This is a genomic window from Micromonospora parva (assembly GCF_040649675.1).
Taxonomy (GTDB): Bacteria; Actinomycetota; Actinomycetes; order Mycobacteriales; family Micromonosporaceae; genus Micromonospora; species Micromonospora parva.
This window is the reverse complement of record NZ_JBEZFX010000001.1, coordinates 172,463-285,336: the sequence shown is the minus strand read 5'-3', so window position 1 is coordinate 285,336 and position 112,874 is coordinate 172,463. Positions and strand designations below refer to the sequence as shown.

Sequence of the window (112,874 nt, the reverse complement as noted above, 5' to 3'; positions counted from 1 at the left end):
CTTCGTCCGTAACATCCGGTCGCTAGCCACGCACCTCAAGAGCTTCCAGCCAGCCATCGTGCACGGCGGAATTCCTACCCGAGACAGCGCGCCGATCGGGACGCTGACCCGCGAGGCCGAGCTGGATCGCTTCCGATACGACCGAGACTGCCATGTCCTCCTTGCCAACCCAGCTGCCTGCGGTGAAGGCATTAGCCTGCACCACTGGTGCCATCACGCCATCTATCTTGATCGGACCTTCAACGCTGGCCACTTTCTGCAGAGCCAAGACCGCATCCACCGGCTTGGACTCAAGGACGACGTGACCACCCGCTTCACACTGCTGCTCAGCGAGGAAAGCATCGACGAGGCCGTTAACCTTCGACTGCGTGACAAGGTTGTTGCACTGTCCGCCTTAATGGACGATCCAGGCCTGGTGCGCGTGGCTCTTCCCGAGCCGGATAATGACAAGCCCGAACAGCCGGCGGCCTCGGACGATTTGGAGGCTATCGTGTCACATATCAGGGCGCGGCTCGATGCTGCCTAGGCGCGGTACAGCCCAAGCAGTTCTGCTCCTCTGCCATGCCGCTCACATCGCACCACGGCGCGACGTCGCGGACTGGGTAGGTGCCGCCAAGGCCCAAGGTGGATTTTTCGCGGCCGCCACAGACTTGACAACGCCTGCGAAACGCCTCCTGGACGTAGGGCTCGCCAAGCAATCCAAAACGATCTCTCTAGCGCCGCCGCTTGCTGGAATCGCGCACATTGCCGACACCCCGACGTTGCGTCATGTTGCCCGGGTGTTGCTGACTTTCGACGCACCCTCCTGGCTGCCGATTGCGGTGTCGCCCCGTGGAGTTTCCCGCCAATACATCCCTACGAACGTTCTACGTGACCTGGAATGGCTTGATCCCGAACTCGACGACATGCTCGTGGACGTGTACCGCTCGGTGAGCCTCTCCCCTGGCACCGAGATCCGTAGGCGGATCGGCGATGCCGCCGAGGCGGTGATCTTGGCGGCGTTGCAAGCCGCCGGTCGGCATGCCACCCACGTGTCTCCAATCTCCGACACATTCGGCTACGACATCGAGTCCGCTGGCCCTCCCATGCTTCGCATGGAGGTCAAGGGATGCAGCCTCAGCACCCGCGGTAGCTTCCACCTCAGCCGCAATGAGTACGACAAGAGCCAAATATTCGGCGAAGAGTGGGTTTTAACCCAGGTCGTCTTCACAAGCGAGGCTTTCGTCTCGGCGGTCTTAAAGCCAGGACATATAGAGGGCATATTCGAGGTCAACGCGCGCGACATCGCATTGGCCGTACCGCCTGATACTACCAATTTCATTTGGACCGACTCCGCGATGATCACCCCACGACCCACGGCATGGAGGCCCACCTCCTATACGATCGCCGACTTCACGCTGCCAGGTCTGGCGCGCTGACTTACATCATTTCCAGGTGAGTGAAACGCTGTTTGTTTCTTACGTGACCCTCCGCCGACGCCTCTTACGATGAACGCCGCAAAGGCACGTCAGAACCGCGGATCTCATGCCATTGGCGATGTGGCTACGTGTCGACGAGGGTCTGCCGTGCCGCGCCCCTTCAGTGTCTGGCCGCTGGAGCCGCGGGGGAGCCTGCTCGGCGACGACCGCTGGACAGGCCCAAGGCGTCCCGATACTGGTAATCGAGCGGGTTGTCGGCCCCGACTTCCTGGTGCAGCGCCGACATAGGTTTGGGACTCCACCAGGGTGTCATCCGCCAGGTTGCCTAGGGTCTGGGACGGCCCGAAGGTTCAAAAGTAGTAGCCGACATCGTAACTGTCACAGCCACTCGGTGCGCCCCTCCTGTTTCTTGAGGAAAGTTCACCAGTGGGGCCTCCCGGCATTCCTGGATCGCAGCGAAGTCGATATGCATCAACGAGGGGTCGACGGATAGCTCGGGAACCGCGTAGTTTGTGCCCGTGAGCGACTCAGTCGGCATCCCTGATCTCGACAACCTAGGACTGCATCAGGCCTTCCGCGCCTGGGTAGGGCCGGACCCAGCGGCCTCCTTCTTAGACGGCTTGGTCGTTTTGGATGCAAATACCCTGCTTCATCTCTACCGAGTAACGCGGGCCGCCAGAGAGCAGGTCCTTTCGACACTGGCGCGGGTGGAGGAGCGCCTCTGGGTTCCGCATCAGGCTGCCGCCGAATTCCACCGGCACCGGCTGGAGGTAGTTAACGGCAAGATGGCTCGGTTTAAGGAAATGCGATCGACGCTTTCGGTGGCGAGCGCCGACGCCGTGTCGAATCTTAGAAAATCAGTTATTCGCCTAGTCGAATTCAGACAGTATAATATGGCGGATAGAGACTGGGACCCACAAGAGCATGGACTGGACGAGAAGTCCATCCAAAAAAGGCTAGACGGCCTTATGGATTCGGCTCTGGCTGAACTGAAAGCCTTGCAAGACGAACACGACATCCGCCCCGGAGACGTTGCGATTGAAGATCCGGTACTTCAAAGGCTCGATGTTATAACGCGAGGGAAGCTGGGTAGGCCATACTCCCAGCGACACCTCATGAAAATCGTAGGCGAAGCCATTGAATTCCGGTTCCCAAACGAGATACCTCCAGGATACAAGGACGCCGAAAAGCAGTCTCCCTATAGGGCTGCAGGCGACTACGTCCTTTGGCGACAGGTCCTGGATCGAGCCTCAGAGGAGCCACGTCACGGCCTAATAGTGCTAGTGACAAATGACGTCAAGAGCGACTGGTGGATCCTCGATAAGAACGGCGAGCCGGTAGAGGCTCGCCCCGAGCTTCGCCAGGAAATGTTTGAATGTACCGGCGCACAACTGCGGCTGTTGACTCTCTCTGGGTTTCTCAAAGCGGCAGCCGATCAGTTCCCAGGGAGCGTCAGTGACGAGACAGTCCGTTCAGTTCGCAGGTCGGAAACGATGACGCGGATTGCGGAGACGGTGAGCGTGCTCCGTGCTACCGACAGGGACCTCTTCGACTCGGACCTGCTATCGCTGCCACCGTTCATGTTTGAACAGCTCGTTCTTGCGCTCCTTATCGCCATGGGGTACCAGGACGTCGACTCCATAGCAGACGGTCTGGCTCCGGGTCCCAGCATCCGCGCGACACATCCCCATTCAACTTCCGGTAATGGAACTATTTTAGTGAAGGTTGAACACTATTCGGAGCCAGTTGGGGGTAAAGCAATTCGTGCCCTCAAGGACGCAATGCTAGAACACGCAGCCGAGTCTGGGATAGTGGTCGCCACAAGCGAGTTTTCGCAGGCGGCTCAGGAAGCTATTATTGACTGCGACATACAACTAATCGACGGTCGCAGGTTGATAAGGATGCTGCACGAATTCCTAGATATAGTGTTCACCATTTCAACACTCGACGACGAGAAATGAGTACTACGGATTGCGATGGGATTCGGAGAGGTTCTAAACGAGAAATTGTCGCGGTGCGTCCGTGGCTGCTGTCTCGGACGTCTCGTAGCCTTGGTGTCCAATCGTGGAAAACGGTCCACACCGTCGATGATGACTACTGCGAACGCCACTTACCCGGCACAGCCATTGGCGGCGAAGCGCCCGTGACCAGGGTGACAGTCGCCCGTTGGCAGAATTCTAGCGACATAAGACAAGATTCTTCACCCGCGCGGCCGCTTCTGAAGCTACCTCATGCTCCCAGATCCTGACCGCGAGCCAGCCCGCCGCCTCCAGCTCTCTCTTGTCGGCGGCGTCCCTGTCCCGGTTCCTCCCGATCTTGGCACGCCAGTAACCTGTCGGATCGGCAGGCATGCGCCCATGCAGCGGACAGCCATGCCAGAAACATCCGTCCAGGAAGACCGCTACCTTGCGTCTTGGAAAGACGACGTCAGGGCGAATCTTCCTACTGTCAAGACGAATCTGCACACCCACTCTGTAGCGGAGGCCTAGCCGGAACAGCTCCCGCCGGAGCGCCAGCTCCGGCTTGGTGCCTGAGCTTCGGTTCGCCTTCATCGACTTCGTCGCCGCGGACGGCGGCGGAGCCGGCGGCAGCTTATCTGTGAACATGCGAGTACCTGTCAAGGTGTCGGAAAGAGGCCTTCGGGCTCGTCCACGACCCCTTCGGCGCCTTCGACTTCGACGACACCGTCGAGGGCCTGATACCGGGCACGGGCGAGGGCATTAAGGCGCTCAGTCTGCGTCAGCAGCGCGCGCCTCAACCCTCGGGAGACCTTCCGCTCGCTGATGTTTTTGGCAAGTAGAGAAATGGTCTGCGCGCGCCTGGCGATGCGGATGTCGGGATGGCTACGGTCAGGAAGGATCCCGTCCGGGATGATAACGCAAGTCAAGGGATCGGGCAGCTCCTGCGCCACAGCCTCGGGAATGTCGCCCTCGTTGAGGATCGCGTTGAAGGCGCTGCCTTCAAGCAGCCTTTGGTAGACGGTGTACTCGTACGGGTCCAGCGCTGCCTTCCGCTCCCTAGGTGGCATATCGCCGATATGAGGCAATGACCACATCGAGACGGTGTGCACCTCGAACGGGTCGAGCACATACTTAGCCACCGCGTCGGACCGCTGGCCGGTCAAGTGCCGCCCAAGCCTGACGCCGAAGCCCTCGGCGGTCTGACCGACATAGATGGGCTCGCCGTCATAGTCGTAGAACGCGTAGATGCCCGCCTTCGCCTTCCCGATTGTCTGGCTAGGCCGCTGCGGATCTGGCTGCCTGAGCGCGGCCGTGATTGCGTCACGGATCGCGTGCACCTCACGAGGCAGAAGCGTCGTAGCAAGGTCGATATGGCGCGTAGACAACGGCAAACCCCCGGGCGGACGAACTGGCTCGCCGGAGAGCCTACTCGTCCTCTGACTCGGTGTCTGGGCGCAGCACCGGCAGCAGGTAGTGCTCACCGATCCATCGCACGACGTCGACAACGACGGCGTCTCCGAAGCCGAACAGCTGCTGGTTGGGCGTCCCGGAAAGCAGCTTGTAGTCCGTGGCCCCCATGAGATTGGCGTACTCACGGGGCGTCATCCATCGGATGCGCGGCTCGCGGTCGTGCCCGAGCTCGACCAGCGCTTGCTTGCTCGACCCACCGCCGGTCGTACGTAGGCAGCCGGCGATGGCATCGCGTCGCAGCTCCCACATCGACACGCCTTGCCGTGTGCGCCGGTAGGCAGTTCGGTAGCAAAGTTGGTCCGCTTTGCGCAGCGCCTCAAACCGAATCCGCTGGCCATCACTAAGAGAGTCCACGAAGGCTTTGACTCGACGGTCATCCCACCAGGCGCTCTCCGGCACTTCCCGATCTATCACCGCGTTCAGGTCCGACGGCCCCTGTGGAAGGGCGGGTAAATCTAGATAGTGCATCTTAAAAGCTTCGTAGTGCTTCTTGTGAATCGCCGTCACCCAGGCAGGTCGGACGTCACTGATCTCGGGAACTCCGACGTGTGCGTTCTTCGGCAAATCGGCAGGCATGATTCCTACGATGAACATACGCGGCCGAGACTGTGGAACGAAGTGCTTCGCGTCGATGGCTAGAACGTCGAGCGAATACCCTAGCTCCGATAGCCGCTCGAGCGCCTCCGTTAAATCTTTTCCACCATGGCTTGTCGCGAAGCCGTGGACATTTTCGAGGAGCACCACCCGAGGCCGCGGCCGACCCTGCATTTGTTCCAGGACCCGTGCGAAGTGCCAAAACATGCCGGACTGATCTCCGACGAGCCCTCGCCTATTCCCTGCAAGAGATAGGTCGATACAGGGAAAGCTGCTGGTCGCCAGCTCTATCTCAGGCAGCCTATCTAGGTCCTCGCCATTGACATCGCGAATGTCACTGCGCGCGAAATGGTCCTTCGCGTCAGGAAAATTGGCTAGGTACGCGTCGCGCTTAGCTTCCTTGATGTCGTTAGCCCAGACGACGTTCACTCCGAGGGGCTCTAGAGCAGTGCGCACGAGTCCAATACCGGCAAAAAACTCTGCAGCATTGATAACCGTGGTCTCCATGCACCCTCCATCGCCGATCATCACTGCACAATATAACCGCAATGGCGAACTGACGAAGAACGACGCCAGCCTGTTACCGATCCAACCATACGATAGGTGCAGCGCCTAGTCTCCGGCAGGAGGAGCCACGCATGGGCCCCGTCACAGCCCGCCACCACCTCGGACATCGCCCGCCGAGCCCACCGACCAGCCTGGCTTCGCCGTCCATCCGCACCGGCGCTGTAGAACGCCACGCTTGCCCGGCCCACTGCCCACCGGCGGGTTGCTCGCGACTACGAAAGCCACCCGACGCCTCCGAAGCCAACATCCACCGGCCGGCCACCGCAGGCACGGCCTACCGCGCGACCCGCGGCCAACCCGACCCTCGGCAAGCCCGCCGCCTCGGGAGTCAACAACCTGTGGACTCTATACCGAATGTAGCGTCAATTATGCGTCCGAAGAAGCCTCGGCTTTCGACTCTCGGAGCACGTTTCCGACGAGCTCGTGCACGTCGATAGCTTTCGGAGATGGCCTCCTTCGGCCCTCCGCGTACGCCAATCTCGCCGCCGCTAAGTCAGCAAGCCGGACCGCTTGGATCACAATGACGCGCCGTAGGCCAGGGGAGACCTCTCCACGCTCGTGCGCAACAGCAGAGACTCTGGCCAGGGTCTCGGCGCGGCGGGCAATCCGAACGTCCGGGTGCTCGCGATCTTCCCGTAAGTCTTCCGGGATCAAGTTGAAGCGATACGCGCGTGGCAGGACTACAGGCTCGGCAACAAGCGGGATCTTCTCGTTCAGGATGGCGCGATACTTCGACTCGCTGATGGCAGATCGATACGCCGAGTATTCGATCGCGTTAAGCTTCTTTTTCTTATCTGGATCGTTGCGTAAGAACTCGGTCGGCCACAGCTCCACCTCCGCGACCTCGAAGGGATCGAGGATGCGATACGCCAACGTGTCGGTACGCTGTCCTGTCAGATGCCTGCCGATACGTTCGCTAAACTTTGCCCACGTCTGTCCCACATAAATCGGCTCACCGTCGTAGTCGTAAAAGCCGTATACGCCGATGCACTTGCCTAAATTCTGTCCGCTGGCACCATCGATGGACGCCATGGCCCCCTTTAGTCGAGATCGGAAGCCCTGGACAAAGGGAGTCGGCATCGTGGCAAGACGCGGCGGTTTGCGTTCGGGCTCGTTGTAAGAGGCGACACCTCGACTGGCCACCCGACACACCTCTCCGCCGTGAGAAAATCACCGTCGGCAGGGGAGTCTACGACTTAGGCGCAAAGCAGGGTGTGACACGGCGGAGCCGTAGCCGGAGCACGGCCCACGCGGGGCCACCGGACGCTCGGCGCCGCACCAGCAGCACCGCCGCCGGGTCGAGCCGGTGGTCGCTCACCTGGTTGGCAACTGCCCGCCAGACCAGCTCGCAGACCTTGGCGTTGTCCAGCACTGCCCGTGCCTCACGCCGTATCTCGGCCGCCGAAGTGATGGCGGCACCTGACCCGGCTGGTCAGAGCGGCTCGACCGCCGCAATGAGCGGCCGACGCTCCTAGAGGTGCTCGAGCAGATGGCGGGTGTCTGTTGCGCGGCCGGGCATCGCCGCGCGTTAGCGGTAGCCGTCTATCTACCGATGCGCATCACGCGCCACATCGGTCCGGACACCGGGAGGAGGCTCGATAGACGAGGCCGGCACCGATGGATGCTCTCGGTGGCGGGGCAGTAGCTCGGCGGCTGCCTCTGCTTTGGCGCGTTCGACGTCGAGTTCGGCGATGACTGAGGTGTAGACGTCGGTCATGGCGGCGGATGAGTGGCCGAGGAGTTCTTGGATGTCTTTGAGGTCGGCACCGGCGGCTTTGAGGTAGGTGGCGGCGCAGTGCCGCAGGTCGTGCAGTCGGATCGGGGGTAGGTCGGCGTCACGGACGAGGACCTCGAAGCGGTCCGCGACGGCGTAGGGGTGCCAGGGCTGCCCGTCGGGTTGGACGAAGAACAGTCCGGTGTCGGGCCAGGTCTGGCCGGCGGCGAGTTTCCACTGAGCGCGGCGGGCGTGGTGGGCGCGCAGGACGACGCGGGTGATGCTGGCCATGGCCATGATCCGGTTGCCGGACTCGGACTTGACCTTCTTGATCACGGGTGTGTAGCCGTGGGTGGCCATCTGTTGGGTGACGCTGATCAGGGAGTTGTCGATGTCGACGGCGGTGTCGGTGAGTCCGACGGCCTCGCCGCGGCGTAGCCCGCGGTGCAGGATGAGCGCGAACAGTGGGTAGAGGGCGATGTCGTGCTCTTCGGCGTGGTCGAGGAACGCGCCGGCCTGTTGCGGGGTCCAGACCATGACCGGGCTGGGCCGTTCGCCGGTGTCGCGCCACCGTTGTACGGCTTTGGCGGTCCATACCCGGGCTTTGGGGCGTACCCCGGAGGGCAGCTCGATGTGGGCGGCGGGGTTGAAGTCGATGAGCCGGTTGTTGCCGCGGCGGATGGCATCGTTGAGCGCCTTGCGCAGGGTGGCGCGGATGCGGTGCATGCTGGCCGGTTTGGTGGTGCGCAGGCCGCGGACGCTGGCGCGGATGGCGGGATCGTCGCTCTGGCGGGCGATCTCGATGGCGGCGCTGCCCTCGGCGATGGCGGCGAACATGGCCTCGACGTGCTCCACCCGTAGTTTCACCAGGGCGATGGCGCCGAGGTGCGGGACCAGGTGAACGCGGATATGCGACTCGTAGGCCAGCAAAGTGTTGGGTTGGACGCTGCTGAGGCTGCGGCGGGACGCCAGCCACGAGTGCAGGTACTCGCCGACGGTGGTCGTGACGGTGGCGGGCAGTCCGGCGCGGACCCGTCGGGCGATGGTGTCGCGGTCCGGCAGTGGCGCGCCGGCGGTGACGGCGAGGAGCATGTCGGCGATCTCGGCGGCGACGGCCGGGTCGTCGCTGGCGAGGGCTAGCAGGGCTTTGGCGTGGTCGCGGTCGCCGGTGGCGGCGTCGCGGGTGTCGAAGGTGCTGCGGCGTAGTTGCCGGCGCGCCTGGCCGGGGTGGGTGGGCAGTTCGAGTTGGTAGGCCCACCGGCCGTGGTTGGGATTCCACGATCCGTTCGCACGCCGAATTTGGGGGCAACGGTTGCCGAGTTTGCGGCCTTCGCCGTCGCGGCAGCAACAGCGTTTGAAGACCGACCCTCTCGTCCTGTTCGGATGTGCCCCTCCGATCGGCCGTGCGGCGATTGCTGGCTGTGGGTCGGGTCGCGGGTGATCCGGGGTCGCTGGGATTGGATCGTGCTCCGGCGGTGGTGCCGGCGGTTCGATGCTGTTGCTGGTCGGTAGGTGCAGGGCGTGGAGGATGGCCGCAACCGGCACGCGGTACCGGCTGCCGAATCGCAGCACCGGAACGGGAAACTGGCGCGATTTGGCCAAGTTGTACGCGACCGAACGAGACAGTCCCATAATCCGCGCAGTGGTCGTCAGATCGGTGACTGCGCCCAAGGCGCTGATTCGCTCACCGGTCCAACGGTTGTCTCGGCCGTCGCCGCCTGGCCAGGCCGGCGAGACCGGACTGGGGACATGTTCCGAGGTCTTCATTGCAGAGTGGCCGCCCAATGACCAGGAAGAAGCGATGCCTGACTGTGAATGGACCTCAACGCCAAGCGACGGATTTCTGCGAGACAGCGCACCCAGACTGCAGCGAGCCCAGCTGCCCCCTTTTGGTAATTTGAACCGATCACTGAACAGTGTGTGATGGAAGTCAGTGTCAGGTGCAGCGCATCCGGTTCGAGTCGGGTATCTGACTTCACTGATCGGTCGGGGCATGGGCGAGTCGTATCGGTGGGAGTGTGTTGCCCGCGTCATCGATGTTAATGCGTAGCGGCCCGGGCGAGCGCCGGCGGTTCAGTTGCTGAGGCGTGGGATGTCTGTGGGATACCGCTTGATGCTCCGCCGGCTTGGCCGAAGACGCCGCAGGGTTGGGTGCAAGCTGGGCAAGACGCTGCACATCCACATCTGGGAGGACTACCAGGGCCGCGGGTCCGAGAGTTCGACCTCACGGCTGACTACCGAGCGGGGCTCGCCAAGGAGAAGGAGCGCGAGCGCGGGGCGGGCTCAGCAGGAGAACGACCGAGAGTACGCCCGTCTCGACAAGGAAGGCCAGCACGCCAACGCCCTCGCTGCACTGCTCCTCGTGGGTCAACGGGTGGCGGCACGATCGACATCAACAACACGAGTGGTCGGAACCATACTGTCGCGCGTCGTCGGTCAGCACCGGTGAAGACGGCCTTCAGGTCTGAGTCAGCGAGGCGTCGTATCTACCAGACAGAGCGTGCCTTCGCCGCCTCACGGCCCGCCGATATCGGTCGGTAGTGGGATTACGCGGCCGGCTCGCGATTGCGACGATGGGCTGCATGTCCGACGAGGTAGAGCTATACGACGTGATCCGGAAGGTCCGCGGCGATCTTGCTCGAGCGATGTGGGAGGGGGAGGGCAAGGATTTACGTTTCCGGCTTGAGTCGGTCGAGCTGCAACTCGAGATTGCCGTGGTGAAGGTCGCCAAGGGCACCGCGAAGGTGAGGCTTGTCGTCGTGGACGCAGATGCCGGCCGGGAGAAGTCGACCACCACCCGCCACCACGTCAAAGTCGTGCTTAGCCCTCGGCTAGAGGGCGAGGGGGACGAGCTGCCCTGGGTATCCGGTCCGGCGTTGGACAGCGAGGAGTAGCGGTAGTGCGCCCGGGTCGTCTCGTAGAAGTCGTGGTAGAGCGCGCTGACGGAATTCACCGAGGCTCGGGGTATCGGGTGACCTCATCCACCGTGCTGACCGCCCGTCATGTGGTCGAGGGGGCGAGTCGGATAGAAGTTCGCTTCGACGCAGGCCTGCCGACCGCAGCCCGGACGACCGTCGAGATCACCAACGTTGACTCCGAGTCGGACCTCGCGCTGCTCAGTTGCCCGAACATGGACCCGGTTGAGCCTGCCCCTCTCGGTCGGGTCAATGCCGCTGCGGCCGTGCTCGATGTGCATGTTGCCGGGTTTCCCCGGTGGAAGGTGCGCGGTGGGCGGTTTCGGGAATCGGCGACGGAACCTGGGACCGCCGCGCTGCTGGCCAATCGACGGGAGGGGACCCTGCAGATCAACGTGGCTCCGCCTGCAGTTGATCCTGAGCAGGGGCGCTCACCCTGGGAAGGAATGTCCGGTGGACCGGTTTTCGTCGGTGACCGGCTGATCGCCGTTGTTACGCAGCACCATTGGCGCGAGGGCCTCAACCGGCTGACCGCGATCCCGCTGGTCACCTGGCTTGACCGAATCATCGGAACTGAGCGGGCGGAAGTCCTCGGCGGAATGGGCCTGAAGCAGGATGAGTCACTCGGCAACGTCGCGGTCACCTCAATTTCCGCCTACCATGCCCAGGTTCGGGACATCGCGCCAGAGAACCTCATCGGCCGAGCGTTCGAGATTGATACGCTAACCGGCTTCTGCGCCAGCGACGAAGCGTACGTGTGGTGGCAGGCGTCTCCTTGGGCGGGCAAGACGGCGTTGATGTCCAGCTTCGTACTGGCACCTCCGGCCGGGGTTCAGGTGGTGTCGTTCTTCGTCACGGGCCGGCTTGCCGGACAGTCCGATAGCACCGCTTTCACCGAAGCGCTTGTGGATCAGTTGGGCAAGCTCCTCAGTCGGGAACTGCCACCGAGCACCGGGCCAGGCGCGCGCGATGCGCTTCGCCGCCAACTCCTGGCCGACGCCGCGAGCAGGGCGGCCGCGTTGGGGCAGCGCGTGGTCCTCGTCGTCGACGGACTCGACGAAGATGCCGGCACCTCACCTGGTTCCGAAGTGCCTAGCATCGCATCGCTGCTGCCGCCGCGCCCCAGTCCAGGTCTTAAGGTGATCGTGTCAGGGCGTCCGCACCCGCCCATCCCGACCGACGTTCCCGCCGATCATCCGCTCCGCCATTGCCAGGTGGTCGAGCTGAAGCCGTCCCCACATGCCAAGGGCATAGCCCGAGACGCGACCCGAGAACTCGGCCGGCATCTCGCCTCCGACGGCGTTCTCCGTGACCTGGTTGGACTGCTCACCGCCTCCGGCGGCGGCCTCGCCCTCGATGACCTGGCTGCGTTGATAAACCTTCCCCGCTACACAATCGACGACTTCCTCAACGGCGTCTTTGGACGCACCGTAGAGCGACGGGAGGACGCCTTCCTTTTCGCCCACGACGCGCTGCGAAGGATGGCGGTTGAGCGGCTCGGGTCAACCGAGCTGGCTCGCTACCGCGATCGCATTCATACGTGGGCCGACAGCTACCGGGCGCGCGGATGGCCTGTAGAAACACCCGACTACCTCCTGCGTGGCTACTTCGGCCTGCTCCGCGAAACACGTGACCTGCCCCGGATGGTGGCCAACGGCACCGACCATGCGCGCCACGACTGCATGTTGTCGCGACTGCACGCAGACACAGCGGCACTCGCCGACATCGAGGTCGCACAGCGGACCCTGCTAACCGAGTCGGAGCCCGACCTAGTCTCGATCGGCCGGCTAGCGGTGCACCGCGACTTTCTGGTGCACCGGAACCTAACCATCAGCCCGGATATCCCGGAACTCTGGGCGCAACTCGGGCTGATGGATCGAGCCGTGACGCTGGCAGAGTCGATCACCGACCCGGGCCGACGTGAGGCTGCGCTCCGAATATTGCTCACCCAGGCAATCTCCAGCCGCGATTGGGAGCGGGTCTTCGGACTGCTCCGCCGGAATCCCGACGGCGCCGAGCGGACCAAGGCGACCATCGCAGCGATTGTCGCGCAGGATGCTCCGGTGCAAGCACTGCTGGACCAGGAACTCGAGCTCCTAGCCGAGTTGCCCGACGCACAGGACCGGACGTCCTCGGCGGTGGGACTGGCCACTGCACTTGTTGTCAACGGCGACCGGATGCACCTTGAGTATCTTTTCCATCGTCTCGACTCCCTCGCGCAACAGATAGAAGTAGTGCTGCGGGTGGCCACAGAGTGCGAAAATCGAGGCATCGACATAACTGCACTAATCGACCTTGCCGATTCTTTGGCGAAGGCGGCACCGACAGACGAAGACAAGAGATCTGCTCTCAACCGGATTTCCAGACTCCAGCGTGCCCGCCTTGAGCAACCGTCCGACTTTGGCTCGTATGTTCAGGCCCTCCCGCGGGGCAGCTGGGAAAGCGGGTCTCGCAAAAGACGAGCAACGAGCGCTTCCCCGTCCCTTGAAGCGCAATTGACGGCTGCGATTAAGGAATCACTTTGGTCAAAGGCTGCCACTGTCATATCCTCTTATCGAGAGGACGAAGAGAAAGGGAAAGCATGGCTGCGCGTAGCTGAGGCGCAGTGGGATTCCGGGTGCCATGATGACTCACGCGGATCGTTGGATCGTGCGGCCGGTGGAGGGAAGCGATACTTCCGAGCGACCGAGCTGCCGCTGAGCAGAATCGCCGCTCTCGCCGAAGTTCAAGGTGGGTTTAGGCGCCTCACCGAGATCTCGCAAAAGTTTGATAAAGAGAACGAGTTTAAACTCCTGTGTGCTGCCATCCGCCACTCGTCGGTCCTTAGTAACGCCGAGGTTTTGCAGTGCGCCATTGAGCTGGTAACAAGTCATCGCTGGCTGCAATTGTCGGAATTTCTTGGGGAGTTGGTCAGCGCCGCATCTGGTGGCGGCAGCGTTGACCTGCTCTTTCGGCTGGTCGAGCAGCAGGCACCGCACTCGATCATCAATCTTTTAGTCGGGGAATTCCTGAAAGTAGGGGCCCCTGATCACGCCAGAGCATTGGCGGACAAAATTCCTCGTCCGGCCGAACGGGCCGCCGCCTTGGTTTCCGTCGCACGGGCGCTGGCAGAGTCTGGCGACAATGCCACCGCTAAGGACGCGGCTGAAGAAGCCGAGTTGGCGGCGCGTTCCATCCCTGACCTGGCTTGGCAGCGAGAGGTCTTGACTGAGTTGGCCGGCCTGGCGTCCGTGGCCGGCGATGCGGCGATCACGGCGGCCCTCATAGAAGCAGTAGAACGGCTTGCAAACCAGGCGAAGCCCTTCGAGCCTATACTCGACTTGATAGTCGAAGCCGTCAGAAATGATCATTCTTTACTCGGGATACTTGGCAACATCGCCCTGGTCGCCGGCCAGGCCTCCGATGATCCTGACACTCATGGTGAGTTGGTGGCCCGTTTGGCCCGTGTCCTCGCGGCCGAGGGCAGGACCGATGACGCCTGTCTACTACTGGTAATCGCCGAGCGTCTGATCGCCGTGATCCCCGTTCCCGCCCGCCGGGATTGGGCGCTCGCGGATCTGGTCTGGGCGGCTTCCGCTGTCCGCGACTTTCTCGTCGCTGAGCGCGCAGTCAGCACGATCGACAGTCCGGACCGTCGCGCAGAGCTGCAGGTCCATGTGGTGAGTGCCATGGCCGCCGCCGGTGATGTACGGCGAGCTGGATCTGCTGCGTCCCGGATTGCTGTGCCGGGGAAAAGGGCGGAGGCGTCCCTTGAGATAGTCAGAGCGCTGACGCGCCGGGGTGAACTTGACCAAGCCGCCGCCGCAGCTAACTCGATCAGTTCTCCTGAGCTCCGATCTGAGGGTTTGCTACTCATCGTGCAAACCGCCGCCCGCTGGGGCGAGCTGCATCGCGCCGCGGACGTCGCAATTCTTATCCCTAACGACATTTACCGTCGATGGGCCTTCGAATGCGTCGACTCGACCACTCGGGCTTCAGTGGAAACAAGAGGATCACACGTCGTCAGCCAGCTACCGCAACACGACCTTGTTCCCGAGGGCACTTGGCGACTGTTCTGCGGACTGAGCTACTCGGCACATGAGGCGGCCCATGTTCGAAGTGCGGCAGCGGAGGCGTTTGTGGCCGGAGACAGTCGAACACCCCTGGCGACGCTCGTTCGTGCCTATCCGGAGGTAATCAGGGCGATTGCCACCGAGACCCTGGCTCTGGCGGCCATTGGCACCCCTTCTGAACGTCATGGCCCATATTGATGCCGTAGATCACGTCCGTGGTAGCTCGACGCGCTGGTCCAGCAGCTTGGTCCCATGCCTCAGAAGCTCGAGCACTTCGCCCAGCGAGACAACGGAACGCAGGCCTCATTGGTTATCCAGCCTAGCCGGAATTACGGCTCCCCATGAAGGCAGGTTCGCCCAGGTGGCAGACAGGGCTAGGCCCAGAGCGCTGCGGGCGTCGGTGAACTCCTGTCTGCTTCGAGCCGTGACATCGGACGGGGTGCCCTTGCCGCCTCGGTCAATACAGCTTCAGCCCCACATGGTCGACGATCAGCCTGCGATATCCGGGGTCGAGCGCGAAGTGGATCCGTCCCACCTGCGACGGCGGAGCGTAATCCCTCACTTTGACGTGGGGAGTTCGGTCGTACGTCGCGCCTTCATAGTCGAAGTATCGAACCTTTGAGCTTTTCTCGATCTTATCGTCCTGCAGGGCAACCTTGAGATCAAACTGGTCCCTCATCCAGGTGTCGAGATGCGGATAGCTCCGATCGCTGCCGTCGTAGAGCGCGACTGCCACGCGAGCAAGTTTGGTCAGGCACTCAGCCATCTCCTCAGGAAAAGGGTACCTGCTCTTTTTCCAGGACGAAGCAGCTCGATCCGTGAAAACGATGCGCCCTGCTGCGGCATCCGCGAGATGAAGGAAGAGGTTGTCCGCACTGGCGGCGTCGCCCGTAACGAGCCTGGGAAGCACAGCCCATGGGTCCTCCTCGGTCGCCTCGGCGTTACCCGGCATGGCAATTGCGCGGAGCGCAATCGTGAGCTGATCGATCTTCGCTTCGAGTGCCGGCACCCTCCCAGCTTCAGACTGGAAGCGATCGGCCCGCTGCTCCTCCTCTCCGGCAAGTTGCCGCCATTCATCGGCGCCCTCGCGGGCGGCGGCTAGTTCGTCTCGTAGCGCTTCGATTTGCGCGCTGGCGTCGCCTTCGGCTAACGCATATTCTGTCCGGGCGCGTGCATCACGATCCTGGTGAGCAATCTCTGCCCGACGGGCCTCGCGATAGGCGCGGTCTAAACCGCGTGCGAGAACCGAAACCGGCGCAAGTAGACGCATCAGCTGAGCCCTGAGCGTATCCGAGTCCTCGGAGTTGACCTGTGACTCATCAAACGGGACTGTGGGTGCGGATGGATCGCTCCAGATCAGACGAGCCCCTGCGAGTGGTGGCGGGTACCCGGGCAGGTCCGCATCCAGAGCACGCGAAGCTCGATAGTCGAGAGTCACGACACGAACAAGTCCGACAAGCTTCGCTGCGGCCGTTCGAGCTGCCGCAAGCGCAGGCAGTGTTCGGGTGTGGACGAGCAAGATCGGCAGCCGCGAGGGTTTGTGAATAGCCTCAACCAGAGTGGCGACCTCGGCGTCTGTGCGGACCTGCAGGTAGCGGCCGTCCTGCAACTGCCCGACGATCGAGAGCACGATCTGGTCGTTATCGAGTAGCGAACGGATGACGCCTGGTTGCCGGAGGTCCGCTGGTGGCGTAGGCGAGAGCCAGGTCGGCGAGCTCTCCCGTGCCATCGATACTCGGACCGATGTTCGTGAGTCCATCTGCCCAAGCGTCAGGCGGGTCACGAAGACAGGGCTCGACTCCCGGCTCTCGTCGCGGACCTCAACTCGGAGTGCTTTCGTGTCCTCGGCACCGGTGACATCCCAGATGGCTGTGCGCGGAGCATTGGACCGATTCGGCCGAAGATCGAGACGACCGCTGGATTCCATCACACTTTGGTCGACGGTCTGGCCTGCTGCGAAGGCGAGCCACGATACGATGCTTGCCAACGTCGTCGCGTACGGATCGGTTGAGGCATCCGGTGGCCGGACCTCGAACTCCACGACATAGAGGACTTGCATCGCCCCTCCTCACGCTACGTCCGACATTGGACACCGTACTGTTCCCGTGCTCGGGCCTCGTCTCGCAGTAGGCGTGGCCGCTGGAAAGTACCGCACGGCCGCTGGCCGTAGTCGCCGACAGCCGGCCGGCGACCCTCCGGCGGCTGCACCTTCCGTACATTGGGGCTGCGGTTCGCCGCTTCGCACCTGCGCTGGAAATCGTCGAGGCGGGCTGAGGATTCGTCGCCAAGCCCGCGGAGGCCTTCATGCGGATGTTGATGGAGTAGAGACGATCCGAAGGTGCTCCGGTGCGGACCCATAACCGGGGCAATTCCCGCAGCTCAGAGTGGGTGGAGCGCACGTGTTTCACCGCGGAATGCTCCGCGGTTCTGCCCAGTAGTCGACAACGCTCGCAGTCCAGCGGTACACCTCCAGCGCCGCGAAACCCCGGTGAATGTCGCCCCGACCGCATCGGCGATCACCACACCGGTGGCCATTCCGACGGTGGTGTACGCCCCACCACCGTATGCCTGCGGCCGGTTGGGGTGTCAGGTAGCGGTCAGGCACCTACTCCCCATCGCGGTTGTTCCCGATCCTGTCCGTATGGATCCGGCCCAAGCGTGCGCAAGCCATGGGTGGAGCATCATCACCTCGGCCTCCACCAACTCCCAGTTCGCTGGCGTCCTCGCCGGTTTCGTGTTCACTGGCATTGTGATGCTGTTCGCCATGCAGGGTGGCCGATACACCCAGGCGCTGGCGGTGCTGAGCCCGACCTTCATCGTGCTCGGCTTCGACAGCTACCTCTTCAGCCATGTCACTGGCAGCGGAAACGACGGCGAATGCGCCCGGGTCTGGACCGACGGAATGTTCGCCAGCGGCATGCTCGGCGTCGGTGCCGCCGGCGTCGTATCCAGCATCTGCTGGCTGCTGGCAGCCCATCTCGACACCCACGCCAAGCAACCGCCGCCGGCAGACGCCAGCACAGGCCAGACGACCACAGACCAGCGGTCCGAACTTGCCCAGCCGGACCCGGCGATCGTCAATCTGCCGCGCATCGCGGCCGGGATGATCTACGGCGTGACAGTCGGGATCTGCCTGCTGCTAGCGATGACGGCAGACCGGTACCTGCGACTTGTCTCGAATGACGCGCCTCGAATGCTCTGGCTGTGGGTCGTATGGGCCGTGCCGGTCGCGGTCCTGTTGGGCCTCGCTGTCCTGGTCCTCGCCCGGTGGCGGCGACGCGCGCGGCGCCAGCACGCGGAAGAGGGCAAGACGCGGACCTCGCGCGTCCGGTCGCTGACGTTCGTGGTGTACGGCATGCTCGCCTACGGCCTGCTGACCCCGGTACTGGCCGGCGTCATCGCGAGCGTAGGCGATCACTGGTGGCAAGAACCCGGGCCCCAGATCGTGGTGCCAGCGGTCCTCGTCGAGCTGGTATTCGCCACGCTGCTGCTCGTCGCGCTCGTCCTCGCCGCACCGCCAATGCCGCCGCCTGCGGCCCGCCGGCACGAACCGAATGGCTTTCACGACGAAACCGGCCTTCCCATACCGACCCAACCGGACCCCGTCGGCGGGGACGTCGGCGGTGCCGTCGACGACCATCCGGGACCACGCGCACAAACCGAAACTGCGTAAGACAGGCACGAGAAGGGCTCGAAGCCGGACAGCCGGGAGCAGGGCATCCGCGCCACGTCTACCGCATGGCGATGGCACCGCTCACCTGCACGTTTGGTTCTTCGCCCGGCCGGAGGGGCCAGGCGCGCAGCTCTACGGATCCTGGCTGTTCGTCTGGGACGACCTCCTGCCGGAGTATCCCGCCGATGCGGACGCGGCGATTGTGGCTGATGCCCCGGTCGCCTCGGGTCGTGTCCCAGCCACGGCGAGTCGCCGGTCAACACCTAGGCCCAGTCGCGCCAGTCCTCCAGCCCGGCACAGCAGCCCGGCGTCACCACCGTCCCGATAGTGCCGCCGCGAACCCGTAGGCCCCCGGCAGCGATGAGGAAGTCCTCAGCCAGCAGCGCGTTCACGACCTCATCGCGCCCGCCAGGAGGCTGAATCTCAAGCCGACCGGCGAGCGCGGCCACGAACAGCCCGACCCGTTCATCGCCGCAGCCGGCGTCGAGCACCAACCACTCACCGCGATGTCATCCAGCGGTCGGTTATGCCGACGAGCTTCGCCCTCGGCAGAGACCCTCACGATCTGGTGAGCGTTGGCCATCAGTCGATGTCAGAGCGCTGCGCGAGCGGGTCACACTGTGAGATGGCAGGGGCAGCATCCGAAGGGCGGTTCAGGTGGCGTTCGATGCATCGCAGTACGTCGTCGGCGACGATTGGGCCTACCGGTCTCGGGACACGGCGCCGTCGGAACGCGTGCGCATCAAGGCTGTCACGCCGAAGAAGGCCAGTGCGAGCATCGAGGTGGAGTTCCTCGATGACGACGGCGCCGGCCACCGTCTGCAAACCGTGTCGTCAGCCCGGCTGAAAGCCCGGTGGGCCGACGTCGAAGCCTACGACGCCCGGCAAGCGGACTGGCAGCGCATCGACGACTTCGAGCTCGACTCCGTCGAGCGGAGCGCGGTTCTCACCGTCTACTCCGCCCTCATCCCTGAGGATGTGGCAGAGCTGGACTGGCGTCCGGTCGAAAACGCAACGATCATCAAGGATCGCGCGAAGCTGACCGACATCCTTCAGGTGCCCGTAGAGGAGATCCTCGCGACGGTTCAGTGGTTCACCACCGATGACGCCACGGTCGTCTCGCCGGCCGGCGCTGTCATCATCGCGGAGGCCGCCTGCCGAGCCCACTCGCACACCATCCTGGAGCACGTGATCGAGGATGAGGCGGCAGCCCGGCACAAGTGCAAACACGGCGGCCCGCATCCCATCCACAAGGGCGAGAAGTCCAGTCCGGAATGGGAGTACCGGTGGTATCGCAGGCATGTTCGGCCCGAGCACGAACTCCTGCGGCAATGGTGCGGCCACCCCGCCGTCGTAGCCCACGAACGCCTCACGGCCGCTGAAGCCGAGAACCACCGCCTCGACCTCCTCGTCGTGCAACTCATCAAAGCTCTCGACGTCGCCGGTGACACCATGCAAGCTGAACGATTCGCCGAAGAACACGAACGCGACCGGATCACCCCTTACCTCGCCCGACCCGTCGTCGACCGGCCGCTGCACTGGTCCGAGATACCGGTGCGTGAAGTCCCGGTCTATCGGCGCCGCCGCTGGGGGTAGGCGACCATCACTGCCACCGTCGCTCGTCCTCGGAGCCTCGGAGTTATGACGCTCACGCCGACCTTCACTTGCCGCTCGCGCTGATTCGGGAAACAACGGCGCCGTGGCGCTGTTGCCCAGTGCCTGGGTCGACGACGTGCAGGGCGATCTAGAAGCGCTGCGGCGGAGTTGGCCGCGGCCCCGTCGTCCTGGCCGCCAGCTCAGGCGTCGCCGTCTGGCTCAATGTAGCCGTGTTTGAGTAGCACGGCCCGGAGCTGGCCTTGCCACGTTTCTTCATCGGCGTCGAGCCATCGGTGTCGGTGTGTGCACTGCCAGTTCGGCGGAGGTTCCTCGGGGACGAGACACCCGCCGAGCGCAAGGTCGCCGTCGGCAGCAGCAATGTGCGCTTCTGGGACCGGGAGGCCGAAGAGTAGTGGGATGCCCGTCGTGTGGCACTCGGGGCAGGCTGGAATCACCTCGCTACGGTACCGGTCCTGCAGCGTTTACGCGGGCGGGTGGACCGCGGACGGGTCGAATCAGAAGGCTGGCTGGAGAGCGGATCGTATGAGGCCGACGTCGTGTGCGGGTAAGGAACTGCTGGTTGGCGCGGCTTGCAACTGGGCACAGATTGGGTGCAGGTTGGCAAAGCGGTTACCGCGCCGAAGTGCTCACCGACCCGGACAGAGACGAAGGCTTTGACCTGCGGTGATGCGGTTGGTTCGGTGCGCGGTGACCTCCCAGGAGTGCCCGAAGATGCCGGCATGGCGCTTTCGGTTATCCAGCCGGATTACCTCGGCTCATGCCGATGAGTAGATGCCGAAACTGTCCGTTCGACCGCGAGCGCACACAACGCGAGCACACACAAGCAGCGAGCAAGACCGGGGGAGCGCAGGCTGGAGGAAGCAGGGTGCACTGAACGTCCTTGAACCGCATCCAAAGGTGTCGAACATCCCTCGAGGGCACCCGCCCCTACCTGCGGCTCCACGGTAACTTAGGTCACGGCGCGGCCGGCCAGGGCATCCTGGACCCGTGGCTGCCGCGGTAGCCCGCCGTCGGCCATTTTTGGCCGCCCGTCCAACTTTTCGGCGGTGCCCGAGGTGCGGTGGACGATGGTGTCGTTGCGGTAGCCGGGCTGCGGGCTGCTGACGGCGATGACCAGGCGGGTGCTGGCGTCGATGGCGACCTGCAGGTGCGTGGAGTAGCGGTAGTTCTTGCTGCGGGTGGCCAGTCGGTGATCGCGGGTCTGGACCAGCGTCCTGTCAACAATCGCGATCTGTGCGACCGCGTTTGCGCACCGGCGCCAGGGCTAGCTGCGGGCCGAGGGTGTCGATGCCTCGATCCGCTGCCGAGTGCGACACCCCGAAAGCGGACCGCCTACGACGCGCCGACGCGGACGGCGTGTATGGCCCACCTCGACGGCGCCAACCCACCCGCGTTCACCCTCACGGCCTTGGCACTGACGGCTCGGTCAGGCAGTGACCCCTTAGCAGGAGCCGGGCGGCGCTGAGGGCAGGGCATCGAGAGTCACGGTCATGGTGCAGGCAGTAGCGGTCGGATCAAGTGAATGACCTGGAATCCGAACCGATCGCCGATTTTAAGATGACTCTGCTGTTCTTCCGGTGAAATGGGTTCCCCTTCACGCAACGTCACAATAACGACAGGGCTTCCAGTGTCATTCGAATGATCCTCAACAGCAGACCAGATTAACTGACGAAAGTTCGCCGGCCATCCCCAGCAGACGTACCTCTGAATGGAGCCGTCAGTGACATGGCAATGTCCTGGCTTGTCGCCTAATGAATTCTCGATAATTCGCCACCCCGGTCCCATGGCCTGCCGCACTAGATCATCAGCCTGCATATGCTGCTTCGGCATATATGCCGCAAAATTTCCAAGACCCTCGCGAGCACGCAAATATTCTTTCATCGGCCCATCTTTGAGCCAAGGCCGTATCTGGCCTGATGGAAGATAGCGACTGAGCGCTCCTCCAATCAGAGGAGATTCAACCCATCTGTCATACTGATCGGATTTCCCGCGGCTGGTCAAGCTTTCCCAGTTGATCTCGTCGGCTTCGCGGAAGAGCTCAGATAGAACCTGCTCCCAGATGCTGCTCGGAATTAGCTCCGACGGCTCGGGGTTCACCCGCATGCTGTCGACGCGAGCGACGTCCTCAAGGGAGCCCGCTTGAACCTGCACGTGCAATGCTTGCACGGCAAGCCGCATTAGGCGCTTAGGTTGCATCATGAACAAGGGGACGCCGGCGGTACGCCACATTTCAGAAACAAGCTCAGGTCGAGGGCCACGGATTTCTCCCCCCACCCGTCGCCACCAATCCTCCTTAACATCGCCTGTGACAAAGAGGACTGGCTTGCCGCGCTTCTTTGCTTCTCTGAGAACCTGCCCCCAGACCAGAAAGTCACCTGCCGCCGCATCACCTTCTTTAGCCTTGTCCCTGTAGCCCGGCGGCGCCCCCATCTCTACCCGACGCAGCCCTTCCTTGACCATCTGTGCGAGATCCTCCACGTTGGGTTGCATGCCCACTCGGCCGCGAAGAAGGGGCTCAAGGCGACGCAGCACCGGATCGCTGTTCGTATTCCGCGCCATCTCAATAGCATCAACATCCTCGAAGTTTCTAATAGATCCTACGAGTTCATTGAATGCTTGGGCGATACTATCCTGCATTGCCGTCAGTCGGTCATCCGGCAATGCAATACGGTTGGCCCACGCTCTCACTAGCTGAAGCGCGCGTTCGCATTGATCTTGTAGATCTACGGACGTCTGCTCGGCCTTGATTTGCGGGTCCCTGATTGCGGCCTCGCGATTCCGCCAGAATTCCGCAAGCACTTGATGCGGAACCCATAGTCGATCACCGACATTGTCGAAGATCGCAAACAGATCATTTTGAGCCTCGGCATTATAGCGATATACGTTCAGTAGGACGTTGGTGTCAGGCACCACAAGGCCGTTCCTAAGTGCGTGGTTGTAATCCTCATCCGAGGGTGTCCGATACCCCTCAAAACCGTCGAATAGCCCTTGGGGCACATTGGCATCCACAGTCTGTTCTCCCCCAACGGAAAGCGAGGAGGGAATTCCCTCAGCAGCTCTTCGGCGTACGCCCGACTCTGGCCTTGGCAGGATTCGGACCTGCGACAGGGTTAGGGTATGGCAGCGTGAGGAGTGCCGCTGCCCCGGTGTGCCGCCGCGCTCGGCAGACTTCTAGTGGCCCCCTAAGGCGCCCGGAGGTCCGGGCCGTGACAGCCGTGGTCGCGCCTTCAGGGCAGCGGGTACGCGGTTAGGTGGTCGGCGAGTTGCTTCGGATGGCTGAGCGCCACCGGGTGGCCGCCGTCCATCTCGTCCGGGCAGCGCCGAGCCGGTCGGCGGCCACCCGACGTTGGAAGTCCGCCGCCTAGCCGGTGTCATAGTTAAGGAACGGGTGACCGGGTGCGCCTGGGTGCCCGAGAAATCTGCGCTTGCCGCGACCACGCCCTCGGGCACCTACCTGTGGTCGTACCATCCCCACGGGAGTGAGCCGGATCCGGTGCCAGTCGGCGGCAATCAGTGCGTGCGCGAGCTCTCGCCGCCCACACAGCCCGGCAGCGCGCGGCCGGCGATGGGCGGAACGTGCCCTCCGCCGGCCGCAAGGCGGTCGCCGACCCGGGTGGCTGGCGGGGCGGCGGACATCCGTTCCGAAACCAGGGCGTCCAGGCGGACCTCGACTGGGTCGGGCAGGGCCAGACAGTGTCGGAGCCAGCAGCTTGACCACGCCCCCGGAGGCTATGACGGGATGGGCACAGCGACAGGTTCATCCTGCCCGTCCCAGTCGAGCAGCATCTCGGCCGGCACAGCTTCGCCGTACGCGCGAATGACGGCGAACTCGACCTCACCTCCCGACAGGACCCGGGGAACCTCCTCCGGGAAGTGAATGAACCCTTCGCCGGGTCCGCCAGTCTTGACCCAGCGAACTCCGGTTGCCGACTTGGTGCCGATGTTCCTCAGCAGACAGCGGCTCTTGCCCGCCCGTTGGGTAACCCAGGCGACGTCCGGCGGTGGCGGTGGCAGTGCTGCCTCGGCGGCCGAGGCCTGACGCTCTGCGGCATCCGCAGACCGCTCCGCGGCAACCGCCGACTTGTCGGCGGAGTGGGCGGATGTTCGGGCGTACCTCACGCTCCAGCCAGAGACGAGCAGAGCAAGAGCAGCGATGACGATCGTGATGATGCCTGCAACATCCATGACGGCGAACGTAGCGGGTCGCTCGCTCTAGCGTCCTGCTCCGAGCAGCACGACCGGACGGGGAAGCGGATGACCGTCCGCTACGGCTTGGTCCCGCGCTGCGAGGCGATATGCAGGCGGCGTTGTAGGACGAGGCGGCGCATCTGCTCCGCCAGCTCGAGCGGCGCATCGGAGGCTGGCGCGGAGGCGGCCGGTGGCGGCCCCGCACCAGGGGCTTGGCCCACGAGTTTCCTGCCGCGCTCCGGCGAGGAGACGCAGGTACGCCACCAGCCCCTTCGCAGAACACGATCGCACGGAGGCCCCACCAGCGCACTGTTCCCGGTTGAGAGAGCACCCAGGACGCCGCGGCCAGCACCGCCAGCTGGACGGGGGCCCCTGCCCACCGCCGCCAGCCGCAGGCCGGATCGCGGACCACCGGGTACCCGCGAAGCCACCACCAGCAGCTCACGAACACTCCGGCGGTGACGACCACCGGCCCCGGCGATCGCCCAGTGAGCTGAGTCGGCGCGAGATTTCGACATCAGCGAATTGTCGCCCGTCGCCGGCTGGCCGGGCGTCCCCCGGACGTGCTGCAAGACGCGGCCCGGCACATCCGCGAGCGGTTCGAGGACCACGACACCAGGTTCCTGGCGTTAATGACGCCGGAGGGCCGCGCCGGGCACCTCCGGGCGCTGCGGATGGTGTACGACCACATCGACCGGATCTGGGAGGCACCCAAACGCGCGGGAGGCCCTCACCCGGCGGAGCTGGGCGGCTACGGGTCGGTCGCCGGGCTGCGGGACCTGGTCGACTTGCTGATCGGGCACGCCGAGCAGGCGCAGGACAGCGCCGGTGACGTGTCAGAGAACTACCGAGCGCGGATGGTCGCCGAGAGGTTGGCGGCCGCCACACGCGAGCCGGGCCGGCAGTTCGTGTTCGTGGCACCGCGGGGCAACCACTGGCGGTACGAGGACTTCTACGAGGGACGGTGAGTGAAGATCTGCGACCTGGCTCGGGAGAAGGGCCTGCTGCGCCGGATGACGATGCACGGGCTGCGGCAATCGCTGCTGACGCTCCTGGCCGCCGAGGGCGTCGACCTGGCGGCGCTGCGGACGATGGCCGGGCACGCGAGCGTGACCACCACGATGAACGTCTACGTGCACGCCCGGCGGCACCACGGACCGGTCCGGCGGATCGTGGGGTACTTCCTCGGCGTTGACGAGCTGACGGCCGTGGAGCGGTAGGGGACCGCCCCTGCAGCAGCGCGGGCGGTGCGAGCTACAGGAGGAACAAGTGGTGCGGGGCTCTCGTGGCCAGGTTGGGAACGACGGACTTGAGTAACTTGGTCGCAAGATCAAGGCATTCTTCCGCCGTCTGCGCACTCGGCTCGACGCCACGGTGAATAAGCCCGTTTCGTTCCTCTCTTACGACATCCAGCCTTCTTTTCAGGTCAGTCGCAAGGAGCTGGTGCCGCTCCAGCAGCTTGCAAAGGTCACTGACCTTGATTCGGGGGTCCACCTTGAGCTGGCCCTGGACCGCCAGCTTGTGGAGTCGAGATTCACAGATCTGCCACAACACACCGAGGGCTGTACTGAAGTCATGCGTTCCGAGCGCGTCCTGCCCCTGGTTCAGGCGGTCGAAGTCCACAAGAGCGTCGTTTGCCACGACCGCGTCAAGCCAGTCGAGCGAAGTCTCTACGGCCGCTAGTCCTAGCGGCGAGTTGTCGCGAATGGCCTCCGCTGGCCCGATGACAGGCCTCTGCGCCTGGCCCCGCCCAAACCACATCCCACCCACACCGTCGTCGCTGCGCTCGTACCGATACAGGTCGCTGGCCCGGACGCGGAGGACCGAGGGCGACTCGTTGTCATGAAACATGGCCGCGCAATGCAGCAACGACATGTGGGTGTTGACCAGTCGCAGACGCTGCACCAGCGCCGGCAGCTCAGCCTCCGCGGCCCGCCCGGCGGTGCGATACCAGCCAGGGGCGTAGCTCGGCATGCCGGCTGGCCAGCCGCGCACGTTGTATACGGTGAACCCGCGTCGCTCCATCGTCACCGTGACGCCACAGCCCAGCTGCCGATCAACGACGATGTGCTGCCACGAGTCCGGCATGGTCGCCCCGATTTGCCTGGCGAGGCGATGATCGTCCGGGCGGTCGCCGAACCATCCCATCGGCAGCATCTGCTCGTAGATCGCAAACTCGTCTGTCACATGCCGATGGTCATGCAGTTCAGCAGAAGACTCAACGGTGTTCATCGGACCTTGCCGACCGATCAACGCGGGGGCGGCCGAGTAACCCCAAGATCAAAGAACCTGACAATCGGCAGAGGGAGACGTAACGCGCTCGGCGAGCTGTCAACACCCGACCGGACCCGAGGCTCGCCACGCTGATCAAGATCGTTACGGCGTCCCGCGCCAGTGGGCGTCCTGGGGCCAGTGGGCGTACGACGGCAAGGGTTTACACCCAGGAATACGGGTTCTCCGCAGCCGCAGCCGCAGCCGCAGCCGCAGCCGCAGCCGCAGCCGCAGCCGCAGCCGCAGGGCTGTTGAGGACGAGGAGGCAAAGTGGACATCTCGTGGAGCGCCTCGTCCCCGACGTCGGGGACGTTCGATTCGACTGAGCGGTCGGGTGTCACTGACCTTGTGGAGCGGCTCGGTCAGTTGCGTGCCCAGGGGCAGGGTTACCTCGAAGTCCGGGGCGATGCCGAGTTCCCCCTGTGCGCCATGGGGTTCAAGGGGTCTCCGGCGGTCGTCCATCTCATGTCGGGTGGGGGTGCCATGTCGCTGCTGGTCGCGGATGGGCCCCGGGACGCGAGCGCGGAAGTGCTGGTGATGGACGACCTGGTTGAATTCAGCGTCGACTTCGTGCTTGATTTCGATCGCGCCTGTCAGGTGGTCCAGGAGTTTGTTCGGACCGGTGATCATGTTCGCGCAAGGGATTCCGAGTTGTAGCGATGCGCGGCGTGGCCTCGCGCTGTGGACTGTCGGGCGGCGGCCGAGCGGCTCGGTTCTGAAGCCAAGGAGGGGGAGCAGGTTGGGAGCAGCAGGGTGCCCTGGACGGCCTTGAACTGCGTCCCACGGCATCGAACGGCGCTCAACTGCACCCACCCCTGCCTGCGGCTCTATGTTCCCGCAGGTCAGAGTCAGTGCGGCGTCCTGTTTCCCGCGGAGTGCTCTGCGGTTTTGGACTGCTATCGGCAAGATTCTATGTGACCTGGTAGGGGAGTGTGTGGAGGTCAAGGAGGTAAGGAGTCGTTGGTTGGCCTGGCCTTGCAAATGGGAGCAGATTGGGTGCAGGTTTGCGAAGTGGTCAGCGCTTCCGAAGTGCTCACCGACGCCGGGCATAGACGAGCGCTTTGACCTGCGGTAATGCGCTGAAGCGGTGCGGTGTGACCTCCCAGTGGATACCGAAGTGGTCGGGGCTCGCTGCTTTCCAGCTTGGCTTCTGTCCCTGGGGTCACGGGTCGTCGGTCACTACGGGGCCAGGTCTGCCCTACATCGATGGTGGTCGTGCAATTCTGCCGTGCCGGACTAGAAGTTGGTCCCGTCAGCTGAGACACCGATCCCACCCGCGACGCGGTGGCCAGCGCATCCTGTGTGGTGACATCTTCGGCGAGCCCGAAGGATCAGGTAACCGGGTTCTCCGGCCGACGCGACGCTGTCCGGCCGGTGGAGGTTAGTTGGACCTCGAATCCCTAGAGTCTCTGGCAGGCGCTGCGGCAGATGGCTAGCCGGTGCTTTGATGGCCCTGACACTTGCCATCACTGGGGCTGCGATTGCAGGGGCTGGGTTGGATCGGCGAGACAGACGCACGCGCGGAGCGGCTCAGGCAGTGGTTGCCGCCGTTGCGACCGCGATGCTCGGGCTGGCCGGCAACCTGGTCACCAACCGCGTCGACGTGCCCGGTGAGCGATGGCTGCTCCTGGTACTGGGCGCCTTCCTGATACTGCTTGTGGTGGTGGCGACGGTGGAGGCGCGTTCTCGCCGCGACGGGTCGGCCCCAGTTCCAATGACGATCGCTGAAGACTTCGCAGGGCGCCGGTCCGATGGTTGTACTTGTGAGATGCCACATCATGAGCTCCATGTGCGTACAGCGCCTCACCAGCCCGGCCCCTGGCCGCTGCGGACGCTGGCCGAGTTGGAAAGCAGGCGGCACTCGATATCAGACAGCCGCGTGAGGAAGGTCTTCCACGCAGCCGGTTGGGAGGGAACACTGCGGAGGCTGTACCCCGAAACCCCGTTGGTGTCGCTGGGCGGCGTCACCTTCCCGATCTTTGCCGAGATCGCGGCACCCGAGCTCAGAGGCGACCTCGACTCGGCGATTGGCGACATCACCGATAACTCCCGGCCTGACAGGCGTCGGTATGACGCGGAAGGTCGTGGTTTCGACCACCGCGGCAGGGCGGAGTTCCGCCGCACCTACTGGCGGCGCGACGAAGTTCGGCGGTTCAACGCGGAGACGTTCGCGCTCGACACGATCGAGCGCCACGGGCCCGGCAGAGTCCGTATTCATGCTCGCTACGGCACCTACTTCCAATCGGTGGCCACCTCGGAAATGCTCGAACGCGAGTTCATCAACGTCGTAAGTCACCGACCGGATGCCGTGTGGTCGTTGAGAGACTTCCCGCGACGTGCCTGGCTGCGAGAACAGGCTGGCGGAAACGAGCTTTTCAACGGTGCCCACCGAGCGGCCGCTTTGTCGGTGGCGGCAGTAGTGATCGTGAAAGAACAGCACGGGTACAGCGCGCTGTTGAGCCGAAGGTCCGGCGATGTCAAGACGCATCCGGGCTTCCAGCATGTCTTTCCCTCCGGAATCCTTGCGCCGACCAGCTCCCGGTACGGCAGTGAGCGCTCGGAGTACTCGGTTAAACGAGCTTTCCTTCGCGAGTTCGCCGAGGAGCTGTTCGGGTACGACGACTTGGCCTTCGACAGCCGGGACCTTCGCGATGCACTCGGCGGCATCTGGCCGATCCAGCACCTGCTCAACGCGACTCAGCCCGGGCCCTTCGGGGAACGACCGGCGGTCGAGATCAGATATACCGGCATCTCGGTGCCGCTGCTGACCCTCCGCCCCGAGGTGTACGTGCTCGTGCTGGTGCGTCAGCCCGGCTGGTTCGATGAGCTGGTGAGCGGAGCGGAGCGCAAGTGCCGCCGGCACGGATTCAACCTGAACTGGGAGTTTGAGGACGCCCGCGGCGATATCCACGGCAAGAGGCTGAACTCGATCCGCGTTGAACTCGACGATCAGTTCGCGCTCACCGGCAGGCAGCGGCTCACTCCGCTCAACACCGTTCCTCATGCCGCCGCGGCGCTGTGGCTCGGCGCGCAGGTCGCTCGCGACCTGGTGTAGCGGGCACTCTCCAGCCGGCAGCCCGCTGGGCCTGTGCCCCTGACCTGTACCTCCGGCGCGATGAGTTCTCGGGGCCCCGAAGAAGCCCCTCCGCGCTCTGCTCGCCATCGGTCAGGGAGCTCTGGAGTTGCTGATTGAGTTGCTCCTGGTGGTCGGCGAGGCCGATCTGCCGGCGCTGATCAGCCACCGTCACCGTTTAAGCAGGTCAAGCGGCCTTGACGCGGGAGAACGATCACGAAGTGTTGTCGCCTACCTGACACGACCCGTGTTCGTGGCGGCGTCGTCGGCGACCATGCGCCCGTGAATAGTGCTCGATACCGCGGGCCGATGCCCAACAGCGTCCTCATCCCCGTCGGCCTGTACTGGATCATCGGCGCGACGATGGTGGTGGGAGCAGCCCTCAACGCCGCCGCCGGCTCGGACCGGTTGGCTGCGGTTGTGTTTCTCGGAACGGTCGGTGCCGCATGTCTGGTGGCCGCCCTCGGTCTGCAACGCCGTTGGGGTCCGGCCGTGCTGCTCGGGTATCTGCTAGCGATTCTGCTGGGCTTGGTGTCGCTGTCTAACCCGCGTGTGGCACTGCTGGTGATACCGCTGGCTGTTGGGATTGGTGTGGCTCTGTCTCGGCCGTCCGCCAAGCAGTGGACGGGCGAAAAGTGAACGCCGCAGACGTTGCCGCCCTGGTGGGGGTGCCGTTCGCTGCAGTGGGGGCGGCGGTCGCCACGTTGGCGTGGCGCACCTCCGCCGGCACTCGAAGGGACCAAGCCGACGCTGAGGCACGGCGTCGGCACCGGGAGATGCGGCCCGTCTTGGACGTGACCTCCGATCTGCGGTTCAGCCCCGACACGGGACTGTTGAGCGTGAAGCTGCTCGGGCCGCGCGAGGTGGAGCGGTACGAGTGGATTCGCGTTGAGGTCCGCAACGATAAAGACCGCGTCTTTCCCGGCACCCACCGCGGCTACTCAGAGGAGGAATGGCAGCGGCAGGTGTGGGGACCGTTCCGGCTGCGTCCCGGAACCGACGGTGCGGACCGGGGAGGGCGGACCGCCACGCAGGAAGGCCGGGCGGTGACGGACTTGTGGCTGTTCACCCTCGAGCGGTCGACAGCACCGAGCTGGTATTCGGGTGGCGAGGCCGCGTGGCGGAAGGACTACCACGACGCCCCCATCCGGCTCCGGATCGAGATCGGGTTGGGTGAGCAGTCTTGGGTTGAGCTGTTGGAGGCTCCGCCTCCCGCGCGCAGCGCGTACGAGGATGGCGGGCTTACGGTCGTTTGAGGCCGCGATGGCGGGAGCCGCCATCTACCCCTGGCCGTGCCCGGGCAACTTGGTGCGGCGACACGCCGTGGCGCCGGACGTGATCGAATCAATCGCCGCCGTCCTGGCCGGCACCGACTCGCCACGGCTGAGCACCACCGAGATCACATGATTGCTGCGGATGCTCCGAGTCGCCCAAGTGGAGGCACTCATCAAGCCCATTCGGGTCGGTAAACGTAATTTGTCACGCCGAGTACCTAGGGTGTGTTGCTAGCCAGATATCCGCCGGCTGTCTCGAGGCGAGAAGGAGTGCCGTGAACGAGGATGCTGTTTACGCCGCTGCCCGCAGGGTGATTGACGCCGGCCTGACCGGCAACGGCTCGGTTTTCACCCCTGGCCGCGCTGTCTGGACAACGGAGGCTGCAGACCAGCTTTATGCCAGGTTTGTCCGGCAACCGGACGCGGGAAGGGGCAGCTTCGTCAAGAAGCTACAGGCGCAGCTCATCGAAGCGCCGCCCACGGCGGTGCAGCTCATGGGCGAGCTGATCTACCTGCACTTCCTGTTGCCACGCGACATCGGCGGCGCCGCGAAACGCGCCGTGATCAACGGGGCGCTGTCCTTGCTGCCCGAGCCGCTCGATATCCCCGCCGACCTCAACGGGGTTCTCGACGCCGGCGTAGTTCGCGCCGGCACCGCCTACATGACGCAGCGGGATCGGCAGATCGCGTGGCTCGTGCGGCTCGTGCAAGCGTGGAAGCCCATGCCAGCCGACCGCCAGCAGGCGGCCCTGCACGACCCCTGGATTTTTAAGGACGTTCTGGACAGCATCCCGATCAACAGCGCCTACAGCCAACGTAACATCCTGCTGAACCTCGCCTTTCCCGATACCTTCCCGCCGATCGCCTCCCGGCGACACAAGAGGCTGATCGTGGACGCGTTCGCTGGCGAACTGCCCCATCAAAGCGGCGACGTCGATCGGAACCTGGCCGAGCTGCGGACAGTGCTTTCAGCCAAGGCCGGCACGCCGGTTCATTTCTATCAACCGCCGTGGGTTGACCGGTGGCGGCAGCAGACCGGGCCGGCCGGCGACGGCAAGGGACCGCGCGGCTGGCTGGTGCGAGGCGCGAAGGTCCACGGACACAACCTGATCGGCCAATGGCTCACCGAAGGATTTTGCTCCATCGCCTACCCCGGGCTGCCCGAACTGAAGCCCGGCCTGTCGAAGGCGGAGCTGGACCAGCAGCTACGGGATTCGCTGCCGGATTTCTCGCCGTCCCAGCGCGGTCTCCACGTGGGGGTGCTCGACCGGTTTTTCAATCGAATCAGCGAGGGTGACATTGTCGTCACCGTCGATGGGTCGAAGGTTTATGTTGGCACCATCGCTGGACCCGTCACGTGGATGGACACGCCTGACGACCTGTCGAACCGTCGGCGGAAGGTTGCCTGGGCAAATCCCGATGCGCCATTTACCCGAAACGAGCTGTCCGCCGAGGCACGGAACAAGCTGGCCGGTCAGCTGACCGTAACGGACCTCGGAACCTACGTCGCCGAGTTCGCAGCCCTCGCCGAACTAGACGACCAGCCCGGAGTGGAGGACGCCGAAGACCAGCTCGAGGTGGCCGAGGTAGAGCTGCCCGAGCCCACCGCCGACCTTGCCGAAGAGCTACTGATTGATCGGGAGTGGCTCAGCGAGACGGTCGACCTGCTGCGGGAAAAGAAGCAGATCGTGCTGTACGGCCCGCCTGGCACCGGCAAGACCTACCTCGCACAGGCGCTGGCCCATTTCCTCACCGGGCAGGCCGACAACGCCTACCGGCTCGTCCAGTTCCACCCGTCGTACTCGTACGAGGACTTCTTCGAAGGCTTCCGCCCTCGGGCCACCGCCGACGGCGGGGTTGGCTTCGCACTCGAGCCCGGGCCCTTCAAACAACTGGTGTCCGACGCGAAGGACGACCCGTCCCAGGCCCACATCCTGATCATCGACGAGATCAACCGAGCCAACCTCGCCAAAGTCTTCGGGGAGCTGTACTTCCTGCTCGAGTATCGCAACCGCAGCATCCAACTGCAGTACTCGCCCACCGAGGACTTCGAACTCCCACCAAACGTCTATCTGATCGGCACCATGAACACCGCCGACCGATCCATCGCACTCGTGGACGCCGCCATGCGCCGACGGTTCTACTTCCAGTCGCTGTTCCCCGGCGAGGCGCCCCTTGACGGATTGCTGCGCGAGTGGCTGAAGAAGCACAACCTCCCCGCTGACCGCGCGGACCTACTCGACGAACTCAACCGCGTCATCGGAGACCGCGACGCCGCCGTCGGCCCGTCCTACCTGATGACAACCCAGGCCGCTACCGAGAAGGGGCTGGTGAGGATCTGGAAGAACGCCGTCATGCCCCTGCTCGAGGAACGCCATCTCGGCGACGGAATTGACATCAACCTTCGCTACGGCCTCGACGCACTCCGCAAACGCCTGAAGCAAACGGTCGCCACCGCGGTTCCGGCGCCCCGCGAACATGCCGGAGACACGGCACAGTGAGGCTGATCAGCCTACGCGAGCACCAGACGTACGAGTGCGAGACGCCGACAGCGGCCGTCGCCCGGGCGATGAAAGCCACCAAGCTCGTCGACACCTCACTCACCCTCGACGGGCGGCTCCTGCTGCGATCCGGCTCCATGGTCGGCGCGGCCCGCATCGTCGCCGGCGATGAACACGTCGAACTGCACGTACGGCCGAAGATCGGAATCGCGCGGCTGCTCTGGCTGCTCGGCTACGCCCGCGACCCCCGCGGCTGGCGTACCGAGCCCGTCGGCCTGACCCCCGACCAGGACCTCGTGCCCGCGATGGCAGTCGCCTTCGCCACTGCTACGTCCCAGGCTCTCGCACCAGGGGTGTTGCAGGGATACCGAACTGTCGAGGAAGCGTTGCCGCTGGTGCGTGGCCGGCTCAGGGAGGCAGACCAGCTGCGGGCGCGGCCGGGACTGGCTCTACCGGTGGAAGTGCGCTACGACGACTACAACCCGGACGTACCAGAAAATCAGATCCTCATGTCGGCCGTACGCCGCCTACGCCGGCTACCCGGCGTTCCACCGGCCACCCGCAACTCCCTGCACCGCATCGCGGCCGCACTCGCCGACGTCACACCCCTCACGGCAGGCGCCCCCATACCCAAGACTGCGCCCAACCGGTTCAACAACCGTTATCAACCGGCACTGCGGCTCGCCCGGCTGATCCTGGCCGGCCAGAGCATCGAACACGTCCACGGCTCAACCCTCGCGGCCGGCTTCGTGTTCGACCTCAACACCGTCTTCGAAGACTGGTTGACCACAGCCCTACGACAGGCGATCGAGACACGCTACGGCGAAACCATCACCGGTCAGCACCAGATGCGCCTCGACCACGACCGCCTGCTACCCCTGGTACGGCCAGACATCACCTGGTGGAACGGGCAACGGTGCCTGGCCGTCGTCGATGCCAAATACAAGACACCCGGCAGCACCCCACCCCGCGATGACATCTACCAAATGCTTGCCTACTGCACCACCCTCAAGCTGACCCGTGGTCACCTCATCTATGCGTCGGCAGGAGCAGAACCAGTTAGCTACCGGCTCAAAGGCAGCGGGGTGCACATCGTCGTGCATCGTCTCGACCTGTCGACCCCTTTCACCGAACTGAACGAGCAGATCAACCAAATAGCCAATGTGATCGCGAGCGTCGAGGTCGCAAGCGGCGTCTCAGCACACACCGCAGGCCCTGATGCGGCAGCCAAGGAAGGCGGTTACGCATCATGATCCAGCTGGTAGCAGACGGAACCTGGCACGGACTCGAGGACTATCTACATGCGGACGTCTGCAAGCGGGCCGCAATCTCGTACATCGGATCAGCTGCCGCAGAGCTACTCAACCTGACGGCCAACGACATGATCATCGTTGACGGGTCCGATGCCGCTCTGCTCGCCGGACAGGTTGACCCAAACACGATCAGCCGATGGCACAGAGTGGGCGTCGACGTCCGCACGTTAGCCAACCTGCACGCGAAGATGATCCACCTCGAGGGCGGCGAGACGTACGCCGTCATTGGCTCAGCCAAGCCTCCGCCCGCTCCCGTGACCTGCTCAGGGAAGCCGCAGTCCTCAGCGACGACGAAGGGCTGTGTGCGCAGGTCGCCGAGCAGTTGGACGTCTGGTGGGTCGAAAGCGATCCAATCGATCAGGCATGGCTAAATCGAGCTCGCGAGATCTACCGTCCCCCGACTCACGTACCTGGCCAACGTCGGTCAGGGCCAAGGCCTCGCCGCTTGTGGGTCGGGATTGCCATCAACGACGCGACCCCGGTCCCACCGAAGGCTGCCGCCGGACGCGAAAACCTCGAACAGCGCTACGGGCGCGGCGTAGTCGACTCATGGCTCATGAATCCCGGAGACGAGCGCACGGTGCGACCAGGAGACGAGGTTGTACTGGTCCAGGCAGGGCCTCTCCGTCAACAACCGCGGAGCGACTCGCCTGCCAGACCGCCAGCAATCGTGGCGCGTGTCGTCGTCGACGGAAGGAGGCCGACCGCCTTGCTGGTCTGGCCCCAGGCCGCGGAGGGCGACCTCGAACTGCGGACCTACGAGCAGGTGCTGGGCGCGGTCGAGCAGGCTGGCGGGGAGATTGACTGGGACAAGCCGTTCCCGGCGCGGTCGACCCATGCGACGGCTATCCGAGCGCTGTGGGGACAGCGGGCGGTGCGATCTGCGCGGCACTGAACCGCTGGGGCGTTGTGTCGCCCGCGCTCAGGCCCACGCAGAGCAGGCGACACGGCCTGGTGCACAACACCATCCGAGTCACGCGGGCCGAGACCATCGCGGCTTCGACCGGCCGGTGCGAATCGTGGATCGGGGAGCAGATTGGGAGCAACAGGGTGCCCTGAACGGCCTTGAACTGCGCCCAACGGCGTCGAACGGCCCTCAACTGCACCCACCGCTACCTGCGGCTCCACGTTTCCGCAGGTCAGAGTGGGTGCGACGTCCTGTTTCCCGCGGAGTGCTCTGCGGTTGTGCGCAGCAGTCGACAGCGCTCTATGTCGCCTGGTAGGGGAGTGTGCGCAGGTCAAGTCGGTAAGGAGTCGCTGGTTGGCTTGGCCTTGCAGCTGGGAGCAGATTGGGTGCAGGTTGGCGAAGTGGTCTCCGCGCCCGAAGTGCTCACCGATGCCGGGCGGAGACGAGGCGCTTTGACCTGGGGTGATGGAGGTCGAGCGGTGCGGCGTGACCTCCCAGTGAAGGCCGAAGTGGTCAGGTGGCGCTGCTCCCAGGGTGGCTGGCGCCGGGCAGCGTCTCGTGTCGTCTAACGCCGCGCTCGCAAGTGTCTGTGAATTTGATGCGGAGCGTTGCGGGTGAGCGCGCTGGAGTCCGCAGCCGTTTCGTCGGCTGGAGACCTCTTCGGTGCGCTCGGAGGCGTCAGCGACGGCGTCCCCGCGTGGAGTGCAAGCCGTCGCTGTCGCCTCCGTGGCTACCGGTTCCACGGTGAGTACTGGGCGTGCAGCGCGGTGTCGGTTCGGCGTTGGTCGAGGAGGCTCCGAGATTCGGGCTTGTCAGGCCGTCAGGCAGTTGCCGAGGCGTGCCAGAGGCGAAGTGCTCGGTCGCGAAGCGGCTGGGAAAGTTCGCGTGAGTCCTTCATGTCGGCCAGTACGTCGCGCAGATCCCGGGTAGGCCAGCCGGCGTCCAACCAATCGAGTGCCAGTGTCGGCCAGTAGCTTCCCCATGCGGTGAGCGCGAACCGCACCAGGGCGGGAAGCGGTGTGTTGGCGATAGGCACGGCAGACAGCTCTGCACTGACGTCGCTCGGGGTGCGCTCCAGCAGTGGCAACAGCCACACGAGCCGAGCCCTGGCCGGGTAGACCAACCCGTCGGCGGCGCCATGGATTAGCCAAGTGCCGACACCATCCCGGACGAGGAGCAGGCCGTTGTTGATCCTTACCCTCAGCTGGAGACGATCGTCGGCAGGGCCCATGCCGAACAGCCTGTCATGCACTGATAATGCGCGGCATCCGAGAAGGCGATGGTAATGGTCGGGGCCGTGGGGAGCAGGTTGGAAGGGCTCCGATCCCACCTGCAATCAGTGTGTCCTCTGTGTTGGCACCTTCGAGACGGACTCGAAGGTGCCAGCCTTGGCGCACGCCGCGGAAGCGGTAGGCGGGCGGCGTCCGCACATGCCGATGAGGCGCGCGCCGTATCGTGCTGGCCATGATCGAGACCGCTGCGCCGAGGACGCGCAACCGGAGTGGCACGGCCGCACTCGTGCTGGGGTGCATCAGCCTGCTTCTGTCGCTGATCGCGTGCGGTGTGGCGGGGCTGTCTGTCGACAGCAATGACATAGACCTGCTCCCGGTACAGTCCAAGCCAGAGATCGCCAGCGCGGCCCAGGTGGAAGCCGTCGCTCACGTGACCCTGCCGCCCGGCAGCGTGCTGCTCACCGCCGCGTACAGCAACGGCTTGGAAACCCAGCTCTCGGCGAAGGTCCGCATGCCGCGCACCGAACTCGACGCCTTCGTCGCCGCGGCGAATTTCACAACGGCTCTCGCGCCGGGGTTTCGGGCAGTCGACGCCAAGCACAACGTCGGTGGCGGCAACCTGTGGGACCCCGAAACCGCCAAGACCATCTCCGGCCTCGACGAGGAGCAACCCACGGCAGAGGGCACACGTCGAGCGCTCCTGGTCAACCTGGACGCACCCGATGCAGTCACCGTGTATCTGTACGCCAGCCGCGGCTGAACCCCGCAGGCATCCGCTTCTGCCGCTGACAAGGCGCGGTGACCGTGGGCGTGGCTCCGCGGTCGACCGATGCGACTACGGGAGTCAGCGCTGGTGCCAACCAAGGCACCGGGCTGGCAGCTCACGATCGGTGGGCGGCCCGGTGCCAGCCCGGTTGGGGAAGCAGGTTGGGAGCAGCGGGTGTCGGCGCCGCCTGAAAACTGACCACGTGGTTCCGGCTGAATCGGGATCACCTCCTGAAGCATCGGGAGGTGCTGAGCGTGGAGGACTGGGCGGAGCGAAATGAGCAGCAAGGCTGCTCAGGGGCGGCACCTCTCGTCGGATACCGCCCGGACGTCTCCTTGTCTCTCCTGGCCGGTATCGAAGTACGCCGTCAGGTATGCCTGCGGGTTCAGCTCGCTATCCCTGATCAGTGAGAAGATCTCCGCTCCATGTCTCGGGGCGTCGAACATTCGGTACGCCTGAGCGAGTCCCGCGAAAATCGTGTCTGTCCGGTCAGCCGCGTACCCGAGCGCCTCGGCCTCTGCAAGCGTGATCGCTTGGTCGAAACTCTCCGCACGCCACAGCGTCAGCCTTTCCTCGTACGCCTGACCCTTCGGATCGGACCCGACGCGGAAGACACACCGCACGGAGAACCAACCCACCTCACTCAACTGCGCCACACTGCTCGGCCTGTCCACCCGCACATCATCCAGCAGGAGTCGTCCATCAGCGAGCCTGATATGCCTGCACAGTCGCGCTTCTACCGCCGCCCAGGCCCACTGAGAGGCAGCCAGCGCGGGGCCGCCGAAGCCCAGTGAACAGATAGATCCACTCCGGACGCGATGCTGCGATCACCTACACGCGATCATCGTTGATGACGACTGCGTGCGACATCGCGTCGGGGCGCGTCGGCTAACGTGCATCACCGTCCGAGACGTCGTGCCGCTTTGCCGCCGCCCGCAGCGCTGCCATCACGGCATGCCCGGGGTAGTCGATCAGCGCGGGGTAGCGCTGACGGTGGTAACAGTCCCAGTAGCTGGCAACCCGCTCGCCGGTGAGCGCCACGAACGCCGGGTTCTCGGCGGCAAATCGCCCGTAGACGGAGTCCGTCGGACTGTTTGGAACAACCATCTCCGGCGTGAGTACTCGCCGAATGACCAGCAGAATCTCGTCCACGTATTCGCCCACCAACTGCACCAGGAACGGCGCCACCCACGGTTGGATCAAGCCGACCACCCTCTCTAGCCGCCGCTGCCGTACCCGGCCATCGTGGTGTCGGGTGTACAGGCAATCCAGCACCGCCCGCTGGGTGGCAGACAGCGCCGCCTCTGCGGCAACAGACGGCTCGTCGGAGTAGATCCGGTATGGAATCAGGACCGGCTCACCATCGACCAGCACACGGAACCGCGACGTCGGCGCGTGCGGCGCCGACGGTAGGACTGCCAATGCCTTCTGCACGTCATCAGCGAGACGACCTGGGAAGGCAGCCCCCAAGGCTGCGGACTCACCCAACTCCGAGCTCACTAACTGCACGGTGGATCGTAGCCCCGGCGGCGCCGCAGCTAGAACGAGACATCGCTTAGAGTGCGATTCTCGCTTGCGGTGGAGAGCGGCCTGAGGAGTGGCATCATTCCCTGATGATCAATTTGCCGCAGCTGGTTGCGGACTTCGCAACTGCCCTACGAGAGACCGACGCCCGACGCCCCCAGGCCGTCAGCTCCACAGGGCGGGCATACCAGCCGGGCATTGGCCCCCACACCGAGCAGCACACGTTGCGGCTCGTCGCCGAGGAACTCGTCGCCCTGGACCCCGCCTACCAGGAATACAGCCTTGATGTTCCTTACCCTGGACCCGGCCGGCAACGCTGTGACTGGTGCTTGGGATCGCCTTCGGCGTGGGATTGGGCGATCGAAGCCAAGATGCTGCGGCTGTTTGGCGACAACGGAAAGCCGAACGACAACATGCTCACCCGTGTGTTGTCGCCTTACCCCGCGCACCGGAGCGCACTCACCGATTGCGACAAACTGGCGAGTTCGGCACTTCCAGGGCGGAAAGCTGTGTTGATCTTTGGGTACGACTACGACGGGTGGGAAATGGACCTAGCCATCGTGGCATTCGAAGCGCTGGCCCGTCGAAGGGTCGACCTAGGCGATCGCCACATGGCTACCTACGACCGCCTGGTTCACCCTGTCCACCAGCGTGGGCGTGTTTTCGCCTGGGAGATCGCTGATCGTCCTATCGGCTGACATCCCAGGTACTGCCCTGAAAAGTTGGTCATACCCTGACCAGGCGCGGCGATCGTGGGCGTGTCTCCAGATGGACCGCTTCGGTTGCGGGAGCCAGCGCTGGCGCCAATCAAGGTACCGGGCCGGCAACTCACGATCGGTCGGCGGCCCGGTGCGAGCCCGGTTTGGGGGGAGCAGGTTGGGAGCAGCGGGGTGCCTTGAACGGCCTTGAACTGCGTCCAACGGCGTCGAACGGCGGTCAATGGCACTCACCCCTGCCTGCGGCTCCACGTTTCCGCAGGTCAGAGTCGGTGCGGCGTCCTGTTTCACACCGAAGAGGTCGCTGGTTCGATACCAGCATCGCCCACTCTCAGTTCTGGCAGTTCAGAGGCCGCTTCCCGGGTTCGGGAGGTGGCCTTTTTGCTGCCTGTACAGCAGCCGGGGTGTGTGGCGCTGCCGGGAGGGCGGTGAACGTGACTGAAGTGTTGAGGGTCCAGGACCTCCGCCGGGTGTGCGGCGTGCTGCTGGACATGGTGGAGGAGCGGTTCGGCGCGGAGATCGATCTGTCCCGTGTCGATGTCGACCTCTACTGGAACGTCGACCTGGGGACCGCGTTCGACCTGAAAGACGTTCCGGAGTCAGGGCTCGACGTCGGGCAGATCAGTGACGACGTGGCAGAGCTACATGCACTGCTGCGCCGTCCGGCAGGCGACGTGCCGGTGCTCTGGCACGACCTGCAACACCTCGCCGGTGTTTTGAGGCTGCTGGCCTACCTTGACCTGCCAGCCGTCAACGCTGGCGAGAGCTGAAGGAGCACCAGCGTCACCGCTGCCCGGCCTGACCGACTGGTGTGTCAGACGCCGCGAGAATCGCCGAGTCGCTTGAGTGTCGCGGGTCGCGGCGAGGTGACGTTCGCTGGCTTGTCTGGTGCGTCGCCACAGCTTCGCCGGAGAAGTAGTTTCAGATGGCCTGGTGCTCGTGGTCGCAGCAGTCCAGACACAACGGCTGCCCGAGCCGCGGATCGTCGTCATTGTGGCTCCACATGTCCGCCAGGTGATGTGCGACATACGGTCTAAGGCCTAGCGGCAGGTCGGCAGAGCGTGAGCGCCGGATCTACCGATTTGAGTGTGTGTCACTGTCGGTCGCTCTCGGCCGGCCTCATGGCGGAGGGATGACCAGACGCGCTGGCGCCCAGGCCCGTGCCATTCAATCCAGGCAGCGGACGTGGACGGCGATGTGCTGTGGCTGAGCGCCGGTGTCTCGGTGTAGGACTTCAAGCTCGACACGGTGCCGGTCCATTGAGTCAGGCTCGTTCGCTTCGCCGGCCAGGCAGGTTGGATACGTGCCGTCGTGGTGCAGTGTCCCGCGCACGTCCTGCCAGCTTTCGGCGATAACCGAGTAGATCGTGTCGCCATCGAGAGGACTCTGCAGCGCTCCGTCTTCCTCAAACGCGATGGACCTTGTCTCGTCGTTCGACCAGGTGACCGTCCCAACGAGCAGCTCCGGCTTGGCAGTGTGCGGATCGTCGGCAAGCCTGGCCGTCCCGAAGCCGCCGATCAGCCCTACGGCGACCAGCGCTAAAGAGAACGCAACCATGGTGAGGCGGCGCTCTGGTGGGGTGTGGACCGCACCTTGCATCGTGTCAGGGGATGGCACTGGCATGGGCGCAAGGTACGCGATCGGCGCTTTCAGGGCTGGCCCAGAAATCCTCCTGCCGCCATCCGCGCTGACGTCGCCGATCAGTTGGCGGACGACTGTCGCACGTCAGCCGACGGAGGACACTGCCGGCTGTCGGCGGTGTGGGAGGACTTTCTGTACGTCTATCAAGGCGGCCCTGAACGGGCCGCACGCGCCGCCGCCTGGGCGCGCGTCCGTCGCTCCGCTGGCGCTCCGACTCCGGCTACGCAACACGCCCGGCGGCTGGCGCGGAAGCGGGAAGCCCAGGGGCCGCCGCAGAACGACAGGCCGTTGATCGGTGTAGTGGTGGGCCGGCAGCCGGCCGGGCCGCGCGGCCACGAGTCCGCGCGGCGTAGGGGAGCGCACGCCGGCCGCGTCGGCGAGCTGGCGGCGGTCGCGGGGTAGCGGTTACTGGGCCTCCGGCGGGGGCGCTCGGGCTCCGAGATGGTTGCAACCCGTCGGCGCGTTGCGGTCCGCGGGCGGTTGCGCAGGCCATCCCGTCTGCCATCGACCCGGGCAAGCCGAGCAGACCACTCATCCTCATTACGGCCTGGTGGACTCGCTCTGTGGGGCCGGTGGCGCTGCTCGTGCTGTCCATACTGGTGACAGGCTTCTTCCTGTTCCAAGCGCCTGTTTGGTGCTGCGCCGTCAACCGGGACGGGACCCTCTGCCGGAACAACTCGGCTGGCCTCCTGCTCGGATGCAGCAAGCGGCAGCACAAGTGGCAGAAGCTCAGGATGACCATCGTCCCGAACGCCTGGCGTCAAATGAACCGCGGGCTTTGGGCGTCACCCAGGGAAGGACTGACAACCCTGGGCGCGATCGTGGGGATGCTTTCGGCGGTCGCGGCCACAGCGATCAGCGTTGCTGGACAGTTTGCTGGCAAGGCGTGACCAGCTACCTCGCGAAAGGGTGCAGGACAGGGCATCGCTCGACACGATGCGTCGGCGGCGTACGGCTCTTTGCCTAACCGGGCATGCGGTGCGTGGTGAGGTTCGGCGCGGATACTGGCGGGGTGAAGGAGCAGGAGCAGACGACGGAGTTGACCCGGTGGACCATCCACGGCGAGCGGGTCGTGGACGACACCCGGCGGGCGCAATTGAGCATCGCCGAGGTGGAGTTGCCCGACGGGGTGCGCTTTGAGCAGTACGTGATCCGGGCTCCCCGGTCGGCCGTGGTCGCCGTGCTCGACGATCAGCAGCGCCTGCTGTTGATGCGGCGGCACCGGTTCGTGTTCGACCGGTGGGTGTGGGAGTTGCCCGGCGGCTACGTCGACGACGAGGAGCAGCCGGCGCGGTGCGCGGTGCGGGAGGTTGAGGAGGAGACCGGCTGGCGGCCTCAAGGGGTGGAGCCGTTGCTGGCCTTCCAACCGTGGGTCGGCACTGCTGACGCCGAGAACCTCCTGTTCCTGGCTCGTAAGGCTGAGCACATCGGCGCACCTGTGGACGTAAACGAGGCGGAGCAGGTCGCGTGGATTCCGCTGGACGAGGCGTACGGGTTGGTGTCTCGGGGTGAGATCGTTGGTGCCGGCACGGTGATCGCGGTGCTGGAGCTGGTCGCGCGTAAGGCCCGGGGAGAGCTGTGACGGTCAGCGCCGCCGACCGAGCGTGGCGTCGATACGGCCGGTGAAGTGCCGGACGGCGGGTAGCCGCCGGTGCGGAGCGAGTTGAGTTTGCAGGTCCCGGAGGTAGCGGACGGCTCTGGCGGACCGTAGCTGGGTGGTCAGGGTCAGGGCTTCCGCGCCGACGGCGCAGGCCCGGTCAGGTTCGCCCTGTTGGGCGTGCACGCTGGCGAGCAGGGCGAGGTTGAAGGCTCGGCCGCGTACATATCGGTTGTCCATTCGCAGGGACCGAACAGCGAAGCGTTCGGCGTGGGTGTTGCATCCGAGGGCGTGGAAGCAGTGGCCGAACTTGGCCGACAGGTACGCCTCGTCGAAGTAGCTGAGCCACTGCGGTTCGGTGCTGCGGTCGGCTCGGTCGAGGGCTTGTTCTGCCTGGTGCAGGGCGGCGGCGCAGGCCCGTTCGTCGTTGGCTCTGGCCAGGGCGTGGGCTTCCATGACGTGGGCTTCGGCGGTCAGGACTGGAACCCCGGCGCGGCGGGCGGTCTGGCCGGCGGCGCGGGCGAGGTCAAGACCGGTGGTGGTGTGGCCGAGGTAGGTGGCCTGGTGGCTCATCGCGGCGAGGATTTCCGCGCCGAGGCCGTCGTCTCCGGCGGCGTGGGCGAAGTCCAGGGCGAGGGTGAGGTACCGCTGGGCGATGCCGTGCTCGGCGGTGTCGTACGCCTGCCAGCCCGCGAGTTGCGCCAGTTCGGCGGCGGCGCTGAGCAGCCGCTGACCGGTGCCATTGTCGTAGCGCCCGTCGGTGAGCAGCGGGGTCACCTCCTGGTGGAGGCAACGGATGACGGTGTCGCGGGCATGGCCGCCGCCGTACTGGTTGTCCAACTGACGGTAGGTCGCGGTCATCGCGCGGATGGTGTCAATCTCGGGTTGACCGACGGTGTTGCGGCCCGATTGGGTGACCGGGGCCGGGTCGGGGGCGGTGAACCAGCGCAGCGCCGGCAGGGTGTAGCCGGCGGAACTGAAGGCCACCTGCCGGAGTACTTCTCGACGGTTCACGTCACCTCGCCAAAGCTCTGCGGCACTTCGTACGTCCTCCTGCCAGGTCCGGTGAACCGGCTCGCTGGGGGTGCGCCGGTCGGGTCCGGTGGGTGGTGTGGTCTGTCGGGGTGCCAGGCCCATCGCGGTGCGCGCCTGGTCGGGCATCCGGCAGCCGTCGGCGATCCGCTCCAGGACGTCTATCGAGGTGACCTTGCGTCCGGCCATGATCCGGCTGACGTAGCCCTGTTCCAGCCCGACGGCGGCCCCGATCCGGCCTTGACTCGCCCCGGTGAGACTGGTGATCCAGCGGAACAGTCCGCCGATGTCGCGGGCGGCCAGGGCGGTCAGTACCTCGCCGTGCGACCACGCATCCTCCGGTATTCGCAGCGGATCGAGCCTCACGGCAGCTCCCAGCGTCGCGTTCCGACTACTCAAGGTGTTCAGATCGACAGCCTAGGGCGACCATTCGCACTGGTCGAGCCGTCCCATGTCACCGTGACATGACCGCTGGCCATGGAACGGCCTACCGCTGGCCGGGATGGTCGGCGCATGTCCTTCAATGTCGACAGCCCGCCCGAAGAGCCGCCTGCAGAATGCCAGCACCGTCTGCTGTGGCGGTTGGCCCGCGCTCTCTGGGAGGCTCACCGGCCCGACAGCGCCGGCTTCTGCGTTGCCACCGGCTGTTGGCACACGAACCAACGCGACCCCTGCCGGCTGGCCCAACTCGCCCAGGAAGGGATGCGCACTGCGTGCGGCGAAGCCACCCCCGCGTCGCCACCCTGGATCGCCGTCACCCGCGAGCGCCTGGCGGCCGGGGACATCGACCCCGTCGACGCCGTCGCCGAAGCCCTCTGGCACCACCGCCACGCCCGCAGGGCAGGGCGGTGACCGATGGGAACCATCTACACCTCGACAGCCTTTCGGGAGTACGCGAAGGCGCAGGTGACCCATGCGGACATCCTGCTGACCAAGCACGCCGAGTCGGCCCTGAGTTTGTGCCGCTGCGGCCGACTCCACCCCTGCGACGAACACCGCCACTGGCTGGAGATACGCACTCACTTCAGACAGTTCCTCGTCGACGAGCAGTACAGCAGCGAAGTACAGCAACCCTGCCCACCGAACCCGACCCGAAGCGACCCCAGCACGCCGTACGACCTCGGATGACACCGATCGGACCGGCTCGCCGAGAGTTCACACCGAAGAGGTCGCTGGTTCGATACCAGCATCGCCCACTCTCAGTTTGTGTAGGTCAGAAGCGGTATGTGTGGCTTACATTGGGAGCGGATTGGGAGCAGCGCGGCTGGTTCTCGGTTCGGGCCGCCGCGGACCTGCCCGGCTGAGTGACCTGATATGCGGTCCTGAGCGGGGCTGCTGGCTGGCGCCCATATCACGAGAGGGTGCCCCCGCGCTGTGGCTCACGGGCTGACTGATGGCCATCGGTCTGGTGATCCGCCCACTCGCCGCTCCACATTGCGAGGTCGCGTACCCAACGCTCGGTGTTCTGCCGGGACTTGCCCGCCCACTTCGTTGCGTTCTTTGACGCGAAGTCGCCCAGGACCTGGCGTTCAGTCGCGGACCAGGCGGGAAGCTGCGCTATCCACTCTTCTGCCTGCTCGGCGCTGTGGTCGCTACCGATCAGCCATGGGCGGGCTGTCCGTTGTCCTGCCGGCGGCGGGACTGCCGTGCGTGCCTTGACAGGAAGGCGGAGCAGCAGGACAGTCGACATAGTCATAGATGTTCAGCTATCTACGGCGAGGTGTGCCATGCGGAAGTCGCTGACTGCTGTGGCCGCCATCGCTGTTGCCATGGTCGCGATGATGGCCGCGATCTCACACGCCAGTGCGGCGAACGCGGCGGCCGGGTGTCGGGTGAACTACGTCGTCACCAGCCAGTGGACCGGTGGCTTCCACGCCGACATCGCGGTCACCAACTTGGGTGACCTAGTTAACGGGTGGACGCTGCGGTTCGCGTTCCCTGCAGTCGACCAGCGGCTCACGCAAACCTGGAGCGCTACCTGGGCCCAGGCGGGCCAGCAGGTCAGCGCGACCAATCTGGGCTGGAACGCGACCCTGGGCACCAATGGCTCCGCGAACATCGGTTTCGTTGGCGCCTGGTCGGGCAGCAACCCCATACCGGCGTCGTTCACGCTTAACGGCGTCACGTGCACCGGCAGCGTCCTGCCCAGCGTGACGCCGACCCGGACGACCACACCGCCGGTCGCTGACTACCCGGCGATCGTCACCTGGCTCAGCCCGACCGCCGGCGCGGTGTACACCACGCCGGGAACCGTCCCGCTGGCGGCGACCGCGACCGTGGGAGGCGGACACAGCATCACCTCGGTGTCGTTCCGGGTGGACGGCGTCACGGTGGCCCGGGGAGTGAGGACGACCGGCGACCGGTACGAGGCGCTGTGGACACCACCGATCGGGGAGCCCGGCACCAGCACCACCTTCGTGCTGTACGTCTCGGCCGGCACCGACCAGTCGCTGTCGGGCGCTGCGCCGCCGTTGCTGGTCACGGTGGTGACGCCGCCGTCCACCGGCACCAACCACCCGCCGGCGGTGGCGTTGAGCACCCCCGGCGGGCAGACCTACTTCCTCGAGCCGACGACCGTCACGCTGGCCGCCGACGTCGCCGACACCGATCCTGGGGACCTCGTCAGCCGGGTGGAGCTTTACCTCGGCGAAACCCGGCTGGCCGTGACGCCGACCAACAGCGGACAGCGCTACCAGTTCCAGACGGCCCTGTCGGCCGGCACGTCGTCCACCTTCACCGTGCGGGTCCACGATTCCCACGGCGGCCTCGGCATCTCGAACCCGCTGACCTTCACCATCCGTTAGCGCCTCGGCCCTCTGTTAAGGGCTGACCAAGGTCCTTCCACTGGCCGTCGATACGTTTGCGAGTCGGCGTGCGTGGCGAGCAAGTCGAGGGCTTCTCGGACGTACCGCCAGACCGTGGTGACGCTGACCGCGAAGCCGCAGGCCAGACGAGCGATGGTGTCACCGTTACCCAGATGGGCCAGGGTGAGCAGGGCCTGCCGGCATCAAGACGTCGCCACAGGCCACGGCGGCGGGTGCGTTCGGCGCGGATGGGGTCGGCCATGTGGTTCAGAGTGCGGCTGGACAGCGCGACCGCAGACGGGTGAGACAGCACAGCGAGGCTCCCGGTTGGGGCAGCGGATCTTGGCCGACTGTTGTCTTACCGGGAGCCTCGTCCTATGTCGACACACACTGCCTGCCACCCATCGCGACCAGGCCCATCACGATGAAAAGCCCTAATGCCTGACCCGCACCACAACATCGCAACACCGCTACATCGACGCCAAGCTATCGTTATCTGACCCCTGCAGCGACAGCGCGAAGGTGAGTCATGGACGTAGTCAGCACCACCGAGGTCCCGGTTGAAGACGGGTTCGCCTTCTGGCGCGAGGTAAACTCGAAGCTCTGGGTGCCCTACGATTTACGCTGTGAATCGCAGTGGGAGCCCGGATTTCGGGCTCAGGTCGGAATCAGCGAGTTCGGTCCCGTGCAGGCGACATTAATGACCACGATGCCGCACTCGGTCCACCGCACTCCCAAGCTCATTCGGCAGGCCGATCCCGAGGTGTTCAAGCTGGGTTGCCTTGTGCGCGGTGGCGGCATGATCACGCAAGATGGCCAGCGCACAGATTTCGGCGTGGGGGACCTGATACTGTATGACACCTCCCGGCCCTACCTGGCCGAATTCACCCCTGACGTGCCAGTTAGTCAGCTGCTGCTCCTGCGCTTCCCGCGCTCGTTACTGCCGTTGCCCCCTCGGGAGTTGCGGCGCCTGAGCGCAGTTCGCATTCCTGGCGCCCAGGGCATCGGCGCGTTGTCTTCACAATTCCTGCTGCAGCTTGCCCGGCACATGGACGAACTCAGTCCGTTGGACGCCGCCCGGCTGTCCACCCTCACCATTGACGTGTTGACAGCGGCACTGGCCAACGCGCTGGACGTCCAAAGCGCGGTGCCCTCCCACACCCGACGGCGAGCGTTGATCGCTCAGATCCACGCCTTCGTCCGAGAGAATCTGGGCGATCCGCGCCTGACACCGGCCGCCATCGCCGCAGCGCATCACATCTCGTTGCGATACCTGCACAAGCTGTTCCACGAGGAAGAGCACACGGTTGCCGGCTGGGTCCGCGAGCGTCGCCTGGAGCAGTGCCGACGCGACCTTGCCAACCCCCAACTAGGCGCGCGCCCGATCCACGCGATCGCCGCCCAGTGGGGGTTCACCAGCCCGGCGCACTTCAGCCAGGCGTTCCGCAGCGCCTACGGTCTTTCGCCACGCCAGTTCCGCGAGCAGTGCGCGAGAGTACGCGCAGACTAAAGACTTGTGCGCTTACCAGTAACGACAGACCCGGCTGTGGCCTGCACTCTTATCTGAGGAAGTCCGCTCAGTCAGGGTTGAATCTGATTCCGGCTTACGGAAGAAGGTTCACTTGAGCGTGTTACACCGATCCGTGTTTTCGCGATGGAAGGAGCGCGAGGAAGTACATCGATCACTTCGTGCACCCAGCAGCATCATCTAGGCCGCAGCGGCGGCTTTCAGGAGACCATTGTGAAAATGTGGTACAGAACGGCGTTTCGGATCTCGGCAGTGACCGCGATCCTCGGCGCACTCACCCTGTCCGGGACCGTGGCACAGGCAAGTCCGGGCGCCAACTCCCGCCTGTCCCAACCCGAAACCAGCGCGGTTTCGGAGCAGGCCAAGCCCGGCAGCGAGGACGTCGCCGCGCAGGTTTGCGGCTACTACGAAGACGCGGTGACGGCCTGGTACAACCACTGCGGGAACACCCACGTGATCATCTATGTCGACGCGACGTGGCCCCGCAACGACTGGAGCTGGTGCATCGGCCCGGGAACGTGGGACATCGGCGGCGCCAACGCCGTATCCAACGCCTGGTACTCGGGTCAAACTTGTTGAACCGCCAGCCAAGCGCTGCGCGATTCTCCACCTGCACTCGGTGGTTGCGGATCAGGTCAGCGAGGCAAATGAGGGTGCGGTCGGACAGGGGAATCGCGGCAGGGTAGGACAACAGCGAGGCTTCCGGTTGGGGCATCGGATCTTGGTCGACTGCTGTCTTACCGGGAGCCTCGCCCTACGTCGATCCCTGCCCCACCCCTGGGAGGGGTACTTCGAGAGCTGCAGCAGCTGAGCGACGCACAGAAACAGCATGAGTTTGCAATGACCGCCGCCAGAAACCACGGTGAAAGACCCAACGAGGCGGCCGCTCTCAACGGCCGACCACAGACAGCCACCCGAGGTCGCGGACGTGGACGGACCCCGCCGGACGGAGCGCAGAGAACTTGCAAGATGAGGAGTACAGCAGTGAAGTATCCGCGTCGAGGTGCTCGGGCCCACAGGCCGCCTACCGACTTGCTCGACGGGCACCGCCCACCCGCGCCACCACGATCGCCGGCAGCCCTACCTGGTGTCCCACGGGCAACAGGTAGAGCAGCAGCGCCCCACTCATCGCGAGACCGAAGGTGACCAGCTCCAGGACGACCGCGATACCGACGTGGAACACCAGCCCGGCGACCAGGAGCAGGCGGCGCAGCTCGGCGGGCATCAGCCGGGCGAGGGCCAGGGCGAACTCCAGCACGAGCACCGACCAGGTGAACAGCGTCACCCCCACTGCGGAACCGGTGACCGCCTCGATGAGCGGACGCAGGAAGTCGGGTGGCTCGTACCCGGGTGTGCGTAGCCAGTAGAACATCGCCGTACCGTCGGCCCACTCGGTGACGCCGAGCTTCGCGATGCAGGCATGCAGATACACGACGGCGACCTGGAGCCAGACGAGGACCAGAGCGGCGTACGCGACCACCCGGCCGGCGCCGATCGCGGTGCCCGCCGGGGGCGGTTGCCAGTGCCACCGCCGGGGGTCGGTGAGGGCAATCGGAAGCAGCAACAGGCTGAGGGTCGCGGTGATGTGGTCACCGCCGTCCAACGCGGACAGGTTCGCGATCACGCTCCACGAGATGTACCAGTGCGGCAGCGCCGTCCAGCGGGGCCGCCAGCCGCTGGCCACCACTACCAGCACGGCGATCGCCGCCCACGCGGCGTGCTGCCCCTGCTGGGCGGGCAGCACGCACCAGATGCCGGCGGCGGCCGGCCCGGTGCAGTCCTCGGCGCTGTCCATCGACAGCAGGACCGCCGGCGGGTTGACCAGTAGGGTGGCGCAGGTGCCGGTGGCCAGCAGCGTACGGGCCAGCCCGAATCCGCTCGACCAGGGCGCGACGGCCAGGGCGGGTCGGCAGCGCCGGCCGAGCCGGGCCGGCCACCGGTCTAGCAGGTCACCGTGAGCCGGGCCAGCCGGGACGGGAGCACGGTCGGCAGGTCGTTCCAGGCCCATGGCAGTACCTCCTGAAGGACGATCCCGATGTCGCCGCAGAGCGTGCGTACGGTGGCGGTGTTGGTCACCGCGGTGGCCGGGGCGGCGGCCAGGCAGGTGGAGGGTGCCCCGTCACACCGGGTCCACGAGGTTCCGTCGAGTCGGCGGGTCAGCAGCGAGATCTCGGCGCTGCGGGCACGGTCCCGCTTGTCCAGGCCGGCCGGGCCGCGGCTGCTGCTCGATGCGGGCCGCCACCGGCCGTCCCGGTCCGTCGTGTAGGCCACCGGGCTGGGCCGGCGGGGGTCGCGGGTGAAGAACGCCCAGCCTTCCGGTACGAGTGCGCGGGCCACCGTCCGGCCGGGCGGGGCCGGCATCGCAGCCACCGGCAGCACCGCCCTGGTGAGGTAGCCCACGAGGAGCATGGCGACCACCGCGATCCCGGCGATCCACCGGCCCAACCGGGTGTCGTCCACGGTCGACTACCCGGCTCGCAGGTCGCGGGCGATGGTCGCGATGAACTGGTCCTGCACCAGTTTGGCCCGTGGCGCTGGGTTGCCGGCCATGTCCCAGGACCAGTCGGCGAAGCCACCGGCGAAGACGGCCCGGATGGTGCCGACCTCCAGCGGGGTGCGGTTGTTGTTGTCCATGTCGATGTAGGAGTCTGCCCGGACGACCTCGTACGCGTTCTCCAACAGGGCGTCGTTGACCAGGAGCACGGCGGAGTCCACGGTCTCCTTGCCGAATGTCCGGTTGAACACCTCGCGGGCCAGTGCGACGAGGGTGACGAGCCCGTCGCGCACCACGACCGGGTTGCCGCTCTGTACCCGTTGCCCGATCATCACGTCGGACCAGGTGCCCCGGCGGGTCAGCTCGGCGTTGAGCGCGCTCTGGGCGTACCGCAGCGCTGATGTCCACCGGGTCGGCGGGCGCTGCAGGTACACCAGGCGGAAGGCAGCCGGCCCGTCGTTGAACAGGATCGCGTCGGAGAGTTCCGTGGCCCGGTGTCGTGGTGGTGGGCCCGGCCAACCGGGGTCGGCCTGGCCGCGCGCCCCGAAGCCGAGGGAGACCGTTGCCAGGGCCAGCACGAGCAGGCCGAACCAGATCTTGCGATGCATCATGACTTCCTCCCGCACAGCAGTGACTCTTCCGGAGCACCCTGCGCCCGGCCGTCCCCGATCGATCCCCGGCTCGTCCCCGGCGGCGCCGAGACACCACGGAACAGAGCCATCGACAGTTGGCTGTGCAATAGCTCGTAGCGGTGGGAAAATCCGCGGTGGCAGGGCTCATTCGGCGGTCCCACGCGGTTCACGGAGAACAGCTCGTGCGGCGCGGACGAGGGCGGGAGGTACGTGAGGTTCGAGGCGCTGGGCCCGCTCCGAGTACGACTCGACGCTGGCCAGATCTCCCTGGGCGCAGCACGGGAGCAACGGATCCTGGCCGCCCTGTTGCTCGACGCGAACCACGTGGTGCCGCTGTCGCGGCTGGTCGACGTGATCTGGGACGAGCATCCGCCCACCAGCTCGGTCAAGGTGGTCCGCAACTGCGTGTCGACCTTGCGGAGGCAGTTGGCGCGGGCTGGCGAGATCGTCACCGACTCCGGCGGTTACCTGCTTCGCGTCCCGGACGACGAGATCGACCTGCGGGTCTTCGTCGAGCGCGCACGGCAGGGCCGCCGGCTCGCTGCGGCCGGTGACCTGACCGGCGCGATCGTCCACCTGCGGGAGGCGCTGGCGCTGTGGCGCGGATCCGCCTTCACCGGAGTGACCGGCCGGCTGGTCGAGGCGGCGGCGGCCCAGCTCAACGACCAACGCCGCAGCCTCCAGGAAGAACGCCTGTCGCTTGAACTCACGCTGGGCGGCGGAGCCGAACTCGTGGACGAGATCGCCGACCTGGTCGCCGCGGAACCACTGCGCGAACGGGCCCACGGGCAGCTCATGCTCGCCCTGTACCGGGCAGGCCGCCGGACCGAGGCGCTCCGGACGTATCACCAGGTACGCCGACTGCTGGTGGGTGAACTAGGGATCGAGCCGGGACCGGAACTGACCGAGCTGCACCGGGCAATCCTCAACGCCGACCCGCGACTGGCACCGGTCACGGCGCCCGCGGCAATCTCCCGGCCGGAGCCCAGCCAGCCGGAGGCATCGACCACGACCAAGCCGGTTCCGGCGCAGCTACCCGCGTCGCCGTACGCCTTCACCGGACGCACCGCCGAGCTTGACGAGTTGTCCGGGCTGCTGGACGCGGGGGCTCGGACCCGCACGGCCGTGGTGGCAGTCCTCTCCGGCATCGCGGGGGTGGGGAAGACGGCCCTGGCGGTCCACTTCGCCCGCCTCGTGGCCGACCGGTTTCCGGACGGCCACCTTCACGTCGATCTGCGCGGCTTCCATCCGACCGGTCCGCCGCTTGACCCCGGTGAGGCGGTTCGTGGCTTCCTGGACGCGTTCGAGGTGCCGGCACAGCACCTGCCCGAGGGGCTCGCCGCCCAGTCGGCGTTGCTGCGCACGCTGCTGGCCGGTCGTCGGGTCCTGTTGGTGCTGGACAACGCCCGCGACAGCGAGCACGTCCGCCCGCTGCTGCCGGGTGGACCCGGCTGCCTCACCCTGGTCACCAGCCGCAGCAGGCTGACCGGCCTGGTGATGACCGAGGGGGCACATCCGATCACCGTCGACCCGCTGCCGCTCGGCGACGCGCACAGTATGTTGATCCGCCGCCTCGGAGCGACCCGGCTCACCGCCGAGCCGGCAGCCGTCGCGACGATCGCGGCCCGGTCGGCGGGGCTACCCCTGGCGCTGGCCATCGTTGCGTCCCGGCTGGTCGACCACCCCCGCTTCTCGCTGCGGGCCATCGCCGAGGAACTGGACCTGGCCCACGGAGGTCTGGAGGGGTTCACCGACGCCGAAACCGACGTCCGCTCGGTCTTCTCCTGGTCGTACCGCGCCCTGAGCGGTCCGGCCGCGCGCCTGTTCCGACTGCTCGGCATCCATCCCGGCCCGGATCTGGGTGTGGTCGCCGCGGCCAGCCTCGCCGGTGTTCCACCCGCGCGGGTACGCCCGCTGTTGGCTGAGCTCGCGCACGCGCACATGGTCACCGAGCACACGCCCGGCAGGTACACGATGCACGATCTGCTCCGCGCGTACGCCATGGAGCGGACGGACATCGAGGAGGACGGCGCCGAGCGGCTCGCGGTGACCAACCGGATGTTCGACCACTACCTGGCCAGCGCCCACCTCGCCGACCTGCGACTGCATCCGCATCGGGATCCGATCCGGCTACCACCGGCGGTGGCGGGCGTGACCGTGGCGGCCATCGGCGACCGCGAGGTCGCCCGGACCTGGTTCAGCCAGGAGTACCCGGTGCTGCTCGATCTTCTGCGACGGGCCGGCGGCGACGGGTACGACGTCCACGCGTGGCAGCTCGGCTGGGCCCTGACCACGTTCCTGGACCGGTGTGGCCGCTGGCATGACCAGGCATTCGTTCAACAGCTCGCGCTGGAGGCGGCCCGCCGGGTCGGGGACCGGGACGGGCAGGCCCGCGCACACCGCAACATCTCCATCGCGCATCTGCGTCGGGGTCTGCACGGCGAGGCCCGCGACCACCTGTGGCACGCGGTGCGGCTCTACCGCGGGCTCGGCGACCAGGTCGGGCAGGCCCGCACCCTGCTCAACCTGGGTACGGTCGCCGAGCATCGCGGTCAGCCCCGGCTCGCCCTGCGCTACGCCGAACTGGCGCAGCGGCTGTTCCGGGCGGTTGGGCACCGAGCCGGGCAGGCGAACGCCCTGAACAACGCGGGTTGGTACCACAGTCAGCTCGGTGACCACGAGCTTGCGCTACACCACTGCCAGCGGGCGCTGTTGCTGCAACAGGAGGCCGGTGACCGCTACTGGCAGGCTCACACCTGGGACAGCCTCGGGTGCGTGCACCACCATCTGGGCCAGTATTCCGAGGCCACCGAGTGCTACCGACAGGCCCTGTCGCTCTGGCGCGAGGCGGGCGAACGCTACTACGAGTCAACCACGCTTACGCACCTCGGCGACACCCATCTCGCTGTGGGCGAACGGTCGGCGGCGCGTGGGGTGTGGCGGGAAGCGCTGAACATCGTCGTGGAGTTGGGCCAGGACGCCGACCGCATTCTGGAGAAGATCCGTACGGTGACGACTGGGTGAGGCTGGCCAGGACGCGTCGTCTGTGGCGGTCGTCTGGCCGCTGGCTCCCGTTCCCACCCGCGTCCTGACCTTGGAGATGCCGAAGCCGAGCAGGACGGCGGCCTCGGCGGGGGAGTGCCAGCGGGGGCGGAGGTCGACACGGTGCAGGGTTCGAGGGGCCCGATCTACGCTTCGGCCGTCAGTCCGAGGTCCGGATCTGCTCCAGGCGCGTCAGAGGCTCCTGGAGGTACTCCATGAGCTCCCGCAGCGCGTCCTTCTCCGCCATGGTGATCACAACGCCCTCCTCCCACACGGCGCCGACGAGCGTCGTGATCGCCAGGTCCCAGGCCCCGGCGCCGGCGGCGTCCCGGACGATCGGCAGGTACTTCGGGCTGATCTTGGGTGCGAGCTGGTCGATGATCCGGAGGGTGCGCCGGATGTAATCGTTGACTTCCATGGGTCTCCCGTGGGTGCGGTGGTTAGGGCAGCGGGTTGGTGGTGACGCCCTCGCCGCTGACGGGGTGGCCGCCGGAGATGCTGCCGTCCTTGTCCAGGGTAACTTTGCAGGTGATGCCGTCGCGAGTGCCGATGACGACCCAGCCGTCGCCGCCGGGACGCGCCTGAGGGCGGCTGTCGGGGTTGGCGGCGATGCTCTTGAACCAGCCCTCGACCTGCTCCCTGGTGGTGCCGGGCGGGAAGCGCGTCTTGCCGGGCTCGGTGGAGGAGGGCTTGTGGTCGCCATTGCCCTTGCCGTCGCCGTCCCAGATCTTGTCCATCGCCCCGTCGCCCATCTGACCGAAGCGGTCCATGTCGTACAGGGCGTCGGCGAACTCGGGGTCGTCCCAGGGGTTGGTCCTCTTGGGTACCTCGGGCTCGGATGTGTCGGCGTCCTTCGGGCGGCCCTCCCCGGCGCGCTTGAGGCCGTGCTGCTGGGCCGCTCCCACGCGCTTGGGCATCATTGCCGGGTTGAACTTTTTAGGCTTGGCGCCATCGTCGCCACCGCCGTGCGGTGGGGTGGGGCCCGGGGGCCGCTTGTGGATACCCGCCACAGCGAACAGGACCACCACGACGGCGGTGGTCCGCAGAGCCGCCATGAGTTGTCGCATCGAGGGCCGCCTAGACGTCGAGGAGTGCGCGAAGGGCGGAGAGGCTGCTGATCAGGCCCATCAGCCAGCCGAAGATGCGGCCGGTCCAGCGGACGACGGCGACCGCGAGCTGGGAGGCGACCAGCGGTGTGGCGAAGCCGACAGAGAAGACCACCTCGGCCAGCCACACCACGACCTTGGCGATGCAGTCGGCGATGAAGGCGCGCACCACCTCCCGCACCGTCTGCACCAGGACCCCCGCGCCACGGGTCGCGGCACCCATGCCGGCGGCCGTGCCCGCGAAGATCCCGGCGACGTCGATGTTGATGGTCAGGATGTCGCGGTAGGCGTCGGCGGCCGTGCCCTGCCATCCGTCGAGGTCGCCGACCAGCCGCGCCTTGAGGTCCTCGGCGATGGAGAACAACTCACTGGCCATGTTGTCCCAGGTCAAGGCGTGCGTCTCGATGGTCTCGGGGTCGCCGGCCAGCCAGTCGAGTGCCTGCTTCAGTGGCTCGACCTGCTCGATGGCCCACTCGATGCCCATCGACAGGAGCGTGCTGAACGGGTCGATGACGATGGACGCCCCGTCGAGAGCGGCGCCCAAGCCCGCCACTGAGCCGTCGATCCAGCTGCCGGAGTCGATGGCGGCCTTGATGCCCATGTAGTCGTCGGCGAGCGGCAGGCCGGTCCAGCCGTCGCGGTGCGCGGCGCTTGTCGAAGCGATGTCGGAGGTCGTGGCGACCAGTGGGTTGCTCATGAGAGGGCGCCGGGCCGGCTCAGGTCGCGGAGTGGAAGGAGTTGAAGCCGTCGGTGTTCGACTCCTCGGCCCGCTCGTAGGCGTCGGCGTTTCTCTTGATTCCCGCGGCGAGCAGCGCGATGTTCTCGGCGAGCATCCCCACGCCCTTGTCCTGGTCCCGGTGGCGTCCCTCCAGGATGGGCGGTAAGAACTGGCAGAGCTGCCCGTACGCCTCGTCGGCCTGGAAGATGGTGGCGCTCGCTGACTTGACGGCGGCGAAGCGGTCGTGAATGGCCAACATGGCCGTGGCGTGCGCACGCAGGGCCTCGACGTCGACCTCGAACCCCCCGTGCATCAGTAACGCCCCTCCTCGTCCTCGGTGTCGGCGGTCCGGAATCCGGCCAGCAGGGCCCGGCCGGTCGCCGAGTCGGCGCCGACCGTCTCCCGCACGACTTCGGCGGCCGCCTCGGCGAGCTTGACCCGCGCGTTGCGATAGGCGCCCATGATCGCCTGCTGCGTCTGCTCCAGGCTCACGCGCTGCACCCGCGCGGAGAGCCGGACGTCGGCCATCGCCCCCGTGGAGTCGACGGTGACCTCGACGATCCCGTGGGCGTCGCTGGCCGTGACCCGCAGCGCGCGCAAGCCGGCACTGGCGGCCTGCGTGTCGGCGGCCCGGCGCACGGCATTGGCCTGCCATGCCTCCAGGCGTTCCCTCGCATCCTCGGCGTCCAACAGCGGATTAGCCATCGCGCCTCCGTTTCCGTTGCCGAGCAGGGGCATTCGAGGCGTCAGTGTAACCGCGGCCCGCCACACCAGGTTGCCCAGCGAATGCGGCATGATCTGGTTCGGCGTTGTGCGGGATTGATTGATTGGCGCCACCATCAGCGGCGATCAACTTTTCTGTTCCGTAGAAGTGGACGGCGGGACGGCTCTCAACCAACCTCGTCCCGGAGGAGTGGAAGTCATGATGCTGCGCAAGGTGTTCGGAGCGCTGGTGGCGTTGCTGACCTTCGGCACGGTGCTGGTCGTCACGGCGGCCCCGTCGCAGGCGGCGGTGGCCTGCTCGGGCACTGTCACCTACAGCTACGCGTACCCGCCGAGCAAGCCCGTTGCCGAGCTGGTCATCTACTACAACAGCACCAACGGCGGCACGAACAGCGCCTGCATGTACCACCGCGGCGCGGCGTACGGCTCCTCGGCGCGGACCTCCGTGCAGATCGCCCGGTGCGCGGAGACCTCCGGCAGCGGCTCGTGCACCGCCACCGCGGTCTCCACCAAGGACAACGCCGACTACCTGTACTACGCCGGGCCGCGCGGAGTGACCGGCACGGCGAACAACTGCGTCGACGCGTACGGCGAGATGGACTGGGCCGGCACCACCTACTGGATCCACTCCGGTCGCCAGGGCTGTTGAGTTCGGTGACGCCTGACCGGTGGTCCGGTGGGATCCGTCCCGCCGGGCCACCGGTGGTGGCCGTCGGCGTACGCCCCCATCAGGGGTAGAGGCAGGCGGTACGGCGGGCCGCGAGCCGCTGGTCGGCGGCGAGGGGCAGGGCCTCGGCGGTGCTGGAGCCGTCGGGACGGGCCGCCCGCACGTCGAGTACGTCGGTCGGCGCGCCGCCGCCGAGACAGGCGACAGCGGCCACCGGGATCTCGGCAGTGGGTCCGGGTTGCACGGACAGGCGGTCGAGCTTCCAGACGAGGTCGAACGGCGGGGCGGCCGTCCCGGTCATTCCGATCTGGTGCCAGCGGCGCTCGGCCGGCAGCGCGGGGTCGTCCGCGTAGTAGGCGGCAAAGCCGACGATCTCCACGTGCGTGCCGGTCGCGCTCAGCCGCCACCCACCCGGGCCGGTCAGATCGGGGGCGATCGCGAGGGCGATCGCGGTCGGCCCGGGTCGGTCGCCCTTGCAGCGGGACGGTTCCAGGCCCGTGGGCGGGTTGCCGTGCACCACCCCGGAGGCGATCAGCCCACCGTCGGCGAGGCTGAACCAGCGGATGTCGGGGGTTTGGGAGGTGGAGTCGGTGATCCGCTCGCCCAGGCAGTAGCCGGTGAGCCCGACCACGCAGCCGGGCGGAATGGTGTAGAGGATGCCCTGGTCGCGGCGGGGCTCGCTCCGGACGTGCACACCACCGCCGTACGTGACGGCGGTGAAGGCGGCGTCCGTGGTGGTCGCCGGGCAGGCTGTGGTGGTCGTCGTGCCGGCGGCCGCCGTCGCCCCGCTGGCCGGCCACCTCAGCTGGGTCATCGGCACCACGGCGGCGGTACCGGCGAGGCCGGCGACCGCCACCGCCGCCAGCGCCAGTCGCCGTCGGAGCTTCCGGTGCCGCGGGGGGCTCGCGGGCCGATCATGGGCCGGTCCGCCGGTTGGCTCATCCGTGGCCGGGACGAGTGGCTCTCCGGCAGTCACAGCGGATGGTGACTCTGCGAGGGGTGTGGCGAGCGGTTCGGCCGGCGTCGGGTCGGGTGTTTCTGCCCTTGCCGGGTCGGCTGGTGCGCTGGCCAAACTGGCGGGCCGCAGTTCCTCGTCCAGTTCGAGCCAACGCTGCCTCCACTGGGCGGTGTCCCCGCCGCAGGCCCCGACGTACGCGAGCAGCACGTCGAGGCTGGGTTGCCGGATTCCGCTGGCAGCGGCGGAGAGGGTCGAGGCGCTGTAGCCGGCGACCTCGGCCAATCGCCGGTAGGTGGGGTTGCCGGCTTCGACACGTAACTTCCGTAGCTCATGGGCGAAGGACGACAACGGTCCAGCCGTCGGATCTACGGGCCGCTCGTGCCGAGCCATGCCGCTCCCTTGTCCCGGTAGCGCCCTGGAGCGGGGGGTGCCGCAGCACAGAGCTCATGTTTCCTGGTAAGTCATCCAAAGTAGAGAAATTATATTGATCTCCTGGGACGGCAGACGACGGCTACCAGTGTGCGGGGGCGGCGGGGGACCGGCGGTGCGCGCTCCACCGTTGAACGTCGCCGGGTGCGGCCCGACAGGCAGGTCCCGCTCCCGGCGAGCTGCAACATCCTCCATCGCGGATGCGTCTTTTGTCCGTGATCGCTCCGGCAACGTGGTACGACTGCTTCAGCGACTATCCGACGAAGCGAGCGGGCCGGGTGACGAGTAACAGAGTGGCCAATCTGCTGCGCAGGCGGGAGAGTCCGCAGCGGCCGACCTTCCTCGAACTGTTCTTCGATCTCGTTTACGTCTTCGCGCTCACCCGGATTGTGCACGAGCTGGTGTTGGACTACACCAGAGGTCACGTCGCAGAGCGGTTGACCACCTCCCTCTCGGAGAACGGCGAGACTCTGCTGCTGCTGTTGGCCCTCTGGTGGATCTGGACCCAGACGGCATGGGTGACCAGCAGATTCGATCCGTTCCAGCCGCCGATCCAGTTCGTTGTCGTCGCGACGATGTACGGCAGCCTGCTCATGGCGGTCGCGATTGCCGGGGCGCTCTCCGACACCGGCATGCTGTTCGCGAGCACCTACGTCGCGATTCAGGTGGGCCGCACCCTCTTCTTCGTGGGCATCGTGCGCGGTCACAATCTGCGCCGCGTCAATATGTTGGCGCTCATCTGGTTCAGTGTGTCGGCCGTACCGTGGCTCGCCGGAGCCTTCGCCCCCGAGGTGACGCGCAATTCGCTGTGGACGGTGGCCCTGGCAATCGACTACCTGGGGGCCAGGCTCGGCTGGCCGATACCGGGGCTGGGCCGCTCGCGGGTGTCCCCGTGGGCCGTCGCGGGCGAGCACCTGGCCGAGCGCTACTGGCAGCTTGTCATTGTCGCGCTTGGCGAGACGATCCTGACCTCCGGGTCGAGTCTTCTCCGCGGTCCGATCGTGGCTGAACGAATGATGGCCCTTACCTTGTCGTTCCTCACCACGGTGTTGCTGTGGCGGATCTACTTCTACCGAGCCGGCCAGATCCTGGGCGAGGCCATCGCGGCATCCGCCGACCCGGGCCGGCTCGGTCGGTTGGCCGAGTTCGCGCACCTGCTCATGGTGTCCGGCATCCTCGCCACCTCAGCCGGCTCCGAACTCGTCCTCATCGACCCATCCGGAGACGCCAAACCCGCCTGGGTCGGAGCCATCCTCGGAGGGCCCGCGCTCTACCTCGCCGGACGCTCAGTATTCGAGTACGTGGCCTTCGCCCGAGTGTCCTGGCCACGGCCGATCGGGATCCTCGTCCTCGCGGCCATGGCACCGATCATGGTCGGCCTACCGCCCCTCGGGGTCGCCGCGGCAGCGGCCGCCGCCCTGCTCGGCATTGCCGTCTCCGACACGACCCGAGCCCACGGACGTCCACTGGAGGAGGCCTCGCCGCCACGCTGACGCGTATCCGTCACCCATTGAACGAGGTCGACTCGCCGGGCAACCTGCGAGACGGCGATCACGGGCTTACACGCCCAGGCCTCCCACCACTGTTACCTCTTGGCTGGTGAACTCGCCCGTGAGCATCGGCATGGCCTTGCCGATCGCCGCCCTGGTCTCGGGAAGCTGCAACGAGGCGTCGTGCTTCTCCTTGCTCTGCCACACCTCACTCACCCAGATCGTGTCGTCGTCGGTGTCCGAGACGCTCACGACGTACAGGTCGCATCCGACCGTGCGCAGGCCATCAGCGCCGCTCAGCAGGATGTCCACGACGTCATCCCGGTGGCCCGGCTTGGCCTTCATCGATCCGATGTAGCCGTACGACACAGCAACTCCTTAAGCGGCGGCGAGCTGATCGGGTTCATGCGACGAGCGCAGAAAGCGCCTCGCAACGGAAGCGATTTCTGCGGCCTCGAGCATACTGATCTATCGCTGACAAGGCGCGGCGATCGTGAGCGTGCCCCGATCGACTGCCGAGAGATGATGGAGGCGTTCGCGTGGTGAGTCAGCGCAGTGCTGTTGCGAGTTCGGTGGCGTTGTCGAACGCGGCTGCCGCCCTCTCTGACTCGTCGTCGGTGAGCGTGACGGACTGGGCGCGGGCCAGCAGTTCGGCCGCGGTGTCCGGGTCGTGCAGCACCATCGCGAGTTCGGCGCGGTAGACCAGGACCTCTACCTGCTCGACCGGGTCGTCGTCGGCCTGCGGGCGGGCCAACGCGCTGTCGAGGATCCGAACGGCCTGGCTGATGCTTCCCCTGGAGTCGGCCTGTACGACGGCATTCGCCAGGGCTTTGGCCAGCCGCCCGGCAGACGTGGCGTCCGGCATGGGGGCGGCGGTGGGGTCCCGGAACACGCGGATCCAGTTGCCGCCCGGGTCGATGACGCTGAATCCGCCCAACCCGTCGGCATTCTTTCGCGCCCTGGGCCGGGTCATCCGCGGTGTCCCGGACACCAGTACCCTGCCGTACGCGGCGCGCATGCCGGCTGCGAATGCTCGGTGCAGTCCCTCGATGTCCGGGGTGATTACGAGACAGGAGCCGTAGGACTGCTCCGGGTCGAATCCGGCGATCTCGAAGAACTGCAGGTCGATGTCCTCGCGCTGCACCCCCACGCACGGGTTGGGCTTGCGTTGTTTGTACGTGGTGTGGAAACCGAGAACTCCGTAGAAGGTTTCGATGTCGTCGATGGATGCGCACGGCAGCAGGGGAACGGTCCGCTCGTTGGCCATGCCTCCTTCCTAGGCGTCGCGGGGTGTCCGTCGCACATGGAAATAGCTGACCATCGCCTCCGGCCATCCGTTCGGCTGATGACCCCGAACGCAACGACGGTGGCGAGCTGGACACGCCGTCAGACCGGGTCGGCGGCGCGGAGCTGTGGCCACCGCTGCTCGGTCCAGGCCCGCAACAGCCACTCCATCGGTCCGTACCGGAACCGTGCCATCCACGCCGCGCTGGCGGCGAGCTGCGCACCATAGATGGCGACCGCGATGACGAGGACGACCGCGGGTGCGACGGTGCCGGCGAGGCCCAGTCCGACGCCGGTGAAGACCAGCACACAGAGCAGCGATTGACCCAGGTAGTTCGACAGGGACATCCGTCCGGCCGGTGCGAGTACGGCGACCACCCGCCGGCCCCGGTTGGTCTGGAAGAAGCGGAGAAGGGTGGCGGCGTACGCGGCGGCGAGCAGCGGCGCGGTGAGTACGCCCGCCGTCAGTCCGGTCAGGTTGGCGGTGCCGCCGCCGGAGGCGAAGATCACCGCACCCGCCAGGCCGATCGGATAGCCCACTTGCTGCACCCGGCGCAGGAACTGCCGGTTTCCGACGACGTCGGTGAGCAGCCGGCGCCGCCCGGCCGCGTAACCGAAGAGGAAGGCCGAGAGCGCGAGCGGCCCCTGCACGAGGAGGGTGCCGAACATCGCCGGCAGTTGCCGTACGTGCTCGGTGATCACCGACCCGATTCCGCCCTGTAGTGCCTCGGTGGATCGCTGCCCCGCCGCCAGTGCCGTCGCCGGATCGGTGACCAGCTGGGTTCCGCCGACGGCGGCGAGCGCGAGGACGAAACCGATCCCGCCGGTCAGCAGTACGGCGGCGCGCAGCGCGGTCCCGACGCGGACTCCCCGCATGGCGAGCAGGATCAGGCCGAGCAATGCGTACGTGGTCAGGATGTCGCCCTGGAACAGCAGCACCGCGTGCAGGATGCCGAGCACGAAGAGCCCGGCCAGCCGTCGCCGGAACCGGGGGGCGAAGTCGACGCCGCGCCGCGCGGCGGAGTCGAGTTGGAGCGTGAAGCTGTAGCCGAACAGGAAGGAGAAGAGCAGGTACGCCTTCATCGTGAAGAGCAGCTCGACCAACCACAGGACCGCCTGGTCGCCCCACGAGTCGTGCGCGGGATCCGGCACCAGATGGAAGGGATAGCCGGAGGCGAAGAAGGCGATGTTGACAATCAGGATGAGGAGCAACGCCACGGCGCGCAACGCGTCGACGGCAGCGATCCGGGAGAACGGCCCGGGCGGCCCTTCATTAACGACTGACGGGTCTTTGACGGAGAACTTCACGCGGCTACCCCCGTATCGAACAGTAAATCGAATTCGATGGCTCCCTCCGACCCTACGAAGCGGCAAATCCAGGTGACAGCCGGTGAGCGGGAACGTCGCCGGTGGGGTAGGCCCTACCCCCGCCCCATCAGTGCCGGATGCTACGAAGGGACGTGCCTGACATGACCAGATCCCTTGATGCCACGTCCCTGGAAACTCCACGGTTGCTGTTGCGCCGCTGGCGAAGCAACGATCTGGACGGCTTCGCCGCGGTAAACGCAGAGCCCGAGGTAATGCGCTACATCCATGACGGCCGCACCCTGGACCGGGCCGCGACCGCAGAGCGCCTGGCCATCTATCAGCGGCACTGGGATGAGCACGGCTTTGGCCTGTACGCGGTGGAGATCAAGGAAACCGGAGAACTGGCCGGCTTCACCGGGCTGGCGGTGCCGACCTTCCTGCCCGAGATCTTGCCGGCCGTGGAGATCGGCTGGCGGCTCGGCCGCGCGCACTGGGGCCGGGGTCTGGCCACCGAGGCGGCCCAGTCCGTGGTCGCCCACGCTCGTGCCGAGCTCGGACTGCGGCGGCTGGTCAGCATCCACGTTGTCGGCAACGAGGCGTCGGCGCGGGTGATGGTCAAGCTGGGCATGACGCTGGAACGCGAGGCCGTACAGCCGGACACCGGCCGCCAGGTCCGGGTCTACGCGATGGATCTTTAGGCGGTACACACAGCGACCGTCCAACAGCTCGTTGACGAGCGGAGACGGTCACACCCCGCACGAGTCACCAGCTCGCCAGATTCGACGATGGCTTGTCGGGCCGCTAGGCCGTTGGCTCTTCTGCTGTTCAGCGGTGGCTGACGACGTCACCAGCGGCTTTTCACACCTAAGGTGGTCCGATGCCCCAACGCTCGGTACCCGCTGAAAAGGTTGACTGGTCGTCGGTGAGCCATGCCTACGGCCCTGCCGTCGAGATCCCGGCCCTCCTCCGTGCTGTCAGGTCAGACATCCAGGAGGTCCGCCAAGGTGCATACGGCGATCTCGTCGACCTGCTCGTGCATCAGGGCTCCCGGTTCGAGGCCAGTGCTGCGGTGGCTCCTTACCTGATCGATATTGTCGCTGATCCGGCGGCCCCGGACCGCTTTGCTGCCTGCCAGGTGTTGGCGGCGATCGCGGTGGGCGATGAGAGTTCATGGCTCAGCGATCGTCCTGATCCATCAGACATGAGGGCTGAGGCCCAACGCCGCGCGTCATTGAGCCGAGAGGAGTTGGAGGCGGAGCATCGAGATTGGATGGCAGCGGCACCGAATGAAGAGGAGCGCAGCGCACGGGAACGGCGAGCCGAATGGGGCGACGTCGAGGCAGACCGTGACGAGCAGCGGTGGACGATAGAGGCGTACGACGCGGTGCGGGTCGGGGTGCCTGTCTACGTGGCAGCGCTGGAAGCCTCGGAAGCTGCGGTCCGGCTGTACGCCGCTCACCTGCTCGCCTGGTTTCCTGAGGAAGAGGGCTTGGTCGGCCCAGTGTTGGCCGGTCTCATCCGGCGGGAGCCGGATCCGGTCGTCGCGGCAGCTGCCTGTGTCGCGGCGAGCCTCGGGTGTCCTCACGGCGGCGAAGCATTAATCGACGCGCTGTCTAATCGGCGAGGCAGCGTAAACCGTGCCGAGCGCTGGTCGGCGGTGTTGGGCCTGTCGAGAATCTTGAGTCATCCGGATCGATCCTTGGTCAGAGAACTCTATGAATGCCTCTTCGGGGCCACTGAACCCGTACCCTATTGGCCGTTCCTCGAAGGTGACATGGCCGGCATGGCGGCCCTCACGATCGCAGAATTAACTCCCGGAGTCGCCGGGGATCGGATCGACGTGCTGGCCGAAACGGCCGCCTCCGCTGATCACACCGCAGATGCCTTCACCCTGCTCACCGCTCTGTTGGACGCAGCCTTCCCCGACGGGCCGATACCCGACGGTGTGGGATTCACGGACCTCACCCCAACCCGGCAGAGAGCCCTCTGGACGGTGTTGAGCAGCGGCGTCATGTCAGCCGCGCCCAGGCTGCTCAGCCGCTACAACCTGCCTGACAGCGAGCAACAACTTCGGACCTGGTGCCGAGCGTGAGGTCCATGGGTAACCGTTCCACCAACGGCTGAGTGACCAACTGGGTGACCGTCGGGCGCGCAACCAGGTCGCCGCAGGTCATGCGGAGAGGCGGTGTACGTTCCGCTTGAACGGCCGGTGCCAGTAGGTCAATTCCGAGCCCGACGCCGACTTCTCGACCGCCGGCAGCCTCGTCGTCGACCAGCCGCTTGTCCCGCCGTGCTAACCCAGGAGGCGTAGGCTGCTTGCCCGGAACGCTTCGGGTACCGCGGCTGGCCTACCGTCCCCAAGGGTTGCGGACCCTCGGCTCGGACATCGCCGGATGGGTCGAGGCGGTGGGTTCCGCCGTCACTCGGTTCCGACCTGGTGACGAGGTGTACGGCGACAATCTCATGCTTCGGTGGCCGATCTCTGCGTCGCGGGTGACCTCCGCATCCACATCGACCGGGCCTTCACCCTCGACGAGACCCCTGAGGCGTTGGCCTACGTGGGCGAGGGACGCGCCCTCGGAAAGGTCGTCGTGAGCGTCACCTGACAGGAGTCCCGCCTCAGCAAGAGACACGACACGCCTCCCACATCGCGCGGGTCATCTCGTACTCGACCTCCGCTCCCGACAGCGGGTCATCACCGAACGGTCGGTAGGTGCGCACGTACCTCATGCCGATGGCTTCCATCACGCCGCGAGAGCCGGTGTTCACGGCCATGGTCTGCGCGATCACCCGGCTCTGCCCGACGGTGTCGAAGGCGTGCCGCAGCAGGGCGCGGGATGCCTCACTGGCCAAGCCTTTCCGCCAGTACCGACGCACAAGGCGGTAACCCAGGTCTGTGACTGTCGGGTCGTCAGGTTGGTCGGGGCCGTGCGCCGGCGGAAGCATCATGAGCCCGATGAACTCGCCCTCGTCCTCGCGTGCCGGCGGCGTCGAGCCGCGCGCGCCGCCATCGGAGCCGAACGCCATCCAGAAGCCCAAGCCGTCCACCGTGCCTGCCAAGGCCATCCTCTGCCCGTGGGCTGCGACCACCTCGTCCCTGGATCGCGCCCGGCCGCCGTTGATGTAGCGGAGGACCTCCGGATCGGAGTCAAGCTGGAGTTCCAGATCGAGGTGCCGGTCGGCAAGCGGGACCAGCAGCAGACGGGCGGTGTTTAAGGTCGGTTGGGGCATGAGGCAGAGGATCACACGATCGTGCCAGTTGCGGGATCCGATTTTCGGAGGTCACAGCGCTCATCTGCCGCGTCTCGAATCCACTGACAAACTCTGCGACACCAGGGTGACAGTGCCGCCTCAGCGATGTCTGCGGAGGCGGCACTGTCACCGACATTTGAGCCGCGAGGCCTACTCCTTCACACCGATGTTGTCGATCGGAGGGGCGCTGAGCAGCCGTCGGACGGGCCACACAGTGGTTGCCAACGCCAGCAGCGTCGTGCCGCCGAGCACCGCCACCCCACCGAGCGGCGGGACGTACGGGATCGGGCTGCCGGTCAGTCCGTTGACGATCGCGCTCAGGGTCAGCGCCGCTATCGTCGCGCCGATCAGCACCGCGGTGCCGAGCAACCCGGCCTGTTCGGCCTGGACCATCGCGCGAATCTGCCGGCGGGTGACCCCGACCAGTTGCAGCAACGCCAACTCGCGGCGGCGGGCCAGCGCGGCCATCACCATCGTGGTGGCCGCCGCCAGCGCCGCGTACCCCACCATCACGCCGATCAGCAGCCGGTTCAGCCAGGCACCCAGAGCCAGATCGGTGCTGATCAGGCGGGTACGGGTGGCGGCGTCGAGAACCTCGGTGCCCGGTCTCCCAGCCGACCACGTGGCCAACGCGGTGTCGGCCTCCGGGCCGGCGCTGACCAGGACCTCGTCGGTGGTGTTCGCGGCCGTGTGCCCGGCGACCGTCTCGGCAGCCAGTGTGACGTCGCCGAAGCCGAGGCCACGGCCGTAGATCGCGATGACGTCCAACGTGACCGGGGTGCCGTCGCCCAGCCAGAGTTCCGCCCTGTCGCCGACGTCCCAGCCGGACGAGGACGCCTGCGTCGCGGACACGGCGACGGTGCCCGCGCGCAGGTCGGTCAGATTGCCCGCGCGCACAGCGAGGTCCATTGTCGACGTGACGCCCGCCGGGTCGACCGACTGCGCGCCGACCGGCTCGATGCCGCCCAACGCCCGCACCACCACCTGGGTACGACGCACACCGGTGGCCGCCCGTACCCCGGTCAACTCGCGGATCTCCCGCGCCGCGTCCGCCGGCAGCCCACCCGGGGCGACAACGACCCGCTCGGCGAGGGTTCCCGCGCTGCTCTGCGTGGTGGTCTGCCGTTCCAGGTTGGTCTGCAGGAACCAGACCGAGCCGCCGAACCCCACCGACAGCACGAGGGCGGTCAGGACCGTCGCCATGCCCTGCGCGTTGGCCCGCAGGTTGGCCGCGGCCAGGTAGCCGCTGACCCGCCACACCCGCGGCAACAACGGTGTGAGCAGCCGTGCCGCGTACGCGTTGATCCTCGGTGCGAGCAGCGCCACGGCGATGACGAACAGGTACAACATGCCGGCCGCGCCGGCCAGTGCCCCGGTCGACCCGCCCGCACCGAGGGTGAACGCCCCGGAGGTGCCGGCCGCCGCCAGCGTCAGCACGCCGGCGATCAGCCGCACCCGGCCGCTCCGCCGGGGCTCGACGGCGATTTCGCCGAGCGCCTCGATCGGCTTGATCCCGGTGACCCGGCGGGCGGCGACCAACGCGGCCAGCACCGCCACGAGGACCGCCGTACCGACAGCGGCCGGCACCGCGAACAGACCGCCGGCCATCGGGAAGCTGGCCGGCACGAACCCCCGCTCGACCAGCTCGCCGTGCACCCAGCGGGCCGCCAGCAGGCCCGCCGGGCCGCCGACCGCAGAGCCGACCAGGGCGAGCAGCGCCGCCTCGGCGATCAGCATGCGGCGCACCTGCCCCGGCGTGGCCGCGACCGCGCGCAGCAACGCCAGGTCACGTCGACGGTGCCGGACGGACAGCCCGATGGTGCCGGCCACCACGAAGACGATCAGCAGGACGACGTACCCCCCGAAAGCCGATCCGGCCGTGACCAGCAACGTCTGAGCGGCCTGGTTCTCCGACTGCTCGACGTTGCCGCGGTCGTTCCCGGCGTACGTCGTGGCGCCGGCCGCCGACGCGACCTCGCGCACCGCGCCGACGTCGGCACCGGGCACCATCCGCACGCTGATCGCATCCACCCGGCCGGGGTGGGCGGACAACCGGGCGGCCTGCGCGTCGGTGAAGAACACCGCCGCCGTACCGGTCTCGGTGGTTCCGCTCACCAGGTACGACCGCCCGACCCCGCCGACGACCAGGTCGATGCGGTCGCCGGGTGCCACGCCGAACCGGGTGTCGACCAGCACCTCGTCGTCGGCCCGTGGCGCGGCACCCGCGGCGATCCGACGACCGGTGAAGGCGTACGTGTCCCAGCCGTGGCCCAGGGCGGCGGGGGAGCCGATCACCACCGCGTCGTCGCCAGCGACGGCCGCAACACCCGGCACCTGGCGGATCCGGTCCACCACCGCCGCGTCCACAGTGCCGCCCTCGGGCAGCGCGACGGTGCTCGTGGTGGTGTCGCCGAACTCCTTGAACGTGTGGCTGACGGTGCGGTTGGCGACGACCACGTCGGCCGTCGCCCAGAGCCGTGGCTCCGCGCGGAAACGCAGCCCGGACTCGACGAGGGTGCCCATCGCCACCAGGATCAGCACACCGGCGACCAGGGCCAGCAGGGTGGCGGCGGCGGGGCCGGCGCGGTGCCGCAGCAGGCGGGCGGCGAGCCCGGTCATCGGAGGACCCGCCGATCCAGCGACGCCAGGTGCTCGGCGATACCGGCGGCGCCGAGCTGCGGAAGGTCGGCGACGATCGCACCGTCGGCCAACACGAGCACGCGGTCCGCGTACGACGCGGCGATCGGGTCGTGGGTCACCATCACCACTGTCAGCCCGTGCTCGTCCACGACCGCGCGCAGCAGCGTCAGCACCTCCGCCGCGCTGCGGGAGTCGAGAGCGCCGGTCGGCTCATCGCAGAAGATGACCTCGGGGCGGGTGGCCAGCGCGCGGGCGATCGCCACCCGCTGCTGCTGGCCGCCGGAGAGCGCGGCCGGCCGGTGGTGCAGTCGGTCGGTGAGGCCGACCCGCTCGACCACCTGGGTCAGCCAGGCCCGGTCCGGACGGACGCCGGCCAGGCGCAGAGGCAGCACGATGTTCTCCTCGACGGTGAGCGCGCCGATCAGGTTGAACGCCTGGAAGACGAACCCGATCCGGGTACGACGCAGCTCGGTCAGGCGGGTCTCGGACAGCCCGGACAGGTCGGTGCCTCCGATCACCACCCGGCCGGAGGTGGGCCGGTCGAGCCCGGCCGCGGTCTGCAGCAGCGTGCTCTTCCCGGAGCCCGAGGGCCCCATCACCGCCGTGAAGGTGCCCCTGTCGAAACGGACGTCGAGGCCCGCGAGCGCAGTCACCTGGTTACGGCCGGCGTCGTACACGCGGGTGAGGTGTTCGACGCGTACCGCCGCTTCGGTTGTCTGTCCCGGATAGTCCGGCATTCTGGTGGCCTCTCTCCGTGTCATCGGCAAGAACTGCGCGCACCAGAAACGCTATTGACGTGGGAGAACGGCAACCATCCCGTGAGCTGCCAGGTCCGGGTACAGCAGGCGCTACCGCCGATCGCCGTCCAGGTAGCGCAGCACGGCGGTCACCCGGCGGTCGGCACTGTCGTCCGGTGGCAGCTGAAGCTTCGAGAAGATGCTGCGGATGTGCTTGTGCACCGCGCCGTCGGTGACGAACAGCCGCTCGGCGATCGCGCTGTTGCCAAGCCCTTCGGCCATCAGCCCCAGCACCTCACGCTCACGTGGCGACAGCTCGCTCAGCGCCGTGTCCGTCCGGCGGTTGCGGGCGAGCAACTGCGCCACCACCTCCGGGTCGATCACGCTGCCGCCGCCCGCGACCCTGTGCAGCGCGGCGAGGAACTCCTCGACCCGACCCACCCGCTCCTTCAACAGGTAACCGAGCCCGACGGCGCCGACCGAGAACAGGTCGGTGGCGAACGCCTGCTCCACGTACGCCGACAGGACCAGCACCGCGAGGCCGGGGCGCCGCCGCCGGGCCTCCACCGCCGCCACGATGCCCTCGTCGGTGTGGGTCGGGGGCATCCGTACGTCGACGATCGCGACGTCCGGCGCATGTTCGTCCACGGCGACCAGGAATTCGCCCGGAGTGCCGGCCGTGGCGACCACGTCCAGGTCCTCCGCCCGCAGCAGCAGCGCCAAACCCTCACGCAGCAGCGGGTCGTCCTCGGCGATCACGATCCGCATGGCAGCTCCACGTCCATTCTCGTCGGCCCTCCCGGTGGGCTCGTCAGCGTCATCCGGCCGTCGTACGCCTCGACCCGCCGCCGGATACCGGTGAGCCCTGAGCCACGTGTCTCGTCCGCGTCGCCGTGCCCGTCGTCCTCGATGCTCACCAGCAGCCGGCCGTGCTCGCGGCGCACGGCCACGTCCACCCGGCTCGCACCGCTGTGCCGGACGACGTTGGTCAGCGCCTCGGCCACCACGAAGTAGGCGGTGGCCTCGACCGAGGCCGCGCACCGCACGGCCACGTCCACCTCCAGTCGACAGGGCACCGCGCAGCTGCCGGCCAGGCCCGCCAGCGCGCCGGCGAGACCCCGGTCGTCCAGCACCGGCGGCAGGATCCCGCGCACCACCGTACGCAGCTCGCCGAGTGCCTGTTCGGCGGCGTCCTGCGCCTGCCCGAGGATCTCGTCGGCGCGGTCCGGATTGCGGCGCACGGCCCGCCGCGCGGCACCCAGCAACACGTTGACCGCCACCAACCGGTTCTGCGTGCCGTCGTGCAGCGACCGCTCGATCCGGCGCAGTTCGACAGCGTGGGCGTCCAGCGCCGCAGCGCGGGTGGCGGTCAGCTCGGCCACCCGCAACGACAGGTCGACACCTGGCGGTGGAGGCAGCAGCCACCGGCCCGGCCACGCCTGGAGACGGGCCAGGGCCGGGCTGAACCAGATCGCGGCGGCCAGCCAACCCACCCCGAGCACCCCGACCCAGAGCGCGTCGGCCAGGCCGTCGACGCGCCACCAGACGATCCCCGGCGCGGCGTCGGGGGGAACCAGCCGGTACCACAGCGGGAAGGTGGCGTCCTGCACCGCATAGAGCGGCAGCGCGACGCCGACCAGCCCGGCCACCACGCCGATGAGTGAGTACAGCCCGACCCAGCCGAGCTCCCGGCGCACGAACGGATCGTGCACCGCCGTCCGCAACCCGTCCGGCACCGGACCGGGGGTGGGGATCCGGTCGCCCCAGCGGGACAACCGGGCGCGCTCACGGTCGGCCACCGACCGCACCACCCGCAACGCACCGGGTACCGCCAGCAGCCCCACCCCGCCCACGCAGGCCACCGCCACGATCACCGACCAGAGCAGCGCGCCCAGCGCCAGCGTGGCGGTGCCCAGCCCTCCGACGAGGTGTTCCACGGCGTTGACCGAGGCGCGAACCCGCCCCCGCACGTACGCCATCGACCCACCTCCCCCGCCAACATAGGCCACCGCAGGCCTCGCCCAGCAACGTCCGGCGCGGAAGGTACAGCCTGCTGTACCACTGTCGTCGAGCTGGCGGGATCGTCTCCGCCGCGCCGCCTACCTAGCGTTGACGGCGTCGAGGAACATTCGCCGAAGGAGGCAGTCATGACCGATCCGTACCGCATCACCGAGGCCCCGGTCGCCGCGACGAAGAAGCCCGGCGGCCTGCTACGCCCGCTGCTGTGGCTGGTGCTCTTCGTCAGCGCGGCGGCCAACGTGGTGCTGTCAACCGCGGCGGACAACCAGTGGATCAGCTCCGGGTTCGGGCTGGTGGCGCTGCTCTGCGCGGTCGCGCTGATCGTCCACCACCGCCGTAACCGGGTGCGCGAGTCTTAGGGGCCCGACCGTCACGCCCGATCACCCTTGCCGGTCGGCGTTCCACCACTCACGGGCCAGTGCCGACCAGTGCTTCCCCCATGCGGTGGGCGCGAACCGTACGAGCTCGCGGAGGAGGAGTGAACGGCGGTCAGGAGCAGGCGATCCTCGCGGTGTACGTCCGAGGGCTGGACGGCATGTGTGTTGGTTGCCGGGCACAGCGGCTCGCAACGCGAACGAATTCTGCGGCCTCGAGATACTGATCTGCCGGTGACCAGGCGCGGCGATGGTGAGCGTAAATGGAGCGGTCGGCGGTCGGCGGTCGTCGGCGTCCGCACACGATGAGCGTTCACTCGATCATCAAGCTAACCGTGATCGGACACCGTCCGGTCACGCTCTCAGTCTTGGGACGGCGGAGTGACTCGTCCAGCCACTAGCATCGCGCTGATTCCCGCCCCCCATTACGGAGACCTCCATGCGCAAACTTGCCGCCGCCCTCGTGGGCGTGCTCGTGGCCGCACTTCCGGCAACGGCCGCCCTGGCCGCCGCCCCCAAGCCGGATATCGCGGTGACCTCCGCCGCCGACAAGGCCAGCTACGCCGAGGGTGAGACCTTCACCATCACGGTCACGGTGAAGAACAAGAGCTCCGTCGACGCCAAGCACGTGCACTACACCGGCGGCGACAGCGAGGGCGTCGACGATGTCGCCTACGGTGAGCTGTCGAGCGGCTTCGACCTCGCCGCCGGTGCCACCAAGACCGTAAAGCTCACCGGCAAGACCAACCGCGTGGCGTGGCAGGTCGGCCGGGGATACGTCGCCTTCGAGCTTCGCGCCGACAATGGCGAGGCCAACGCCGCCGACAACATCACCAGCGTGCGGCTGCTGGTGCCGGGCGCCTTTGACGATCTCGGCGGATACGTCTTCCAGGGTGAGTCCTATGACGCCGAGTGGACGCCCCAGACCGCCGGCGTGCCGGGTGTGAAGGTCGTCGCCACCACTGCCGACGGCAAGACGAGGTACGCCGAGGCCATCACGGACGCCAAGGGCCTGTTCCGTCTCGCCCACCTCCCAGCCGGCGACGTCCTGCTGACCTTCACCGCTCCGGCGGGCTGGAAGGTCATGGCCGGCGAGAACGGCGAGTACGACCACACCCTGGCGCAGGTCAGCGCCGACGACAGCGACGAGCCGCGCATCTTCGTGCCGGCGAAGAAGGTTCCCGTGAGCTCTCCGAGCGCCTCGCCGTCGCCGTCCTCGCCGTCGCCGTCTTCCTCGCCGTCTTCGTCTTCGCCGCCGTTGTCGCCGTCGTCGTCGCCGACGAGCGCCGGTCCGGGCCTGCCGGTCACCGGCGACAAGACCATGCTGCTCGTCGGCGCGGCTGCGGTCGCCCTCGCGGTCGGCATCGCGCTGGTGCTCGTCGCACGACGCCGTCGCGTACGCCTGCAGGCCTGATCGACCGACGTCGTTTCGGCGGCCGGACACCGCGGGCGGTAGCTGCCGCCGCTGTGTCGAGCAGAGCGAAGGGTGCCGAGGCTCCAGTACCCGCTGGAGCCTCGGCGCCGCCGCTCCGACCGCGACGACGCCCTCAACGCGCGCTCCGTCGGGTGTTCACGCGGTTGGGACATGAGAAGACCGATGTGAATCCTCTGTGAAATGCCGGTGATCGGTCGGCGGCATGTGTCGACGGCCCGACGACGTCTATACAATGCACCTCATCTATATCGAGCTGTAACCATGGCTGAGGTGAATCTGCTGCGTATTCAGGTAGCGCTCATCGGCATTTCCCGGTTGGCGGGCGGGCCAGCCACAGGTGCGACGGCCCCGACCGTAACTGCTCTCGGTGACCTGGGCGCGTGCCGTTGAGCGGCCATGTGGCTGGTGGTCGGTTGGACGTCTCCATACTGGGTCCCATTCAGCTGTGCCGGGACGGCGTCCCGGTCCCGCTGGGTCCACAGCTCACCACGCTGTTCGCCATCCTGCTGTTGGAGCTCGGTAAGCCGGTGCCGAGCCGGCGACTGGCGACACTGCTCACCGGCGACGACGCGTCGGACGCCGCGCGGGCCACTCTCCGCAGCCATGTCGCCCACCTGCGGCGGGCCCTCGAACCCGGTGAGCGCGGGCGGCGTGGCAACTGGCTCATCGCCACGGTCGGCCGCGGAGCCGCAGCGGGATACCGGCTGGACCTGGACCCGGCGTGCGTCGACGCTGTCCGGTTCGAGGAGGCGCTCCGGGAAAGCCGTCGACTGTTCGCGTTCGGCGATGCCGAGCACGCCGACCGGGCCGCCGCGATGCTGCGTTCCGCGCTCGATCAGTGGCACGGCGAGCCCTACGCTGACCTCGCGGACAAACCCTTTGCCCTGGCCGAAGTCGCACGACTTCGAGCAGTTCACCGTGCGGCACTGCTCCTCTACGCGGAGGCGGTCAACGGGTTGGGGCGGCACGCCGAGGCGATGGGCGACCTGACCGGCGCGGTGGCCGCTGACCCGTACGACGAGGGCCTGCGCTGCATGCTCGCTCTCACCCTCTACCGGGACGGCCGCATTGACGAGGCGGCGGAGGTGTGCCGGGACGGCTTGGCGTTGCTGGGCCGCCGGGGCATCGACGCACCGGAGCTGCATGACTTGCAGCGCGACATCCTGCGGCGGGAGGTGCGACAACCGGCCGGCGGTTCGGCCGGTCGGCCCACGGTGCCCCGGATGCTGCCTCCGGACCTGCCGTTCTTCGTCGGCCGTGCGCAGGAGCTGTCCACGGCGGAGGCCCGGCTGATCGAGCGTGACGAGCAGCGGCCGGCGATTCTGCTTGTCCTGGGTCCGGCCGGGGTCGGCAAGACCAGTTCGAGTGTGCATCTGGCCCACCGGCTGGCCCCTCGGTTCTCCGACGGGCAGCTCTACGCCAACCTCCGGGGCTTCGACGCCACCGCTGCGGCGCTGGCGCCGACCGAGGTGCTGCGCGCCTTCCTCGAAGCGCTCGGTGTGGCACCGGAGCAGATTCCGACCAACCTCAACGCACAGGTCGCCAGATACCAGGCCCAGTTGCGGGACCGACGGATCCTGATCATGCTCGACAACGCGCACAGCGCCGACCAGGTCCGGCCGCTACTTCCCGGCTCGGCCACGTGCGTGACGGTGGTGACCAGCCGGAATCGGATGTCATCACTGATCGCCGTCGACGGTGCCCACCCGGTCACCCTCGGCCTGCTCGATGAGGGGGAAGCGGCCCAACTTGTCAGGGACCGAATCGGCATCGACCGCGCCGGGCAGGAACCCGAGGCCGTCTTCGAGATTGCCCGGCTCTGTGCGGGCCTCCCGCTGGCGTTGTCCATCGCCGCCGCCCGGGCCGCTGCCAACCCCCAGTTCGACCTCCGGTCCCTCGCCGGTGATCTGGCCAGCGCCGGGGTGCTGGACAGGCTCACCGACAGCGACTCTTCGGTGGACGTACGCGCGGTGTTCTCCTGGTCCTATCGCGCCTTGACCCCGGCGGCCGCTCGGCTGTTCCGGCTGCTCGGCCTGCATCCCGGCCCGGATTTCACCGCTGCGGCGGCGGCCAGCCTGGCCGGCCTGAGCCGGCGCGCGGCCAACGCCCTGCTCGTCGAACTGACCGGTGCCCACCTGACGGGGGAGCGGGTCCCGGGCCGGTACGTCCTGCATGATCTGCTCCGCGCCTACGCGGGTGAACTGTGCGAGGACGAACCCGAACGGCAGGCCGCGCGACGCCGGTTGCTGGACCACTACCTGCATTCGGCCGTCGCGGCGGACAAGGTGCTGATGCCGTACCGGCAACCGGTCGCGGTGGTCGCACCGGAGGAGGGCGTGACGCCCGAAGACCCGGCGGAGGTCGACCCCCTCGCCTGGTTCACCGTGGAACACCAGACGCTCATCGCCGTGGTCGGTTGCGCCGCCCACGCCGGTCTCGACCGGCACGCCGCGCAGCTGGCCTGGGCGATGGCGACCTATCTCGGCCGGGGCAGCTACTGGCACGACGTTCTGGCCACCCAGTCCCTGGCCCTGTCGGCGGCGGTCCGCCTCGACGACCGGTCGGCGCAGGCCCAGTGCCGCAGGGAACTTTCCCACGCGCTCGCCGGGCTCGGGCGACTGGAGCAGGCGCGGGACCAGCTGCACCGGGCGCTGATCGACCTCTCCGACGTCGCGGATCCCATCGGTCAGGCGTACAACCACCTGAGCCTGGGTTGGCTGTACGAGTTGCAGGGTGATCAACGATCGGCGACTCACCACGATCAGGTCGCGCTCGACCTGTTCAGACGAGGTGGCGACCGCAGCGGGCAGGCCCGGGCACTGAACGCGGTGGGCTGGGACTACGCGCAGGTCGGCAACTATCGGCAGGCCATCGGTTACTGCCGGCAGGCGCTGTCGCTGCACGCCGAACTGGGCGACGACGCCGGGGCCGTGAACACCTGGGACACCCTCGGCTACGCCTATCACCACCTGGGTGAGTACAGCATCGCCATCGAGTGCTACGAGCAGGCACTGTGCCTGAACGTCGGGCATCGCTTCAAGGAAGCCGAGGCCCTGGCCCACCTGGGCGACTGCCACCACGCCCTGGGTGACATGGCGGCCGCCGCGAACAGTTGGGGCCGGGCGTACGCGATCATGACCGAGCTGCGCACCGGCGACGCCGACGCGGTACGGGCCAAGCTGGAACTCACCCGGGCGAGGGTGCCGGCCGTGGGTCATGGTGAGGGCGAGCGAGGGGCGTTGAGAACCGCGCCCAGTATCCGCTCCCCGGAGAAGTAGCCGATTCGCCGTGAGTCGAAGCTTGATCCCGGATTGTCGCCCAGGAGTACGACCATGCCTGGTGGGACTCGCTCCTCAGCCAACGCCGGCACCCGGTCACGGGGTACCGGATCACCCGGCGCCGCCGCCACCCTCTTGATCAACCATCGGCGTCGGCCCACCTCGGCTGCCGAGGCGCCGTCGCGCAGTGGCGGCAGTGGCCACTTGCCGTCGACTGACGGATACTCCACGACCACCACATGCCCGGTGGCCGGCAGGCGGCCCCGCCGCACCAGCACCCGGTCGCCGTCCCGGTAGGTCGGCTCCATGCTGGCGCCGTCCACTGTCACCGCGACGAGACGACGTGTCAGAAGGCGCCATCCGAGCAGGGCCGCGCCGGCCAGGGCAGCCAACGACCCGACGATCAGCAACAGCTCGTACGCCCTCGACGCCTCAGCGAGCGGGGTCCCGAACGTGGCAGCCTGGATCATCGTGCCTCCGTCGTCAGCGCGCTCCCGGCGGTTCCGCCGTAGCCGGACGCTTGAAGATCGAACAACCGGCGGTAGGTGCCGTCGGCCGCGATCAGGGAATCGTGCGTGCCGCGTTCCGTCACCCGACCGTCGGCGATGACGACAATCAGGTCGGCGTCGCGGAGGGTGCCCAGACGGTGGGAGATCAGCACACTGGTCCGGCCCGTGCGGTACCGCAGCAGGCGGTGGTGGATCTCGTCCTCGGCTGCGGCGTCGAGCCCGGCCGAGGGCTCGTCGAGGATCAGCAGGTCCGGCCGGTCACGCAGGAAGGCGCGGGCAAGCGCCAGCCGTTGCCACTGGCCACCCGAGAGAACCACACCGGTGCTCGGGTCCTGCTTGTCGGACTCCTGGTAGAAGATCCGGGACAACAGGGTGTCGTAACCGTGCGGCAGGGCGGTCAGCACGTCATGGATGCCGGCGGTACGCGCGGCGGCGGTGATCCGTCCTCGCTCCGACAGGGCGGTGAGATCACCCAGAGCGATGTTCTCGGCGGCGGTCAGGTCGTAGTGCATGTAGTCCTGAAAGACAGCGCCGATACGGCGCCGCAACTGGGCGGGGTCGACCTCGCGGATGTCCACCCCGTCCCAGAGAACCTGCCCACGGGTGGGGTCGTGGAACCTGCACAACAACTTCACCAGCGTCGACTTGCCGGCACCGTTGAGCCCGACGACCGCGAGGGTGGCACCGGCCGGGATCCGAAGGTTCACCCCACGCAGGACCCACGGCGACCCGGGGGAGTACCGGAACCACACGTCCCGCAGCTCGACGCCCCGCCTGAGCTGATCGACCGGCCGCGCGACCGGGGCGATGGGCAGATCCGGGGGACTGGTCGTCACCGCCACGTAGTGGTCGAACATCAGCAACGCGTGGTGCGCGCGGGCGATCTCCGCCGCCAGCGTGGCCAACGCGCTCTGTACGCCGGCGACCGCCGCGACGAAGACGGTGACCTCACCTACCGTGATCCGACCGGCCGCAGCGGACCGGACCGCCCAGAGCAGACCGATGCCGGCGACGACCGCGGACACGAGCGCCAGGCCGACCTGTGCCAACAGCTCGCGGCGGTCGTTGAGGTGCTTGGCCCGGTTGACCGTCCGGCGGTCGGCCAACATCCGGCCCCGCAGATGGCCGCCTGTGCCGAACAGTCGCACCTCCTTCGCCGCCGCGGAGGTGGAGAGCAACTGGCTGTAGAAGAACTCGCGGCGCTCCGCCGGCCCGATCCGCCACTGCATCCCGGCCCGATAGCGGGCCAACAGCATCTCGGTCGCGAGCATCGGCACCGCCGACGCCAGCACCAGGACGGCCAGCATCGGACTGAACAGGTAGAGCGACCCGAGGAAGCCGGTGACGGTGATCGCCGTACGGGCGGTGCCGAGGACCCCGTCCATGACCTGGCTCGGGGTGCTGCCACCGGTCTGCTGGGCGAGCCGGAGTCGGTCCAGGAACTGAGGGTCCTCGAACCGGTCGAGACCGACGAAGCGGTCCACTGCCGTGAACAACCGATCCTGTGCGAGCAGGCCGACCGACCTGTCCAACTCCGCCCGCAGGTACCGGGTGAGCTGCGGCGCCGACCCCGCCACCATGCCGGCGACGGCGAGCGCCACACCGATCTGGGTCAGCGTCTTCGGCGCCGCGTCGCCGGCGATCCCGTCCAGAATCCCCTTGGTCAACCATGCGATCAGTACCGGCAGCGCACCGGCGCCGAGCATGAGCACCACGTACCCGAGCAGGGTCACCGGGGCGGCCCGGCCGACGAGCAGGCACGCCGTACGGATGCGGCGTGCCGACCGCGCCGGTGGTGCCGACGCCCGCAACCCGCGGGCGTCATCCGCCGCGATGTCGCCGCGCCGCGTCCGCCACCCGATCATGCCGGGGCCGGCGCCGTTTGCTTGATCCGAACCAGCCGGCCGGCGTCATCCGGACCGACCCACATCATCGTGGGATAGGTGAAGGCGCGGAAGGCGTTGCTGAGCGGCCCGCCCTTCGGCTCGACGACCACCCGCGCCACCGGGGCGAGCCGCTCGGTGAACGCATCGGCGTCGTCGGCACCGGCGGCGACGACAGCGAGCACCTGCTCCCGGCCGCCGGGCACCCGCCGGGCGTGCTCGATGAGTTCGGGCAGTTTCTCCCGGCACGAGTCGCAGGAGGTGGAGACGAAGGCCACGAAGGTCTCCGCCCGCAGCAGCTCGCGGCGCACCGGGACGCCATCGACGTCGACGGCGGCGAAGTCGCCCACCGGGTCGGCGATGCCCAGTTCGGCGGAGACCCCGGCCTCGTTCGAGAGCAGCGCCGTGTGCTCACGCAGACGCTTCAGGACGCCGAAGGTGAGGAGGAAGTTCACCGTACCGAGCAGGCCCACGACCAGAACGGCCGAAGCAAGGAGGGTCATCTGTTGCTCCCGAAAGTAGTCAATGACTGTGGGTGGTAAGTCGCGGATCGTGGTCGACCCCGCGGAACAGGGCCACCAGGTCGTCGGATCTGATGGCCAGGAAGCCCAGCAGCAGGCCGACGAAGCCGGCGAGCACCAGCCCCGCCGGCCGGAGCGAGCTGGGTGGTGACGCGGCCGAAGCGACAGCCACGACGGCGCCGCCCGCCGCCAGGCCGGTCAGCAGTACGTTGCGGACGACGTGCCGGCGGCCGAGTCTCTGGGTGTTGGCACCAAAGCAGCGGCAGGTGCTCGCGGTCCCCCGTCGCACCGCGATTCCCACGCCCACCGTGAAGATGCCCAGCAGCACCGCCGCACCGACCAGCGCAGTGCGGGGGACGACACCCGTGGGCACCGCCAACGCCGCACACAGCGCGCCCTCCACCACCACCAGGACGATCGCGGCCGGACGGACCAGGCGCCTCGGCAGCAGTCCGACTCCGCGCAGGGAGGCGACGAACGCGGGGAACGCATCCCGTCCCCACACCTTGCTCACCGAGGACGCCAGGAATACCAGGCCGATCGCGCACCGCACGGTGATGGTCAGATAGTGCATCGGTGTTCCCCTCGCTTCGACTCGTTGACGCCCGGCCACCCCGGCCGAGGATCGACCACCCGATCCCGACGGGTTCCCCATCGGAGAATCGGCTTCGCGACCTCGGCCGGAGGCGGAAAGCCGCATGGTGACAGCGGTCAGTCGCCCTGCGGCCTCAGTTGTCAGCAGCCCTTGCAGTAGATCCACTCACCGGGCTGATCGATTTCCCCGACGGTGCAGGCGTCGCAGGGCAGCGCCCGTCCGCACCGGCTGATGCACTGCCAGCACGAAGGCCAGCTGCCACAGCCCGCCGACGCACTGATCTTGGGTACGAACATGGCCAGCAACCGGCCGCCCATGCCCTCGATGATTCCCCTCATCCGAGCCTCCCGAGATACCCGAGGAGCACCGTGCTTCCTCTGTGGAACACCCTGCCGACGCCTGGTGCAAGGCTGGTGCAAGCACCGTGGAAGAGGTGTGGAAGCACGGCCGGCGTGCGCTCGGCCTCGCTTGACACGACACGGGGCCAAGCGTTGACTCGCGGATATGGGACGGGCCTGCCGCAGCAGGTCGCAGGCATCTTTCTCGTCGCCGCAGCCCTCGTTGTGGGGGTGACCAGTCGTGTCGCGGCGAAGTCCTCAGGAACTCGTCTGCCTGTTCCGGCAGGCGCCGCAGGCATCGGTTATCTGGTGGCCCTGGCGGTAGTGGTGATCGGGTCCCTGATCGTTGCCCGGACCGTCATTCGTCCTGACGGACCGGATTGGCTCGCGTGGGTGCTCGCCGCTGTCGCTCTTGTGGTCACGCTCGGCGGGGCGTGGGTGACGAAGGCGAAGCGAGCGGCATAAGTTCGGGGTCCTACCTGAGCGACATCCGGGCGCGCTTCGCCGGGCAGGCGGACTGACCCGGAGCGATCATCGGAACGACACCGAGACCGGCCAGGCACTGATGGTCCCCGCCAGGGTGGTTCGCCGAAGGTCGGCAGATGCCCTCCCGGCCCGGGTCACGGGAGCGCCGAAGGATCGGCCATTGCCGACTCCGACGCCTCCGTGGCACCATTTATCGATGCGCGTCGAACTCTTGCGTCGCAGCAGGTCTCGTCTACTGCTGGCGATGGCAGCGGCTGCCGTGTCCACCGCATCCCTGGGCTTCGCCACGCCGGCATCCGCCGCGGCCTCTGACGGTCACTACTGCGGGTGGATCTCGCCGGACAGCCCACCAGGCAAGACGGACGCCAAGACCGTCAACTTCACCGGAACTGTCCAGTGCGACGGTCCGGTGCGTCGCGTCGACCTCACCGTGGAGTTGCTCTACCACGGGCTGGTCGGTGGCCCCGGCCAGACGGTGAACGGCCGTACCGAGGTGTGGCAGGACACCAACGTGACCCTGTTCGGTCTTGGCGTCACCAACCCGGGCACGCTCTGCGAGTCGGGCTACTACTCGGGTCGAGCGACCGCCACCGTCCAATTCCTTTCGGGAAGTCCGGAATACATCACCAGATCGGCAAACTCTCTGACGACATACCTGACGTGCCCGCCCCCGGATATTCCGATACCCCCGCCGAGCGGGGCGGTGACGGTCACCAACCCGGGCACCCAGAGCATGCTCAAGCTGGACTCCGTGGCGCTGCAGATGCAGGCCACCGGCGGGAGTGGGTCGTACGCCTGGTCGGCGACCGGCCTGCCTCCCGGGCTGGCCATCAATCCCTCGACCGGCCTGATCAGCGGCACGCTCAGCACCATCGGCACCTACAACGTCACGGTCACGGCCGACGGGGGCGGACAGGGCAGCACCACCTTCACCTGGAGTGTCCGAAAAGACTCCCCCTGCACGCGCTGCTGACCAGGACCTGCAAAACCCCCTCGGTGTCGGAATGACGACGGACGGCCGCACCACGCGCGACCGTCCGCAGCTGCCGCGGGTCAGTGCTCGGCACCGACAAGGCTGGGTGAGTCGTCCTCTCCCGACACCTTCGCACTCACCAGTGAGGTGAGCACCGACAGCACCGCCGCGCCGGACGCGATGCCACCGGCCGCCGCCCAATCCGCCTGCCATGCGTTGAACACGACGTCAGCGCCCCAGTAGAGCAGCAGACCCTGCGCGGCGCTCTTCACCGCCCGCTCGGCGGTGGCCTTCCAGAACTTCGTGGTGAACATCGTGGTACCTCCAGGGGTAGGTTCATCGGACGGTCCATATCCCAAGAATGCCTGGTCAGAGGCTGTTACTGCTTGCCGCGCCGCCCGGGGATGCCGGTTGTCCCGCCGTGCTAGCCAGGAGAGGTAGGCTGCTTGCCCGGAACGCTTCGGGTACCACGGCTGGCCTACTGTCCCGAAGGCTGGTGGTGCCAGGTGAAAGCAGTCGTGTACGACCGGTACGGATCCCCGGATGGGTTGCGGATCGAGGACCTCCCCAAGCCTTCCCCGGCTGCCCGACAGGTGCTCGTCAAGATTGCGGCGACCTCGGTGAACCTGAGCGATTGGGAGGCGCTGCGGGGTTCGCCGCTGTATGCGCGCATCGGTGGGCTGCGCTCCCCGGCACGCCGGACCCTCGGCTCGGACATCGCCGGACGGGTCGAGGCGGTGGGTTCCGCCGTCACTCGGTTCCGACCTGGTGACGAGGTGTACGGCGACAACCTCATGCTCAAGGGCGGGTTCGCCGAGTACGCGATCGCCCCCGAGTCGGTCCTGGCCCGTAAGCCCGCCGCCCTGACGTTCGCCGAGGCGTCGGCGATCCCGCAGGCGGGCGCGATCGCACACCAGGGCACTGCGGGCGCAGGAGCCGGCAGCCGAGTTCTGATCAACGGCGCCGGCGGGGGATCCGGCGCGTTCGCGATCCAGTTGGCCAAACGACTCGGCGCCCAGGTGAGCGGGGTCGACAACGGGGGCAAGCTCGACTTCATGCGGTCCGTCGGCGCGGACGAGGTGATCGACTACCGCAGCCGGGACTTCACCCGCGGCGGCCCGTACGATCTCATCCTCGATCTGGTCGCGTACCGGTCGGTGTTCGCCTACCGCCGGGCGCTGGCCCCCGGTGGCCGCTACCGGTGCGTCGGCGGATCGGTCCCGGCGGTGCTGCGCGTGCTGACGGTCGGCGCGCTGGCCGGCCGGCTCACCAACCGCCGGCTGGGCGTGCTCGCCGTCCGGGAAGGGCCGGCCCACTTCGAACCGGTTGCCGATCTCTGCGTCGCGGGTGACCTCCGCATCCACATCGACCGGGCCTTCACCCTCGACGAGACGCCCGAGGCGTTGGCCTACGTGGGCGAGGGACGCGCCCTCGGAAAGGTCGTCGTGAGCGTCACCTGACAGGCGTCAGGACAGCGACGGCGGCCAGCGGTGTTCGCGCCACTCGTCCCATGTCGAGAATCCAGCCGGCGGATCGTCAAGAGGTTCACTGCCGTCGAGTTCTGCTCGCGTTGGGATCTCGATGGTGGAGGCCCACTCGGCGAGTTCGTCGTCGGACATCGGCCACGTCGTGTGTGGCGCTTCGGCTTGACGCCGATCACGTCGTCTCCGCTGCTCGGCCGGGGTGAGTTCGAAGTAGCGCATCTCCACCAGCGCGCATCGGTCTGCTGCGGCCTGGCGGAGCGCGGTGCGCTCGTTCCGACTCCAGAGGCCGTAGTCGATCACGACGTTGTTGCCCAGTTCAAGCGCGCGCAGCCCGATCTGGATGAGCCGACCTTCGATCACGTCGCCCGCTGATGCCGGATTCTCGTGGCCGTAGAGAGCCTTCACCCATTCGTCCTTCGTGAGACGGAGCGCTGCCCGCTCGGTCTCGATGCGCCGAGCGGCAGTGGTCTTCCCGGTGCAGGGGAGTCCCACAGTCAGGAACAGTGTTGGTCGCCTCATCATCACCCGCGTCCCGCCGTCAGCGGCGAATGACCAGGTTGGCCATGTCGACGACCGGTCGGTAGCCGAGCGCGGCGTAGATCTTGTTCGAGGTCGGGTTGGCCTGGTCGGTGAACAGGCAGACCCGCGTACCCTCGGCCTGGATTCGTCGGGAAACCTCGGCGACCGCGTTGCTGGCCCACCCCCGTCCGCGTTGGGTGGGCGGGGTGTACACCGGGCCCACCCGGGCCACTCCGAACGACGGCGGGTTGGCACCCGTCAGGTGCACCGGCTCTCCTGCGTCGTCGACCCAGAACCACAGCCGTCCGGCGTGGAGGCGGCGCACCATGTCCGCCCGGTCGGGCATCTCGTGGGCTCTGGTGCCGCGTGGTCGGCCAGCCTGTTCGTCGGCGTCGTCCATGAACGCGGCGAACCAGTCCGTGACCAGCTCCACATCGTCCTCGGTGGCGACCGTCAAGCCGCCCGGCACCGGTGGCGGCATCGTCAGCTCGCCGAGCTCGTGCAGTCGGGTGTGCTGGGTGATGTCGACTCGACCCCCGCCGAGCCGGGTCAGCTCGGCGGCGCACAGTTCCACGGCAGGCAGGGCCCCGTTGACAGCGAGTACCTCCTCCTCGCGCTCGTGCAACGCGTGGGCCAGCGCAACGGACGCCTCGTCGGGCATGGGCAGCAGAAACGGGGGGTGGGGGGCATACGGTGCCGTACGCATCCCGGCGCCGACCACGACGCCGGAGCTGTCGCTGACCACCAGCCACCAATTGCGGTCGGGCTGTGAGATGCCCTCGGCCCGCTGCGACAGCAGCCGGTGCGCGACGGTCGTCACGACCGTGCTGACGACCGGATCGGCGCTCAGGTAGTCATCGGCCACAGCCAGGAACTCGCCCGGATCGGTGCAGAACCGCAGGCGCAGCCCGGCTGTCGAGACAGCGCTCATCCGCCTACGCTAGCCACCGCCCCATTCTCCGCGCCTCCGAATTACCGGCTGCGGCCGGGACTGAGGAGGGCGACTCAGCTGCCGTCAACCGTGCCGTCGCTGAGCTGCGGAGGCTTGGGTAGCAGGATCGGGACCGTTGACAGGCCTTGGATCGCCATGGAGTAGTACGAGTCGAAGAGGTCGAACACCTCGTTGGCCTGGTCGAGGGTGAGGTCGTCGGCGCCGGTGCCGGCCGGCCAGTCGTGCGATGAGACGTGGTACTCGGAGTCCATGGACATCACCTGAACCGATCCGATCTGCCGGGGCGTACGAGGCTCACCTCAGTGAAAACGTACGCGGTGCCGTTCTGGTTCACAGACGGGTGCGTCGATGTATCGTGATCGCTCGATGTGGTGGGCCGAGTGTAACAGGGCTCCACCCTAGTGAAGGTGCTCTTTGGGGCCACCGAATCCGTCGGTTCTGCCCGATAGATGGATGAATTCCCACGTCCTCGCGAGGTACGCGTAACCGGTGGTGCTCGCGTTCAACAGGGCCAGCAACATCAGCGCGCTCCATGCCATCGACGTGATGCCCAGGATCTGCATATCGGCCGGGACTTTCCATTGCAGGAGGGGGAGTTCTGCCTTGTAAACCATGAACAGGCCGCTGGCGGCGATCGAACACAGCACAGTGGCCAGCAGGGAGATCCGCGCCGCGAGTGTTCCCTCAAGTAGACGTCGCGGTTGGCTGTCAAAGCCGAGCCAGGCTGCGGCGACGGCGGGAAAAACCAGAAGGAACGCCGGCACGTCGGTTCCCGGGTCGTGGTCGCGCGAGGTGACGAAGCCGATCAGCCAGATGAGGAGTGCCGCCGCTGTGGAAGCGATGAGCGCGCGGAAGACCGAACCCGGTGGCACCTCGTAGAAGCGGAACCGCACATCCGGGATGCGATCACCGTTGGGCAGTTTTTCCCTGGGCTCGGGAAAGAAGCGTGTGTAGAAGTGGGCGTAGCGTTGGCCGGCGCGTCGGCGGAAACGGTAGTAGGGCGGGGGCGTGGTCAGTTCCAGCAGCGGCCCCGACTTCTCCTGCGCGAAGCTCTGCTCAAGTCGTGACTGGCGATCGTTCCAGTGGGCGTTCAGGTATCCCACCAGTTCCTGCGCCTCCTGTACGCCGACGAACACCCCGTCCTGGCAGTCGATGATGAGGTGATAGCTCTGCGTGGTCCACGCGTTGTCCAACGATATGGAGAAGTCGACAGGTCGGGAGCCGAGCAGCAGACGTGCGCGCGCCTTCAACCAGCTCAGGATGCCCTCGGACAAGGGCGCAAGGGCGAGGGTGGGCGTCATCATCCGCTCGTACGAGACGACGAATCGACCATCCACGGGACAGGGCACAGCCGCCACGACCGCGTAGTGGGATGACAGCTTCTTGATCAGTTGCGCCGCCAGCTTCAGCGCTGCGGGGTTCGCGAGCTTCGTCCGGCCGTTCGCGTGTCCTGCCCGGTACAGCGCGTTGCTGCCCTCGCTGTCATCAGGCTCGTCGCTCGTGGTCGTGGCCCGGCGCATCACCGCCTGGAGAGCGGTCCGTTCCGCGTCGAGAGCGTCCGGGTGTCTGCCGTTGGAGATGTCCTCGCCGTAGGCGATGTCGAGGAGGGTCCGGAGCACTTTGGCGACGAGTTGCAGGTACTGCCGGTAGGAGAGCACCGGTACCGCGCTGCCGTCGGCGGCCAGGACCCGCAGGTTGTCCACCATTTCGCCCTTGCGGGGCACGAGTACGGGGAAGAGGATGACGGCCGGATGCTGGGTGGCGTCGGTGGCGTCGCTCCGCCCACCTTCGAAGCCCTCGTTGCCTGTTGTCGTGCGCTGGGCCGGAATTCCTGGCCTCGGAAGTGTCGCGGTATCAGCGGTGTTCAGCAGCCGTTGGACGTCCCGTGACGGCAACTGCGCATCGATGGTGACCAACTGGGTCAGCGTCCGCTGGCCCGGATCGTATCGCTCGGTGAGCCGCTGACGAACGTGTGCGGGGTAGATGACGGCAGAGGCGAAAATGCGCGCCTGTGCGGGCCCGGCGTTGTCCGAGGTGTTGCTGATCTGCGCTTGGCCAGCGGTTCGCTGCAGGACGTTGACCTGGTATTCGGGTAGCCCCCATACCTTCGTGGATCGATGTGATGTCCGTTGCGGAAGAACGTAACGGCGTCGGGTGTGTATGACGAGGAGCAGACCGAGCGTCAGCGCCGCCAGTGCCCGTAGCGCCCATCTCAGGTCGGCGCCCCATCTGTCCGGCGTGCCGACGATCACGAAGACAAACAACAGCGCCATGAGGATGCAGGTGACGAAAACGGAGAGGGCCGATGGCGGCGATACCACTTTTCGCTCTGCGGTGACACGGGCCGACGACGATTTACCCGCCGGCTCTGCTTCCTGCGCGGCCGGTGCGTGTTTGAGCGAGGAGACCACATCCACCTCCGGGATCGCCGCTAGGACTCAATGAAATTCACGTTGGGCTCTACACCCTTACGGCCGGCCATAGAGGGAAGAAGATTGGTGTCAGCGATGCGACAGCAGGACCGGGCGGGCGGTTACAGTTGCCCACAGCAACGGTTCGATTACGGTGGACGGCCGGGCCGGCTGCTGCTCCTCCGAACCGGTTGATTGGGCCCGGCGGCTCAGCCCGCTGGGGGAGCGGGCGGCCAGCGGTACGCCGACAATGGGGGGATGAAGCGAGAGGTGAGCCTGATGCGGTTGACCGGGGCGCGGGCGAACGGCGCGGTGGCGACGGGTGCGGCGGCCACCGGTGCGCGGGCTGCGGGGGCTGTGTCGCTCGGTGCGCTGGCCGTGGGGGCGCTGGCCGTCGGGGCCGTGGCCGTCGGGGCGCTGGCCATCGGGCGGCTGGCTATCCGCAGGGCAGTGGTGCGGGAGCTGCGCGTCGGCCGGTTGGAGATCGACGAACTGGTGGTGCGCAGTCGACCCACCGCCGAGGAGTAGGGCGTAGCCGCAGCGGGCGGCAGCCGCTGGGCGGGGTCTGGCGGCACCGCGTACGGGAGTCTTGCGGGCACTTGCCGCTCCGGTCGGAGCTGACGCGTGTCCGTCGGCGGGGCATGCTCCCGCCGACGGACCTCAGGCAGGGCGGGCCTACGGTTTGCGGGCGAGCATCCCGACGAACGTGTGATAGGTGTCGGTCTGCACCGTGACGGGTGCGTCCGGCTCCGGGCGCCACTCGGCCAGCGGCACCAGCCCCGGTTCCAGCACCGTCAGCCCTTCGGCGAACGAGAGGATCTCCTCGTCGGTACGCCAGCGGCCGGTGCCCAGCGACTCGTTGAAGACCCGTTCGACCTCGCGGGCCTTGCGGGAGCCCTCTGGGTCCCGGTCGCCCGGGTCGCGGAAGTGTGAGATCGCCACGTAGCTGCCGGAGGGCAGCGCGTCGATCAGCGCCGCTGCCACCGCCTTCGGGTCCTCGTCGTCACCGAGGTGGTGCAGGATCGCGAAGAGCAGCAACCCGATCGGCCGGTCGAAGTCGAGGAACCGGCGTGCGTCGGGGTGGTTGAGGATCGCCTGCGGTTCGCGGATGTCCGCCTGGATCACCGTCGCGGTGCCCTCCGCGGCGAGCAGGGCGCGTCCGTGCGTCAGGACGATGGGGTCGTTGTCCACATAGACCACCTGAGCCTTCGGGTTCTGCTCGGTGGCGACCTCGTGCACGTTGCCCTGAGTGGGCAGCCCGGAACCGATGTCGAGGAACTGGTCGATGCCCGCCTCGGTGACGAGGTAGCGGATCACTCGACGCAGGAAGGCCCTGTTCGCCTGGCCGGCGGCCGGCCCGTCCGGGGTGATCCGCAGGGCGTGCTCGGCGACCTTCCGGTCGGCCTCGAAGTTGTCCTTGCCGCCCAGGAAGAAGTCGTAGACCCGGGCCACGCTGGGAATGGTGGGGTCGATGCCGGCGGGTGCCGCCTTGTCGCGGGTCATAGGCGTCTCCATTCGATCGGGGTTGGCGCAGGCAGGGGTCTACGGATGGTGCCGGCGTTGCGGCGAGTGTAACGATCGGAACTGTTGAATTTTGCCCCACTGGTATCGCTCCCAGCCCAGCGAGGGGCGTGAATGGTGCCGACTCGGGAGGAAGGGTGCGGCGACCCTCCGGTGTGGACCGGGCCGCCGCCGACCGAGGCGTGAGATACGTTGGCGATCATCGATGTGTCACTGCATGGTCGGTGTATGACAGGCGTCTCCTGGTCCTCGCTGTTCTGCCGTCCCCGGCCGGCCCTGCTGGCCGCCGTCCTGCTGTCGACGGCGGTCCTCGGCACCGCCCTGAGCGCCGCGCCGGCGGCCGATGCCGCCACCGTCGCGCCCGCCGCCCATCCGGGAGTCGCCCCGGCAGCCGCTGCGGGCGCGGTGTCCGCCGCGACGCCGGCCGGAACCGCGCCGCCGGCGCCGGTCAGCACGCCGAGCACCACGCCCGTCCCGCCGAGCCCGCCCACGAACGTGACCGCCAGCGAGGTCCGGACCGGGGCGATCACCCTCACCTGGACGGCCGCCACGTCCGGCTGCTGCGGCATCGCCGGCTACGACATCGCGTATTCCCAGGAGTTTGGCGATATCGGCCTCAGCGCCACCGCCGGCGCGGTCACCACCACCACGATCACCGCCCACGTTGGGCCGGGCATGCAGTTCTCGATCCGCATGATGGCCCGGGACAGTCTCGGGCAACGCTCGAACTGGTCGGACGTGCTGACGGTGGTCACCCCGGTGACGGACACCGGCCCGGACACCACCCCGCCGAGCGCGCCGCAGAGCCTCACCGTCGGCGAGGTGACCGCCTCGACCGCCACGTTGTCCTGGTCACCGTCGACGGACAACGTCGGCGTGCTCGGATACAGCGTCTACCAATTCGACGGCTGGTTCACCTCCAGGCTGATCGCCACCGTGCCGGGTACGACGTACACGGCGTCGCTACCCACGTCGACGCCGACGCCGCTGCGCAACCTGTACTACGTGCGGGCCCGGGACGCGGTGGGCAACGTCTCGATCGCGTCCAACACGGTCGAGCTGCCCACGACGCCGCCACCCGCCACCTGCCGGGTGACCTACCGCAACCAGTCCGAGTGGCCGGGCGGTTTCGTGGCCACCGCGACGGTCCACAACCTTGGCGCAGCACCGGTCGACGGCTGGACCGTGACCTTCAGCTACCCGGGGGACCAGCAGGTCACCTCGGGGTGGAACGCCACGATCGGCCAGACCGGCACCACCGTGACCGCCCGTAACGTCGACTGGAACCGGGTCCTCGCGCCGGACGGCTCGGCGACCTTCGGCATCCAGGGCCGGTGGGGGGTCAGCGACGCGCCGCCGACCGGTTTCTCGCTGAACGGCGCTCCCTGCACCGTGGGCTGAAGGAGTCTCGTGAACACCCGTCCGGTCACTCCCCACCGTCGCACCAGGGCCCTGGCCGCCGCTGTCACCGCCGGCGTCCTCGTCGCCGCCACGCTCGTCGGCGCGCCCGCACCCGCCTGGGCCGCGAACACGCTCACCATGAGGGGCGCCGACGTCTCCTCGCTTCAGCGCAGCCTGGATCTGGGGGCCACGTACTACGACGCCGGCGGGGTCGCCCGCGACCCGCTGGACATTCTGAGGTCCGTCGGCGTCAACTACGTCCGGCTGCGCGTCTGGAACAACCCGATCAGCGGCTACAACAACAAGAGCAGGGTGTTGACCCAGGCGAGAGCGGCCAGGGCGAAGGGCCTCAAGGTGCTCATCGACTTTCACTACTCGGACACCTGGGCCGACCCTGGTAAGCAGCACAAACCCGCCGCCTGGGCCACCCACAACCTGAGCCAGCTGCGTAGCGACGTGTACGCGTTCACCTACGACGTCTGCGCCAGCCTCAGCGGGCAGGGCACCCCACCGGACAGCGTCCAGATCGGCAACGAGATCAACGTCGGGATGCTGTGGAACGAGGGCAAGGTCGTCAACAACGACTTCGCGCCGCTGGCCAGCCTGCTGAAGCAGGGCTACTACGCCACGAAGGCGTGCGGCGGCGGCATCCCGGTGATGATCCATACCGCCAACGCCGACAGCAACGCCAACGCCAGATGGTTCTACGACGGCATCCGCGCCCAGGGTGTGCAGTGGGACATCACCGCCCAGTCGTACTACTGCATGTGGCACGGCAGCCTGGCGAACCTCTACAACAACATCGTCGACCTGCGTGGTCGCTACGGCAAGCCGGTGGTGATCGTGGAGACCGCGTACCCCTTCACCCGCAACAACGCGGACAGCGAGCCGAACGCCATCGGCGACGCGACCTGCGACGGCATCAGCGCGACCTGGTCCGGGCAGGCCCAGGAGTTCGACTGGGTGCAGAACACGGCGCGCAACGCGGGGGCCATCGGTGTCTTCTACTGGGAGCCGACCTGGTACGCCGTCCGCGGCAACGGCTGGGACCCGGCCAACATCAACGGCACCGGAAACCAGTGGGACAACATGGCCATCTTCAACTGGTCCGGCCAGGTGAACCCGGGCGTGCGCTGGACACCGTGACCCGGCCGGGTCGGACGTCCGGCGGCGGCTCCCGGCGTGTGCCACTGCCCCTCGGAGCGGCGGCCACGATCCGTCGCCGAACGTCCGCGATCAGGCGTCGGGGGAGGGTCAGCAGGTGCGCGTCTGCCAACTCACCTTCGTCGCGACCAGCGGCACGTAGAAGTTTCCCCCGCCGGGGCGAACGCACTCGACGCCGGTGTGCTCCGTCCCGAGATAGTTGTAGGACCAGCTGATCTCGGCGTTGCGTGAGGTGCGGTTGTAGAAGTTGAAGGCCGGGACGCTGCCGGACCACTCGCTGCTGGTCACCAGGGACGGAGTCGCGGTAGGACCCTCCGCTGGGTGATCCCAGTTGGCCCAGATGCAGAACGTGCCCTGCGGGCAGTTTCCGGGCGGCCAGACGTCGTTGGATGCTGCGGAGGGTGCCGCCGAGGCGGCGGGGGCGGTGGCCAGCACCCCGACGACAGACGCGACGAGGGCGAGGGATTTCACCAGCACGGTTCACCTACCCAAATCGATAACCTTCGATGAACATCGATAGGCTACCGGTGGAAATTTGAAGGGTCAAGCACTTGACGTCGCCCCGGAGTGGAGCGCGGCCTACGCTGCGCAACAGGTGCCCAGGAGGCTTCCGTGAACCGTCAGCGGTTGAGGTAGGCGGCCAGGCCGCCGAGTTCCTCACTGGCGATGAAGACCGACCGCACGTTGAGGATGGCCTCCTCGACGTGGGTGGGGCAGCCCCACGCCGCGTCGCCCCACGAATCGGCAATCTTGATCTCGGCCGGCGCGGTGCACCCGGCGGCGCCGCCGAGTTGGCAGTGCTCAGGGTGCGGCGCGGCGGCCTGCGCCGCCGCGGCGGCTCGCATCTGGGTGGCGAGTTCCGCGGCGGCGGCGGCACGCTGCTCAGCCTCGGCGCGGAGCTCCCGCTCCACGAGCACCACCCTGGCCAGCTCGTCATTGGCCGACCTGGCGTGTGCCTCGGCGGCGAGCTTCGCCTGCTCGATGTGGTGGCGTTCGATGGCCAGGGCTGCGGTGCCGGCGAAGAGCCGGGCAAGGGCGAGGTCGGTGTCCTGCGGGACGCGCGGGGTGCGGTGGTACATCGCGAAGGTGCCCAGCAGGCCGCCGTCGCGGGCCAGGATCGGCGTCGACCAGCAGGCCGCCAGTCCGGCCTGGTCGGCCAGGTCCCGGAAGTCGTCCCAGAACGGGTCGGTGGCGATGTCGGTGACGATGACCGGCGCCCGCCGGTGGGCGGCGGTGCCGCAGGAGCCGACACCTTCGCCGGTCGCGATGCCGTCGATGGCCTTGTTGTAGAAGTCGGGCAGGCTCGGCGCGGCACCGTGGCGCAGGTGTCGGGCGTCGGCGTCGGCGAGCAGGACGGAGACGAGCACCCCCGGTGCGAGGTTCTCGATGCAGCGGGCCATCCCGTCGAGCACCTCGGTCAGCGGTGCCTGGCGGGCGATCTGCTCCAGCAGGGCCCGGTGTTCGGCCATCAGCCGTTGGGCATGTCTGACCTGTGTGGTCTCCACACCGAGCACCCGAATCCCGGTGACGTTGCCGTCGGCGTCCCGGCGCGGCTCGTAGGTGAAGTCGAAGAACGCCTCCCGCACCTGCGGGCCGCTGCCCAGCATCACCTGGATGTCCCGACCGGTGTAGGGCTCACCCGAACGGAAGACCTGGTCCAGTAGCGCGATGAAGCCCTGATCGGCCAACTCGGGCATCAGTTCGGCGAGCGGGAGCCCGACGCGGGCGCGTTCTTCACCGATGGTGGCGAAGAACGCCGGGTTGGCCGTCTCCAGCAGGTGCCCGGGCCCCGTGAGCGACGCGAAGACGGCGATGGACTCCCCGAACAAACCCCGCAGGTCCTCCTCCGCTGCCTGCTCGGCAGCAGCCGGAGCCGCAGCGGCAGGAGACCGTTGGCCTGGCACTGCGGTCATCGTGTGGTCTCGCCTCTCGTCTGCGGCTGTCGCCGGTCCAGCGTACTCACGCGCCCGGCACTGAGGTCCTACCCACCAACCAGGCGTCGCAACCCGCCGCCCGAGCAGCCACGACACCCGGCACGCGGGGTTCGTCAGCCCGTCTGGTGCGAGGGCTCCGCCGTGGTGGGCCGGGGTTGCTGTTGCCACGGATCACCGCGGGCGCCGGCGGCGAGGTGTCGCTCGTAGCTGTCCACCTTGCCGTCGACGAGGTCGAGGCAGTCGCGCAGCCGCGTGAGCTGCTCGGTGATGTGGCGCCGGTGTTCACGGAGCAGTTCGAGCCGTTCGGCCTCGTTGCCGCTGCCCTCGCGAACGAGCTGGGCCAGGCGGCCGATGGTCGTGAGCGGCATCCCGGAGGCCCGGAACTTGACGCAGTTCGCCAGCCACTCGACGTCCCAGGCGCTGTAGACGCGCCTGCCGGACCTGTCACGCTGCACCTCGCTGGCCAACAGACCCGCACGCTCGTAGAGGCGCAGGGTGTGCACACTCAACCCGGTGCGCTGTGCCACCTGCCCGATGCGCAGCCCGCCGTCCGCCATGGCACCGACCGTAGCCCGTTGACCTAGACCCCGGTCTAGCACCTAGCGTCCGCCTCATGACCCACACCACATTCGGCCCGCACAGTACGACCGACGACGTCCTCGCCGGAATCGACCTCACCGGCACTACCGCAGTCGTCACGGGCGGCTACTCCGGCCTCGGTCTCGCCACCACCCGCGCCCTCACCCGGGCCGGAGCCCGGGTCATCGTCCCCGCTCTTCGGCCGGACGCGGCGCGCCAGGCACTCGCCGACACCGCCGGGGTCGAGGTCGACCGCCTCGATCTGGCCGATCTCACCTCCGTCCGCGCGTTCGCCGAACGGTTCCTCCGCAACCATCCCGCCCTCGACATCCTGGTCGCGAGCGCCGGCATCATGGCCTGTCCGGAGACACGCGTCGGCCCCGGCTGGGAAGCGCACTTCGCGGTCAACCACCTCGGCCACTATGCGCTGACGAACCTGCTGTGGCCCGCCCTCACCGCCGCCGACACGGCTCGGGTCGTCTCGGTCGCCTCCGGGCGGGACCCGGCGTGGCGTATCCGGTGGGACGACGTGCAGTTCGAGCGCCGCTACGACAAGTGGGAGGCGTACACCCAGTCGAAGCTCGCGAACATCCTGTTCGCCCGCCACCTCGACCTGCTCGGCAGGGAACACGGCGTCCGCGCCTTCTCCGTCAACCCTGGCTGGATCCGCACGCCCCTGCAACGGCACCTCGCGGCCGAGGAGATGGTCGCAGCCGGCTGGATCGACGCGGACGGGAACTCCGCGCCGGGCCTGTTCAAGACCGTCGAGCAGGGCGCTGCCACCCAGGTCTGGGCCGCCACGTCACCCCAGCTCGACGGGAACGGCGGCGACTACTGCGTGGACTGCCACCGCACCGACAGCGACCCGACGGACAGTGGCGAGGCAGCTCGACTCTGGGCGTTGTCAGCCGAGCTGACCGGCCTCGATCTCATCGCCTGAGCCGGAGTCGTGCGGCGAGGGCGGGCTCCTTCCCGGAAGGCTTGTCGAATCAGGCTTGTCCTGCAATTCAGTTCATGGAAATCCGCGTCTTGATCTATGTCTGCACCATCCACAATTGAGCGAAGTTGCTGGACATGGGACCGAATTGCGTCTCAAGGCCGATGCCGGGCGCCACATGAATTCACTTCAATTGCTGGATGTCTCAACGTCGGAGAGCCTCATGAACAAACAAGGTGCTTTCTTCAGCTAATCGGTTGGTGCGACGAGACAGCAGGGGGACGCCATCGGCAGTATCGCCATGGCACCTTGAACGCGCTGCTCCCATCCGGGCGCATCACCAGCACATCGGGGAGACCTAAACACCAATGACCAACCCCTACGAGCCTGCCCAAAACCAGCCATCCTCGGGCGCTCAGCAGCCGGCACCGCCAACCGCTCAATTTGCTCAGGTACCCGCCGGCCAGTATCCGCCGCCGCCCGGGCAGAGTCCGGCGCCCGTGGCGCCGCCGTCCACGCGCAAGCGGTCGTGGCTGATCCCCACCCTCATCGGTGCGGCTGTCGTCGTGGTGCTCTGCTGCGGTGGTGGGCTCGTGATCGGCCTGACCGGCGATGACAAGAAGCCCGACGCGTCGGCCAGCACCGACATCCCCGCAGCTGGCAGCAGTGCCTCCGCACCGGCTGCGGCAGCGCCGAGCACGGTGCGGTCGGCACCCGCGTCGGCGAAGCCCGACCCGGTGACGACAACCGCCGCTCCCGACAAGCCCAAGACCTTCGGCACCGGTGACAAAGTGCGTGGCGGTGACTTCGAGTTCACCGTCAACAGCGTGAAGTGCGGGATTTCCCAGGTTGGCAGCGAGTTCCTGAACAAAAAGGCGCAGGGCACCTTCTGCCGGGCCAGCGTGACCGTCAAAAACGTCACCAAGAGCGCGCACACCTTCCACGCTGATGGCACCATCACCGCCCAGGACGGCTCTGGTCGGAAGTACGAGGTCGACGGCGAGGCAGCCATCTACGGCAACACCGACGGGCAGGGCTTCCTCGACAAAATCAACCCGGGCAACTCGGTGAAGGCAAACGTCTACTTCGACGTACCGAAGGGCACGAAGCTGAAGAGCATCACGTTCGATGCCGGCTTGTTCACTCTCGCCGAGGACGCTGTCGTCACTCTGTGACGGAGACGAACCAGCAAGGCGCCGGGCTCACGGATGTGGGCGTGCCTCGTCGTCATTAGACCAATCGATGGCGGCGAGGACGCTGATGCTCTCCAAGGCTGCGGATCGCCCGTCGTGCCGCCAATGGCGGCACGACGGGCGATCGCTGTCGCGCACCAGGCATCGCCGTACCAGACGGCGGTTCTCCGGTCGCCCTGGTCTCGCGAGGGTCAGATCAGGGCCGCGGCCAGGGTGCGGAACGCGTCGGCGGGGAACGTCGTGTCGTCGCCGCCGTTGAGCACCTGGATCGCCACCTCGTCGGCGCCGGCCTGGTAGTGCTGCTCCAGGCCGGCCGCAACCTTCTCGACCGTCCCCCAGGGGATCAGGGCGTCGACGAGCCGGTCGCTGCCGCCGTCGGCGAAGTCCTCATCGGTCCAGCCGAAGCGCCGCAGGTTGTTGGTGTAGTTCGGTAGCGCGAGGTACCCGCTCGTGTACAGCCGGGCGGTGGCGCGCGCGGTGGTGGCGTCCGCGTCGAGGACCACCGCGACCTCGGGGGCGAGCAGCCGGTCTGGCCCGATCGCCGCCCGGGCCTCGGCGGTGTGCTCGGCCGGGACGAAGTACGGGTGGGCCCCGGCGGAACGGTCGCGGGAGAGTTTCAGCATCCGCGGGCCCAGGGCGGCCAGGATGCGTCGCTCGGGCGAGAGCCCGGCCGCGTCGAGGCCGTCCAGGTAGTCCACCATCCTTGAGTACGGCTTGCGGTAGTCGGTGCCGCCGCTCTCCACCACCACTGCGTGGCTGGCGCCGAGACCGAGCAGGAACCGGCCCGGATGCGCCCGCTCGGCGTCCTGGGCGAACGCCGCCACCTCGGGGGGCGACGAGTGCCAGATGCTCACGATTCCCGACGCGACCCCGATGCGCGTGGTCCCGTCCAGGATCTCCCGGAAGCGCGGGGCGACGTTCTCGCCGAAACCACCGGAGAACCAGATTCGTGAGTAGCCGAGATCCTCCAGCTCGGTCGCGGCGTCGATCACCGCGCCCCGACTCTCGCTGGCGAGGAAGAACGGTTGCCATACGCTGACGAGTCGTTGTGCCATACCTGAACCCTACGGCCTGCGGCAGCGTCGCGGCGTGGGTTCAACCCGGCCGATGACCATCCGCCCCGGTCCGCTGTGGACAGTCATGGCGTCGGCCCGCTTCATCGCTCTCGTGGCCGGGGTGCCTGTCCGGCCTGGATCACTCACGGTGCCAGGCCGGCCTGGATCGCCAGGATGGCCGCTCGTACCCGGTCGCGGCTGCCGGTCTTGGCCAGCACGTTCGTCACGTGGGACTTGACGGTGCTCATCGACAGGTAGAGGCGTTCGGCGATCTCGTTGTTGTTGAGCCCGGCGCCGATCAGGGCCAGCACGTCGACCTCCCGGGCGGTCAACTGGTAGGCCGACAGGTCCACCCGGGTGGCCGGGCCGGTCGCCCGGACCCGGTCGAGGACGGCACCGGTGACCTCGGCGGAGAGGACCGCCTCGCCGGCCGCGACGGTGCGTACCGCGGCGATCAGGTCGCGGGCGCTGGACCGTTTCAGCAGGAACCCGCGCGCCCCGGAGGCGATGGCGTCCAGCACGTAGGCGTCGTCGTCGAAGGTGGTGACGACGATGACGGCCGGTGCGTGCGGGATCGTGGCCAGCTCACGGGTGGCCTGCAGACCGTCGAGCACCGGCATGCGGATGTCGACGAGGGCGACGTCGATGCGGGAGTCGCGGCGTACCGCGTCGAGGAACTGCCGGCCGTCGGCCGCCTCGGCCGCGACCTGGATGTCGGGTTGGGATCGCAGGATCAGGCTGAAGCCGTCCCGGACCAACTCCTGGTCGTCGGCGATCGCGACGCGGATCATCGGTTCGCCACCGGCAGGTTGGCCTGCACGACGGTGCCGCCGCCGGGGCGTTGGCCCAGCTCCCAGCTGCCACCGTACGCGGAGACGCGTTCCCCGATGCCGAGCAGACCCGACCCGCTCGTGGGCGTGCGGGGCGGCCCGACGCCGTCGTCGCTGACCCGCAGGCGGGCATGGTCGCCGACCCGGACCAGTTCGACCCAGGCCGCCGTGGCTTTCGCGTGCCGGGCGATGTTGGTGAGGGCCTCCTGGGCGATGCGGTAGACGGTCAACACTCCGATCTCGTCCAGACCCGGATCGGGGTCCAGTTGGACCCGCACCGTCACCCCCTGCTGGCGCAACGGCTGCGCGAGCAGTTCGTCGATGTCGGACAGGCGCGGCGGCGCGCTCACCGCGATCGACGCGTTCGGGTCGCGCAGGTGCACGACGAGAGTGTCGAGTTCGCTCAGCGCGGTACGGCCGCTGCCCGCTATCGCCCGCAACGCCGCCCCCGGGTCGTCGCTGAGTTGGCCCGCCTCGGCCTGCACCACCATCGCGGTGACGTGGTGGCCGACCACGTCATGCAGCTCGCGGGCCAGGTTGGTGCGCTGTTCGAGCCAGGCGGCCTGGCCGCGCAGGTCGGCTGTCTCCCGGGTGAGGGCGTAGCCGCGTGACCACGAGCGCAACAGGACCGCCAGGAGATAGCCGGCCGTCACGAAGAACAACGGCTGCTCGTACAGCCCCCGCTCGTTGAGCAGTGCGATGCCGAGTGCGCCGGCCGCACCGGTCAGACCACCCACCCAGCCCAGCCACGGGTGTCGGGCCGGGTCCTCGCAGGTGGAGACGAACACCAGGCCGGCGGCCGCGAGGCCCAGCTGCACCGATTCCCCGGTGCTCACGATCGCCACGAACCCCGCGCAGACCGCGAAGATCAGGGCTCGGTGGCGCGGGTGCAGCGCGGTGGCCCCGAGGCCGACCGGCAGCACCAGCCACGCCCAGCCGGCCGGAACGGACACGCCCCCCTCGACGGTGGTGACGACGGCGACGATGATCACGCCAACCACGCCGTACGCGAGTCGGCGCGCCCGCGCGGGGTCACGCAACAGTTCGCGGATTCCAGTGCTCACCCGCACAGTCTCCGCGACCAGCCGGAACGCCGACCAGTACCCAGGTACCGGATCGGCCGGCACCCCGGTACCGCCCGCGCGCCCAGATCGGCACCGCGGCACGTTCCGCGCGAACGCTCGCGGGACGAACCTGCGGGGGTGACTCTCGTTGACTCCCGTGTCGCCCTCACCGTCGGCCCTTTCCGTACGGTTCCCAACTACATCACCGCCGTTCGTACGGTCGCCGCTGTCGCCGTCGGTGTCGTCGCCCTCGTCTCCGGTTCGATGGCATTGATGGCGGTATCGTATGGTATCTACTGGGTCGGCGACGTGCTCGACGGCTGGGCCGCCCGCCGACTCGGCCAGGAAACGCGAGCCGGGGCCGTCTTCGACATCGTGAGCGACCGCGCCTGCACCGCCGTGCTCTGCGGGGGCCTGGTCGCCCTCGTGCCTGAGGTCGCGGTCGTCGCGGTGGTCTTTCTGCTCTCGTTCCTGGTGCTGGACACCATGCTGTCGCTGGCGTTCCTGTGCTGGCCGGTGCTCAGCCCCAACTACTTCCACCTCGTCGACCGGCGGGTGTGGGCGTGGAACTGGTCGCCGCTGGCCAAGGTCGCCAACACCGCCGGGGTGATCGGCGCCATCGCGTTCGGGCAGTACCGGCTCGCGCTGGCCGTCGCCGTCGCCGTCGTCGCGGTGAAGCTGTGGTCGGTCGCAGCGGTGCTCCGGCTGCTCCACCGGGACGGCCGGGCGTGAACAGCCTCGCCGAGGCCGTGGTGGCGCTCGGCTACGGTCTCGCCTCGGCGCTCGTCCCGGTCGTCAACGCCGAGGCGTACGCGGTGGTCGCCGGGCACCGTGGCGGGCACGCTCTCCTCGCCGTGCTCGCTCTGGCGCTCGGGCAGACCGTCGGCAAGCTGCTGCTGTTCGAATCGGCGCGACGCGGATCGGGGCGGCTGGCCCGGACGCTCGCGCGGCGCGACGAGTCAGGTCGCGCGGCGGCCCGGACGGCACGGTGGACCGCGCCGATTCGGCGCTGGCTCTCCCGCCGCCGCACCGCCCTGCCGACCGTGCTCGTCTCCGCCACGGTGGGGGTTCCACCGCTGGCAGTCGTCAGCCTCGCCGCCGGCACCGCGGGCCTTCGACGCTGGGAGTTCGCCGTCGTGTGCCTGTCCGGTCGGATGCTCCGGTTCGCGGTCCTCGTCCTGCCGGCGGCGCTGGCCTGACCGCCGGTTTACCTCAGAGGAGCCGGCCGTCGTGGGCGAGCAGGGCGATCTGGGTACGGTTGTCGAGATCCAGCTTGGTCAGGATGTGCGAGACGTGGGCCTTCACCGTCGTCACGCTCATCAGCAGCTCGCCGGCGATCTCGGCGTTGGAACGCCCGTGGGCGATGGCCAGCACGACGTCGCGTTCCCGGGGCGTGAGCACCGCCAACCGCCCTCGCGCCTGCTCGTAGGTCTCGGCTCCCGACGCGACCCGCTGCATGAGCCGGCGCGTCACCCCCGGCGACAGCATCGGGTTGCCGGCCGCCACCGCGCGGACCGCCTGGCTGATCTGCTCGGGTGGAGTGTCCTTGAGCAGGAAGCCGCTCGCGCCCGCTTGCAGGGCCCGCACCACGTGCTCGTCGGTGTCGAAGGTGGTGAGCACGATGATCTCGGGCGGCCGGTGGCGGCGGCGCAGGCGCTCGGTGGCGGTGATGCCGTTGACGCCGGGCATCCTGATGTCCATCAGCACCACGTCGGGCAGGTGCCGGTCCACAGCGGTGATCGCCGTGGCACCGTCGGCGGCCTCGCCCACGACGACGATCCCGTCTGCCCCGTCGAGCATCAGCGTGAGCATCCCCCGCACGAGGGGGTCGTCGTCGACGATCACGACCCGGATCGGTCCCGTCACGTCGGCCACGGCAGCCACGCGGTGAGGTGGAACCGGCCCGTGGCGTCGACGTGGTGGGTGACCCGACCACCGGTGAGCGCGGCCCGCTCGGCGAGGCCGATCAGACCCGTGCCGGCGCTGCCGGTGGCGCCGCCGTGAGGCGTGGTCGGGTTGCTCACCGCGATGCGCAGGCCCGTGCCGGGCGCGCCGCCGAGCACCAGCCGGACCGGCTGCCCGGCGGCGTGCTTGCGGGCGTTGGTCAGCGCCTCCTGCGCGATCCGGTACGCGGTGCGGCCCACCGCGGCGGGAATCTCGACCGGCGGACCGAGCGGGTCGTCGACCTCGATCCGTTGCCCGGCGGCCCGCGCCTCGTGGAGCAGGCTCGGCAGGTCGGCGAGGGTCTGCCCGGGTGGCGCGTCAGTCGGCGACTCGGCGTCGTCGCTGCGCAGCAGGGTGATGACCTCGCGCAGCTCGTCGAGGGCGTGATGGGCGCTGGCCCGGATCACCCCGGCGGCGGCGCTGAGCCGCTCGGGCGGCGCGTCCGGCCGGTACTCCATCGCGCCGGCCGCCGCCGCCAGCAGTGACAGCCGGTGGGCCAGCACGTCGTGCATCTCCCGTGCGATCCGGCCGCGTTCCGCCGCCCGCGCCTCGTCGACCCGCCGTTCCTGCTCCCGCTCGGCCCGCCGGGCCCGGTCCCGCAGCTCCGCCAACAGGGCGTTGCGGGCCTGCGCCCAGGTGCCCCAGCCGAACAGGGCCGCGTACGCGATCGTCATCAGCACCAGCCGCCACCCGTACGGCAGGCTCGGCACCGGCCGCCAGAACGCCTGCACCGCCTCACCCGCCACGCTGACCGCCGCCACCGCCGCCGCCTGGCGAAACGGCCGGTTGCGGGCGAGGAACAGCACCGCGAAGCTGGCCACCGGCGTGGCCACCGGGGACAGCGCGACGAGCACACCGGCCAGCACACCACCGGTGCGCGGGCGGCGGATGACCACCGGAACGAGGATCAGGGCGGTCACCGCCAGCGCGACGTCGACGCCGATCATTCCGGCGGAGCTGGACCGGGTGGCGGACCACAGCATGGTCGCGACGAGGACGCCGACCGCCGCTGTCGTCACGCCCACCCGAGCGAATCGCCACGCCCCGGGCGGTTCGACCTCGCACGCCGCCGCATCCACATCGCGCACGCTACTGCGCTGGTGGCGGGCCGGACCACCTCCTTTGGTAGTACGCCGAGCCGCCGGCGGACGTACCCGTCGCGGCGTCCGGACCGACGCGTCCCGCCCGGCCCGGTCCGCAGACTCAGGCCATGACGAAGAACCTTCCCCTGGTACGGGCCATCGTGGCGGCCGGCGCGATCGTGGTGGCGGTGGCCGAGTTCGCGTTGCTGCACTCGGCTGCCGGCGTCGACCTGTCGGTCAGGTCCGGCAGCTCGACCCGACAGGTCACTGTGGGCGCTGTCATCGTCGCCGCGGCGGTCGCGGCGCTGGCGGGCTGGGCGCTGCTCGCGGTGTTGGAACGTCGTACCGACCGCTCCCGTGTCTGGTGGACCTCGACAGCGGTGACGGTCCTGCTGCTGTCGCTCGTGGTCGGGCCACCCAGCGGCGTCGGCGGGGCAGCGAAGGCGACCCTCGCGCTGCTGCACCTGAGCGTCGGCCTCGTCCTCATCCTCGGCCTGCCCCGGCCCCGACCGGCAGGGGCGGACCGGTGACCGCCCTGACCGTCCGCAAGCAGGACGGGGCGTTCGTCCTCGACTCCGGGTCGCGCGCCTCGCTGCGTACCGGCTGGACCTGGCGGTGCGGTGAGATCCGCACCGGCACCGGCCGCTGGACGGTCGAACCGACCGGCCGCCGACGGACCGGATTCACCGCCCGGGGCGAGTACGGCGTGCCGGTGCGGCTCGACCCGGGCCGGTCGCACGTGCCGGGGCCGGGCGGGGTGGCGCGCTGGCTGCCCGGTCACTGCGGTGGTGAGCTGGTCCGCGACGGGCACCGCCTGGCGGTGCGGCTTCCCGGCCGACGGGGTGGGCCGATTCGCGTCGACGTCACCGGCGAGTGGGCCGAGCTGGAGTTGGTGGTGCTCACCGCCTGTTTCGCGCTGATGAGCCAGCGGCGGCGGCGCACCCTGATCATGATGGCGGTGGTCAGCGGGGCCGGTGGCTGACCGTTCGACGGCGGAGCGTGCGACGCGACGCGGTGGGGTCGGTCGGCCCTGGTCCGACGGCGCGACCGCGACGCGTGTCCACGGCGAGCAGGGTGAGCGCGGCCAGCGCCAGCAGCCCACCGACGAGCGCCAGCGGGCGGGCCCCCGAGGTGGGCAGCAGGGCACCGCCGAGCAGTGACCCGCCGGCGATGCCGGTGTTGAAGGCGATGCTGACCCCGGCCGACGCGATGTCGGTGCTGCCCGGGGCCAGGTGCAACATCCGGTTCTGCACGGCGGAGCCGAACGCCGCGTACGCGAGGCCGATCCCGGCGAGGAACGCGACCACACCCGGCTTGAGCGCGCCGAGCGCGTACAGCCCCAGCAGCGACACCATGCCGATGCTCAGCGGCGTCAGCAGCGAGGCGATCGGTCGGCTGTCCAGAGTCCGCGCCGCGACCAGGGTGCCGACGACCCCGGCCGCGCCGGAGACGAACAGCAGCGGTGCCAGCACCGCGTCGGCGAAGCCGCTGACGTCGAGCAGGAACGGTGTCACGTAGGTCTGCAGGGTCATGAAGCCGCCGATGCCGAGGGCAGTGGCGATCAACAACACCACGAAGCGACGCCCGTCCGGCGCGGAGCCCCGGGCGGCGCCACCAGCGGCCGGGGGATAGGACGGAAGGAGGACCACCACCGCGGCGGCGATCGCCAGACCGACCCCGGCCAGCACCGCGAACGCGGCGCGCCAGCCGGCCTGCTGCCCGAGCCAGGTGCCGAGGGGTACGCCGAGCACCGGGGCGAGCGTCGCCCCGGTCGCGAACAGGGCCACCGCCCGGCCGCGTACCGCGACCGGAAACGGTCCGATCACCGTCGCCGTGGCGACGGACCAGAACAGCGCCTGGGCGAGGGCGGTGACCAGACGGGCACCCGCCAGCACGGTGTACGTCGAGGCGAGCGCGGCGGCGGCGTTGGCGGCGGCGAACAGCAGCATCGTGACGCCGAGCAGCTGCCGCCGGGGGATCCGCTGGGTCAGCCGGGTCAGCGGCACGGACGCCAGCACCACCACCACGGCGTACCCGCTGACCAGCAGTCCCACCTGTGAGCGGGACCGGCCGAGATCGGGTGCGATGTGGGTGAGCAGACCGACCGGCAGCAGTTCGGTCGTGATGAACGCGAACGCGGCGAGGGAGAGCGTGACGAGCACCGCCCTGGCCCTTCGCGGCGACACCTCCGGTGCCATGGTCCACCCCCGTTCCAGGGGTCACCGTAGTGGAGTCCCCGACCTCAGCTCCGCTCGCGGGTCTCTCGACGGACGTCGATCCCGTCACGGGCGGGCCGGTTGCCGTTGTCGACGGCCGGGCCTGCGCTCACTGTCGGGTCCGGAACGGGGCGAGGACGGCGCGGATCTGCTCAGCCGCACCCCAGTCGTCGTCGAACTGGGCCAGCACGGCGAGGTGCTGCCGCAGTTGGATGAGCGGCATACGGGCCTCCCAGTCGCCGTCGAGCGAGGTCAGCTCCGCGTAGAGCGCGAACATCCGTCGTGCCTCGGGTGGGGGAGAGGTGGACCACACGTGCGCGAGGTCCACCTCGGCCCACATGTACGACACGGCCGGGTCGATCAGCGCTGGCTCTCCGTCCACGGTCGCCATGATGTTCTGTGCCCACAGGTCGCCGTGCGTCAGACACGCCGGCCGGTCCGGCAGCAGGTCCGGCAGCCGGTCGCAGAGCCGTTCCAGCGCGGCTCGGTCCGCCGCGTCCAGCGCCGCCTCGACGCGGGGCTGATCGAGCCAGCGAAGCAGCCGGTGCTCGGCGAAGAAGGCGAAGCCGTCGTCGTTCCAGGTGTTGATCTGGCGGCGGCGGCCCAGCCAGTTGTCGTGGTGCCAGCCGAAGCGAGGATGGGTGGTGCTCAGGTGCAGGCGGGCGAGCAGGTGCGCGAACCGCTCCCAGAAGACCTCGCTCTGCGGCCTGGCCCGCAGCACCGACAACACCAGCAGGTCCCGATCCGCCAGGATCACCTCGGGGGTCGCCACCCCGCCGAGCTCGCGCAGCGCGGCCAGCCCGTCGGCCTCGGCGGCGAAGACGTCGTCGGCCGGCGGATCGGCGAAACCCTTGACGAACACCGGCGGAGCGTTCCGGCGGGTGGCGATGCCGGCCAGCGCCGCGAGCCCGCCCGTCACCGGCCGCACCGTCACCACCTCACGCATGCCGGCCCGGTGCAGCCGCTCCAGCAGGGTCATCCGGGATGCTCCTCGTGTCCGGCGACGGTCAGCCGATCCTAGGTGGCCGGTCGCGGCTCGTCCTGCCGGTGTTGGACACTGCTGGGCATGCGTCACCTGTCGGTGGACCAGCAGCGGCTGGAGCGGGTCGTCCGGGAGTTCGGCGCGCGGTGGACGAGAGACGCCGCCGACATCGAGACCTACCTGGCGGCGCAGGTCGCGGACACCAGCCACCGCGAGGTCGTCGGTCCGCTGCTCGCCGCCAGTGGGGCCAGCGGCGTCGTCCTGGTCGGCGGTCGCGAGGTCGCGGCCTGGGGCGACCCGGACGTCCCGGAGATGGCTTTCAGCGTCACCAAGTCCGTGGTGTCCGTGGTGGCCGGCCTGGCCTTCGACGACGGGCTGTTGGTGCCGGACCAACCGGTGCACCAGGTCGTCGACGTCGCTGAGTTCCGCGGGCCGCACAACGAGCAGATCACCTGGCGTCATCTGCTGCAGCAGTCGAGCCAGTGGGAGGGCGAGCTGTGGGGCAAGCCGACGAGCGTCGACGCGCAGAGCTTCCGCGAGCGGACGGAGGTGCACGGCACGCCTCCGGGGCAGGGGTGGGCGTACAACGACGTGCGGATGAACCTGCTGGCGTACGCGTTGACGCTGCTGCTCCGCCGGTCGCTGCCGGAGGTGCTGCGGCAGCGGGTCATGGACCCGCTGGGCGCCTCCGACCGGTGGTCGTGGCACGGGTACCGGACGAGCGTCGTCGACATCGACGGTCGCCCGACCGCTGTGGTCTCCGGCGGCGCACACTGGGGCGGAGGGCTGATCGTCCCCGCCCGGGACCTGGCCCTGATCGGTCAGCTCTTCCTGGACCGGGGGACCCATGCCGGGACCAGGCTGCTCAGCGCCGAGTGGGTTGATCAGTCGTGGTCTCCGTGCCCGGTGAAGCGGGAGTACGGCTATCTGTGGTGGCTCAACGACGATCAGGTGCCGTGGCCGGGAGCCCCGGCCACCGGCCGCAGCGCCCGGGGCAACGGCGGACGACACCTGCTGTGGGTGGATCCGGCCCGGGAGCTGGTCCTCGTCTCCCACTGGACCGAGGAACCGCTCGAACTGATCCGTGCGGTATCCCGCGCCGTCGGCCGGTCAGGGCCGGTTGTGGACGAACCACACGTCACCGGCCGATAGGGCGACGGCGACCTCCCACCGGCGCAGGTCGAGGCTCGGGGCTAGCGCCTTGAGCTGACCGGCGGCGACCCACGCCTCGTCACCCGGCGTCGGGCGACGGCCCACCTGGAACTGCAACATGGTGCCCCAGGACGCGACCAGTCGGGCGTCCCACCGGTGCCGCCACTGCGCCAGCACCTCGGCGAGCTTCCGCTGATGTTCGCAGGTCAGCGCACCGTAGAAGTCCACCCAGTACGCCGAGCTGCGGACGTCGCTGGTGGGCACCAGCATGAGCAGGACGCTGTCGGGCGTGAACCAGTAGTCGGTCTGCGTCACGAGCCGCACCTTGCCGAGCACCTGGGCGTGCAGGTCGGCGTCGGTGAGCAGCCGGTCGTACATCGCCCGCTCCAGCACCGGGACGGGCGTCGGCAGCGCCACGTCCGACACCAGGGCGCTCAGGTCGACGCGGGTCGTGCCCCGCGCATGGTAGTCGATCTCGCTCTGCTCGACCTGCTGGTCCTCGCTGTAGTGGCGGTAGCTCAGCCAGGGTGCGGAGGACGCGGCGGCCTCGGCGAACGCGCGCAGCTCGGATTCCGACGGACCCTGCTCGGGCTCCGGCCGGATCGTGAGCCCGTCGTCGAAGTCGTCGGTGACCAGGACGGGCCGACGTCCGGTGACCGGCACCAGCGCGTCTGCGGCCCGCCAGGCCTCGTACAGACGATCGGGGTCGACGTCGGCGACGAGGATGGTGCCCGCCGGGCCGTGCCCGATCGGCAGGCCGGCCAGTGGGGTGCCCACGAACGCCGCTTCGATCCGGGCGAGGTCGTCTCGCCGGTCGACGGGTATCCCGCTCATGCGAAGCGGTCGGCCAGCTTCGTCAGCTTGCTGACGTAGGCCGGCCAGTCGAAGTCGTCGGGGAGGATGGTGCTGTCCCGCCGAAGGCCGATCGCCGCGTCGTGCTGTTCGCGGATGATGTCGGCGTGCCCGGCGTGACGGGCGAGATCGCAGGTCACGTGGATGATGATCCGGTGCAGCGTCACGTCCTGCGAACCGGGCCGCCACCACGACACGTGCCCCGGCGCGTCGAGCGGTAGCTGGTCGATCGTCTGGTCGGCGAACGCGGCGACCCGGCGATACAGGTCGATCAGCCCGTCCTTCGTCTCGTCCTCCCGGGCGTACCAGTCGGCCTGCGGGTCCTCGTCGAACGCCGCCATCGGGACCAGCTCGTCAGGGGTCGGGAACTCGCGGCCGAAGGTGGGCCCGAAGTAGCCGGCTTCGACATTGAGGCAATGCTTGAGAATGCCCAGCAGGTTGTTTCCGGTCGCCGTGCGGGGCAGCCTGACCTCGCGTTCGCTGAGCCCGTCGAGCTTCCAGATGAGGTCTTCGCGGGTCCCTTGAAGGTAGAGCTGCAGCGCAGCCTTCATGTCGCTCAGATCAGCCATGCCGGCCAGTCTTCCCTACCCGTCTGACCTTCGGGCACCCTCGGCGGGCCGGTGCCGGGGCACCGGCCCGCCGAGCGACGTGGTCAGCTTCCGGTGCAACTCGCGGTGGCTCCGCTGCCGGTGCCGGTGCCCTGGAATCCGAAACTGGTGGCCTGTCCCGCGGCCAGTCGCCCGTTGTAGCTCTGGTTCGCGACGGTGATGGTGCCGCTGGTGCCGCTGCTGACCCCGTTCCACAGCGAGCTGACCGACGCGCCGCCGGGCAGGGTGAGGGTGACCCGCCAGCCGGTCAGCGCGGTGGTTCCCGCGGTGACGCTGACGTTGGCGACGAATCCGCCGTTCCACTGGTCCTGCACGGAGTAGACAGCGGTGCAGCCGGGGGTGCCGGTGGGCGGCGGCGTGGTGGGCGGCGGCGTGGTGGGAGGTGGGGTGGTCGGCGGCGGCGTGGTGGGCGGTGTGCCGTCGTCGAGCGTCAGGTTCTTCTGCTGGACGCTCCACTGGCTGCGGCACAGACCGCAGTCGGCGCCGACGAAGTTGCGACCGGCGGTGGTGTCACCCTTCAGGCGCCACTTGAAGTAGAGGGTCGCGACCCGACCGAACTCGCCGCCGTTGGTCTGGTCGTAGGTGCCGCCGTGCCCGACGTTCAGGTTGCCCATGAAGGCGGGCAGGCCGGCGGGGAGTTTGCCCCAGTCATCCATGGCGTTCGGGTACGCGATGTCGCTGGGCCCGCCGACGAAGTAGGCGATCGGCTTGGTCAGCCTCCGGAGCTGGTAGTCGTCGGCGTCGTTCAGCAGTCCGCTGCTGAAGATGCCGGTCGTGGTGACGCGCGGGTCGTTCGAGACGGCGTACGCCTCCAAGCCTCCGCAGGAGAAGCCGGCGACGGCGACCTTGCTCGTGTCGATCTTGTTGTAGTACTTGCTGCCCTGCCGGGAGTTCTCCGCGACGGCCCAGTCGATGGACTGGGTGAGCATCTGGGAGGTGGTGGAGCCGGACCCGTTCGGAGCACCGTTGGCGATGGCCAGGAAGCCGTGGGAGGCGATCTCGCGGAGGAAGTTGCCCTGGGAGAGGCCGTTGGCCGAGCAGCCGCCGTTGCCCCACACGACGATGGGCAGGCGTTCGGACGGGAGTGTCTGGGGTCGGAAGATGGTGTGATTGGCAAGGGTGGTCGAGGTTTCGTAGTCGGCCGGGTAGGGGCCGGAGCCGCCGACGGCGGCGGACGCCGGTGTCCCGCTCAGCGCCATGATCACGGAGGTGACCGGGACGATGGCGGCCGCCAGGCCCGCGTAGATCTTCGATCGCCTTCTCATTGAACCCTCCAGGAACAGTCACGGTGGCGCTCCCTGGGGTGGTGGTGTCATCCGCACCCCGACGAAGGTGGTCGGCGCTGGCCACGGGTCTGGTCGACAGGGGCGCGTCGCGGCCTGGGCGGTGGCCGTGCCCTCGGCCACCACTGCCCGCTCGTCCGGCGCCGGCGACCGCCCGGCCGCGGTCCCCACAGGCGATCCGATGGGAGCTGTGTGCAGTTACTATCACTCTCGTAACGAAAAGTGTCAATGTCTCGGCTATTCTGACCGGCCGCGACCGGTCAGCCAACAGGTGGTCTGCCGCCGATCGGCGCCGGGCGGGAGGGGTTCCTCGACGCCCGGAAATGGGTGATCCACGACGAGGCCTGCGGCCAGTGCGGCGTCATCACCTCGACCAGACGCGCCTGGGCGAGCGAGCCGAGCATGGTGTGGATGTCCAGGAAGGTCTCCCGGGCCTCGGCACGGGGCCAGGGCTGCGGTAGCAGATGCGCGGGCAGGTCCGGGTCGACGTCGGCGAACTTCCGCCAGGAGTCCATGGCCGAGGTGCGCGCCACCAGCGCCCGGGCCCCGTCCACCTCCCCGTTGCGCGCGGCCGCCCGTAGCTGCGCGTACCGCGCGACGAAGCTCGCGTACGCCGAGGCGAGAGCGGTCAGGTCGTACGCGGCGGCCGGACCGTGTGGCCCGGTCTCCTCGTCGAACCGGGCGTGCAGGACCGACCACCGGGCGCCCTCCACGTGCCGCAGCAACGCACGCAGCGCCTCCCGCACCGGCGCGGCGTCGGACCCCGGCCGGATCCACACGCTGTCGTACAGGCCCACGAAGCCCAGTGCGCTCAACGACCTGCGCAGCGCGTGACGGGACGCCTGGCCGGAACTCGGAAGGGAGAAGGACGCCAACAGCCACTCGCCGGTCCAGGACGCCGGGTGGGAGCCGAAGTTCAGGAAGTGCTGCATCCGGGAGCGGTGCTTGGCGATCGCCTGCGGCGTGAGGTGGTAGACCGGCGGCCGGCGGTTCCCCCGCACGGCGATGAGACCACGCTTGACCAGCCGGGACAGCGCGGCACGGGCACTGGACTCGCTGACCCCGAACTCGCCCAGCATCGCGATGACCGCCGTCGAGGGCAGGTCGGCCTCCGCGGAGTCGAGGTACTCGCCGAGCAGGGTCGTCAGAAGGTGCTGCGGGCTGGACCCGGCCTGGGCCCGGGGGGTTCGGACGTCGTCGGCGGGCTCGTGGAGGTTCACCTCACCAGACTGCCGCACCACGACGCGCACGGGCCTCGTCACGAGCAGGGCGGGGTAAGGCGCTGCCCGGGGCGGACGAGGGCACTATCGTTCTGGCGTGCACATCCGCTTCGACGTCCCCGCCGATCCCGCCTACCCCGGCCGGGTGGCCGCCGCGCTCGGCGCCGTCCGGCTCCGCAGATTCGGCTATATCGGAGCGGTCCTGACGGCGGTCGGGGTCATCGGCCTCGTCATCTCGCGGGGGTTCGGGTGGGGCGAGCGGAGTGCACCGCTGTGGACCGCGCTGGTCGTTGCCGGTGTGCTGTCGATGCTGTACCGGCCGTGGGTGCTGGCCCGCGCCCGACGTCGCTCCGGCCGCTACGCCGTCGCGGGCGCGTACGACATCACCGATGACAACATCATGATGCGCAGCGGCTCCGAGTCCGGTGGCATCGCCTGGGACGGGGTCGACCAGGTACGTGACGTCGGAGATTTCTGGGTCGTGTACGTCGGCCGGATGCCGGCGACCGTGATTCCGCGCTGGCTGATGTCCGCCGAGGACGCCGAGACGTTGCGCGCCCACCTGACCGAACGAGGGCTGCTGGGACGTCGGTGAGCCCGGCGGCGTGCCGGAAAGCGGCACGCCAGCGTCGCGGAATCGGGCCGCCGTGTCGGCATCCGCGCCCCTGATCGGCGACGGCTACCTATCCTCGACGGAGATGCACCACATCTGAGTGGTGGCCGTCGGCCCGACGGCTGACAGGAGGCCGTCATGAGCAGCAAGGATCGACCTGCGGGGATCAGCCCCACGGCGGTGGAGTCAGCGCCGGGGCTGTGGCGGATCGACCTGCAACGGCACGACCTCAGCATCCCCGGGCGGGAGGTCATTCAGACCCGGGTGGAGTTCACGCCGGATTCGCCACCGTTCAAGCACTTCCACCCCGGCGAGGAAATCATCTGCGTTCTGCAGGGAACGCTGGAATACCGGCTCGAGGGGCAGCCGCCCGTGGTGTGCAATCCCGGCGACGCGCTGACCGTTCCGTACGGTGTGCATCACCAGGCCCGCAATGTCGGTGACGGTATCGCTGTCGAGCTGGCCACGTACGTCGTCGAGAAGGGGAAACCACTTCTCACCAAGGTGGAGTGAGTCGGGGGGCCAGGCGAGTCGCCTGGCCCCTCCGTGCGGGCTCGGTCAGCCCAGGTACTTCTCCCACGGACCGGTGATGGCCAGGGTGAGGCCCGGGTCCTGCATGTTGACGAAGAGCACCTTGCCGTCGGCGCTGAAGGTCGGCCCGCAGAACTCCGAGTCGTTGAGCTGGTTGCGGGCGATCGGGTACGTCGGGCCGCCCGGGATGGTGCTGAGCACGTGCGAGGCGCCGGAGCCGTCCTCGGCGAGCACGAGGCTGCCCCACGGGGTGACCGTCACGTTGTCCGGGCCGTCGAAGGTGAGGTCGGTGTACCTGACCGCCGTGCCCTCCTCGGACTGGGTCTGGTGCGGGAAGTACGTCACCAACTGGATGGTCTGGTCCTTGAAGTTGTAGAACCACACCATGCCGTCGTGCGGCGCCGCGTCCGCCGGCAGGTCACCCTCGTCCCAGGCGTACGAGTTGACCACGTACACGCCCTCGTCGGTGGCCCACACGCCCTCGAACTTGCGTCCCCGGGTGACCTGGCCGTCGGCGAACTGCTCGCGTACCGACGTGGTGCGTGCGTCGCGGTCCGGCACCTCGATCCAGCGGACCGGGAAGGGGCGGCCCAACTGGGCGGAGGTCAGGTACGCGACGTCCGGCAGCACCGAACCGTCGTCCATGATGATCTGCATGGCGGCGAGGACACCGGCGTTCGGTGCGAGGCGGGTGAGCACGCCCGGGCCCAGCTTGACGCCGTGCGGCGCCGTCCAGCGGTAGAAGAGGCCGTTGGGCCCGTCGGCGTCCTCGGAGAGGTAGATCCGGGTGCGGTCCCTGTCGACGGCCAGAGCCTCGTGGGAGTAGCGGCCCAGGCACTTGATCGGCTTCGGGTCGGCGCTGCCGTCGGCCCACACCTCGAAGACGTAGCCGTGGTCCTTCTGGTAGACGCCGGAGCGGTTGCCCTCTTCCCACTTGTCGCCGGCCCGGTCCTCGGTCTCCTCGCAGGTGAGCCAGGTGCCCCAGGGGGTCGGCCCGCCGGCGCAGTTGGAGATGGTGCCGGAGAGCGCCACGAACTCACCCAGGTTGCGGCCCGCGAGGTCGGTCTTGATCACTGTGCAACCGCCGGCGTCGACAGCGCCCGCGTCG

At 67.8% G+C, this 112,874-nt stretch carries 107 protein-coding genes and 5 pseudogenes (2 of these 112 running past the window's edge); 50 read left to right on the top strand and 62 right to left on the bottom strand.

The window, feature by feature from the left end; genetic code table 11:
- From AB0C03_RS01275 to AB0C03_RS01265, 3 genes are all read left to right on the top strand, one after another.
- Positions 1-526 carry the 3' portion of a DEAD/DEAH box helicase gene (locus AB0C03_RS01275; protein ID WP_357633313.1) on the top strand. 1,364 nt of this gene lie to the left of the window's left edge, so 526 of the gene's 1,890 nt are visible here — the last part of the coding sequence; its start codon lies off the left edge, out of view; it ends in the stop codon at positions 524-526.
- Positions 516-1,418, top strand: coding sequence for a protein NO VEIN domain-containing protein (locus AB0C03_RS01270; protein ID WP_357633310.1), 903 nt, complete (start codon positions 516-518; stop codon positions 1,416-1,418). Before AB0C03_RS01275 ends, AB0C03_RS01270 begins: the two co-directional genes overlap by 11 nt.
- A 518-nt stretch (positions 1,419-1,936) precedes the next feature.
- Positions 1,937-3,379 (top strand): PIN-like domain-containing protein, encoded by a 1,443-nt coding sequence (locus tag AB0C03_RS01265; protein ID WP_357633307.1) that lies wholly within the window; start codon positions 1,937-1,939, stop codon positions 3,377-3,379.
- Between the two features lie 216 nt (positions 3,380-3,595).
- Here AB0C03_RS01265 and AB0C03_RS01260 read toward each other — a convergent pair whose 3' ends face one another.
- The 5 genes from AB0C03_RS01260 to AB0C03_RS01240 form a co-directional block, all read right to left on the bottom strand.
- Entirely contained in the window at positions 3,596-4,024 is a 429-nt protein-coding gene (locus AB0C03_RS01260) for a very short patch repair endonuclease (protein WP_357633304.1), read from the bottom strand.
- A gap of 11 nt (positions 4,025-4,035) precedes the next feature.
- The gene (locus AB0C03_RS01255) at positions 4,036-4,716 is read right to left on the bottom strand and encodes a GIY-YIG nuclease family protein (protein ID WP_357633301.1); all 681 of its coding nucleotides are present in this window, start codon (positions 4,714-4,716) and stop codon (positions 4,036-4,038) included.
- A gap of 88 nt (positions 4,717-4,804) precedes the next feature.
- The gene (locus AB0C03_RS01250) at positions 4,805-5,950 is read right to left on the bottom strand and encodes a DNA cytosine methyltransferase (protein WP_357633299.1); all 1,146 of its coding nucleotides are present in this window, start codon (positions 5,948-5,950) and stop codon (positions 4,805-4,807) included.
- Between the two features lie 426 nt (positions 5,951-6,376).
- On the bottom strand, positions 6,377-7,153 hold the full coding sequence (locus AB0C03_RS01245; protein ID WP_357633296.1) for a GIY-YIG nuclease family protein: 777 nt from the start codon (positions 7,151-7,153) through the stop codon (positions 6,377-6,379).
- A 403-nt stretch (positions 7,154-7,556) separates the two neighbouring features.
- Positions 7,557-9,122, bottom strand: coding sequence for a tyrosine-type recombinase/integrase (locus tag AB0C03_RS01240; protein ID WP_494409865.1), 1,566 nt, complete (start codon positions 9,120-9,122; stop codon positions 7,557-7,559).
- Between the two features lie 1,184 nt (positions 9,123-10,306).
- Between AB0C03_RS01240 and AB0C03_RS01235 the strand changes: the two genes are divergently transcribed.
- On the top strand, positions 10,307-10,618 hold the full coding sequence (locus AB0C03_RS01235; protein WP_357633291.1) for a trypco2 family protein: 312 nt from the start codon (positions 10,307-10,309) through the stop codon (positions 10,616-10,618).
- 5 nt (positions 10,619-10,623) lie between these two features.
- Entirely contained in the window at positions 10,624-14,889 is a 4,266-nt protein-coding gene (locus AB0C03_RS01230) for a trypsin-like peptidase domain-containing protein (RefSeq protein WP_357633288.1), read from the top strand.
- 259 nt (positions 14,890-15,148) lie between these two features.
- Here the strand turns inward: AB0C03_RS01230 and AB0C03_RS01225 are convergent, their stop codons facing one another.
- On the bottom strand, positions 15,149-16,750 hold the full coding sequence (locus AB0C03_RS01225) for a hypothetical protein (RefSeq protein ID WP_357633285.1): 1,602 nt from the start codon (positions 16,748-16,750) through the stop codon (positions 15,149-15,151).
- 582 nt (positions 16,751-17,332) lie between these two features.
- Between AB0C03_RS01225 and AB0C03_RS01220 the strand changes: the two genes are divergently transcribed.
- The gene (locus AB0C03_RS01220) at positions 17,333-18,364 is read left to right on the top strand and encodes a hypothetical protein (protein ID WP_357633282.1); all 1,032 of its coding nucleotides are present in this window, start codon (positions 17,333-17,335) and stop codon (positions 18,362-18,364) included.
- Positions 18,365-18,627: 263 nt separating this feature from the next.
- Here the strand turns inward: AB0C03_RS01220 and AB0C03_RS01215 are convergent, their stop codons facing one another.
- Positions 18,628-18,858, bottom strand: coding sequence for a hypothetical protein (locus AB0C03_RS01215; RefSeq protein ID WP_357634526.1), 231 nt, complete (start codon positions 18,856-18,858; stop codon positions 18,628-18,630).
- A gap of 163 nt (positions 18,859-19,021) precedes the next feature.
- Between AB0C03_RS01215 and AB0C03_RS01210 the strand changes: the two genes are divergently transcribed.
- The gene (locus AB0C03_RS01210) at positions 19,022-19,960 is read left to right on the top strand and encodes a hypothetical protein (protein ID WP_357633279.1); all 939 of its coding nucleotides are present in this window, start codon (positions 19,022-19,024) and stop codon (positions 19,958-19,960) included.
- A gap of 990 nt (positions 19,961-20,950) precedes the next feature.
- On the opposite strand, the pseudogene AB0C03_RS01205 reads toward AB0C03_RS01210, so the two are convergent.
- The 3 genes and pseudogenes from AB0C03_RS01205 to AB0C03_RS01195 form a co-directional block, all read right to left on the bottom strand.
- A pseudogene (locus AB0C03_RS01205) lies at positions 20,951-21,303 on the bottom strand (transposase); the annotation flags it as partial.
- Positions 21,304-21,469: 166 nt separating this feature from the next.
- A complete protein-coding gene (locus tag AB0C03_RS01200) occupies positions 21,470-22,990 on the bottom strand; it encodes a PIN-like domain-containing protein (RefSeq protein ID WP_357633276.1) in 1,521 nt (506 codons plus the stop codon).
- A gap of 720 nt (positions 22,991-23,710) precedes the next feature.
- Positions 23,711-24,166 carry a hypothetical protein gene (locus AB0C03_RS01195; protein WP_357633273.1) on the bottom strand — a complete coding sequence of 152 codons (456 nt, stop codon included), beginning with the start codon at positions 24,164-24,166 and terminating at the stop codon, positions 23,711-23,713.
- Positions 24,167-24,732: 566 nt separating this feature from the next.
- On the opposite strand from AB0C03_RS01195, the gene AB0C03_RS01190 reads away from it, so the two are divergent.
- Entirely contained in the window at positions 24,733-25,137 is a 405-nt protein-coding gene (locus tag AB0C03_RS01190) for a hypothetical protein (RefSeq protein WP_357633270.1), read from the top strand.
- Positions 25,138-25,389 (top strand): tyrosine-type recombinase/integrase, encoded by a 252-nt coding sequence (locus AB0C03_RS01185; protein ID WP_357633267.1) that lies wholly within the window; start codon positions 25,138-25,140, stop codon positions 25,387-25,389.
- A gap of 34 nt (positions 25,390-25,423) precedes the next feature.
- Here the strand turns inward: AB0C03_RS01185 and AB0C03_RS01180 are convergent, their stop codons facing one another.
- Entirely contained in the window at positions 25,424-26,401 is a 978-nt protein-coding gene (locus AB0C03_RS01180; protein ID WP_357633264.1) for a hypothetical protein, read from the bottom strand.
- A 309-nt stretch (positions 26,402-26,710) separates the two neighbouring features.
- On the opposite strand from AB0C03_RS01180, the gene AB0C03_RS01175 reads away from it, so the two are divergent.
- The 7 genes from AB0C03_RS01175 (at position 26,711) to AB0C03_RS01145 (ending at position 35,496) form a co-directional block, all read left to right on the top strand.
- Positions 26,711-27,097, top strand: a complete 387-nt coding sequence (locus AB0C03_RS01175; RefSeq protein ID WP_357633261.1) for a hypothetical protein — start codon at positions 26,711-26,713, stop codon at positions 27,095-27,097.
- Positions 27,098-27,977: 880 nt separating this feature from the next.
- Positions 27,978-29,495 carry a hypothetical protein gene (locus AB0C03_RS01170; RefSeq protein ID WP_357633258.1) on the top strand — a complete coding sequence of 506 codons (1,518 nt, stop codon included), beginning with the start codon at positions 27,978-27,980 and terminating at the stop codon, positions 29,493-29,495.
- A gap of 327 nt (positions 29,496-29,822) precedes the next feature.
- Positions 29,823-30,152 carry a hypothetical protein gene (locus AB0C03_RS01165; protein WP_357633255.1) on the top strand — a complete coding sequence of 110 codons (330 nt, stop codon included), beginning with the start codon at positions 29,823-29,825 and terminating at the stop codon, positions 30,150-30,152.
- A gap of 155 nt (positions 30,153-30,307) precedes the next feature.
- Entirely contained in the window at positions 30,308-30,769 is a 462-nt protein-coding gene (locus AB0C03_RS01160) for a hypothetical protein (protein ID WP_357633252.1), read from the top strand.
- Positions 30,770-31,062: 293 nt separating this feature from the next.
- Positions 31,063-33,288 carry an McrB family protein gene (locus AB0C03_RS01155; RefSeq protein ID WP_357633249.1) on the top strand — a complete coding sequence of 742 codons (2,226 nt, stop codon included), beginning with the start codon at positions 31,063-31,065 and terminating at the stop codon, positions 33,286-33,288.
- Positions 33,285-34,541: an McrC family protein gene (locus tag AB0C03_RS01150; protein ID WP_357633246.1), complete on the top strand. Its 1,257-nt coding sequence runs from the start codon at positions 33,285-33,287 to the stop codon at positions 34,539-34,541. The genes AB0C03_RS01155 and AB0C03_RS01150 overlap by 4 nt, the downstream gene beginning before the upstream one ends.
- A 769-nt stretch (positions 34,542-35,310) precedes the next feature.
- On the top strand, positions 35,311-35,496 hold the full coding sequence (locus tag AB0C03_RS01145; protein WP_357633243.1) for a hypothetical protein: 186 nt from the start codon (positions 35,311-35,313) through the stop codon (positions 35,494-35,496).
- 832 nt (positions 35,497-36,328) lie between these two features.
- On the opposite strand, the gene AB0C03_RS01140 is transcribed toward AB0C03_RS01145, so the two are convergent.
- A complete protein-coding gene (locus AB0C03_RS01140) occupies positions 36,329-36,739 on the bottom strand; it encodes a hypothetical protein (RefSeq protein WP_357633240.1) in 411 nt (136 codons plus the stop codon).
- A 233-nt stretch (positions 36,740-36,972) separates the two neighbouring features.
- Here AB0C03_RS01140 and AB0C03_RS01135 point away from each other — a divergent pair, with 233 nt between their 5' ends.
- Entirely contained in the window at positions 36,973-37,500 is a 528-nt protein-coding gene (locus AB0C03_RS01135; protein WP_357633237.1) for a hypothetical protein, read from the top strand.
- Between the two features lie 299 nt (positions 37,501-37,799).
- On the opposite strand, the gene AB0C03_RS01130 is transcribed toward AB0C03_RS01135, so the two are convergent.
- Complete coding sequence (locus tag AB0C03_RS01130; RefSeq protein WP_357633234.1) at positions 37,800-38,180, bottom strand: hypothetical protein; 381 nt, start codon at positions 38,178-38,180, stop codon at positions 37,800-37,802.
- 214 nt (positions 38,181-38,394) lie between these two features.
- Positions 38,395-39,006: a hypothetical protein gene (locus tag AB0C03_RS01125; protein ID WP_357633231.1), complete on the bottom strand. Its 612-nt coding sequence runs from the start codon at positions 39,004-39,006 to the stop codon at positions 38,395-38,397.
- Positions 39,007-39,119: 113 nt separating this feature from the next.
- Here AB0C03_RS01125 and AB0C03_RS01120 point away from each other — a divergent pair, with 113 nt between their 5' ends.
- On the top strand, positions 39,120-39,728 hold the full coding sequence (locus tag AB0C03_RS01120) for a hypothetical protein (RefSeq protein WP_145795726.1): 609 nt from the start codon (positions 39,120-39,122) through the stop codon (positions 39,726-39,728).
- A gap of 452 nt (positions 39,729-40,180) precedes the next feature.
- A complete protein-coding gene (locus AB0C03_RS01115; protein WP_030333683.1) occupies positions 40,181-40,516 on the top strand; it encodes a hypothetical protein in 336 nt (111 codons plus the stop codon).
- A 397-nt stretch (positions 40,517-40,913) separates the two neighbouring features.
- Here the strand turns inward: AB0C03_RS01115 and AB0C03_RS01105 are convergent, their stop codons facing one another.
- Positions 40,914-41,369, bottom strand: a complete 456-nt coding sequence (locus tag AB0C03_RS01105) for a hypothetical protein (RefSeq protein ID WP_156057638.1) — start codon at positions 41,367-41,369, stop codon at positions 40,914-40,916.
- A gap of 590 nt (positions 41,370-41,959) precedes the next feature.
- Here AB0C03_RS01105 and AB0C03_RS01100 point away from each other — a divergent pair.
- Positions 41,960-42,277 (top strand): hypothetical protein, encoded by a 318-nt coding sequence (locus AB0C03_RS01100; RefSeq protein WP_051708610.1) that lies wholly within the window; start codon positions 41,960-41,962, stop codon positions 42,275-42,277.
- An 83-nt stretch (positions 42,278-42,360) separates the two neighbouring features.
- Positions 42,361-42,969 (top strand): NUDIX hydrolase, encoded by a 609-nt coding sequence (locus AB0C03_RS01095; RefSeq protein WP_357633225.1) that lies wholly within the window; start codon positions 42,361-42,363, stop codon positions 42,967-42,969.
- Between the two features lie 3 nt (positions 42,970-42,972).
- On the opposite strand, the gene AB0C03_RS01090 is transcribed toward AB0C03_RS01095, so the two are convergent.
- Entirely contained in the window at positions 42,973-44,382 is a 1,410-nt protein-coding gene (locus tag AB0C03_RS01090) for an NsdA family TPR-like regulatory protein (protein WP_357633222.1), read from the bottom strand.
- Between the two features lie 147 nt (positions 44,383-44,529).
- On the opposite strand from AB0C03_RS01090, the gene AB0C03_RS01085 reads away from it, so the two are divergent.
- The 3 genes from AB0C03_RS01085 (at position 44,530) to AB0C03_RS01075 (ending at position 46,820) form a co-directional block, all read left to right on the top strand.
- Positions 44,530-44,868 carry a hypothetical protein gene (locus AB0C03_RS01085; protein ID WP_357633219.1) on the top strand — a complete coding sequence of 113 codons (339 nt, stop codon included), beginning with the start codon at positions 44,530-44,532 and terminating at the stop codon, positions 44,866-44,868.
- Positions 44,869-44,871: 3 nt separating this feature from the next.
- Positions 44,872-45,144 carry a hypothetical protein gene (locus AB0C03_RS01080; RefSeq protein ID WP_357633216.1) on the top strand — a complete coding sequence of 91 codons (273 nt, stop codon included), beginning with the start codon at positions 44,872-44,874 and terminating at the stop codon, positions 45,142-45,144.
- A gap of 599 nt (positions 45,145-45,743) precedes the next feature.
- Positions 45,744-46,820, top strand: coding sequence for a cellulose binding domain-containing protein (locus tag AB0C03_RS01075; RefSeq protein ID WP_357633213.1), 1,077 nt, complete (start codon positions 45,744-45,746; stop codon positions 46,818-46,820).
- Between the two features lie 62 nt (positions 46,821-46,882).
- Here the strand turns inward: AB0C03_RS01075 and AB0C03_RS01070 are convergent.
- Positions 46,883-47,133 (bottom strand): annotated as a pseudogene (locus AB0C03_RS01070) (helix-turn-helix domain-containing protein); the annotation flags it as partial.
- Between the two features lie 216 nt (positions 47,134-47,349).
- Here AB0C03_RS01070 and AB0C03_RS01065 point away from each other — a divergent pair.
- Together AB0C03_RS01065 and AB0C03_RS01060 are read left to right on the top strand one after the other, a co-directional pair.
- Complete coding sequence (locus AB0C03_RS01065) at positions 47,350-48,330, top strand: AraC-like ligand-binding domain-containing protein (RefSeq protein ID WP_357633210.1); 981 nt, start codon at positions 47,350-47,352, stop codon at positions 48,328-48,330.
- A 270-nt stretch (positions 48,331-48,600) separates the two neighbouring features.
- Positions 48,601-48,927 carry a DUF6355 family natural product biosynthesis protein gene (locus AB0C03_RS01060; protein ID WP_357633208.1) on the top strand — a complete coding sequence of 109 codons (327 nt, stop codon included), beginning with the start codon at positions 48,601-48,603 and terminating at the stop codon, positions 48,925-48,927.
- Positions 48,928-49,372: 445 nt separating this feature from the next.
- On the opposite strand, the gene AB0C03_RS01050 is transcribed toward AB0C03_RS01060, so the two are convergent.
- Genes AB0C03_RS01050 through AB0C03_RS01040 form a run of 3 tightly spaced genes read right to left on the bottom strand, consistent with a single transcriptional unit; the run spans position 49,373 to position 51,453 of the window.
- Positions 49,373-50,356, bottom strand: a complete 984-nt coding sequence (locus AB0C03_RS01050) for a sporulation-delaying protein SdpB family protein (RefSeq protein WP_357633205.1) — start codon at positions 50,354-50,356, stop codon at positions 49,373-49,375.
- Positions 50,290-50,808: an SdpA family antimicrobial peptide system protein gene (locus tag AB0C03_RS01045; RefSeq protein WP_210865701.1), complete on the bottom strand. Its 519-nt coding sequence runs from the start codon at positions 50,806-50,808 to the stop codon at positions 50,290-50,292. Before AB0C03_RS01045 ends, AB0C03_RS01050 begins: the two co-directional genes overlap by 67 nt.
- Before the next feature lie 6 nt (positions 50,809-50,814).
- Positions 50,815-51,453, bottom strand: coding sequence for a sporulation delaying protein family toxin (locus AB0C03_RS01040; RefSeq protein WP_130399913.1), 639 nt, complete (start codon positions 51,451-51,453; stop codon positions 50,815-50,817).
- A 231-nt stretch (positions 51,454-51,684) separates the two neighbouring features.
- Here AB0C03_RS01040 and AB0C03_RS01035 point away from each other — a divergent pair, with 231 nt between their 5' ends.
- Complete coding sequence (locus AB0C03_RS01035; RefSeq protein WP_357633200.1) at positions 51,685-54,498, top strand: AfsR/SARP family transcriptional regulator; 2,814 nt, start codon at positions 51,685-51,687, stop codon at positions 54,496-54,498.
- Between the two features lie 45 nt (positions 54,499-54,543).
- Here AB0C03_RS01035 and AB0C03_RS32265 read toward each other — a convergent pair.
- From AB0C03_RS32265 to AB0C03_RS01010, 6 genes and pseudogenes are all read right to left on the bottom strand, one after another.
- Positions 54,544-54,645 (bottom strand): annotated as a pseudogene (locus AB0C03_RS32265) (excisionase family DNA-binding protein); the annotation flags it as partial.
- Between the two features lie 31 nt (positions 54,646-54,676).
- Positions 54,677-54,934 carry a hypothetical protein gene (locus AB0C03_RS01030; protein ID WP_210865699.1) on the bottom strand — a complete coding sequence of 86 codons (258 nt, stop codon included), beginning with the start codon at positions 54,932-54,934 and terminating at the stop codon, positions 54,677-54,679.
- A gap of 22 nt (positions 54,935-54,956) precedes the next feature.
- On the bottom strand, positions 54,957-55,583 hold the full coding sequence (locus AB0C03_RS01025; protein ID WP_081883897.1) for an EndoU domain-containing protein: 627 nt from the start codon (positions 55,581-55,583) through the stop codon (positions 54,957-54,959).
- Positions 55,584-55,593: 10 nt separating this feature from the next.
- A complete protein-coding gene (locus AB0C03_RS01020) occupies positions 55,594-56,319 on the bottom strand; it encodes a WXG100 family type VII secretion target (protein ID WP_030333699.1) in 726 nt (241 codons plus the stop codon).
- A gap of 19 nt (positions 56,320-56,338) precedes the next feature.
- Positions 56,339-56,653 carry a hypothetical protein gene (locus AB0C03_RS01015; protein WP_030333701.1) on the bottom strand — a complete coding sequence of 105 codons (315 nt, stop codon included), beginning with the start codon at positions 56,651-56,653 and terminating at the stop codon, positions 56,339-56,341.
- Positions 56,653-57,180, bottom strand: a complete 528-nt coding sequence (locus AB0C03_RS01010; RefSeq protein WP_357633194.1) for a YbaB/EbfC family nucleoid-associated protein — start codon at positions 57,178-57,180, stop codon at positions 56,653-56,655. Before AB0C03_RS01010 ends, AB0C03_RS01015 begins: the two co-directional genes overlap by 1 nt.
- An 82-nt stretch (positions 57,181-57,262) precedes the next feature.
- Here AB0C03_RS01010 and AB0C03_RS01005 point away from each other — a divergent pair, with 82 nt between their 5' ends.
- Positions 57,263-57,712 carry a hypothetical protein gene (locus tag AB0C03_RS01005; protein ID WP_156057646.1) on the top strand — a complete coding sequence of 150 codons (450 nt, stop codon included), beginning with the start codon at positions 57,263-57,265 and terminating at the stop codon, positions 57,710-57,712.
- A 79-nt stretch (positions 57,713-57,791) separates the two neighbouring features.
- Here the strand turns inward: AB0C03_RS01005 and AB0C03_RS01000 are convergent, their stop codons facing one another.
- Together AB0C03_RS01000 and AB0C03_RS00995 are read right to left on the bottom strand one after the other, a co-directional pair.
- Positions 57,792-58,544 carry a hypothetical protein gene (locus AB0C03_RS01000; RefSeq protein WP_357634524.1) on the bottom strand — a complete coding sequence of 251 codons (753 nt, stop codon included), beginning with the start codon at positions 58,542-58,544 and terminating at the stop codon, positions 57,792-57,794.
- 321 nt (positions 58,545-58,865) lie between these two features.
- A pseudogene (locus AB0C03_RS00995) lies at positions 58,866-59,078 on the bottom strand (helix-turn-helix domain-containing protein); the annotation flags it as partial.
- Between the two features lie 332 nt (positions 59,079-59,410).
- Between AB0C03_RS00995 and AB0C03_RS00990 the strand changes: the two are divergent.
- On the top strand, positions 59,411-60,610 hold the full coding sequence (locus tag AB0C03_RS00990) for a low temperature requirement protein A (RefSeq protein ID WP_030333708.1): 1,200 nt from the start codon (positions 59,411-59,413) through the stop codon (positions 60,608-60,610).
- 66 nt (positions 60,611-60,676) lie between these two features.
- On the opposite strand, the gene AB0C03_RS00985 is transcribed toward AB0C03_RS00990, so the two are convergent.
- The 3 genes from AB0C03_RS00985 to AB0C03_RS00975 all read right to left on the bottom strand — a co-directional run bounded on the left by AB0C03_RS00985 (position 60,677) and on the right by AB0C03_RS00975 (position 63,199).
- Positions 60,677-60,976, bottom strand: a complete 300-nt coding sequence (locus tag AB0C03_RS00985) for a putative quinol monooxygenase (RefSeq protein ID WP_030333710.1) — start codon at positions 60,974-60,976, stop codon at positions 60,677-60,679.
- A gap of 178 nt (positions 60,977-61,154) precedes the next feature.
- The gene (locus tag AB0C03_RS00980; RefSeq protein WP_030333712.1) at positions 61,155-61,874 is read right to left on the bottom strand and encodes a DUF8817 family protein; all 720 of its coding nucleotides are present in this window, start codon (positions 61,872-61,874) and stop codon (positions 61,155-61,157) included.
- 119 nt (positions 61,875-61,993) lie between these two features.
- Positions 61,994-63,199, bottom strand: a complete 1,206-nt coding sequence (locus AB0C03_RS00975; protein ID WP_210862684.1) for a DUF418 domain-containing protein — start codon at positions 63,197-63,199, stop codon at positions 61,994-61,996.
- A gap of 161 nt (positions 63,200-63,360) precedes the next feature.
- Here AB0C03_RS00975 and AB0C03_RS00970 point away from each other — a divergent pair, with 161 nt between their 5' ends.
- The 4 genes and pseudogenes from AB0C03_RS00970 to AB0C03_RS00960 all read left to right on the top strand — a co-directional run bounded on the left by AB0C03_RS00970 (position 63,361) and on the right by AB0C03_RS00960 (position 65,805).
- The gene (locus AB0C03_RS00970; RefSeq protein WP_247680642.1) at positions 63,361-63,897 is read left to right on the top strand and encodes a GNAT family N-acetyltransferase; all 537 of its coding nucleotides are present in this window, start codon (positions 63,361-63,363) and stop codon (positions 63,895-63,897) included.
- A gap of 179 nt (positions 63,898-64,076) precedes the next feature.
- Positions 64,077-65,291: a hypothetical protein gene (locus tag AB0C03_RS00965; RefSeq protein ID WP_210865694.1), complete on the top strand. Its 1,215-nt coding sequence runs from the start codon at positions 64,077-64,079 to the stop codon at positions 65,289-65,291.
- 188 nt (positions 65,292-65,479) lie between these two features.
- Positions 65,480-65,638: pseudogene (locus AB0C03_RS32260) on the top strand (hypothetical protein); the annotation flags it as partial.
- A gap of 32 nt (positions 65,639-65,670) precedes the next feature.
- On the top strand, positions 65,671-65,805 hold the full coding sequence (locus AB0C03_RS00960; protein ID WP_307857819.1) for a zinc-binding dehydrogenase: 135 nt from the start codon (positions 65,671-65,673) through the stop codon (positions 65,803-65,805).
- A gap of 13 nt (positions 65,806-65,818) precedes the next feature.
- Here AB0C03_RS00960 and AB0C03_RS00955 read toward each other — a convergent pair whose 3' ends face one another.
- From AB0C03_RS00955 to AB0C03_RS00935, 5 genes are all read right to left on the bottom strand, one after another.
- Positions 65,819-66,430, bottom strand: coding sequence for a GNAT family N-acetyltransferase (locus tag AB0C03_RS00955; RefSeq protein ID WP_210861221.1), 612 nt, complete (start codon positions 66,428-66,430; stop codon positions 65,819-65,821).
- Positions 66,431-66,601: 171 nt separating this feature from the next.
- Complete coding sequence (locus AB0C03_RS00950) at positions 66,602-69,070, bottom strand: ABC transporter permease (RefSeq protein WP_357633185.1); 2,469 nt, start codon at positions 69,068-69,070, stop codon at positions 66,602-66,604.
- Positions 69,067-69,828, bottom strand: a complete 762-nt coding sequence (locus tag AB0C03_RS00945; protein ID WP_030333726.1) for an ABC transporter ATP-binding protein — start codon at positions 69,826-69,828, stop codon at positions 69,067-69,069. Before AB0C03_RS00945 ends, AB0C03_RS00950 begins: the two co-directional genes overlap by 4 nt.
- A gap of 111 nt (positions 69,829-69,939) precedes the next feature.
- On the bottom strand, positions 69,940-70,596 hold the full coding sequence (locus AB0C03_RS00940; RefSeq protein WP_030333728.1) for a response regulator transcription factor: 657 nt from the start codon (positions 70,594-70,596) through the stop codon (positions 69,940-69,942).
- The gene (locus tag AB0C03_RS00935; protein WP_030333730.1) at positions 70,584-71,807 is read right to left on the bottom strand and encodes a sensor histidine kinase; all 1,224 of its coding nucleotides are present in this window, start codon (positions 71,805-71,807) and stop codon (positions 70,584-70,586) included. Before AB0C03_RS00935 ends, AB0C03_RS00940 begins: the two co-directional genes overlap by 13 nt.
- A 168-nt stretch (positions 71,808-71,975) precedes the next feature.
- Between AB0C03_RS00935 and AB0C03_RS00930 the strand changes: the two genes are divergently transcribed.
- From AB0C03_RS00930 to AB0C03_RS00920, 3 genes are all read left to right on the top strand, one after another.
- A complete protein-coding gene (locus tag AB0C03_RS00930) occupies positions 71,976-72,206 on the top strand; it encodes a hypothetical protein (protein WP_030333731.1) in 231 nt (76 codons plus the stop codon).
- 454 nt (positions 72,207-72,660) lie between these two features.
- The gene (locus AB0C03_RS00925; RefSeq protein WP_030333732.1) at positions 72,661-73,635 is read left to right on the top strand and encodes an SdrD B-like domain-containing protein; all 975 of its coding nucleotides are present in this window, start codon (positions 72,661-72,663) and stop codon (positions 73,633-73,635) included.
- A gap of 434 nt (positions 73,636-74,069) precedes the next feature.
- Complete coding sequence (locus tag AB0C03_RS00920) at positions 74,070-76,934, top strand: AfsR/SARP family transcriptional regulator (RefSeq protein ID WP_357633180.1); 2,865 nt, start codon at positions 74,070-74,072, stop codon at positions 76,932-76,934.
- Here AB0C03_RS00920 and AB0C03_RS00915 read toward each other — a convergent pair.
- The 5 genes from AB0C03_RS00915 to AB0C03_RS00895 form a co-directional block, all read right to left on the bottom strand.
- Positions 76,871-77,404, bottom strand: a complete 534-nt coding sequence (locus AB0C03_RS00915) for a S26 family signal peptidase (protein WP_081883903.1) — start codon at positions 77,402-77,404, stop codon at positions 76,871-76,873. The two genes, AB0C03_RS00920 and AB0C03_RS00915, sit on opposite strands and share 64 nt — an antisense overlap.
- A complete protein-coding gene (locus AB0C03_RS00910; RefSeq protein ID WP_081883904.1) occupies positions 77,401-79,308 on the bottom strand; it encodes an ABC transporter ATP-binding protein in 1,908 nt (635 codons plus the stop codon). The genes AB0C03_RS00915 and AB0C03_RS00910 overlap by 4 nt, the downstream gene beginning before the upstream one ends.
- Positions 79,305-79,829, bottom strand: coding sequence for a thioredoxin domain-containing protein (locus AB0C03_RS00905; RefSeq protein ID WP_051708614.1), 525 nt, complete (start codon positions 79,827-79,829; stop codon positions 79,305-79,307). Before AB0C03_RS00905 ends, AB0C03_RS00910 begins: the two co-directional genes overlap by 4 nt.
- Positions 79,830-79,848: 19 nt before the next feature.
- Entirely contained in the window at positions 79,849-80,421 is a 573-nt protein-coding gene (locus AB0C03_RS00900; RefSeq protein WP_357633175.1) for a MauE/DoxX family redox-associated membrane protein, read from the bottom strand.
- A 161-nt stretch (positions 80,422-80,582) separates the two neighbouring features.
- Complete coding sequence (locus AB0C03_RS00895; RefSeq protein ID WP_156057661.1) at positions 80,583-80,780, bottom strand: hypothetical protein; 198 nt, start codon at positions 80,778-80,780, stop codon at positions 80,583-80,585.
- A 682-nt stretch (positions 80,781-81,462) separates the two neighbouring features.
- Here AB0C03_RS00895 and AB0C03_RS00890 point away from each other — a divergent pair.
- Positions 81,463-82,239: an Ig domain-containing protein gene (locus AB0C03_RS00890; RefSeq protein WP_247675176.1), complete on the top strand. Its 777-nt coding sequence runs from the start codon at positions 81,463-81,465 to the stop codon at positions 82,237-82,239.
- Positions 82,240-82,319: 80 nt separating this feature from the next.
- Here AB0C03_RS00890 and AB0C03_RS00885 read toward each other — a convergent pair whose 3' ends face one another.
- Positions 82,320-82,553 carry a holin gene (locus AB0C03_RS00885; RefSeq protein WP_030333742.1) on the bottom strand — a complete coding sequence of 78 codons (234 nt, stop codon included), beginning with the start codon at positions 82,551-82,553 and terminating at the stop codon, positions 82,320-82,322.
- A gap of 192 nt (positions 82,554-82,745) precedes the next feature.
- On the opposite strand from AB0C03_RS00885, the gene AB0C03_RS00880 reads away from it, so the two are divergent.
- Complete coding sequence (locus AB0C03_RS00880; protein ID WP_357633171.1) at positions 82,746-83,699, top strand: NAD(P)-dependent alcohol dehydrogenase; 954 nt, start codon at positions 82,746-82,748, stop codon at positions 83,697-83,699.
- A 6-nt stretch (positions 83,700-83,705) separates the two neighbouring features.
- Here the strand turns inward: AB0C03_RS00880 and AB0C03_RS00875 are convergent, their stop codons facing one another.
- The 4 genes from AB0C03_RS00875 to AB0C03_RS00860 form a co-directional block, all read right to left on the bottom strand.
- On the bottom strand, positions 83,706-84,242 hold the full coding sequence (locus tag AB0C03_RS00875; protein WP_245233676.1) for an ATP-binding protein: 537 nt from the start codon (positions 84,240-84,242) through the stop codon (positions 83,706-83,708).
- A 19-nt stretch (positions 84,243-84,261) separates the two neighbouring features.
- On the bottom strand, positions 84,262-85,173 hold the full coding sequence (locus AB0C03_RS00870) for a GNAT family N-acetyltransferase (RefSeq protein ID WP_030333750.1): 912 nt from the start codon (positions 85,171-85,173) through the stop codon (positions 84,262-84,264).
- A gap of 74 nt (positions 85,174-85,247) precedes the next feature.
- Positions 85,248-85,445, bottom strand: coding sequence for a hypothetical protein (locus tag AB0C03_RS00865; protein ID WP_030333752.1), 198 nt, complete (start codon positions 85,443-85,445; stop codon positions 85,248-85,250).
- A gap of 147 nt (positions 85,446-85,592) precedes the next feature.
- Positions 85,593-87,611, bottom strand: coding sequence for a hypothetical protein (locus AB0C03_RS00860; RefSeq protein WP_357633166.1), 2,019 nt, complete (start codon positions 87,609-87,611; stop codon positions 85,593-85,595).
- A gap of 252 nt (positions 87,612-87,863) precedes the next feature.
- Between AB0C03_RS00860 and AB0C03_RS00855 the strand changes: the two genes are divergently transcribed.
- A complete protein-coding gene (locus tag AB0C03_RS00855) occupies positions 87,864-88,133 on the top strand; it encodes a hypothetical protein (protein ID WP_210865681.1) in 270 nt (89 codons plus the stop codon).
- Between the two features lie 147 nt (positions 88,134-88,280).
- Here AB0C03_RS00855 and AB0C03_RS00850 read toward each other — a convergent pair whose 3' ends face one another.
- On the bottom strand, positions 88,281-89,108 hold the full coding sequence (locus tag AB0C03_RS00850) for an SAM-dependent methyltransferase (protein ID WP_030333757.1): 828 nt from the start codon (positions 89,106-89,108) through the stop codon (positions 88,281-88,283).
- Between the two features lie 246 nt (positions 89,109-89,354).
- Between AB0C03_RS00850 and AB0C03_RS00845 the strand changes: the two genes are divergently transcribed.
- Both AB0C03_RS00845 and AB0C03_RS00840 read left to right on the top strand, forming a co-directional pair.
- The gene (locus AB0C03_RS00845) at positions 89,355-90,527 is read left to right on the top strand and encodes a cellulose binding domain-containing protein (RefSeq protein WP_357633161.1); all 1,173 of its coding nucleotides are present in this window, start codon (positions 89,355-89,357) and stop codon (positions 90,525-90,527) included.
- 9 nt (positions 90,528-90,536) lie between these two features.
- Positions 90,537-91,673, top strand: a complete 1,137-nt coding sequence (locus AB0C03_RS00840) for a glycoside hydrolase family 53 protein (protein WP_210865679.1) — start codon at positions 90,537-90,539, stop codon at positions 91,671-91,673.
- A gap of 108 nt (positions 91,674-91,781) precedes the next feature.
- On the opposite strand, the gene AB0C03_RS00835 is transcribed toward AB0C03_RS00840, so the two are convergent.
- From AB0C03_RS00835 to AB0C03_RS00825, 3 genes are all read right to left on the bottom strand, one after another.
- Positions 91,782-92,168 (bottom strand): hypothetical protein, encoded by a 387-nt coding sequence (locus AB0C03_RS00835; RefSeq protein ID WP_357633157.1) that lies wholly within the window; start codon positions 92,166-92,168, stop codon positions 91,782-91,784.
- Positions 92,169-92,311: 143 nt separating this feature from the next.
- The gene (locus AB0C03_RS00830; protein WP_210865677.1) at positions 92,312-93,604 is read right to left on the bottom strand and encodes a GAF domain-containing protein; all 1,293 of its coding nucleotides are present in this window, start codon (positions 93,602-93,604) and stop codon (positions 92,312-92,314) included.
- Positions 93,605-93,738: 134 nt separating this feature from the next.
- Positions 93,739-94,182, bottom strand: a complete 444-nt coding sequence (locus AB0C03_RS00825) for a MerR family transcriptional regulator (RefSeq protein ID WP_357633152.1) — start codon at positions 94,180-94,182, stop codon at positions 93,739-93,741.
- Between the two features lie 56 nt (positions 94,183-94,238).
- On the opposite strand from AB0C03_RS00825, the gene AB0C03_RS00820 reads away from it, so the two are divergent.
- Both AB0C03_RS00820 and AB0C03_RS00815 read left to right on the top strand, forming a co-directional pair.
- A complete protein-coding gene (locus AB0C03_RS00820) occupies positions 94,239-95,144 on the top strand; it encodes an oxidoreductase (protein ID WP_357633149.1) in 906 nt (301 codons plus the stop codon).
- 365 nt (positions 95,145-95,509) lie between these two features.
- Entirely contained in the window at positions 95,510-96,316 is an 807-nt protein-coding gene (locus AB0C03_RS00815; RefSeq protein ID WP_357633146.1) for a DUF4352 domain-containing protein, read from the top strand.
- Positions 96,317-96,525: 209 nt separating this feature from the next.
- Here AB0C03_RS00815 and AB0C03_RS00810 read toward each other — a convergent pair whose 3' ends face one another.
- From AB0C03_RS00810 to AB0C03_RS00800, 3 genes are all read right to left on the bottom strand, one after another.
- On the bottom strand, positions 96,526-97,389 hold the full coding sequence (locus AB0C03_RS00810; RefSeq protein WP_357633143.1) for a TIGR03620 family F420-dependent LLM class oxidoreductase: 864 nt from the start codon (positions 97,387-97,389) through the stop codon (positions 96,526-96,528).
- A gap of 143 nt (positions 97,390-97,532) precedes the next feature.
- On the bottom strand, positions 97,533-98,180 hold the full coding sequence (locus AB0C03_RS00805) for a response regulator transcription factor (protein ID WP_210861656.1): 648 nt from the start codon (positions 98,178-98,180) through the stop codon (positions 97,533-97,535).
- Positions 98,177-99,283, bottom strand: coding sequence for a sensor histidine kinase (locus AB0C03_RS00800; RefSeq protein WP_357633140.1), 1,107 nt, complete (start codon positions 99,281-99,283; stop codon positions 98,177-98,179). Before AB0C03_RS00800 ends, AB0C03_RS00805 begins: the two co-directional genes overlap by 4 nt.
- 138 nt (positions 99,284-99,421) lie before the next feature.
- Between AB0C03_RS00800 and AB0C03_RS00795 the strand changes: the two genes are divergently transcribed.
- Together AB0C03_RS00795 and AB0C03_RS00790 are read left to right on the top strand one after the other, a co-directional pair.
- Entirely contained in the window at positions 99,422-100,015 is a 594-nt protein-coding gene (locus AB0C03_RS00795) for a CDP-alcohol phosphatidyltransferase family protein (RefSeq protein WP_357633137.1), read from the top strand.
- Positions 100,012-100,482 (top strand): hypothetical protein, encoded by a 471-nt coding sequence (locus AB0C03_RS00790; protein ID WP_357633134.1) that lies wholly within the window; start codon positions 100,012-100,014, stop codon positions 100,480-100,482. Before AB0C03_RS00795 ends, AB0C03_RS00790 begins: the two co-directional genes overlap by 4 nt.
- Positions 100,483-100,495: 13 nt before the next feature.
- Here AB0C03_RS00790 and AB0C03_RS00785 read toward each other — a convergent pair whose 3' ends face one another.
- On the bottom strand, positions 100,496-101,158 hold the full coding sequence (locus tag AB0C03_RS00785) for a response regulator (protein WP_357633131.1): 663 nt from the start codon (positions 101,156-101,158) through the stop codon (positions 100,496-100,498).
- The gene (locus tag AB0C03_RS00780; protein ID WP_357633128.1) at positions 101,146-102,246 is read right to left on the bottom strand and encodes a sensor histidine kinase; all 1,101 of its coding nucleotides are present in this window, start codon (positions 102,244-102,246) and stop codon (positions 101,146-101,148) included. The genes AB0C03_RS00785 and AB0C03_RS00780 overlap by 13 nt, the downstream gene beginning before the upstream one ends.
- A gap of 191 nt (positions 102,247-102,437) precedes the next feature.
- Between AB0C03_RS00780 and AB0C03_RS00775 the strand changes: the two genes are divergently transcribed.
- Positions 102,438-102,839, top strand: coding sequence for a DUF6069 family protein (locus AB0C03_RS00775; protein ID WP_357633125.1), 402 nt, complete (start codon positions 102,438-102,440; stop codon positions 102,837-102,839).
- Positions 102,836-103,291, top strand: a complete 456-nt coding sequence (locus AB0C03_RS00770; RefSeq protein WP_030333783.1) for a hypothetical protein — start codon at positions 102,836-102,838, stop codon at positions 103,289-103,291. Before AB0C03_RS00775 ends, AB0C03_RS00770 begins: the two co-directional genes overlap by 4 nt.
- Here the strand turns inward: AB0C03_RS00770 and AB0C03_RS00765 are convergent.
- Together AB0C03_RS00765 and AB0C03_RS00760 are read right to left on the bottom strand one after the other, a co-directional pair.
- Entirely contained in the window at positions 103,272-104,507 is a 1,236-nt protein-coding gene (locus tag AB0C03_RS00765) for an MFS transporter (protein ID WP_357633122.1), read from the bottom strand. The genes AB0C03_RS00770 and AB0C03_RS00765 overlap by 20 nt on opposite strands.
- 127 nt (positions 104,508-104,634) lie before the next feature.
- On the bottom strand, positions 104,635-105,504 hold the full coding sequence (locus AB0C03_RS00760) for a fructosamine kinase family protein (protein WP_357633119.1): 870 nt from the start codon (positions 105,502-105,504) through the stop codon (positions 104,635-104,637).
- An 87-nt stretch (positions 105,505-105,591) separates the two neighbouring features.
- Here AB0C03_RS00760 and AB0C03_RS00755 point away from each other — a divergent pair, with 87 nt between their 5' ends.
- Entirely contained in the window at positions 105,592-106,659 is a 1,068-nt protein-coding gene (locus AB0C03_RS00755; protein WP_357633116.1) for a serine hydrolase domain-containing protein, read from the top strand.
- On the opposite strand, the gene AB0C03_RS00750 is transcribed toward AB0C03_RS00755, so the two are convergent.
- From AB0C03_RS00750 to AB0C03_RS00735, 4 genes are all read right to left on the bottom strand, one after another.
- A complete protein-coding gene (locus tag AB0C03_RS00750) occupies positions 106,618-107,493 on the bottom strand; it encodes a DUF4253 domain-containing protein (protein ID WP_357633113.1) in 876 nt (291 codons plus the stop codon). The two genes, AB0C03_RS00755 and AB0C03_RS00750, sit on opposite strands and share 42 nt — an antisense overlap.
- The gene (locus AB0C03_RS00745) at positions 107,490-108,080 is read right to left on the bottom strand and encodes a DinB family protein (RefSeq protein ID WP_357633110.1); all 591 of its coding nucleotides are present in this window, start codon (positions 108,078-108,080) and stop codon (positions 107,490-107,492) included. Before AB0C03_RS00745 ends, AB0C03_RS00750 begins: the two co-directional genes overlap by 4 nt.
- Positions 108,081-108,163: 83 nt before the next feature.
- Positions 108,164-109,384 (bottom strand): cellulose binding domain-containing protein, encoded by a 1,221-nt coding sequence (locus AB0C03_RS00740; RefSeq protein WP_357633107.1) that lies wholly within the window; start codon positions 109,382-109,384, stop codon positions 108,164-108,166.
- A 278-nt stretch (positions 109,385-109,662) separates the two neighbouring features.
- Positions 109,663-110,622, bottom strand: coding sequence for a PaaX family transcriptional regulator (locus AB0C03_RS00735; RefSeq protein WP_357633104.1), 960 nt, complete (start codon positions 110,620-110,622; stop codon positions 109,663-109,665).
- A 97-nt stretch (positions 110,623-110,719) separates the two neighbouring features.
- Here AB0C03_RS00735 and AB0C03_RS00730 point away from each other — a divergent pair, with 97 nt between their 5' ends.
- Together AB0C03_RS00730 and AB0C03_RS00725 are read left to right on the top strand one after the other, a co-directional pair.
- Entirely contained in the window at positions 110,720-111,217 is a 498-nt protein-coding gene (locus tag AB0C03_RS00730) for a YcxB family protein (RefSeq protein ID WP_357633102.1), read from the top strand.
- 156 nt (positions 111,218-111,373) lie between these two features.
- Complete coding sequence (locus tag AB0C03_RS00725; RefSeq protein WP_030333800.1) at positions 111,374-111,748, top strand: cupin domain-containing protein; 375 nt, start codon at positions 111,374-111,376, stop codon at positions 111,746-111,748.
- 45 nt (positions 111,749-111,793) lie between these two features.
- Here the strand turns inward: AB0C03_RS00725 and AB0C03_RS00720 are convergent, their stop codons facing one another.
- Positions 111,794-112,874 carry the 3' portion of an alkaline phosphatase PhoX gene (locus AB0C03_RS00720; protein WP_030333802.1) on the bottom strand. The gene runs 374 nt beyond the window's last position, so the window shows 1,081 of its 1,455 coding nt (coding positions 375-1,455); its start codon lies off the right edge, out of view; the stop codon is at positions 111,794-111,796.

Bases quoted from the DNA above. Each gene is read 5' to 3' on its own strand.
- AB0C03_RS01270 (WP_357633310.1), top strand. From the start codon at position 516: ATGCTGCCTAGGCGCGGTACAGCCCAAGCAGTTCTGCTCCTCTGCCAT.
- AB0C03_RS01260 (WP_357633304.1), bottom strand. From the start codon at position 4,024: ATGTTCACAGATAAGCTGCCGCCGGCTCCGCCGCCGTCCGCGGCGACG.
- AB0C03_RS01250 (WP_357633299.1), bottom strand. From the start codon at position 5,950: ATGGAGACCACGGTTATCAATGCTGCAGAGTTTTTTGCCGGTATTGGA.
- AB0C03_RS01235 (WP_357633291.1), top strand. From the start codon at position 10,307: ATGTCCGACGAGGTAGAGCTATACGACGTGATCCGGAAGGTCCGCGGC.
- AB0C03_RS01225 (WP_357633285.1), bottom strand. From the start codon at position 16,750: ATGCAAGTCCTCTATGTCGTGGAGTTCGAGGTCCGGCCACCGGATGCC.
- AB0C03_RS01220 (WP_357633282.1), top strand. From the start codon at position 17,333: ATGGATCCGGCCCAAGCGTGCGCAAGCCATGGGTGGAGCATCATCACC.
- AB0C03_RS01195 (WP_357633273.1), bottom strand. From the start codon at position 24,166: ATGGATGTTGCAGGCATCATCACGATCGTCATCGCTGCTCTTGCTCTG.
- AB0C03_RS01180 (WP_357633264.1), bottom strand. From the start codon at position 26,401: ATGAACACCGTTGAGTCTTCTGCTGAACTGCATGACCATCGGCATGTG.
- AB0C03_RS01165 (WP_357633255.1), top strand. From the start codon at position 29,823: ATGCCCAACAGCGTCCTCATCCCCGTCGGCCTGTACTGGATCATCGGC.
- AB0C03_RS01140 (WP_357633240.1), bottom strand. From the start codon at position 36,739: ATGGGCCCTGCCGACGATCGTCTCCAGCTGAGGGTAAGGATCAACAAC.
- AB0C03_RS01135 (WP_357633237.1), top strand. From the start codon at position 36,973: ATGATCGAGACCGCTGCGCCGAGGACGCGCAACCGGAGTGGCACGGCC.
- AB0C03_RS01120 (WP_145795726.1), top strand. From the start codon at position 39,120: ATGATCAATTTGCCGCAGCTGGTTGCGGACTTCGCAACTGCCCTACGA.
- AB0C03_RS01105 (WP_156057638.1), bottom strand. From the start codon at position 41,369: ATGCCAGTGCCATCCCCTGACACGATGCAAGGTGCGGTCCACACCCCA.
- AB0C03_RS01095 (WP_357633225.1), top strand. From the start codon at position 42,361: ATGCGGTGCGTGGTGAGGTTCGGCGCGGATACTGGCGGGGTGAAGGAG.
- AB0C03_RS01085 (WP_357633219.1), top strand. From the start codon at position 44,530: ATGTCCTTCAATGTCGACAGCCCGCCCGAAGAGCCGCCTGCAGAATGC.
- AB0C03_RS01080 (WP_357633216.1), top strand. From the start codon at position 44,872: ATGGGAACCATCTACACCTCGACAGCCTTTCGGGAGTACGCGAAGGCG.
- AB0C03_RS01075 (WP_357633213.1), top strand. From the start codon at position 45,744: ATGCGGAAGTCGCTGACTGCTGTGGCCGCCATCGCTGTTGCCATGGTC.
- AB0C03_RS01065 (WP_357633210.1), top strand. From the start codon at position 47,350: ATGGACGTAGTCAGCACCACCGAGGTCCCGGTTGAAGACGGGTTCGCC.
- AB0C03_RS01050 (WP_357633205.1), bottom strand. From the start codon at position 50,356: ATGGGCCTGGAACGACCTGCCGACCGTGCTCCCGTCCCGGCTGGCCCG.
- AB0C03_RS01040 (WP_130399913.1), bottom strand. From the start codon at position 51,453: ATGATGCATCGCAAGATCTGGTTCGGCCTGCTCGTGCTGGCCCTGGCA.
- AB0C03_RS01030 (WP_210865699.1), bottom strand. From the start codon at position 54,934: ATGGAAGTCAACGATTACATCCGGCGCACCCTCCGGATCATCGACCAG.
- AB0C03_RS01025 (WP_081883897.1), bottom strand. From the start codon at position 55,583: ATGCGACAACTCATGGCGGCTCTGCGGACCACCGCCGTCGTGGTGGTC.
- AB0C03_RS01020 (WP_030333699.1), bottom strand. From the start codon at position 56,319: ATGAGCAACCCACTGGTCGCCACGACCTCCGACATCGCTTCGACAAGC.
- AB0C03_RS01015 (WP_030333701.1), bottom strand. From the start codon at position 56,653: ATGCACGGGGGGTTCGAGGTCGACGTCGAGGCCCTGCGTGCGCACGCC.
- AB0C03_RS01010 (WP_357633194.1), bottom strand. From the start codon at position 57,180: ATGGTGGCGCCAATCAATCAATCCCGCACAACGCCGAACCAGATCATG.
- AB0C03_RS01005 (WP_156057646.1), top strand. From the start codon at position 57,263: ATGATGCTGCGCAAGGTGTTCGGAGCGCTGGTGGCGTTGCTGACCTTC.
- AB0C03_RS01000 (WP_357634524.1), bottom strand. From the start codon at position 58,544: ATGACCCAGCTGAGGTGGCCGGCCAGCGGGGCGACGGCGGCCGCCGGC.
- AB0C03_RS00980 (WP_030333712.1), bottom strand. From the start codon at position 61,874: ATGGCCAACGAGCGGACCGTTCCCCTGCTGCCGTGCGCATCCATCGAC.
- AB0C03_RS00970 (WP_247680642.1), top strand. From the start codon at position 63,361: ATGACCAGATCCCTTGATGCCACGTCCCTGGAAACTCCACGGTTGCTG.
- AB0C03_RS00965 (WP_210865694.1), top strand. From the start codon at position 64,077: ATGCCCCAACGCTCGGTACCCGCTGAAAAGGTTGACTGGTCGTCGGTG.
- AB0C03_RS00955 (WP_210861221.1), bottom strand. From the start codon at position 66,430: ATGCCCCAACCGACCTTAAACACCGCCCGTCTGCTGCTGGTCCCGCTT.
- AB0C03_RS00950 (WP_357633185.1), bottom strand. From the start codon at position 69,070: ATGACCGGGCTCGCCGCCCGCCTGCTGCGGCACCGCGCCGGCCCCGCC.
- AB0C03_RS00945 (WP_030333726.1), bottom strand. From the start codon at position 69,828: ATGCCGGACTATCCGGGACAGACAACCGAAGCGGCGGTACGCGTCGAA.
- AB0C03_RS00940 (WP_030333728.1), bottom strand. From the start codon at position 70,596: ATGCGGATCGTGATCGCCGAGGACGACCCGCTGCTGCGTGAGGGTTTG.
- AB0C03_RS00935 (WP_030333730.1), bottom strand. From the start codon at position 71,807: ATGGCGTACGTGCGGGGGCGGGTTCGCGCCTCGGTCAACGCCGTGGAA.
- AB0C03_RS00930 (WP_030333731.1), top strand. From the start codon at position 71,976: ATGACCGATCCGTACCGCATCACCGAGGCCCCGGTCGCCGCGACGAAG.
- AB0C03_RS00925 (WP_030333732.1), top strand. From the start codon at position 72,661: ATGCGCAAACTTGCCGCCGCCCTCGTGGGCGTGCTCGTGGCCGCACTT.
- AB0C03_RS00915 (WP_081883903.1), bottom strand. From the start codon at position 77,404: ATGATCCAGGCTGCCACGTTCGGGACCCCGCTCGCTGAGGCGTCGAGG.
- AB0C03_RS00910 (WP_081883904.1), bottom strand. From the start codon at position 79,308: ATGATCGGGTGGCGGACGCGGCGCGGCGACATCGCGGCGGATGACGCC.
- AB0C03_RS00905 (WP_051708614.1), bottom strand. From the start codon at position 79,829: ATGACCCTCCTTGCTTCGGCCGTTCTGGTCGTGGGCCTGCTCGGTACG.
- AB0C03_RS00900 (WP_357633175.1), bottom strand. From the start codon at position 80,421: ATGCACTATCTGACCATCACCGTGCGGTGCGCGATCGGCCTGGTATTC.
- AB0C03_RS00895 (WP_156057661.1), bottom strand. From the start codon at position 80,780: ATGAGGGGAATCATCGAGGGCATGGGCGGCCGGTTGCTGGCCATGTTC.
- AB0C03_RS00890 (WP_247675176.1), top strand. From the start codon at position 81,463: ATGCGCGTCGAACTCTTGCGTCGCAGCAGGTCTCGTCTACTGCTGGCG.
- AB0C03_RS00885 (WP_030333742.1), bottom strand. From the start codon at position 82,553: ATGTTCACCACGAAGTTCTGGAAGGCCACCGCCGAGCGGGCGGTGAAG.
- AB0C03_RS00875 (WP_245233676.1), bottom strand. From the start codon at position 84,242: ATGAGGCGACCAACACTGTTCCTGACTGTGGGACTCCCCTGCACCGGG.
- AB0C03_RS00870 (WP_030333750.1), bottom strand. From the start codon at position 85,173: ATGAGCGCTGTCTCGACAGCCGGGCTGCGCCTGCGGTTCTGCACCGAT.
- AB0C03_RS00865 (WP_030333752.1), bottom strand. From the start codon at position 85,445: ATGGACTCCGAGTACCACGTCTCATCGCACGACTGGCCGGCCGGCACC.
- AB0C03_RS00855 (WP_210865681.1), top strand. From the start codon at position 87,864: ATGAAGCGAGAGGTGAGCCTGATGCGGTTGACCGGGGCGCGGGCGAAC.
- AB0C03_RS00850 (WP_030333757.1), bottom strand. From the start codon at position 89,108: ATGACCCGCGACAAGGCGGCACCCGCCGGCATCGACCCCACCATTCCC.
- AB0C03_RS00845 (WP_357633161.1), top strand. From the start codon at position 89,355: ATGACAGGCGTCTCCTGGTCCTCGCTGTTCTGCCGTCCCCGGCCGGCC.
- AB0C03_RS00830 (WP_210865677.1), bottom strand. From the start codon at position 93,604: ATGACCGCAGTGCCAGGCCAACGGTCTCCTGCCGCTGCGGCTCCGGCT.
- AB0C03_RS00825 (WP_357633152.1), bottom strand. From the start codon at position 94,182: ATGGCGGACGGCGGGCTGCGCATCGGGCAGGTGGCACAGCGCACCGGG.
- AB0C03_RS00820 (WP_357633149.1), top strand. From the start codon at position 94,239: ATGACCCACACCACATTCGGCCCGCACAGTACGACCGACGACGTCCTC.
- AB0C03_RS00815 (WP_357633146.1), top strand. From the start codon at position 95,510: ATGACCAACCCCTACGAGCCTGCCCAAAACCAGCCATCCTCGGGCGCT.
- AB0C03_RS00810 (WP_357633143.1), bottom strand. From the start codon at position 97,389: ATGGCACAACGACTCGTCAGCGTATGGCAACCGTTCTTCCTCGCCAGC.
- AB0C03_RS00805 (WP_210861656.1), bottom strand. From the start codon at position 98,180: ATGATCCGCGTCGCGATCGCCGACGACCAGGAGTTGGTCCGGGACGGC.
- AB0C03_RS00775 (WP_357633125.1), top strand. From the start codon at position 102,438: ATGACGAAGAACCTTCCCCTGGTACGGGCCATCGTGGCGGCCGGCGCG.
- AB0C03_RS00765 (WP_357633122.1), bottom strand. From the start codon at position 104,507: ATGGCACCGGAGGTGTCGCCGCGAAGGGCCAGGGCGGTGCTCGTCACG.
- AB0C03_RS00760 (WP_357633119.1), bottom strand. From the start codon at position 105,504: ATGACCCTGCTGGAGCGGCTGCACCGGGCCGGCATGCGTGAGGTGGTG.
- AB0C03_RS00755 (WP_357633116.1), top strand. From the start codon at position 105,592: ATGCGTCACCTGTCGGTGGACCAGCAGCGGCTGGAGCGGGTCGTCCGG.
- AB0C03_RS00750 (WP_357633113.1), bottom strand. From the start codon at position 107,493: ATGAGCGGGATACCCGTCGACCGGCGAGACGACCTCGCCCGGATCGAA.
- AB0C03_RS00745 (WP_357633110.1), bottom strand. From the start codon at position 108,080: ATGGCTGATCTGAGCGACATGAAGGCTGCGCTGCAGCTCTACCTTCAA.
- AB0C03_RS00740 (WP_357633107.1), bottom strand. From the start codon at position 109,384: ATGAGAAGGCGATCGAAGATCTACGCGGGCCTGGCGGCCGCCATCGTC.
- AB0C03_RS00725 (WP_030333800.1), top strand. From the start codon at position 111,374: ATGAGCAGCAAGGATCGACCTGCGGGGATCAGCCCCACGGCGGTGGAG.